Genomic DNA, 115,343 nt, shown 5'->3' with positions numbered 1-115,343 from the left:
GCAGATCTGCAGCGCGTGCGTCTCACGCGTAACGGCAAACTCTACGTGCTTGACGCCGACGGCGTGCTTGATCGTGGCGAGATTTCGCAGAATGTGATGCTGCAGGCGGGCGACATTGTGAACGTGCCGGATCGTACCGACAGCCGCGTGTTCGTGATGGGCGAAGTTAAAACCCCGCTGCCTGTTTCGATGATGAAAGGCCGCCTGACGATCGCCGATGCACTGACGCAAGCAGGCGGCATCCTCGACACGGACGCGAACGCACGGCAAATCTACGTGGTGCGCGGTGCACGCGACAAGCCAACTTCACCTGAAATCTACCGCCTGGATCTGACGCAACCGGATTCGCTGCTGCTGTCCTCGCAATTCCAGCTTCATCCGCTCGACGTGGTGTATGTGGGCACGTCCGGAGCCGTCCAGTTCAACCGTCTGGTCAACCAGGTTCTGCCGAGCTTGCAGACACTCTTCTACCTGAAGGAACTGACGCGATGAACGCTATCCATAACGTCGAATGCATCGAAACAACCGGGGATGAATCGTGAGCACGCCAGCACATTCGTTTCAAGTCAAGACCGAAGAAGAGGACGTTGTCCTGGGGCAATTGCTGCAGGTGGTCCTCGACGACATCTGGTGGCTGATCGGCACCGCGGCCTTCATCATTCTCGCCGCGGCCGGTTACTGCTACGTCGCAAAGCCGGTCTACTCCGCCGATGCACACGTTCGCGTGGAGCAGTCCGACAACACGTCGCAAGCGCTCACGCAAACGCAGACGGGCGCCGCGATCGGTAATTCGTCGGGCGCGCTGCCGACCGACGCCGAGATCGAGATCATCAAGAGCCGGGGCGTGGTCGCGCCTGTCATCGAGCAGTGCAAGCTCAACTTCTCGGTGAGCCCGATGACCGTGCCCGTGCTCGGCAGCATCGCCGCGCGCCTCGCGACCTCGGGCAAACCGGGGAAGCCGTGGCTCGGCATGTCGTCGTATGCGTGGGGCGGTGAACAGGCGATGGTCGATTCAGTGGAAGTGGTCCCTGCGCTGGAAGGCGTGAAGATGACCATGACCGCGCTCGGCAACGACCGCTATTCGCTGGCCACGCCTGAAGGCGTTCCGTTGCTCCAGGGCCGCGTGGGTGAGATGGCCAAGGGTAATGGCGTATCCATCGATGTCACGAAGCTGGTGGCGCGTCCCGGTACGCGGTTCGTGGTGCTGCGGGCCAATGATCTCGATGCCATCGCCTCGTTTCAATCGGGCATTACGGTTGTCGAGCAGGGCAAGTCCACGGGCGTGATCCAGATCTCGCTCGAGAACGGCGACCCGGCGCGTGCCGCTGAAATTGCGAATGCGCTGGCTAATTCTTATCTGCTACAGCACATTGAAAGCAAGCAGGCCGATGCGGAAAAAATGCTCGCGTTCCTGAAGAGCGAACAACCGCGCCTGAAAGGTGATCTCGAACACGCTGAAGCCGCGTTGACGGAGTATCAAAGCAAGTCCGGTTCGATCAATGCAAGCGACGAAGCGAAGGTTTATCTCGAAGGCAGCATTACGTATGAAGCGCAGATTTCCGCGTTGAAGCTGCAGATTGCCACGTTGGACCAGCGCTTCGAGAGCAGCCATCCGGCGCTTATCGTCGCGCAGCAGCAGCTTGGGCAACTGGAAGCTGAACGTGCGCGTTTCACCGAGCGTTTCAAGAATCTTCCGGCTTCCGAAGTAAAAGCGGTGTCGCTGCAACGCGATGCAAAGGTGGCCGAAGATATCTACGTGCTGCTGCTGAATCGTGTACAGGAACTGTCGGTGCAGAAGGCTGGAACGGGCGGTAACGTTCATATTGTCGATGCAGCGCTGCGCCCGGGTGCGCCGATCAAGCCGAAGAAATTCCTGATCATGTCGGCGGCTGTGATTCTCGGCCTGATCCTTGGCACCGGCCTTGTGTTCCTGCGCCGCGCCATGTTCAAGGGCATCGTGGATCCGGACAAGGTCGAGCGTCTTGCAGGCTTGCCGCTGATTGGTCTTATCCCGATGAGTACGGAGCAGGCTAAGCTCGACGCGGAAGCGAAACGCACGGAGCGCGACCGTGACCGTGTCTCGCCTATTCTTGCGACCATGCGACCGAACGATGTCTGCGTCGAAATCATGCGCAGCCTGCGTACGTCGCTGCAGTTCACGCTGATGGAAGCGCGCAATCATACGGTGATGCTGACAGGCCCCGCGTCGGGTGTCGGCAAGAGCTTTCTCGCGGTGAACCTTGCCGTATTGCTGGCGGCATCGGGCAAGAAAGTCCTGCTGATCGACGCCGACATGCGGCGTGGCAAGCTGGAGCGTTCGTTCGGTGTTGAGCGCACAAACGGGCTGGCTGAATTGCTTGCCGGCACGATCGGACTCGAGCAGGCCATCCGCACCACGCGCACCCCGTTCCTGAGTTTCATGCCTGCGGGCAAGCGTCCGGAGAATCCGTCGGAGCTGTTGATGTCGCCGCGCCTTCAGCAATATCTCGATGGCCTGGGGCGCGTGTACGACGTGGTTTTCATCGATACCCCGCCGGTGCTCGCGGTAACGGACGCATCGCTTATCGGCAAGCTGTCGGGGACCAACTTCCTCGTGATGCGCTCCGGTGCGCACAACGAAATGGAAATCTCCGATGCCATCCGCCGCCTGCGCTCCGCGGGTATTCCGCTGCACGGCGCAATCATGAATGGTATGCCGGCACGTTCGCGTGGCTATGCCCGCGGACACTATGCAGCGGTTGAAGACTACTTGAATGTTTGAACGCGAGCGGAGAGCCGCATGACATCGACCTCGACCTCGACCTCGACCCTTAGCATCTCCGTGATGGTGCCGACATATCGTCGCCCCGCCGATCTGAAGCGTTGTCTCGACGCGTTGCGCGCCCAGGCGCGTCCAGCCGATGAAGTGCTGGTTGTCGCGCGTCCTGAAGACGATGCGACGCATCGTGCGCTCGAGACAGAGCTGGCTGCAAATAATCCGTTCGAGTTGCGCGTGATCGAGACGGGTCTGGGCGGGCAGGTCGCGGCGCTGAACCGCGGACTTGATGCGGCGCGTGGCGACATCATTGCGATCACCGACGACGACGCCGCGCCACGCGTCGACTGGCTGTTGCGGATTGACGAGGCCTTCAGCAACGATCAATCGCTGGGTGCGCTCGGCGGCCGTGACTGGGTGTTCGAACGCGGCGCGCTGCTCGACGGCGAGCGTTCGGAAGTCGGCGTGATCCGCCGCACCGGCAAGATTTGCGGCAACCATCACCTGGGCGTGGGCGCGCCGCGAACGGTCTCGTTGCTGAAGGGCGCGAACATGATTTATCGGCGCTCGGCGGTGGGCGGATTGCGCTTCGATACGCGTCTGCGCGGCAAGGGCGCACAGCCCGGCAACGACTTGTCGTTTAGCTTGAGCGTGCGGCGCGCGGGATGGAAGATGGTCTACGATCCGCGCGTGGCGGTCGATCATTTTCCCGCCGAACGTTTCGATGACAACGGCCGCGATGCGCAGACCCTTGGCGCACTCACCGACACCGCATACAACCTGCACCTGGTGCTGCGCGAGCACCTGGGTCCGATCGCGCGGCACGTGGCGTGGTACTGGTACGCCGCCATCGGAACGCGTGCAATGCCCGGCCTCGCACATGCGTTGCTAGCACTTTCACGCACTCGCGATACGGCCTGCTGGGCGCGTTATCGCGCAATGCGCAAAGGCGCTCAAGATGCGCGCCGTGACGCGCAACATGAGCCCGCAGCCTACGCGCTCGCCATGCGCGGCCGCACCGACGGCGCGAGCGCCGCATGAGCCGCGTATCGCGGGTTCGGAACTCACAGGACCACATCGACGTGGAGCTTTCCCGCATGCCAGCGACTAACGTTCACGTGCATTTGTTCTATGGCACCGACCCCCGGTTCTATCGCAAAGGGGAGAACATCGGTTGCCTGTATGGTTATCACCATGCAGAGTCGCCGGAGCTCAAGCTGACGTATTCGCGCGACAAGCCGGAGAACAAAATCGTGCGCGTTGTGCGACGTGGATTGAAAGCAGCGCTCGGCTTCGACTTCATTCATACGTGGCGTAACCGCGAGGAAATTCTCAACGCCGATGTCATCTGGACGCATACGGAGGCTGAACACTTATCGGCGGCGTTGTTGCTGCGTTTGAAAGGCCGGGCTCGCGGCAATCCGATGTTGCTCGCCCAAAGCGTCTGGCTCGTCGACCGGTGGGCGCGCTACGGAGCATTGCGCAAGTGGGCGTACAAGAAGCTGCTCGCTCGCGCCGATGTCCTGACCACGCACGCGAGCGAGAACGCGCAAATGGCGCGCGACTATTTCAAGCGTGATGTGGAGCAAGTGTTCTACGGTATCAACCCGATCGACTTTCCGTTGCAGGAACCGACTGCATGGCAACCCCATACGCCGGTGCGAATCGCCGCAATTGGTAACGATCGCGATCGCGACTGGGAATCGCTTGCTCAGGCGTTCCGGCAGAATCCGGCGCATGAAGTACGGATCGCAACGCGTCGGCGGGTATCGAAAGCGCTGCATGCAAGTAACGTGAAGATCGCGCCCGCGATCGGCATGAAGGCGGCGCGTGAACTGTATGACTGGGCCGACGTGATCGTGGTGCCGCTGCGCCCGAACTCGCATGTCTCGGGGATAACGGTGGTGCTCGAAGCGGTGGCGCTCGGCAAGCCTGTGATCGTCTCCGATGTCGGGTCCTTGCGCGATTACTTCGGACCAGAGCATGTGTTCTATGTACCGCCGCACGACGTGCCCGCGTTGCAGCGCGCGCTCGACATGATAGTCGCTGATCCCGCGCTTGCCCTGCAACGCGCGCAGGCGGCGAGCCGTCATTTCGCCGCGCGCGATTACACCACGCGCCAGTTCGCGCTTCAGCATGTTCGTCTTACGCAGGAGTTCATGAGAACGCGGCACGTCGTCGCTGCGCGTTCCCCTGATACCGTGCTGCATGCCGAGATTGGTCATGTTGCGCCTCAACGCCGGGTGAACTGATCCATGAGCACGCCGGCCTCTGCCCGTACGCCGAAGTATCTGGCCGATCTGATCGAGAACGGTGGTAAGCCCCTGCGCGCTGGTTTCCTTGGCCTGTTCCGCGACGACCCAAAGCATTGGGTGCCGCAAAGCGGGTTCTGGGCGTTCACGCTGCTGCTGATTCTGGCGCATCAGGGAACGGCGCTGACCTATGGCTTTCCGGCCCTGGCGACCGGCGTCGGCTTGTGGCTGTACTTCAAGAGTCCCGCGCGTTACATCGGCTTCGTCTGGTGGCAGTGGTTTCTCAGTCCCGAAGTACGCAGGCTCTCGGATTTTGCCAAGGGCGGTTTCACGGCCACGAGCCTGATCCAGGTCGCGCCCGTGGTCGTGACCATGATCTGCGGCTTGACGGTGGTTCGGCACTACAAGGTGCTGGCTGAGCGCCGTGGCCTGCCGTTCCTGCTGATCTTCATGGGCCTCGCTTACGCGTACCTGATCGGCGTGATGTCCAACGGCCCGATGGCAGCCACCTATGACTTAGCGGCGTGGCTGTATCCGGTGCTGATCGGCTTTCACATCATGGTCCATGCTCGCGAGTATCCGAAGTACCGCCAGGCGATCCTCGATACATTCATCTGGGGCATGCTGTTCATGGGTGGCTACGGTCTCATTCAGTTCTTCCTGATGCCGGGCTGGGACTCCATGTGGATGATCGGCTCGCAAATGGCGTCGCAAGGCGATCCGGTACGGCTCGGCGTGCGCGTGTTCAGCACCATGAATTCATCGGGGCCGTTCGCGCTTGCCATGATGGCCGCGCTCACCTTCACCATGGCCGGCACGCAGAGCGTGCGCTGGGTGGCGGGCGGTCTTGGCTTCATCTCGTTTGGCCTGTGCATGGTCCGCTCGACGTGGGGCGGCTGGGTCATCGCGATGGTGTTGCAACTGCTCAAGGCGAGCAACAAGGTGCGGGTGCGGATACTGGTCGGCGCGGTGGTGCTGGCGGGGCTTTCCGTGCCGCTGCTCACCTTCGGGCCGATTGCCGACAAGATGGCGACGCGCTTGCAGTCCATCACCAATCTCAGCGATGACAACAGTTATGCCGCGCGCAACGAGTTCTACGCATCGTTTGCGAAAACCGCCTTCACCGACGTCTCCGGCGAGGGATTCGGCGCCACCGGTTCATCGACGAAACTCTCGACTTCCAACGGCGATCTTGGTAAATACGGCAGCTTCGACAGCGGCGTGATGAACGTGCCGTTCGTGCTCGGCTGGCCCGGTTCGCTGATGTATCTCGCCGGGTTGGGCTTGCTGCTCGCACGTGCGTTCCGTGCTTCGTTCTCGCTGCGCGACGACAAATACGCGCAAGCCTCCTTGAGCGTCGCGTTCGCGATTGTCGGCATGCTGGTGTTCACGAATACCTTCACGTCGATTGGCGGGATGATCCTTTACATGGGCCTTTGCTCGGTCCTCGCCGCGCGCCATCACCAGCGGCTTGCGCGTCGCCGGGAGCAAGCAATCCTGGCACTTTCCTTCCCTGATAAGGCACCCCGATGAGAATCGCCATCGTCACTCATGTCGTGCGTCATAACGACGGACAAGGCCGCGTGAACTACGAGATCGCGCGCGCTGCTTTGGCGGAAGGACATCAGGTCACGCTGCTGGCATCGCACGTAGCGCCGGAGCTTGCTTCCGAAGCGCGCTTGCGATGGGTATCAATCAAGGTTGGACGCTTCTGGCCGACCAAGCTTTTCAAGCAGCAGATCTTTGCGCTTAAGACGGGGTTGTGGCTGAAGGCGCACAAGAATGAATACGATGTGTTGCATGTGAACGGGTTCATATCGTGGGCGAAAGCCGATGTGAATACGGCGCACTTCGTGCACGGCGGCTGGGTGCGCAGTCCGTATTATCCGTTCAAGCTCACAGGTGGCTTGTGGTCTGCGTATCAGGTGTTGTATAGCCGCGTGAATGCACGGCTTGAACACTGGGCGTATCAGCGCTCGAATATCATCGCCGCGGTGTCGGAGAAAGTGGCTATCGAGATTCGCGCGAACGGTGTAGCGGGTGAGCGTATCGAGGTGGTCTATAACGGCGTGGATACGAGCGCGTTCAAGGCGGCACGCGTGAACGGCGCCGATAGAAAATCGTTCGGATTACAAGACGATGCCTGCCTGTTGCTGTTCGTCGGCGACTTGCGCACGCCGCGTAAGAACCTGGACACGGTGCTAAAAGCGCTGGTTCAGCTTCCAGCCCATGTGCAACTGGTGGTGGCCGGTTATCTTCCGGGCAGTCCTTATCCCGATGAAGCCAAGGCGTTGGGCATTGCGGATCGCGTGCATTTCCTGGGGCTGGTGAAGAACATGCCCACGCTGATGCATTCCGTCGATGCCTTCGTGTTCCCCTCGCGTTACGAAGCGATGAGCCTTTCGCTGCTGGAAGCGCTCGCGGCCGGCCTGCCGATCATCACGGCAAAGACCGCGGGTGGCGCGGAGATTATCGGCACGGACTGTGGCATCGTGCTCGACGATCCCGACGACGCCACCGCACTCGCGGGTGCGATCACCAAGCTCGCTGACGCGCCTGAGTTGCGTCGTGAAATGGGTGAAGCTTCGCGGCTGCTGGCGGACCAGTTTGGCTGGGCGCGCATGGCGCGGCGGTATCTGGATATGTATCGCGGCTTTGCGAATCAGGCCGGTGCGACGGCGTCCGGCGAGGTGCACACGGAGGGCGGGGCGCCTAAAGCGGCGGCGCTGATGAAGAGTTCGGCGATCAGTTCGACGATCGTCGCCGGCCATTCCGTGTTGCGTGGGACTACGAAAAAATCAAACGTGTCGCCTGTATGAGCAGATTGGCGGTTGTCGTTATCCATCTACAATTTCGATCAAGGTCGTGGACATGAGCACGCAAGCCATCAAGTCGCTGCAAATTGGAATGCACTGGTTCCCCGAGCGCGCGGGCGGTTTGGACCGGATGTATCACACATTGGTGGGCGCGCTGCCGGGAGCGGGCGTGTCGGTACGCGGCGTGGTCGCGGGGTCTCCGCGGGTGGCGGCGGATACGGAAGGGGCCATTCACGGTTTCGGTCCGGCGGCGCAGTCGTTGCCGCGGCGTTTGATGGCGGCACGGCGTGCGTTGCGGGCGTCGTTGGGCCGTGAGCGGCCCGATGTCGTCTCGTCGCATTTTGCGCTCTATACCTTCCCGGGCCTCGATGTCACCCGTGGCATTCCACAGGTCTCGCATTTCCAGGGGCCGTGGGCGGATGAGAGTCATGTCGAAGGCGCTGATTCCATCGGGCAGCGAACCAAGCGGATGCTTGAGCAGCGGGTGTATGCGCGTTCGTCGCGGTTGATCGTATTGTCGGAGGCGTTCGGCGAGATCCTGCAGGCGCGCTATGCCATTCCTGCGGAGCGGATTCGCGTGGTGCCGGGTTGTGTCGATGTCTCGCAGTTCAATGTGCCGATGAGCCGTTCCGATGCACGTCGCCGGCTTCAGTTGCCGCAAGACCGGCCGGTGGTGTTGGCGGTGCGTCGTCTGGTCAGGCGGATGGGGTTGGAAGATTTGATCGAAGCGATGAAGCGTGTGAAGGCTCGGCAGTCGGATGTATTGCTGTTGATTGCGGGGAAGGGGCGACTTGCTGATGAGTTGCAGGCGCGCATTACCGATGCGGGACTTGACGACAATGTCAGGCTGCTTGGTTTTGTGCCTGACCGGCATTTGGCGGCGCTGTATCGCGCCGCGGATGTGAGCATTGTGCCGACGGTGGCGCTCGAAGGATTTGGGTTGATTACGGTTGAGTCCTTGGCATCGGGGACGCCGGTGCTGGTGACGCCGGTGGGTGGTTTGCCGGAGGCGGTTGCGGCTTTATCGGCGAATCTTGTTTTACCGTCGAGGGGCGTGGATGCAATTGCCGATGGGTTGATTGGTGCGCTGGATGGCTCGCTGAAATTGCCGACTGAGCAGGAGTGCCGGACCTATGCGCGCGAAAATTTCGATACCCCGGTGATTGCCAAGCGCGTGGCGGCGGTTTATAGCGAAGCCATTGATGCGGGCGCAGTGCATTGATAGTCGTGTGCGCTGCCGCTGGGGGGCCGGGTTGCTAGTTTCTGGCGTTAGCGGTCGAGGTCGGTGGCGGGTTGCTGCTTTCTAGGTCTTCGCGGGTTTAGTGTTGGCTGATTTTTTTTGCTCTATTGGCCACGCGCAGTGGCAAATAGTGATGCTGAGAAAAACCGACTTTTGTAGACTGCTAACACTGAAAGCAGCAACCCGGCATAAATCCAGAACCACTAACGCTAGAACCACCCCTTCCAAGCGAAAGACCACAAAACCGTCGTACTATCCCACTTTGGGCCCGCGCAGCAGCAAAAAGCCAGCCACCTGACATTTTGCGGGCCAGAAAAATGGGACTTCCCGGCATGGACCGTTTTCTAGCAATGAAAGTTTTCGTGCGTGTGGTCGAGAGCGGCAGTTTCTCCAAGGCCGCAGAAGCCTTGCGCTTGCCTGCCGCGAGCGTGTCCCGCACGGTACAAGCACTCGAAGCACACCTTGGCGCACGGCTTCTGAACCGCACGACGCGCAGCATCAGTATCACCGAAGACGGTGAGATTTATTATGAGCGATGCGTGCGCGTACTAGGCGAAGTGGACGACATGGAATCCGTCCTGTCGCGCTCCAAGCTCAGCCCAAAAGGCACTGTACGAGTCAGCCTGCCCGCGCTCATGGCGAAAAGCACCATCATCTCGACGCTCCCTGAATTCTTCGCCGCCTACCCGGATATCCGTGTAGAGATGAGCCTGACCGACAAGCAAGTCGACATCATCGAAGCGGGCGTGGATTGCGTGATCCGCGTCGGTGCCGTCGGCGATATTGGCCTGGTCGCGAAGCAGATAGGCCGCTATTCCCAGGTCACTGCTGCAGCGCCGTCGTATATTGAGAAATATGGCGAGCCCACGACACTCGAGGATCTCGAGCATCACATGTGCGTGGATTACCTCGTGAGCAAAACGGGTCGCGTCAGAAGCTGGGAGTTCGTGGTGGATGGCGAAACCAGGACCATTCCGCTGAAGGCGATTCTAGCGGTCAACGACGCCGATTCGTATGTGGAGTGCGGACTCGTCGGCCTCGGCCTGATCCAGGCGTCGAGCTATACGCTGTCGTCGTATCTGGAAAGCGGCGCGCTGATAGAAGTGCTGCGGGCGTATCCGTCGTACCCGCGCGTGGTCTCGATCCTGTATGCCGCGAACCGGCATCAGCCACGGCGGGTGAAGGTATTTATAGAATGGATCGCGGAGATTTACAGACGGCAGTCGTCACTGCAAATAGCCGAGGATGATCTGATTTCCGGCCATACCGTACACGCCGATCACGCGAATCACGCAAGCGACGTCACGTCTTGATCCCAGCCTCGACCTGCGCGCGTGCATGTTTGAACATCCATTCGAGGGTGTCGTAGATCGGGGTGACGGGCACGCGGCCAATCGCGTGCTGCAGCTTGGCGTTCGATCCCACCAGCTTCGCAATCTCATTGCGCCGCACGAATCGCGGGTCGACGAAAATCTCGATCTCGTATCCGGCAATGCGCTTCATCATGGTCAGGATTTCGCCAAGCGAATAGCCAATGCCCGAACACGTATTGAATACCTCGCCCGCGGGCGCGATCTCCAGCAGCCGTGTATAGACTTCGACGACATCGCGGACATCGGAGAAATCGCGGCTCACGTCCAGGTTGCCAAGCGACATGCGTGCTTCATGACGCGCGTGATGATTCACGATCTTCGGCAACAAGAAGTCGTCGCTCTGACCCACGCCCGTGTAATTGAACGGCCGCGTGAAGAAGACGGGCAGGCGGTCGAGCCACAAACGCGCCATGTTCTCCATGGCGAGCTTGCTGACCGCATAGTCATTGCCGGGATTCAGCGGCACGTTTTCGTCGATGACTTCCACGTTCGCATTGCCATACACATTCGATGTACTGGCCATCAACACGGCACGCGGTTTCTTGTCGAGTTGCGACAACGCCTCGAGCAGATTGCGCGAGCCCATGATGTTGACAAGGTAACTTTGCGTGGGCGGGTTGCCCGTGACGTGCGCGAGACCGGCGAGATGAACGACGACATCGGGCTGAGCGTCGCTCACGCATGCACGCACGGCATCGAGATCCAGCAAGTTGACCGGAACGCCGGTCGTGCCGGGTACGTCGGGCTCGGACGCGGGTGTAGTGGTGCCCCACACGTCATACCCTTCGTCCAGCAGACGCGCGGCCAAATGGCGTCCGGTAAAGCCTGAAAGACCGGTGATGAGAGCGCGACGGCTCTTGCTGCCGTCAGATTGTTTTATGTCGTTCATTGCGCTTGATATAGGCGGCGGCCGCTTCGCGAAGGGTTGCAGGATGATGGGCGGGTTTCTGCCTGCCTTGCCCGATGACGCAGGCGACTTGCCCCTTTCCATCAACGATTTCCGCCGATGTAGCCGCCGAGAACATGGAGTTCCGCCCTGCGCCTCGCGCCACGGGGCTTTTCAGCCATTTCCGCATCAACTTTGATAATGAATTTTATCACGCGGCCCTATCTTTAAAGGGAGCAGCGCACGCGGCGCGATCTACGTAGAGGGTATTTCCCGTCCTTCGCCCGTCTCAGTGTGGCGAAGCGAAATCCATTGCGCGCCGCTTCTGATCCGATAGCCGAGCATTACGCTTTACTTATTGTATGAAAGAACACACCCAAAAATATTCAATAGCCGACGCCGACGCGTTAAATAGTATTTCGGGGTGTGCGCATGAGCAAGCTCGAAAGGCCGTGGATTTATTACTTTTCGAAACATTTTTTTGAATGAAATAAGTCAGCAAAAAAGTCATTCAGAGGCTCTGGTGGCCCGCTGACAAAGGCTCCGGGGCTCTAACGGTTATTTACAGGCGACATGGGTGGCGTTTAAAAGTCGTTTCGAACGGTAATTGATCTCCATGTGTGGCTCATTCACCACTGGTGATCCAACATCAAACCCCATTTATTTCAGATTTTTTTGCAATATTTGAACGGTAGTCTTGGCTAACCGAGTAACGACCGTGACGCCTCTTCTGCACCATCGACCGATGGGGAGCAAAGCCGGCCGCTCTCAGACGGAGAAGACCTCTTGCATCGTTTTCCGCGCTTTTCGCGTTTTTCGTTTTTAGCATCACGTTGTCTGGTTGTAGGAACGCTCGGTCTGGCTGCAATGGGCTCCGCGTATCCAGCGTCACCCACGGTGCTGCAGGCGCGTACATCGTGGATTGGCAACACCTTTGGTTTCGGCGACGGAACGTGGACGCAGATCAACATCACCGCGATCGCAGTCAAGCCCGATGGCCGCGTGTACACCAACGCGCCGTGGGACGAAAGCGGGGCGGAAGTCAGCGTCTACAAGGACGGCAAGGTGCTTGGCACGGCCGGCGGCACGCACGGCTGGGGCAACTACGGCGGCAACGCGATTGCGCTTAACGGACGCTATGCGTTCGTTGGGGTCAGCGTAGGCAACGAGCGCGGCAATTTGGCGAAGGTGGGCGTGTGGCCGCCCAAGGGCAAGCAGTGGTTTGGCGTGTCGCGGAGGGACATCGGCGACATGAAACGCAGCATGGGATTCCAGGCGAACCTCGCCGCCGATAAAGACGGTCACGCGCAGCTTGCCTCCGCTTTCCTCATGATTAACGAGGTGCCGGAAGCCAAGCGCGGCGCATCGAAGACGGACGACGTGAAGCCGGACGTGGGTGGACTGGCTGCATCGGATGCGTTGTTGTACGTGGCGAATACCGCGATGAACCGTATCGAGGTGTACGACGCCGAGTCGATGCAGCAAAAGAGCAAATGGAACGCGACGCAGCCGGGGCGTCTGGCGCTCGCGAAGGACGGCACCCTGTGGGCGCTGGTCAATACGCAGGGCGGTCAGGCGCGGCTCGCGCATTACAGCGCGGCGGGCGCGGCGATTGATGATGCGCCTGGGCTCGCCGCGGGCAGCGATGCCGTCGATTTAACGCTCGATGCGCAGGGGCGATTGCTGGTTGCTGACAACGGACCGCGTCAGCAAGTGTTGATCTTCACGCGCGATGGCGGCGCCGGCAAATATCGCGAGTCGAGTGCGCTGGGTGAGCGCGGCGGCATTTTTTCTGGCGTCGCGGGCCGTCCGGGTCCGCAGCGATTCAATGGGCTGACCGGCGTGGGGGTGGATGCCGCCGGGAACGTTTATGTATCGACGAACGGGATTGGCGTGCGGCAGGGTTCGACCGGCGCGGGACTGGGCGCGACGCTTGAGAGTTACGCGCCTGATGGCCGGCAGTTGTGGCAAGTGCAGGGATTGTTGTTCGTGGATGGCGCGTGGATGGACCCATCGCGTCCGAATAGCGTCTACACCGGCAACAAGCGTTTTGAGCTGGATTTAACGAAGCCGGTAGGACAGGAATGGAAGTACGTGGGGTTCTTGTCGGGGCGATTCAAGTATCCCGAGGATCCTAGCTTCGGCGTTGATGACTGGCCGGGGCAGCCCATTGCTCGCAAGGTCGACGGCCGCACCTTTTTGTATTTGACGGACATGTATTCGGATCATTTGAAGATTTATCGATTCGATGCAAAGCGTGACGGCGAGGTGGCGATTCCTTCGGGCTACTTTGCGGGACGTGAGCGTGGTGCGCAGGGCATTGCGAATCATCCGCCGCATGGTGACTGGATCTGGCGTGACACGAATGGCAATGGCCGTTTCGAGGTGAACGAGTTCGTTGCGAACAATGGAGTACTACCTAATCCTGGCGGATGGGGGTGGTGGGTCGATACGAAGGGTGATATTTGGCATACGAGTGACACGCGGGGCATCAATCGTTTCCGATATGGTGGTGTGGACCGTGTGGGCAATCCGGTTTATGCCTATGACAACGCGCGGAACTACGCGATGCCGGCGCCGTTCAATGTGGTGAAGCGGGCGGTGTATGAGGCGGATACGGACACGATGTATTTGACTGGGTACACGGCTGACGAGCCGTTTGATCGTGGGTATTGGAAGGAAGTGGGGCGACGGCTGGTTCGATACGACCATTGGTCGAAGGATCCGGCGCAGCGGTATTCGGTTGAGTTGCCGTGGGATACGAAGAGCAAGCCGTTGGCTACGACGATTGGTGTGACGGTTGAGGGCAAGTATGTGTTCACGGTGGAGCCGGTTGGGATGGTTCATGTGTACGAAAAGGAGTCGGGTCGTGAGGTTGGGGTGATCAAGCCCGGACCGGAAGTGGGTGGTGCGTCAGGGTGGGTGGATGTGCCGAATGGCATTAGCGCGAGCCGGCAGGCGGATGGTGAGTATTTGGTGTTTGTTGAAGAAGATGCGCGAGGGAAGGTGATGATGTACCGGTGGCGCCCATAGGCTGTTCGTTCGTATTTTTTGGGCTTTCGGTGGGCAGGGTTGTTGAGGGTCGTGGGCGGGGGTGGTGCCAAGGTTCTGGCGTTAGCGGGCGGGTTCTGCGCCGGGTTGCTGCTTTCCAGTCTTCGCGCGTTTAGTGTTGGCTGATCTTTTTCGCTCTATTAGCCAATGCGCATGGCGGCGCGTCATTTCCTAGTCCTTAGCGACAAAGAAACGAAGCAAAGAAAACGCTTTCACCGCTCTACCCTAAGTGTCCACAGCGTGCAGTTTTCATTCGTGGGTGCCCCAAATGCACGGTGCTCGCCAGAGCCACGGATGCGTGAAGCCCTCCTTCTCGCGAATCCTGACAGTAAAACCCTTCGCCCCACACGCTCTCGAGCAAGCACCATTGCCAAGCAACCCGTACTGCCTTACAGCTATTTTTTTGCTTCATTTCTTGGCGGTGATTGCGTGGCCTGCGCTGTTGTTTTCGTTGGTGACGGCCTCGCAAATTTTTTGGACTTTACTATTTATCAGGTTGGCGATGTGGTTTGTCAGGCGTACAAATTCGGTGGCACGCAGTGGACACTTAGGGTAGAGCGGTGAAATATTTTTTTACTTCGTTTCTCTGTCACTTTGGACAACGAAATGACGTGCCACCACGCGCGGTGGCTAATAGCGATAAAGAGAATAGCCAACTTAAGCAGACCACTAACACCGAAAGCATCAACCCGGCGATGACTCAAAACCGCTAACGCAAGACTTTGGCATCAACCCCGACCCCTCCCCAAACCCTGACCAACCCCGAGATCGAGTGCGAACGATGGAAAAATCGATGCTGAAGAACATGGCGATTAACTTCTCGGGACTGGTACTGCCTACATTCGTCTCGTTGATCACCGTACCCGCATACATCCATCTCGTCGGCGTCGAACGTTACGGTGTAATCAGCCTCGTTTGGACCCTCATCGGCTACTTCGGCATTCTCGATCTCGGCATGGGCATGGCCGCTCAACACCAGATCTCAAAGGCTCACGCCGCCAACGACCCCGGAGCCCGCTCGCGCGTGTTCTGGAGCGCCATCTGGCTCAACCTGGGCACGGGCATCATCGGCGGAATCTTGATCTACTTCGGCGCCTTCGCCTACACCGCCTACGTCGCACATTCATCGCCCGCCATGCAACGCGAGGTCTATCACGCGCTCCCATGGCTCGCGCTGGCCATTCCCATCGCGAACGTGTCATGGGTCTGCGCCGGCGCCATCAACGGCGTCGAACGCTTCGGTATCTACAACACAAATCAAACGATCGGCACCTTCCTGTTCCAGTTGCTGCCGCTAGCCGCCGCCTGGAAAATCGCGCCGAACCTGCAAACCGTTCTCGCCGCCGCCGTCCTCGCACGGGTCCTCGCCGTGATCATGCTCGCACGTGCAAGCTTCAAGGTGCTCGACATAAAACGCATCGAATGGCCGCAGCTCGGCGTAGCCGGCGGCCTGTTCAAGTTCGGCGGCTGGATGCTGGTCGCGACCATCTCCAGCATGATCACCGACTCCCTCGACCGCATCCTCCTTGGCGCAAACCTTGGTGCGCGTTTCGTCACGTACTACACCGTGCCGCAGAACCTCGTTACCCGCCTGAACATGCTGCCGAACTCACTCGTTCGCACCCTGTTCCCGCGCTTGTCGGCCGTCAAACGCGAACACGCCGATGCCATGGTCCAGCAGTCGCTCGAATTCCTCAACGGCATCTTCACGCCCATCGCGCTCTTTGTCATGCTCGTGCTCGCGCCGTTCCTGCATCTCTGGGTCGGACAGGAAATTGCTATCGCCAGCGCACCCGTGGGCCGGATCCTGATCATCGGCGTATGGCTCGTCGGACAGGCCAGCGTCACGCGCATCATGATCCAGTCGCAAATCAATCCCGCCACAGCGGCGCGCATCGGCGTCGTTCAGCTCCCCTTCTTCGTGACGGCGCTGTGGTTCAGTATCGCGCACTTCGGTCCTATCGGAGCCGCCAGCGTGGTCGTACTGCGCTCGCTTGCCGACTACGGCCTCCTGTTGTGGATTTCGCGTATCCACGCCCGCCCCATTGCTGCCGACATGCTGTTGCACCTCGCGTTCCTTATCGCGGGCCTGGGCGTGGCGTTTGTCATCGATCCATTCGAGTATCCGTTGCAATCCATCGCGGCGGCGTTTGTACTCGCGGGCCTGAACCTGGGCTGCTCCCTTCTTATGCGGCCCGCGTTGCGCTCAATAGCGCGCGGCTTCGTCCATGAGCTGAATGTGCGCCTGAAACGGCGTGTGAAATCCACGGTTTAAGGTGAGGAGTGACACATGAGACATGATCTCGATGAATTGGTCATCGACCCGGTAAGCGTGACGCTCGACCCGGTTGAGCAACCGCCGCTTGTCGTGCAGGACACGCTGCATCGGCACCGCGCGCGAGTGGCGAAACGGGTGCCACGGGTCGCGATCGTGCACGACTGGCTCGTCGCTTTCGCCGGCGCGGAGAAGGTGCTCGAACAGATCGTCATCTGCTTCCCCGATGCCGATCTTTTCAGTGTCGTCGATTTCATGGAAGAGCGGACGTGGATGCGCGGCAAGAAGGTCACGACCTCGTTTATCCAGAAACTGCCGCAAGCGAAAAAGCGCTACCGCTCGTATCTGCCGTTGATGCCGCTCGCGATCGAACAACTCGATGTGTCCGGCTATGACCTCGTCATTTCGAGCAGTCATGCCGTGGCGAAGGGCATCCTGACCGGCCCCGATCAGATTCACGTGAGCTATGTGCATTCGCCTATCCGTTACGCGTGGGATCTGCAGCATCAGTACTTGCAGCAATCGAATCTCACGGCCGGCGTGAAGTCGCTGCTCGCGCGCATGGTGCTGCATTACGTGCGCAACTGGGACATTCGCACATCAAATTCGGTGGATCATTTCATCGCCAACTCGGCTTTTATCGCGCGACGGATCCACAAGGTCTACCACCGCGATTCGCATGTGATCTTCCCTCCCGTCGATGTCGAGGCATTCGGCCTTTGCGGGGAGAAAGAGGATTTCTATCTGACAGCCTCGCGGATGGTGCCGTACAAGAAAGTCGATCTGATCGTGGAAGCATTCGCGAAGATGCCGGAGCGCAAGTTGGTCGTGATCGGCGATGGTCCCGACATGCGCAAGATCCGCGAGAAGGCCACGCCGAATGTGGAGATAATGGGCTATCAGCCGTTCTCCGTCCTGCAGGAAAAGATGCAGCGCGCAAAGGCGTTCGTGTTCGCGGCCGAAGAGGATTTCGGCATCTCGGTGGTCGAGGCGCAAGCGTGCGGGACGCCGGTGATCGCATATGGGAAGGGCGGCGCGCTGGAGACCGTGCTCGACAGTTCGCACGCGTGCCCGACAGGGCTTTTTTTCGATGAACAAACCACCGATGCAATCATCGACGCCGTGGAAGGATTCGAACTTGGCGCGGTGCAGATCAATCCAGCGGATTGCCGTGCAAACGCGGAGCGTTTTTCGATCAAGCATTTCCGCGAGGGACTGCGCGCATACGTGCAAAGCGTTGCGCCGCATTTCACGCTCGTACCGTCGGCGTTGCCGCCAGTGCCCGTGGCGGAGCCAGCCGTTGAGTCAGTGGCGGAATCCTTGGCCATTGCTGCGGCTTCGCAGATGGTCCAGGATCATGACGAGGCCGACTCCATGCGCGTTCTCGCCGTTGATCAAAGCGGGGTGCTAGGAGGCGCGGAACTATCGTTGCTCGAAGTGATGAAGAACATGCGCGGCACCAACGAGACGGTGTTGTTCGATGACGGTCCGTTTCGCATCGCGCTCGAAGCAGTCGGAATCAAAGTCGATGTGCTGGACGGCGCCGCACTCGGCGGCTTGAACAAGGACGGCGGAGTGACGCGGCCGAATGCCGGCATGATCGGCGGCGTGATGGCCCTCGTGCGCGGCACGTTGGAAAAGTCGCGCAACTCCGATGTCATCTACGTGAACACGCAGCGTGCGATGGTAGTGGGCGCCATCGCCGGATTGATCTCACGCCGGCCGGTGGTGTGGCATCTGCGCGATATCGTCAGTCAGGAGCATTTCGGCAAGACGCAACTCACCATCATCAAGTGGTGCACGAAGCTCATGCTCGAGCGCGTGATCGCGAACTCCACCGCTTCCGCGGTTGCGCTGACCGCGTTGACGCGCATGAAAGAGGAGCGGCTCGATGTGGTGTTCAACGGCATCTCCGCTGAACCGTTCGCCGCGCTGGAGTCGGTCGAGCAGAACGAATTGCGAGCCCGTTTTGGTTTGCCGCAGAAAGCGTTTCTCGTGGGATCGTTCAGCCGCCTGGCACGCTGGAAAGGGCAGCACATCTTGCTTGAGGCGCTCCTGCAGGCGCCCGAGATGCACGCCGTGCTCGTAGGGGCAGCGCTCTTCGGCGAGGACGCCTATGAGGCGGAATTGCGTGCCTACGTGCTCGAACACGGTCTCGCTGACCGCGTGCATTTCCTCGGCTTCCAGCATGACATTGCGGCGTGCATGAAAGCTGTCGATGTCGTCGCGCACACCTCCATCAGCCCGGAGCCGTTCGGCCGCGTGATCATTGAAGGCATGCTGGCGAAACGGCCGATTGTAGCGGCGCGGGCGGGCGGGGTGACGGACATCGTGGCAGACCGCGAAAACGGCATTCTCTGCACGCCGGGCGATGTGTCCGAGCTGGCCGGTGTGCTTGGCGAACTTTCCGCCGATCCAGGTCTGCGCGACCGTCTTGTCGAGCAGGGTTATGCGAACGCGATCAACCGCTTCGGCACGGAGCGGTATGTGGAAAGCGTGCAGAAGATTCTTTCGGATGTGGCGGGTAAAGGGAGAGCGAAGCGGGCGTAAATGTGTAATAAATTGATGCAGCTTGTCATAAGTGGTTGAGGTTTGTAGGATGCGGCTATAAATCGCATCCAGGCCTTCGCTAAAGGGGGTGTGACCTATACTGACCTTCGAATAGGCAGGCCGACGGGGCCCACTATGGCTAGTTTCTGAAGATAAGGTGTTCTGGTCGCGATGCTACTGGCAGCAAGTCCGGCGGCGAAAGCCGAGATCGACTGCAGCACGAGTCGCGGGGAATTCCGCGTGTTGACGTCGGACGGCTGGTTTGGAATCGACAAGGCAGAGCACTTTGGCGCGTCGCTGCCGTTTGGCGCTTTGGGAGGCTACCTGACGCGCGACCGCGATCCCCCTCTCGTTTATGGCGCGCTCATTGGTTCGATACCCGGGCTGCTCAAGGAAAGGTTCGACGGCACATGTCTAAGCGACGGTTTTTCCTACAAGGGTCTCACAGCCGATGCCGTGGAGCGTTCACAGGCACCGCACGTGCAGGCTAGTCAATTACGTATCAGGGAAACGCTCACGCCAGTGAGATTGCTCTCGCCTATACTATGCAGTTCTAAGTTTAAATGGAGCGGCATAGGCCAGCGACAGCTCCGCGTCAATCTCATACCTCAGACGAGAAGCCCCGCCTGAACTGCAGGGCCTCTCGTTTTGTCGTTCTCAGCAAGTGCGCCTCGAAATCGTCAAGCCTTCCGCTTGAAACTAGCGGACCAGTTCATCGCGGGGCGCTCGACCAGGAGATAAAACACATAACCCGCCGCAATCGGCACGAACATGAAGGCGAACGATGCCCAGATGGTCGTTTGCAGTGCCGAGTGGAACAGCGCCGATCCGAGCAGGATAAAGATCGGAATATGCACGACATACAGTGAGAAGCTGAACTCGCCGAGCCACGAGAAACCCCTTACCGGCAGCGAATTGCGCATGGGTTTATCGAGTGCCTGGAACAGATACAGCGCGAACGCCAGCGCCCAGAACTGGAACGCGAGGTATTGCCCGAACTTGAACGCGCCGCAGCCAATCACGGCCACCACCACCGCCGCGATCTTCAGCTTCATTGACCCTGTGGGCCGCTGGAGTGCATCGGGCGAGGCCTTCGCTTCGGCTATCCACGCGCCGAGCGTCCATGAGAACCAGTACGACGCAAATAGCACGATCTCATGCCGCTCGAACACCAGTGCCGAGATCACATTCACGATACCAACGCCAGCCAGCACCGCTTTCATCCCGATGCGCCGGCGCAGGGCAATCAGCAACGGATACACGAGATAGAACTGCACTTCAAGCGACAGCGTCCACAACGCTCCGTTCGATCCGAACGTACCGCCGGCCACGCCCTGCAGCGAAAGCAGATTGACGATGAACAGACGCAGGTCCGCCGTGCCAATCTTGGGGCTCACCGGCGTGAAGCCGAGGCTGAACGTGTCCAGCACGTACGTCAGCACCAGCGCGGCCAGCAGCACCGGATAAATACGCGCGAAACGGCGCATCAGGAAATTGCCGGTATCGAAGGGCGCCGCGGGATTGGCAAGCAACTTGCGCGCCGTTCCGCGATGAATACAGTATCCGCTGATCACGAAAAAAATCGGCACGCCGGCCGAGCCCCACGCAATGGGGAAGGTCAGATAGCTGAAAAGAGTGTTGAGATCGAACCTGGCCCCGGTTTTGTGGAATTGCTGTATGCCGATCCAGGTGATCTGGCGGCAATGGAAATAAGCCACCAGTAATGCCGCGAAACCGCGCCACGCGTTAACGGCGACATCGCGGTCGTCGATGCTGACAGCGGCGGCGCGTTCGAGCGGTACCTGCAGGGAGGACCGCGCGGGATCGAGCAGGGACGAATCGCTCATTTGAAAACCTCGTGTCCAGGTTGGAATCAAGGCCGGGGACGGTTCGAACGTTCTGGACGTTTCGAGCGTTGACCGGCCTTACGGCGCCTTATCTTTGGCCTTATCTGGTTTGCTTGGGCGCTGAGTGAGGCAACTCAAACTGGCCATTCAAGCGGCGCACTTTGCTGACGTCATATTAGTCCGGCAAATAATGGAAAAATATGCAGGGCAAAGACCCCATCGTCCTGATGACGAGCAAGAACTTCGTAACGGTCTGTTCAAAAGGTAACGAATTTATTCGGCAATTATTTGTCGTTTTTTTTCTGCTAACTTCATTTCAAACCATTAAAGAAAGGGGTACATCATGGACATGCACGCATTTGCTGGTATTGCTGTTTTGTTGATCCTCGCCGCGGTCTCCGCCTATCGGGACGCGCTACGTGACGATCCGATGTCGAAACTGAACGCCTCAGGCGTCCGTTTTCCGCATACGGATGATCAGGAATAAGTCAGTAATAAGTATTTTAGAACGGTCGTGCTGCGTCGCGGCGGAAGGTTGATTATTTTTTTCTTGCATCCGGCTGACGCCAGATGGCGAAAGGGCCAGGATATTCCGGTTCCTCGACGCGCGATGCAGCAAATATATTTATGCTTTCAAAAGCCGCTTCTGGCAAACCGGATGTCGTTATTGAAAGTTATGGGTAAATGTAAATTCGATGGGTCGAATATTGCATGACCGCGAGCATGAACGCATTGTGAACGAGCGTTCGTGTATTCATTGAAAGTATTTTAGGGAAGCGCGCGCGATGCTGAAAGTCACCAAAGCCGTATTTCCAGTGGCGGGACTTGGCACCCGTTTCCTCCCGGCGACAAAAGCGAGTCCGAAGGAAATGCTGCCTATCGTCGATAAACCGCTAATCCAGTATGCGGTTGAAGAGGCGATAGCGGCGGGAATCACGGAAATGATATTCGTGACGGGCCGCAGCAAGCGAGCGATTGAAGATCACTTCGACAAATCCTACGAGATCGAGGCAGAACTCGAAGCGCGCGGCAAGGAACAGTTGCTCGAACTCGTGCGTAACATCAAGCCCGCGAACGTGGACTGCTTTTACGTGCGTCAACCGACCGCGCTCGGGCTCGGACATGCAGTGCTATGCGCTGAAAAGTTGATTGGCGAGAATCCATTCGCCGTAATCCTGGCAGACGACCTGCTTCACAGCAAGGAGCCGGTCATGAAGCAATTAGTCGATGTGTTCAATCACTACCATAGCTCGGTCATCGGTGTAGAGCGGATCAGCCGCATCGACAGCGGGTCGTATGGCGTGATCGAAGGGCGCGAGTGGGAAGAGGACATCATCAAGCTGTCGGGCATCGTGGAGAAGCCGCAGCCTGCTTTGGCGCCGTCGAATCTGGGTGTGGTGGGGCGCTATGTGTTCATGCCGGGCATCTTCACGCATCTGCGCAATACGCAGGCGGGCAGCGGCGGCGAGATTCAATTGACCGATGCAATCGCGTCGCTGCTGGCCGTCGAGCAAGTGCTGGCGTACCGGTATTACGGCACCCGTTACGATTGCGGCAGCAAGCTCGGTTATTTGAAGGCGACTGTGCAACTCGGGTTGCAGCATCCAGAGGTGGGTGAGGGGTTCGAGGCGTATCTGCGTGAGTGCATGCTTGCGCTGCTTCCGGAGCCCGTCGCAGAACAGCCTGAACTGATAGAGCCCATCTAGCGCGACCGTGCGCCAGCCAGACTAGAACTCCAGCCAGTTATCGCCCGTCGACCTTACTGTTCTGCGGCTTTCCTGCGCCCGGCCAAGCGATATTCGGACGGCGAAATGGAGAGCCGCTTGCGGAATATTTTGGCCAATCCATCACCGCTACCGGCGCCGCATCGGCGCGCGATCTTGTCGACGGGAAGATCCGTTGCCGCGAGCAGCATGCAGCTCGCATCCAGCCGCGCGCGCAGCAGGTATTCCGACGGTGTCACGCCGATGTGAGCCTTGAAGCAGCGCAAGAAATTTCGTTCGCTCATATTGGCGACATTTGCGGCATCCGCGACTGAAATCCGGCGGACATAGTTCTCGCGCATCCATCGAGCGGCGGCGTTGATCTTTTGACGTACGCCGCCCGCGTCGGTGTCCTCGAGCACCGTCGAGAGCTTCGGCCATGCGCCTGGAACAATACGCTCCGATACCTCTCGCGCCACTGCCGGCCCGTAATCGCTCTGGATGATCGAAAGCGCAGCCGTGATTGGACCCTTGGGATCGTTGAGGGGAAGCGTTTGTCCCGCGGAAAAGACCGGACTCGCCAGCGCCGAAGCGACGGTCGCATCCTCGAAGTCAGTCGCGCGATTGTTGTGAGAAAGATTAGCGGCGGCCAGAATCTGCGATCCTTCGCCGATAGCCTTCACGAACGAAAGGTTCGACGCGACACGGGACAAACGTTTCAGCAACTGCTGATCGACCTTGGCGTGTTGCGCGCCTTCGCCGCCCGCGATGAACAGTGCATCGCAATCACTCATCGATTTCGTATCGAGACTCTCGGTCCAGATGCGCATGGAGCAACTGCTCGCGACGCTGCCGCCATCACTCGATAACAACAGCAGCGTGTAGTTGAGCTTGCCGTGGTCGTTATCTGCCGGTGGCTCGACTTCATTCGCGAGCGCAAACACCTCGGAGATGGAACTCACGTCGATAAGGGAAAAATCTTCGAAGATCAGCACACCGATGCGCTTGGGTGTCGATCTCGACTCCGATGCTCTATCGAATTCGCCCGCCATGCGAACGTCGGCTGGACCCGCGACGTGCAGTCGGCCCGGATTGTTTGGGTGTTCCATCGACTCTTCTCCGTTATCTATTGCGCGCGGCGCGATTCTGTGTTGCAAGCGTCCCACTATACGCGGCGGGGGTAAGGAGAAAATGCAACCGGCTGAAAAGCGCGAGATGTTGGCAGATGTTTTCGGTATCCGGCTATTAAGTTGGCGGAAAAACGCGAGAAAACGGGTGTTGAATGTGGCGGGCTTTTTATATGTCCGGACGAGGGTGGACCGGCATGAAAGATAAGAGCCCAGTCCAATACAGTTAGTTTGATTAAATCGTTGACCCTGCAGAATGGCGTGAAGCCAGCCGTGGTGCGGGAATGGGCGTAAGTAAAGGATTGCACACTCCCAAAAATCAATACGGAATTGGCATATCTTCTGGGGGTTGAGAACTGCCGATGAGCACGCCCGATTTCTTCCGCAGCCGCCTGGACGCGATGATCGATTTGCGTCGTCCGCTCGCCGTACTGGCTGGCCGGATGCCATGGTCGTCGATCGAAGCGACGTTGACGCCGATGTTCGAGCGGCGTGCCCGCGAAGGGCCGATAAGCGCAGAGGTTGATCTGTTCGGCGTGACGCCGAAGCTCGCGGGTGCTGGGTGTCAGCGCTGCAGGGCGTCCGCGCCTGTCCGTCCGATTGATGGTGGGTCTGCTGTATCTGAAACACGCATACAACGAAAGCGACGAGTCGGTGTGCGAGCGGTGGGCCGAGAGCGTGTATTTTCAGTACTTCTGCGGCGAGGACTATTTCCAGTCGCGTCTGCCGTGCGACCCGACCAACCTGGTACGGTTTCGTCAAGCGTTGGGCGAAGCGGGCGTCGAAGAGTTGCTGGCGACGACGATCGCGGCCGCGGTGCAGATGAAGGCGGTTACACCGCTCGAATTCGAGCGCGTGATTGTCGACACCACGGTCCAGGAGAAGGCGATCGCCTATCCGACCGACAGCCGCCTGCTTGAGGTGGTACGGGCCCGACTCGTGCAGTTGGCGCAACGCGCCGGGCTGACACTGAAGCAGACGTACGAACGCGAAGGCAAAAGCCTGCGTCGTCGAGCTGGTGGCTATGCGCACGCCAAACAGTTCAAGCGCCTGCGACGGGTGCTCAAACGCCAGCGCACCGTGCTGGGACGGTTGCTGCGCGACATCGAGCGTAAATTGACGGGCGCCACGCGTGAACGACAGGCCCAGTTGCGCGTCTGGCTTGAGAGAGCTTGGCGCATCTGCCGACAGCGGCCCAAGGATAATGGCAAGCTCTACGCGCTACACGCCCCGGAAGTCGAATGCATCGGCAAGGGCAAAGCCCGGCAGCCCTACGAGTTCGGTGTCAAGGTCAGTCTCGCAATTACGGAGAAGCAAGGGTTGATCATCGGTGCGCGGGCATTCCCCGGCAACCCTTACGATGGCCACACGCTGGCCGAACAACTCAAACAGAGTTCCATTTTGCTGCAGGACGTGCCTGGCGCACCGCAGCCGAAGACCGTCTTGGTCGATCTCGGGTTTCGCGGTGTCGATGCCGAGGTATCATCAGTACACCTTATTCATCGAGGAAAACACAAGACGCTGACTCGCACACAGCGGCGATGGCTCAAGCGACGGCAGGCGATCGAACCGATCATCGGCCATGTGAAACACGACCACGGCATGCGACGTTGCTGGCTCAAGGGGCAAACCGGCGATGCGCTACACGCGGTGCTGTGTGCTGCTGGCTATAACTTGCGCTGGTTACTGCGCGCCATCGTCCGCCTGGGCCTGAGGCCCATATTTTTTATCCTCGCGTCGCTGCATTGGCTCGTCAATGTCACGCCGCATCCATTACTCCCGCATCGCGACCACTTCCGACGGGCCAGCTTCCCCTCGCCGATAGACTGCGCCGTCGGCTCCGCTCGTCATACAACTGAATTTTGCAGGTCAGACTAAATCGTTTAAACGATTATCAAAAACATGTACGTGCGTTGACGTTGTCGCCAAAAGCGATCGCTGCAGGGGGTGGCGTTTACTCGCAACGGTCGTGTGGCTGCCTCTGTTACTTGAGAAGGAGTCGTCCGAGCGATAGCTCACGTCTTTAACTGTTTGCGCTGTGCTTCACTTAGCTCAACTTTTGCCGCGATTCGCATGAGTTCTCCCTCAGTATCAAGGAGACTCGTAAATCGCGATTAAGTTGTATTGTTTGTGACGCACCCCACTTCTATGGGGCATCGAAAGTCAAGCCCTTGGTGATCTGTTTGCCGTGGGTCAGTTACCTCCTTTGAGGGTACCGCAAGTTGTCCACGGCCGACCAGCGGGTCGCCTGTCACGACCACGACGCTGGCCGGCGGTGGACAACTTGCACAGGCTAGGGTGCCTGATTCATATTCGGAGTCCTTCTTATAAAGCCAAACTTCAACACGAGGTAGGTCGGAGTGTTTGATGTCCGGGCAACCGCCCCGGACTAACTTCTATCCGTGCTGGCACCAGGCCGGTCACCTCATACCGCATGCGCACAGCGCTGGAACCACTCCGTTACCGACGCGCCCCATCTAGAACTACGGCTACCCGTCGGGTAACCCGTGTAGTGCCCGGGCGCGCTGACCTTCAAGTCCTCTCGTGGATCGAAATTCGCCGTTCACCTCGCAACCGTGTTGCCACCGTGTGGCTTGAGTGTTGCCCCGCGCGGAATCTCACCGTGTTCCAGATAGCGCCACAAGGCGATCGACAAACGGCGCGCAAGCGCCACGATGCCGTTACGTCGCATGCGCTTGCCGCCTCCCGCGAAGCGCTCATTGAACCACTGGCTCAACTGGCTGCCCGGCTGGAAGCGCAACCAGCTCCATGCGAGGCCGACCATCAGCCATCGCGCCCGTTTGTTGCCGGCCTTGCTGATACCCTGCTCGAGCTCGCTGGTGCCTCTCGAGTAAGGCGTGGGTGCCAGGCCCAGGCAGCCTGCGACTTCCCGGCGGTTGTGAAACTGCCGCCAGCCGAACAGTTCCTTCACCAGCGTCCACGCACTTCCGGTGCCGATACCCGCAAGCCTCGACAGCCCCGCGATCGCGGGTTGCGCACCGCTGCGCACCTGAAGCTCCTGCTGCGCTTCAAGCATCCTGATCTGCCTGGCGACAAGCGAGAGCCGCTCGAACTCGCGCTCAGTCTCGGCCCGCAAACCCGGCAAAAGTTGCCCGGCCTGCTGAGCCCACCACGGCGCCCATGCGCGCCCACCGATGCGTTCGACCCGCAAATTGTGCAACACCAGCAGCGAACGGATCCGGTTGCTGTGGGCGGTACGCTCTTGCCGCAGACGCCCGAGTTCCCGATGCACGCGCCGCTCATCTTCCTGCTCGGGTGTCGGGATGCGTGCGATCGCCCACACCCGCCGCTCACCTCCGTAGTACCGCATCAGCATTGACAGCAGCTTGTCGCTGTCGAGCCGATCCGTCTTCGCGCGGCGCGCCCGCCGGTTCACTTCGATACTGGCCGGATCCACCACGAGATTCGCAATCCCTTGTCCACTCAGCCAGCGGTGCAACCAGAAGCCGTCCCGGCCGGCCTCATAGCAACTGCGAACCAGGGAATCAACGGCCAGGTGGCAGCGCGCCTTGGCCTTGGCGATCGCCATCAGGACCGCTGTCGCGTCGCCGGCCGCCACCGTACACCGTACACCGGCTCGGCGCGCGCACCCCATCACCCAGTGACAGCTTCCAGCTCCTATCACCTAATTCGAAGGCGACATACAGCCGGCCGACCTTCGTTGTATCTTGCCCTCGAAGGGCCGTGTTAAGCGCGTCCATTTGCGTGCTCCTTTCGAAAAACGAGTGTCAGAATCCTCGTTTTACTCCAAGGAGCTTACTTTCGCTGGCCCCTTCCATAGTATCTAGCGCCGACAGATTCCGACTTGGTCAGCTCCGTTTGGCTAACTGACCGCCAGATTCCGATTGATAGACGGACGCTCCAGCAGTGGCGAATGACCCTCGCCGCAGCGATCCACTGCGGCGCGGGTCAGCGGCTCAAAGCGCGCTCATTTCACTGCCGTAGTCACTTAACAGGGGTCGCCGCGATTATCGACTTCATGGTTGCATAGCTCGACTTCTTCGTTGTTCCGTTGCTCATCAAGCCAAAGTTGCCGTCGCCACCGATGTTGGTATCGTCGAAAAGCTCGTACCAGTTGAAGCCGATCACGTTGTACGTGGCCTTTGCAGCGACAAGTTCAGGAATTGTCTTGTTGATATACGCCTGTCCCTGAGCCGCGCTGAAATCCATGTTGACGCCAATTTCAGTGAACATGATCGGCAGGTTGTAGGCTGCCTTCAGCTGTGCCAGTACGTTGTAGACCTGGCCATTGCTGGGGTTGTTTGCAGCTTCAAAGTCGCCGCCATCCGAATACCAGTGAAGCTGGATGATGTCGGTCTTGACCACGGGATGCCCGGTCGAGCCGTCCGGCTGAGTGCCGGTCAACATTCCCTTATACCAGCCGAGGTGGAGGTATCCGGCGGACGCCGTATTGATAATCTTGGTCACACCTGCCGTATCGACCGAGCGCCAGCCGTCGTATGCACCACGCATCGCACCACGCCAGATCGGCCACGTGGAATTATCGTAGTCCGAGACATTCACGCCGTCGTTCGTTAAAGCCTTGTTATGGCCGTCCAAGTCATATTCATTGCCGAACTCGACCACTGGGATACCTGCAAACTTCGTCGCCGCATGCGCCGCCATGCCATAGGCGTAGGCGTACGCTGTTGCCTCCGTCGGGTTTCCGTTAGCTGCTGGGTCATTCCAAGGGTAAGCGATGACGAGCGGCAACACCTGGACCCCCTTCCCTAAGCCAGATATCACGGTCGATGCAATCGTGTCGATTTGCGAGTCTGAATACATGTCCTGTCGGAAACTTTTTAGACCCAGATCGGCGAGCGATGCAGATTGAGTCGCGAGCGGCACGGTGAGTGAGTAGCCGCCTTGCACGTAGTGGCCGTTGGTGCCGTAGAACGGGATGGCCGAAGTCGCCACCGGGGGTGTGACAACCGGAGGCGTGACAACCGGAGGCGTGACGACCGGCGGCGTCACGACGGGCGGCGTCACGACGGGCGGCACGACGGGGCGCGGATCGGAAGACGCGACCCAGCCGTTGTTCTGCCATTTCCACCACTGGTGATTGACGTTCTCTTGATAAATCACGCCTGCGTACCACAACAGCAAGGTCACCTGATCCGTGAAGCCAGCCGCCACGCTTGCGCGATAGACCACGCCGCTCTTGAGCGTCCAGACCGCACCCGACGAATCGCTGATCGAGGTTGCGGGCGGAATAGCGGTGCCGCTGACCGACGCCGGGTGCTTTTGAATGTTGACCACGGAGGTGGGGTCGACGGCCGCCGCCGCAGTGCTGCTGGGATCGCTGCTGCTACCGCCACCACCGCAGGCGGCTAGTGAAAGGCAAAGCGCAATAGCTGGAAAATAAGTACGTTGTACTAACATAATAATTCTCTCCATTCTCGAGATTTCTACGAAAGTGTTTATTAAGAAAAATTCAGATCGACTGCTTATCGGTCGTAACTACCGCGCGCTTGCATCCCTCGGCTCGGTGGTGGCCGCTGCAATCTGGACTCCGAATACGTTTGGTGTACTAAGGTTCGTCCCAGTGGCAGGTCTAATTAAAAATTCAATTCGTGCGGGGTCTCACTTGGATCCGCAGAAAGGCGCGCACAAATCTATAACTTTGCTATAACGGGGACGGCGACTTATCAAGCGTTATCAGACTGGAACAGGCAACGGAATCTGTGGTGCGCTGCTGGGTGTTTCATTGGCAGTCTGAGTCAGCGCGCGGTAAAACGTGCTTGATCGTAGAGCCTGCCACGTAGGCATCTATGTCTTCAGGCAACAATTCATGTTACATCAATGAAACATTTTTGATCAGTCGTCGTTACATTGCGATACGAAATATTTTCGGGGGTTAAGTAATATTGACCTTTTTTAGGGAAATTGTTCTTTTCGTCAGAAGATACCAGGGTTTTTATGCCGAAAATTTTTGGTAAAAAGACCCGAAACCTAAAATATTCATACTATTGCTTTAAATCGTTATCATATTTGAATCAAAAACCTCACATAACTTTCGGAGGTCTGTCGCGTTAGCGGTGTCGGGTAAAATCGGGCAACGAAATTTGTCATGGATGACCGATCAAAGAGACGCCAACGCCACGTGAGAGGCGTCCTGCGGGAGTAGCGACGGGTTTGCCGCAAAGGAACGAGTTGCCGACGTGTTCGACGCGGGTAAGGCGAGCTCGGGTGCGTCGCCATAGACGTGAATGTGCTCCACGCGAAGATAGGGCAGTTGACGCTGGAGAACGAATTTTTTAGAAGGAGCGCTCAGCAACTCCAATAAGTGCTGAGGGAAAACAAATCACAAATACGGCCACCTCCGTTGATACTGTGGTGGCAGGCCGTTTCAATAAAGTAAAGCCCGCGTATCAAAACACTTGACTATATATAATTCAGGTTAACTAACGAAAATGTTTCTAAAGTCAGCGGCTGGGGTGATGCTTGCCGTGATTCCACCTGCCTATGCTCAAGTGCAGATGGCGGCCAACGGCGCTCATGTTGGCGGCACTCCGTAGAGGGGGGTTGTTGCAAAAGCGATCGCTGCAGGGGGTGGCGTTTACTCGCAACGGTCGTGAGGCTGCCTCTGTTACTTGAGAAAGAACCGCGTAGATTCTCGATATTTGGCGGGAAGATGCGCAAGGACAAACGCAAGAGCCGCGTGCCTAAAGGGATCTATCGAATCGCGAACTGGTCGGAGTACAACGCAGGGCTGATCGTACGAGGCAGCTTGACCATGTGGATCGAGGAGAGCGAATTTATGTGTGGTAGCGAAGCGAGAGTGGTCAAGCGCGGCAGACCTCAGGTCTACTCGGACGCCATGATTCAGGCCGTGCTAACGCTTAAGCACGTTTATCATTTGACGCTTCGAGGGCTCAGAATTTTGTGCAAAGTCTTCGTGAACTCGCATTTGCGGACCTGTTGTGCCCAACTATACGACACTAAGCCGCCGGGCACAGGAACTACAGGTGACGTTGCCCAAGATGTCGAGCGGCGACCCAGTTCATCTGGTTGTCGATAGCACGGGCGTGAAGCTTTACGGCGTATGCGAAATGGAAGGCGTGCAAGCACGGCTAGTCCAAGCGGCGCACGTGGCGTAAGGTCCATCTCGGGCTGGACGTAGACGGGCCGGATACGAGCCGCGCTGATGACGCATCAAGACGTCGACGACGCCAGCGCATTGTCCGGTTTGTTAGCCCAGATTCCTGCCGATAAGCCCATCGATACGATAGGCGGTGACGTTGCATACGATACAAAGCAGTGCCATAAGGCGATCGCTGGGCGCGGCGCTACGCCATCGATTGCGCCGCGTGAAGGCGCGAAACCTTGGCGTGAGGGCACCCCAGAGCAAGCTGGCGCAATGAGGCAATCGACGACATCGCGCGAGATGGCCGAGGCGAATGGAAGAAGAACAGTGGCTACCGCCGATGTTCGCTGATCGACAACACGATGTACCGGTATAAAACGCTCACGGGAAATTGTCTTTGGGCGCGCTGCATTGGGTCACAAGCGACGGAGATCGCTATCCGTGTTGGCGTCATCAACCACATGGTCATACTTGCACGCCCGCAGTCCGTGCGCATTTCATGAATTTAGGATCGTGGGTGAACGCCCGCCTGTACCGTCTATTTTTGCGACAGCGCATGTGCGTTCGCCAACATTGCCCGAAGGTTTTATTAATTTGTGCGACGAGGATACGTCGGCTTCTTGCGTTTGCCTTTTTTTAACCGTGCCGCGTTTCAGAGATGCAACATTTCCGCTCTAACACACCGTCTCTGTTATGCCAACGACCCGTGCACGCCGGGAGAAGCGTTGTCACACGGGCTTCGAGCGGTCTTGGCCGGATCACCAACGACCTTCAACATCTCCGTCAACGACGTTCTATAACCACTTTCGATTCGGATTGGCAGCTGTTCTAGTGAACCGTTTCGATCTAAAGGATCGTGAATCCCTAGGCGCCACGCGCATGATTGCCAATAATCTTCGTTTGAATGATAGGAAGGACACGCATCGAGTGGGTTTGAAATAGCGACCTCAAGATTTTTCCGGCAATATCCTCGCTACATTCCGTCACGACAGCCTAAATCCTTATAACGATGTCCACGATGCACCGCAATGTGCGGCCGTGATGGGTTCGCTAAAATTTGCTGGGAAACGCCATGCCATACGCTAATGTAGAACACGCTGTCGTGGGGCGGCCGCAGCCTGTGACTACGAGCTTTAATGCTCAGGTACACCGGATAGCAATTATTTTGTTCGACGGCTTTTCGCTGCTCAGCGCGGGCTTCGTGGCAGAGGTCTTTCATATAGCCAATGAACTGGCGGTATCGAAGGCGAGAAACGACTGGACCTACGACGTGCGGTTTCTTTCCGCGGACGGGGGCAATGTAGCCTGCTCGTCCTCGGTGAGCGTCTGGACCGACGGGCTCGACGCACGCCACTACGGTGGCTTTGACGCGCTGTTCGTGGCCGGAGGCAAGGGCGCCGAGAGCGCCGCGCGCGACGAGCGGATCGTGGAGTGGCTAAAGCGCGTGCGTTCCAATACGACTTCGGTCATGTCAATCGCCGAGGGGCGCAAAGTGCTGGACGCTGCCGGTATCGGCCACGCCCGGGTATCGCAGATGAAAATCGGCCCGCCGATGATGAGCCCGATGCGCCAGGAGCTTTGGAGCGAATCCAGCGATGGCTATGAATCGATGAAGGGCGCGCTTCTGCTGATCAAGCGTGATCTTGGTGTCGAGATCGCTCGCGGTGTCGCGGAGCGCCTGATGCCAGGTTGGACCACGAAGCTGGCGCCGCTGTTAAGCGACAACGGCACGGCGTCTGCCGGTGACAAGATCCGCACGGCGGCTCGCTGGCTGCAGGACAACTGCGAACGGCCGATCTCAGTAGTGAATGCAGCACAAGCGGCTGCCATGAGTGAGCGCAATTTCCTGCGTTGTTTCAAGATTGAGACGGGCACCACGCCGTCAGATTACCTGTTGCAAGCGCGCCTTGCTGTCGCCTGCACCCTGCTTACCGATTCCGAATTGCCAGTGGATAAAATCGCTCGCCGCAGCGGCATGGGTAACGGTGACCGGCTGGCCAAGATTTTCCGCCGGCGGCTCTTGATTTCACCGACCGAATACCGGATGCAAAGCCGTGGCGACACCGCCGGCTGACCCAAGTAATCGAGACAGGACATTGATTGCCTCAGTGATTGCCCTAGTCACGGTATAGCGAACGAACATGCGAATTGAAGAGCCCACGCTCGGCAATCGACACTAACATCAGCGCCCGGCATTTGGGCCAACCAGAACATAGGATAACTAAGATGGATACCAACGTAACGCAACGCCTTGGCGACGTAACCGGCGTGTCGAGTCCCTCCGCAATCGCCACGACTTGCCGGCGCCTGGTCCAGGTTATCCTCGCGGGCGGTTCGGGCACGCGGCTGTGGCCCATGTCGCGCGAACAGTTCCCGAAGCAGCTCATCGGCGTGATGGGTCCCCAGTCGTTGCTGCAATCCACCGTGTTGCGCATGAAGGGTTTTCCGCAAGGGTGGGACGTGGTGGCGGAGTCGGTCATCGTGTGCGGCGAGGAGCATCGCGTTGCAACGGACGAGCAAGTTCGCGAAAGCGGCGTGACAGCGCGCATCGTGGTCGAGCCGGTACGTCGCGACACAGCGCCGGCGCTGACGCTTGCAGCGTTGACCGCATGCGCTGACGGCCAAGACGCCATCCTGGTCGCCATGCCGGCGGATCATGCCATTGCGGATCTCGCGGCGCTGCACCATTCAATTGTCATCGCAGCGCGTCATGCACAAGGCGGACAGATCGCGACGCTCGGTATTCCGCCCACGCGTCCCGATACCGGCTTTGGCTATATCTGTCTCGGCGAGCCGCTTGCTGACGGTGCGCACGGTATCGACCGGTTCGTCGAAAAACCGGTCGCCGAGCTCGCGGCGCAATACGTCGCATCGGGTAACTACTGGTGGAACAGCGGCATCTTCGTCGTGCGCGCGTCGGTGTGGCTTGCCGTGCTCGAACGGCTTCAGCCAAATATGTACGCGGCATGTGTCGCGTCGCACGAACACGGTGATTTGTCTGGGGGATACTTGCGACCAGATGCAGTGCAGTTCAGCCAGTCGCCGTCGAACTCCATCGACTACGCTGTGATGGAACATCTCGGGGCTGCCGATTCGCCCTTTAAAGGTGTGGTCGTTCCGCTGGAAGCCGGCTGGTCGGATCTCGGTTCGTGGGACGCGGTGTGGGACGCACAGCACAAGGACGAATCAGGCAACGTGGCAAGTGGTCGAGTCATGTTCGAAGGCGCAACTGCGACCTACGCGCGCTCGGAAGGTGGACGCCTGGTTGCCTGCGTTGGCACGGAGAACCTGATCGTGGTGGAGACCGACGACGCCGTGCTCGTGTGCGACCGCTCGCGGGTCCAGGACATCAAGGGCCTCGTTGCGCGCATCAAGCAAGAGAAGGCGCCGGAAGCGGATTGCCACAGAAAGGTTCGGCGTCCGTGGGGTTTTTACGACTCGATCGATCACGGCGAGCGTTTCCAGGTGAAGCGCATCGTGGTGAATCCGGGCGGCCGGCTCTCGTTGCAAATGCATCACCACCGGGCTGAGCACTGGATTGTTGTGTCCGGTACGGCGCGAGTCACGCGCGGTGAAGAAGAGTTTCTGCTGAGCGAAAACGAATCGACTTATATCCCGCTCGGCATGCTGCATCGATTGGAAAATCCGGGTCGCGTACCGCTTGAGATCATTGAAGTGCAGTCCGGCAGTTACCTTGGCGAGGACGACATCGTTCGTTTCGACGACAAGTACGGCCGCTGCGGTTGAGCACTGCCGGAAGGTCCTGGCAGGTTGCATCCACCGCTGTCGCATCAAAGCAGGCATGACGGCTAGGCCCTGGCCAACGGCTCTTGGGGCAAGACTGATCCGATCAAAATGGAGGGGACGCGTTGCGCACGATCTGTAGTACTCAGGAACTGGTCTTTCGGACTTGATATGAAAATCATCTTCGCAACGATCCTTAAAGGCTTACGCCACATTAATGCTTACCGAAAGTAAGAGGACGACCATCATGAACAGCGAAAAACAATCCGGCGTTTTCATGCCGAACAAGAACAGCCATGGCGTACCGGCAACGCGGGTGGCCCTATCCCTTTTGCTCGCCGCCATGCTTTCCGCATGTGCGTGGGCACCTGGCCAGCATATGGCGATGCCGCCTACGCTGCCGGTCACCACCGCGGACAACGGCGACGTGACAAGCGACGTGCCGGTGACGGTCAAGCAGATCGACCTGACGCTGATCCGTCAGATCCGTACCGCTCAGACGGGCAGCGCGCAGGCGACGACCAATCTCAACCTGTTCGCCAAGCCGACCGGCTACAAGGTCGGACCGGGCGACGTCCTGCAAATCACGGTCTGGGATCACCCTGAACTTGCCGCGGCACTGGGCCAGACGGGTGTTCAGAACACGCGGCCCGCCGATGCGGCGCCGGGCTTTGTCGTCGGCGGCGAGGGCGACATTCAGTTTCCCTATATCAACAAGCCGATCCACGCGTCCGGCAAAACGCCTGAGCAGATCCAGCGCGAGATCTATACGGAGCTGAGCAAGGTATTCGTGAAGCCGCAGGTGACTGTTCGCGTGGAGTCGTATCGTGCGTCGCAAGTGTATATCGACGGCGATGTGCGCACTCCGGGCGCGCAGGCGATCAATGACATTCCGATGACGCTCACCGAGGCCGTCGGCCGGGCTGGCGGCTTCATGCCGACAGCCGACCAGGGCCGCGTCACGATCACCCGCAACGGCACGAGCTACCCGGTGAATATTGCGCAGATGCTCAAGACCGGCAAGAATCCTTCTGAGATCATCCTGCAACCAGGCGACATGCTGCACGTGAACGCGCGTGACGAAAACACGGTCTACGTGATGGGCGAAGTGGTCAAGCCCACGGCCGTGTCGCCGCAAAAGGATGGCACGCTCTCGCTCGCCGAAGCGATCTCGCAAGCGGGCAGCCTGAGTCAGACCACATCGGACGCCCGGCAACTCTTCGTGATCCGCCAGATTCCCGGCGACGAGCCGGTGGTCTACCACCTCGACGTAAAGTCACCTGTGTCGATGATCCTTGCGAACCAGTTTCCGCTTGAGCCGAAGGACGTGGTTTATGTGGACAACAGCGGACTTGTGCGGGCTAGCCGCGTGCTTGATTTGTTGTTGCCGGCCATCAACGCTGGCTTGACCACGGCAGTTCTCACCAAGTAATCCTGTTAGTCAGGTCCGGCGCGCCTGCGCCGGACGCGATTGTTGGCGATTGTTCGTTTGAGTGAGCGATAAAAAAATGGCCATGAACTTTGAAAGCCGCTATACGGACGTAGTGCCGAGGGGTAGGAAATTCCGGTTATCCGGCTATCTCGCGGCCATCGTGAGAAGCTGGCGGATCATTGTCGTGGCCGCGCTCATTGGTGGGTTGGCCGGCGCTATCTATGCGTTTTTCGCGTCGCCTGTCTACAGGGCAGACGTGATTATTCAGGTTACCGAATCGAATCAGCAAGACAATGGCGGTGGCAATGCTAATGCGATGCCGGCAATGCCAGCAGCTTCGCAGATGTCCAATTCGCGCTCGACGACGGCGGCCGAGATCGAGTTGCTGCGCTCAAGAGCCAGCATTGAAGACACGGTGAAGAAACTGCATCTTGATATCTCGGCGCGCCCGCATTACTTCCCGGTGATTGGCGCCGCAATCGGTGGTTTCATCCACTCGCTCCATACACGCGATGGCCAGCCGCTGGCTCCGTGGTTATCGAGCCTTACCTCGAGCTTCGCCTCGGGTGCCGAAGACATCTCCGTGTCGAAATTCGACACGCCAAAAAATCTCTATAACAAGAATTTGACGCTGACCGCCGCCGGCGCCGGCGAGTATGTACTGTCTGACCCGGACGGCGTCGAGATCCTGCGCGGCACGGTAGGCCATGAAGCAAAAGGGGCGGGCGCGTTCGGTGACGTGACGCTGCTAGTCGACAGGATGACGGGCACACCCGGTTCGACCTTCGAGCTGTCGCGGGCGTCTACGCTGGATACGGTGGCCGCACTGCAACGCCGCTTGTCAGTGGTTGAAACCGCGTTGCATTCCGGCGTTGTCCAGATGAGCCTGGAAGGTCAGGATAGCGAACTGATCGCGAAGACGGTGAACGATATCGTCAGTCGTTTCGTGCAGCAGGATCTCGATACGCGGTCCACGGAAGTCGGCAAGACGCTTGCGTTCCTGGAACAGCAACTGCCGCAGGTGCGCGCACAACTGCATGCGGCCGAGGCAAGCTACAAGACGTTTCGCAGCACCTCAGGCGTTGTCGACGTGACCGAAGGAAACCGGCTCTTGCTGCAGCAGGCGGTCGACAACAAGACGAAACTGCTTGGGCTGCAGCAGCAACGCGCGGAACTCTCGCAGCGCTTCACGTCGAGCTATCCGGCAGTGGCTGCGCTCGACGCGCAGATCGCCGCAGTGACGAAAGCGCAGGAAGCCGTGACAAAGAGTTTTTCGGTATTGCCGGATACGGAGCAAGACGCGGCGCGCCTGTCGCGTGATGTCCGAGCCAACACTGAGCTCTTAGCCAATCTGCAGAACAAGATCCAGGATCTGCGCATGGCGAAGGCCGGCCAGGTGGGCAACGTACGCGTGGTCGATTTTGCCGAAGCGCCCGACAGCCCGGTGCGTCCCAAGCGCTTGACGGTAATACTGTTCAGCACCGCTGGCGGACTGATGCTGGGCGTCCTCCTGGCCTTCGCCCGCAAGTCGGTATATGGCGGTGTCGAACGTCCGGAAGAAATCGAGGACGCAGTGGGTGTGCGGGTGTTCGCCATCGTGCCGCGCAGCACTCAGCAGCTTCACCTGCAACAGAAGGTCAGTACGCGCACTCAAGGGCTTCATGTGCTCGCCTCGACGTCGCCGGAAGACGCTGCGGTCGAAGGGATGCGCGGCTTGCGCACCTCGCTGCAATTGCAGATGGCCGATTCCCGCAACAACGTGCTGATGTTGACGGGTTCGCGTCCGAATGCCGGCAAGTCGTTCGTCTCGGTGAATCTGGCGACACTCGTTGCATCGACGAGAAAACGTGTCCTGCTGATCGACGGGGATATGCGCCGCGGCGATGTGCACTCGCATTTCGGCGTGCGTCACGCCCCGGGTTTATCGGACGTCTTGATGGGCTCGGATATTGAAGCGGCGCTGCTGCACGACGTGTCGCCCGGCGTGGACTTGCTGACGAAAGGTTCGTTGCCGGTACATCCGTCGGAGCTCTTGATGAGCGACCGTATGCAGGAAGTGCTGGATTATCTCAAGCTGCGCTACGACCTCGTCATCATCGATACGCCGCCGGTCCTCGCTGTCACGGATTCCACGCTGATCGGCCGGCACGCCGGCACGAGCTTGCTCGTGGTGCGGCACGGATTCAATCAGGTCGAGGAGATAAACGAAACCGTGAAGCGCTTGAATCTCGGCGGCGTGAGCATGAAGGGCATCTTGCTGACCGATGTACCGCAATCGAAACTGATGTCGGGCAGCGCCTATACCAGCTACTACAACTACGAAAGCATTCCGGGATAACCCAGGCACGCGCAAGAGGGTGTGCGAGCCATCAAAGAATAGAACCGAATAAAAAACGCCGGCTTTGCAGAGCCGGCGTTTTCGTTTAATCGACGCAATGCAATCGCGCCGATACCTTCGGCTTCATTGAAACAACTTGCTCGCCTGGACGAGCGTGTTGATCACGCCCCATGCAAGCGGCACGATTGCGTAGATCCAGAACACGCCGAGCAGCAGCTTGTTGGTCGGATGCGCGTCCAGTTCGCGGTTCAGGTTGGTGTTGGTGTTCATCGCATTCTCCGCACGTTTGAGTAGGTTCAGTGGATTCATTCGGTGGACTCAATCCGGTGGACTCAATCCGCCGCGAGTGCCGTCGCGCTCATATGATGTTTCTCATGCACGCGCTTCACCAACAAATTGCAGACAAAGCCGATCACCAGCAGTCCCGCCATAATGTGCAGCGTCGTGGTGTAGGCCTCCGCTTTCACCACGCCATGCGCCACTTCATACGCGCGAATGTAGTTCACCAGCACGGGACCGGCGATCCCGGCCGCAGCCCACGCGGTTAGCAAGCGTCCGTGAATGCCGCCCACGAATTTCGTGCCGAACATATCGGCGAGATACGCCGGGACGGTCGCAAAACCGCCACCGTACATGGAGAGAATCACGCAATACGACAGCACGAAAAGCGCAACGTTACCGCTCTGCGCAAATTGCGGCACCAGCAGGTACAGCACAGCACCGAGCACAAAGAAAACGAAGTAGGTGTTCTTGCGCCCGATCCAGTCCGACGCTGATGCCCACACGAAACGACCACCCATGTTGAAGAGCGAAAGCAGGCCGACGAAACCGGCTGCCGCAGCCGCCGTAATCGATGCCTTGAAGCTCTCCTGGATCATCACCGACGCTTGGCCCAACACGCCAATGCCGGCCGTCACGTTGAGGAACAGCACCAGCCAGATCAGGTAGAACTGCGGTGTCTTCAACGCCTGGTCGATATGCACGTGATTGCGCGTGATCATCTTGTTGCCGTTGGTCACCGGCGGCGTCCAGCCTGCCGGCGTCCAGTTCGCACGCGGGACGCGGATGGCGAGTGCGCCGATCGACATCGAGATGAAATAGACAATGCCCAACACCACGAAGGTCTCGGTCACGCCGTTGCTGGTTGCGCTCTTGAAGTGGTTCATCAACGCGACCGAGGCGGGCGCCGCGATCATTGCGCCGCCGCCGAAGCCCATGATCGCCATGCCGGTCGCCATGCCGCGCCGGTCAGGAAACCAGCGGATCAGCGTGGACACCGGTGACACGTAACCGAGCCCCAGCCCGATCCCGCCAATCACGCCGTAGCCAAGGTAGACCAGCACGATCTGATGCAAATGGATACCGAGCGCCGCCACCAGGAAACCGCCGCCGAAGCAGCAGGCCGCCGTAAACATGGTGCGCCGCGGCCCGACCTTCTCCAGCCATTTGCCGGCAAATGCCGCCGACAACCCGAGAAACACGATGGCCAGCGAGAAGATCCAGCCAAGCGTGGTCAGCGACCAGTCGTCCGGGGCGGATTGCGTGATGCCGATCACCCGCGTGAGCGGCGCGTTGAAAACAGAAAACGCGTAGGCCTGACCAATACAAAGATGCACTGCCAACGCGGCGGGTGGGACCATCCAGCGCGAAAATCCAGGTTTTGCGATGGTTGCTTCTTTAGAAAAAAAACCGGGTGAATCTGAAATTGAATTGCCGGTGTGAGAGCTCATTGTGGGTCTCCAAGCTGGTTTATTTGCACTGTTTATCGTTTGCTTTTTTATAGACGAACTTCAATAACCTCTTGGCAGCGCTGCCGAGAAGTTGCTCAATCGCCGTAGCATGATTTGTACGAAGGACGGACGAAAAACGGAGGTGAATATATGACGTGTCATTTCATAAACTGAACTTATCGATGCTCCCCTCCCACCATAATTAAGGCACCGTACAGATGCAATAGGATATCTTCAGACATAAGCAATTATACCTATAGGGCATTCCATGCTTCCAGCGTTTTTGGCCATTCCGAATGAGTAAAAACAGGAGTTTTCAATACTCTTCAGGGAAAGACAGGTAATAACGGCTATAGCATTGGCTGTCCGGCGCGATAAGCCAGATTGACCAATGCAATTAGATGATTTGCGTGTTTCTACGGATTTCGCTTACCGCCGGACGCAGAAAGCAGGCTCTGAGCATTGGAAAAGCGGGACGCGTGGCTGCGATGACGCGCATCGTTTATCGGACGATTCCAGCCAAGTCTTTGCGATGCCATTTTCGTCGGCTACCCTGTATAACAGCCGTGTTCTGAGCCGGCTTCTCAGCCATTTGCTTCATCCATTTTCTTGCCGTTTCATACGATCAATCGAAGCTTGGAGCAACACCAGAACTTCGCATGAAGCGCGCAGGATTGCACGGCGGAGGCGCAGGAACCTCCGCCATACCCCACGCGTTGCGCCCACGCTGAAGGTGTCAGTCAGCGGGCGTAGCGCGTTATCTCACCTTAAGGAGCACGTTCGATGAGCACGATCAAGACGAAGGACGGCACGGAAATTTTCTACAAGGACTGGGGTACCGGCAAGACAGTGGTGTTCTCGCACGGATGGCCGCTCGATGCCGACGCGTGGGACGCTCAAATGTTGTTCATGGTCCAGAAGGGTTATCGGGTAATCGCGCATGATCGTCGGGGACATGGGCGTTCAGGCCAGCCGGGCCAGGGCAACGACATGGACACCTACGCCGACGACCTGGCCGCGGTGCTCGACGCGCTCGACGTGAAGGACGCCATGCTGGTGGGCCATTCCACGGGCGGTGGCGAGGTCGCGCGTTATATCGGGCGGCATGGGACCGGGCGGGTATCGAAGGCTGTATTGATTGGGGCCGTGCCGCCGATCATGCTGAAGACGGAAGCCAACCCGGGCGGCTTGCCGAGAGACGTATTCGATGGAATCCGCGCAGGCGTGGCCGCCGACCGGTCGCAGTTCTACAAGGATCTGGCGCTGCCGTTCTTCGGCTACAACCGCGATAACGCCAAGAAATCGCAAGGCGTGATCGACAACTTCTGGGCGCAGGGAATGTTGGGCGGGATCCTCGGGCACTACCTGTGTATCAAGGAATTCTCGGAAGTCGACTACACGGAAGACTTGAAGAAATTCGATGTCCCGACGCTGATCCTGCACGGCGACGACGACCAGATCGTACCTATCGACGCCGCCGGAAAACTGTCGGCGAAGATCGTCAAGAATGCGACGCTCAAGGTGTATCCGGGCGGCGCGCACGGCATGTGCGTGGTCGAGGCTGACAAGGTGAACGCAGACTTGCTCGCGTTTGCATCGAGCTAAAAAAGAGTCGCGCCGGTCAGGCACATCTGGCCGGCGCGGGAAGCGTTATTTCTTCACCGGATGAGCGCGCCGGAACACCATCCATCGTGGCGATTTGAACCGGACGATGCTGACGTACAGCCATACGTAGGTGAACGCAAACACCACGACAAAGCAGAACAGATGCAGCGTATGCCGCCAGAACAGCGTGGCGGGAATCACGGCAACCAGACACAGCAACCACAAATACGGCGACGTCAGCGAGTTGCGCCGCGTGATTTCGCGCGCGTTCTGCGCACCGACAGCCCAGCGCATCAAGCGCTTGTACACCAGCATATGCAGATGCACGCCATCGGGAATCCCGGGCGAGATCCCGCGAATAAACTTCTTCCGATAGATCGAGAAACATGTCTCGAAGATCGGGTACATGAACAGCAGCACCGGGAACCACGCTGAGACATCGCGATTGCGCATCACGAGCATGATGGACAATTCGGCGAGCATGAAGCCGATGAAATACGCGCCGCCATCGCCGAGAAAAATCAGGCCGGCGGGGAAGTTCCAGATGAAGAAGCCCATCACCGCGCCCATCATGATCAGCGAGGCGGACAAGACCACCGCGTCGTGAACCTGGAACGCCACGTACGCCAGCGACGCGAACATCATGAACGCGACCATGGACGCGAGTCCGTTGAAGCCGTCGATGATATTGATCGCGTTGGCCAACGCCGCCACCGCTATCACGGTCACGAGACACGAGATCACGCCGTAGGTCAGCAGGAAGTCGAGCGGCGGAACGCTGATACGCGTGACCGCAATTCCCAGCAGAAAGTACGCAAGCGCGGCCGCGGCCATCGTGCAAACGAGGCGCACGACCGGCGTGACGCGCTTGGTCAGGTCTTCGACGAGGCCGGAGAAGAAAGCCGGCATTCCGCACGCAACAACGGCGAGAATTCCGCTCGATACGACGGGATAAGTCCATCGAAGCTGCACTGCAGAGACGGCGAGCCCGACGAGGATTCCGACCCCGCCGATGCGAGGCACGGAGCGCGCGTGAAACTTCTGCACGCCGGCGAAATCGCTATCGCCGGAAAGCCCTTCGTGCAAATGGGCAAACCGCACGATCAACAGCGTGATGAATAGCGAAACGAGAAAACCGAGCGCAAAACTGAGCATGAAAAATGAGCCACTAAAAGAACGCTTCAGGCCGGGCCGCGTAGGCGCGGACTGAAGTTAAACCAGGCCGCGCCTGAACCAGAACGTCAGGCAAAACCCCGCGGGTTCTGCGACTGCCAGCGCCAATGATCGACGCACATCCGCTCGATGCCGTGTTCCGCTTGCCAGCCAAGCAGCTTCGCGGCAGCAGCCGGATCGGCGAAACATTCGGCGATGTCACCCGGACGCCGCGCGACGAGTTCATACGGCACGGGCTTGCCCGACGCCGCTTCGAACGCCTTCACCACGTCCAGCACGCTATAACCCTGACCGGTGCCCAGGTTCACGACAAAGCTGCTGTCGAGCGACTCCAGCGCGTCGAGCGCCTTGATGTGGCCACGCGCCAGATCGACCACGTGAATGTAGTCGCGCACGCCGGTGCCGTCGTGAGTCGCGTAATCACTGCCGAAAATTCGCAGGCGCTCCAGCTTGCCCACGGCCACTTGCGCGACATACGGCATCAGGTTGTTCGGTACGCCCGCTGGATCTTCACCGATCAAGCCGCTTTCATGCGCGCCGACCGGATTGAAGTAACGCAACGTAGCAATGCGCCACGCTGCATCGGAGATTTCCAAGTCGCGCAAGACCTGCTCGGCGATCAGCTTCGATTGCCCGTAGGGGTTCGTTGCCGACAGCGGGAAGTTTTCATCGATAGGCACGCTCTTCGGCACGCCATACACCGTCGCCGACGAGCTGAAGACGATCTTCTTCACGCCACGCGCGCGCATGGTGTCGAGCAGCACGAGCAGGCTATCCATGTTGTTGCGGTAATACTCGATCGGTTTCGCCACCGATTCGCCCACCGATTTCAACGCGGCGAAATGGATCGCGCCGGTGATCGCGTGTTCATCGAAAATGCGCGCGAGCGTGGTTTCATCGCGGACATCGGCTTCGTAGAATGCCAACGTCTTGCCGGTAATCTGCTCCACGCGTTTCAGCGATTCAGCGTTGCTGTTCACGAGGTTGTCGATCACGACAACGCCGTAACCCGCATTGAGCAATTCGACGCAAGTATGCGAGCCGATAAACCCGGCGCCGCCCGTCACGAGGATCGTGCCCTTCGCGCTTGTGTGACCAGTCATGAATAACGCTCCCGGAGGATGATTTAGAGTGAAACGCCGGTAATCGCGCGTATTGTGCCTTTATAACGCTCGATGACCGCGTTTTCGTCGAATTCGCGCGCCACCTTGGCACGGCCCGCCGCGCCCATTTCAGCGCGCGCCGCGTAGCTCGACAGCAGCAGGCGTTCGAGTTGCTGCGCGAGGCTGTCGGCGCTTTTTACATCGCAGAGCAGGCCCGTCACGCCGTTTTCGACGACTTCGCGGCAGCCGGGGACATCGGTGGCGACAATCGGGCGGCCCATTGCCGACGCCTCCATCAAGGTCCGCGGGATGCCTTCGCGATACGACGGCAGCACCACGCAATCCGCATTGCCAATAAACGCACGGACGTCCTCCGCCTCGCCGAGATAGTCGATGACCCCTTCGCGTTGCCAGGCCTGCACTTCGTCGAGCGTGATGGCGCTGGGGTTGTCGACGCCCACGGGCCCGAGCAACTGGAACCGCGCGTACGGATATTTTTCGCGCAGCCGGCGGGCTGCATCGACGTATTCCGCGACGCCTTTATCCCACAGCAGACGGCCAATTAAAACGAAAAAAAAGCCTTCCGTCTGCGGGTTGGAGCGCGGTAGCGGCTGAAAAGCGTAGTCGCCGAGATCGACGCCTTCCCCGTGCAGCAGACGCGCACGCTCTGGATGCACCAGCAGTTCCTGGTCGATGAACGCCTGCCGGTCGTCCTGATTCAGGAACCACACTTCGCGCGGAAACCGGAACGCAAACCGGTAAAGCCGCTTCGCCACACTCGCCGTCCGGCTCTTCTGGATGAATACGTAGCCGAGGCCCGTGGTGACGGCAATGGACGGAACGCCCGCGAGTTTTGCGGCGATCGAACCGTAGATGTTCGGTTTGATCGTGTAGTGAAACACCATGTGCGGCCGGGTTGCCCGGTACTCCCGATACAGCGCGGCGAGCGTCTTCAGGTCATCGCGGGGATTGGTGCTTTTCGACGATACCGGCAGCTCCACGCATCGGCAGCCCATTTCTTCGAGCGGCGCGAAGGTCCGGTCGCGCGGCGCGATCACCGAGACCTCCGCGCCGCGTTCGATCAGCATCCGCAGCAAGCCGCGCCGGTAGGTGTAGATCGCCCACGCGGTGTTGCAGACGAGGGCAATGCGAAGGCGGGATTTCTCAGCGTTCATTCGATAAGTTTCAGATACGGTATGTCAGGCGCTGGATGAAAGATCGAAGGCAAAAGTACGGCGTTACGCGTTAAACAAGCGTGTTTTCAAAGCGCGCAACGCGCCGTAAGGCAGCATCAAATGCGCAAGATTCTTCGCCACGCCGAGCCAGTCCGGCAGGTTCGTCAAACGCATGTATTTCAGTTGCAGCCGCAGCGTGGACAGCGTTTGGGTACGCCGTTTCGTCGCGCTGATGCCTTGCTCGTTCAGTTCGTAATACACGCCAAACTCGGGCAGATTCGCGCAATCGTGGTCTTGCATCAGGCGCAGGAGCAGGTCGAGATCCTCGGCCGCGCGATACGCCGCGCGATAGTTGCCGGCGTTCATCACGTCGGTGACGCGCAGCATGATCGTGGGATGGGAGAAGCAGGATCGCAGCAGTACGACGCGGCGAATTGCGGCCGGTTCGGCAGGCGGACGAAGGTCGAACAGCGGCGCGCCCTCCGTGTTCACCACGTGCGTCCACATGCCGAGGGCCGCCGTGTCTGGATGCGCTTCCATATAAGCGCGCTGTTTTTCGAGCCGATACGGCGTTGCCAGATCGCCGGCATCAATGCGCGCCGCGTACTTGACCCCGCGTTCCGCCAGCGCGGCGACGCCCGTCTGCAGCGCCAGCTCGATACCGCCGTTGCGCGGCATGCGCAGCACATCGATTACGAGGTTCGCCACCGGCGGCGCGACGATGGGCGGCAGGCTGCCGTCATCGACGATCAGCACGCGCACCGGCGCCCGCTCCCGGAGCGACGCCAGCGTGCGCTCCAGGTCGTGCTGCGCGTTGAACACCGGGATCAGCACGGTGACGTCGTCGAGCGTCGGAGAAGGTGAGTAGGTGCTCATACCCGCAGCCTGAAGCGGATGTAATAGAAATTGACCGATGCCGCCGCGAGATATCCCGCTGCCAGCCCGATCAGCGCGCCGTAGCTGCCCATGCGCGGTATCGCGATCAGGTTCACGGCAAAAGCCACCGTCAGCGCCAGCAGCCACTTCGCAAGCAACACGAATTTCGCCTGGTATTTAAGCACGACGAGGTTCCCGATCGCTTCAATACCGGCCGGCACCGAGAGCCACACCGCCCAGCGGAAAATGCTGATCGATTCGGTGTAAGCCGGCCCGAACACGCGCGAGATGATGAAACCCGCGAGCAGGTCGAGCACGATTGCGCCGCCGATCATGAGCGCCGCCGTCATCGCAATCAGGCGGCCGACGTTGCGTTTCAGTTGAGCCGCATCGTGCACGCGATACACGAACGCCGGCGCAATCGTCTGCGCGAGCATCAGCGCGAGCGTGATCCAGTTTTCGTTGAGTTGCTGCGCGGCGGAATACCGGCCGAGATCGGCGAACGAAATATGGCGTTCGAGCATGAGCCGGTCGAGCTTCAGGAATAGATACATACAAATGAGGCCGAGCCAGAACACCGTGCCGGCGCTCGCGAAATGGCGGAACAGCGAGCGGTCGATGTGCCAGCCGAGCTTGCCGCCGTGTCGATGCATGTAATACAGCATCAACACTCCGCCGATGACCGCCGCTTCCAGCGCCCACAACCAGCCAAAGCTCGCCGGGCTTGCCGCTGCGCGCACGAGCACGTAGACCAGCGCGGCTTTGGCGAGCGCCGTAAGCATGCTGCTCAGCAATTGCGGTTTGCTGAACGTCATGCTTTGCAGCCACGCGTTGATCACGCCGACGAACGGTTCACGGAACAGCATGGTCACGGCAAGGCCGGCGAGCATCGTGCCGACGAGGGGATCGGTGAAACCTGCGGCAATGCCGATCCACGTCAGGATGAGGGCCGCCGCGGATACGCCCATGCGCAGCACAAATGCACTGCCGAGAACCGTGCCGAGCTGGCCTGGCGGGCGATTAACGATGGTCGGCACGAGGATTTCCGCGCCGCAGACCCAGGTGATGGGCGACAGGACGAGCAACAGCGTGTTCGCGTATTGCCATTTGCCGAAGACATCGGGGCCGAAGTAGCGGGCGAGCAGTCCGCTGATGGCGATGGCGACCGCGATCTGCGTCAGCCGTTCGAGACCCAGCCAGACGATATTCGCCAGCGCCTTGGTGACATCGGGGTTCTTGATCCGGCTCAGCATCCGCGGACGGCGCCTGACGTTTTAATAGCCATAGGCATGGCGCTTGCGGTAAAACAGGCGCCCGGGCTGGCGGCAATCCTTACCTTGGCGTCGTGGCAGACCCTGTCGAGACCCGTCAACCCACGCGCGGTTTTCCGCCATTCGGTGCGACGTTTGTACTTTGCGGTGAAAAAGCGTCCGGGCATTGGATTAGAATATTTGCGCAGGTCCGCGCGGAAAGACTGCGATTATAGGTGCGAACAGTGCGCGCAACTGCGTGGTTGATGCTTGATCTACGCGTGGACGAAGCTTGCCGAGGGGGCGCTAAGGAGTCTTCGAAGCGGGCGTGACGAGTATTGGGACCGTGCGCGACGAATTTCTTTCGTTATTTTTCGCGTGTTGGTCCGGTATCGTTTCTGGCCGCTCGTGCGTTAGGCGAGTTCCGCTCGTGCGTTAGGCGAGTTCGTTGGGCGAGGTGGTCGGGCGAGTTAGGCGGCGAGCTCACCGAGTTGTGGGGTCAGTCAATTCGCGAATTATTTCCGCACCGAGGCCGGGAGAGTCGAATCAGGTTTTATTGTTGGGCGCAGGTCTGTATCAAGGGGTCTCCGTGACCCGGGACGCTTCGGGATGCCCCGGAACCATTTAAATTATTAGTCAGGTAGCCATTCCATGAGCCAGTCACCGCAAGTACCAGTTACTCAGTCCATTTTCAAGGCTTACGACATTCGCGGGATCGTGGGCAAAACCGTCGATGCCGGCGTCGCGCGCAAGATCGGCCGCGCATTTGGCAGCGAGATCAGGAAGCAAGGCGGCGACTCGGTCGTCGTGGCCCGTGATGGCCGTCTGTCAGGTCCGGAGTTGGTTGGCGCGCTTGCAGACGGGCTGCGTGAAGCCGGCGTGGACGTAGTCGACTTGGGCATGGTGCCTACGCCCGTGGGTTATTTCGGCGCCAGCGTGCCGCTCGCGTTGCCTTCAGGCGAGCGCAGCGTGGATTCGTGCATCGTGGTGACGGGAAGTCACAATCCGCCCGACTACAACGGTTTCAAGATGGTCCTGCGCGGCGCCGCGATCTATGGCGACCAGATCCAGGCGTTGTATCAGCGCATTGTGAATGACGACTTCACGAGCGGCGAGGGCACATACACCGAATACGATATCCAGCAGGTCTACCTTGACCGGATCGTCAGCGACATCAAGCCTGTGCGTCCGATGAAGATCGTGCTCGATGCCGGTAACGGTGTTGCCGGCGAACTGGCGCCGCGTTTGTTCAAGGCGTTGGGATGCGAGATTGTCGAGTTGTTCACGGACATCGATGGGACGTTCCCGAATCACCATCCGGATCCGGCGCATGCGGAGAATCTGCAGGATGTGATCAAGGCGTTGAAGGAAACGGATGCGGAGATTGGTTTTGCCTTCGATGGCGACGGTGACCGTCTGGGTGTGGTGACGAAGGATGGGCAGATTATTTATCCGGATCGCCAGTTGATGTTGTTTGCGCAGGAAGTGTTGTCGCGCAACAAGGGTGGGCAGATCATTTATGACGTCAAGTGCACGCGGAATCTGGCTAAGTGGGTTCGTGACCAGGGCGGCGAGCCGGTGATGTGGAAGACGGGGCATTCGTTGGTCAAGGCGAAGCTGCGGGAAACGGGTGCGCCGTTGGCGGGTGAGATGAGCGGTCACGTGTTTTTCAAGGATCGCTGGTATGGCTTTGATGACGGCCTGTATACCGGGGCGCGGTTGCTTGAAATCCTGTCGCGGGTGGCTGATCCGAGCAAGTTGCTCAATGATTTGCCGAATTCGTTGTCGACGCCGGAGTTGCAGCTGAAGCTGAATGAGGGTGAGAATTTTGAACTGATCGCGAAGATGCAGAAGAATGCGAAGTTCACGGGTGCGGACGATGTGCTGACTATCGATGGGTTGCGGGTGGAGTATCCGGATGGTTTCGGGCTCGCGCGGTCTTCGAATACCACGCCGGTGGTGGTGATGCGGTTTGAAGCCGATAGCGAGGATGCGCTCAAGCGGATTCAGGAAGATTTTCGCCGGGTGATTTTGGCGGAGAAGGCTGACGCCAATCTGCCATTCTGAGGGTGTCCTGACTTGGGGTGGGCCGGGGTGATAGGGTTCCGTAGGTGGTGGTGGGGTTGATGCGGAGTTGCTAGGTTCTGGAATTAGCGCTCTGCTGAGTTGGCGACGAATTGGCTAATTTCTTTATCATTGTTAGCCACAGTGCGTGGCGGACACGTCGTTTCCTTATCTAAAGCGACAAAGAAACGAAGCAAAGAAAACGCTTTCGCCGCTCTACCCTAAGTGCCCACGGAGTGCAGTTTTCATTCATAGATGCCCCAAAAGCACGGTGCTCGCCAGAGCCACGGCTGTGTGAACCCCTCCTCGCGGGAATACTGACACGACCATGCTTCGCGCCGTACGCTCTCGGGCAAGCACTATTGGCCCGGCAACCCGCGCAGCCTCACACTGAGCGCCAGCGTAAAAACCACCCCATTCCCAAGCGCCAGCGGTAAACTCCGCCCCATCTCAAAATTGTCCACGCGCCGTCCAATCCGACGGCGCCCACCGTGTCCAGCGTGCAAAAGATCTTGATTGTCCGGGTGTCGTCCCTAGGCGACGTCGTCCATAACATGCCGGCTATCGCCGATATCCGTCGCCTGCATCCCGATGCCCAGATCGACTGGCTAGTCGAAGAGAGCTTCGCGGATCTCGTCGAACTCGTCGACGGCGTTCGCCGCGCCATCCCGTTCTCCCTGCGGCGCTGGCGCAAACGCCTCCTTTCGCTCGATAACTGGCGCGAAATCCAACGCTTTCGCCGCGCCCTGGCCGCCGAAAAATACGACCTCGTCATCGACTGCCAAGGACTCATCAAAACCGCATGGGTCGCAAGCTGGGCCCGCGGCAAGCTGGTCGGGCTAGGCAACCGCACCGACGGCGCCGGCTACGAATGGCCTGTCCGCTTCTTCTACGACAAACGCGTCCCCATCGAACCACGCACGCATGTAGTCGAGCGCACCCGGCAACTGGTCGCCGCCGCGCTGAGCGATCCGCGCCCGCAACCGTCCGATGCGATCGAATTCGGCATCGATACCCGCCGCGCCGCGCTGGCGTTATCGGAGGCAGGGCTGAACCTGCCCGTGCCGTACGTGGTTTTCGTCCACGCCACATCCCGCGCCGATAAACAATGGCCCGACACCGCATGGATCGAACTCGGCCAGTCGCTGATCCGGCGCGGGGTATCGATCGTGCTTCCATGGGGCAGCGAGACCGAACGCCAAACGAGCGACAAACTGGCGAAAGAATTTGGAGCCGCCGCCGTCGTGCTGCCCAAACTCTCGCTGCCGGCAGTGGTCGGCCTGATCGACGGCGCGGCAGCAACGGTCGGCGTGGACACGGGGCTCGTGCACATCGCGGCGGCGCTGAAGCGACCGACCATCGAGTTGTACAATTTCTCGACCGCCTGGCGCACCGGCGGTTACTGGTCGCCGCGCGTGGTGAATCTGGGTAGCGCAAACCAGCACCCGACGTTGCAGCAAGTCAAAGCGGTCCTCGCAAGCTTCGGCCTGCTTTGATGCGTGGACGCAGTAGCGGTATCGGCAGCGGTAGTGGATAGAGTGAGGAAGCGGCTTCCGTGCGAAGGATGGGCTTCAATCGCCGGCGTGTTCGACGAAGTGCAAGCCGAAACCCGCGGTTGAGGTCCAGTTTGAGGTTCATCAACGGCCAGCCTTTCACGCGGCGTGTTTTTCAGGCGGTTGAGCGAAAATGCAACGCGCTCGCCGGGCGCGACGTTTCCTCGATACGCCAATCGAAGCCAATCGAGGTTGATTGCAGCCGAAAAATGCAGCCGATCGACGATAAATCGAGCCCGTTCACTCGCTCATCCAAACAAATCGAAGGCACATGACTGAATCTCAAATTATTGAAGTTGCCTCCGCCGACTGGCAGGGCCAACAGCTTTCCGTGCCGCGCGAGGCGTTGCTGGCCGGCGTCGAGCGCGGCAAGGTCCTGTATTTCCCGCGTTTGGCATTCGCCATCGAAGGTGGCGAACGGGCGCTTCTGGACCCGAAAGTGGCTGACCCCGAGCGCAAGAACATCAGCCTCGCGCCCAACGGCGGCCCGCTCGTGGGCGTACTCGGCGACGCCGTCACGCAATCCGCCGTCCGGGCGTTGATCGCGCGATATCAGGCGAACGCTCGATCGCTGATCGACGGCCTCTTTCCCGAATATCGCGGCAAGTTGAGGGTCGCGCCGACCAGCCTGCGGCTGCATCGCGTGGAAACGCGCGAGACGTCGTGGCGCAAGGACGACAGCCGCCTTCACGTCGATGCCTTCCCGTCGCGGCCGAATTATGGCGAGCGCATCCTGCGCGTGTTCACCAACGTCAACCCGGATGGCGCGCCGCGCGTGTGGCGCGTCGGCGAGCCGTTCGAGGACATGGCAAAACGCTTCCTGCCCGCTATCAAGGCCCCGGTTCCCGGCGCGGCGTGGCTCATGAATCTCCTGCATATCACCAAGACGCCGCGCAGCGAATACGACCACCTGATGCTCAATTTGCACGATGCAATGAAGGCCGATCTCGACTATCAAGCGAAATCGCCGCAGCAGGAGATGCCGTTTCCGCCCGGTTGCGTGTGGGTGTGTTTCTCCGATCAGACCTCACACGCGGTCATGTCCGGCCAGTACATGCTCGAGCAAACCTTCTTCCTCCCCGTCAGTGCCATGGCCCAGCCCGACTGCGCGCCGCTCGGCATCCTGCAACGCCTGAAAGGCAGGGCGCTGGTTTGAGCGCCGCGGGCGGTTGGAAGAAGGCGCCAGGCTCAGGGTTGCACGTGCATGTGCACGATGAGCAATCGTCGCCGGCTTGCCGCGAGGGCGGCCAATGCTGAGGCTCGTGTATCGCGCGTTATGGTGGCTCGTCGCGCCGCTCGCCGTGCTGCGTCTCTTGATCCGCTCGCGGCGGGAGCGTGGGTATCGCGAACATATCGGCGAACGGTTTGGATTTGGTCCTGCTCGCCGGGCCGATGACCTCGCACCGTTGATCTGGGTGCATGCGGTGTCCGTTGGCGAGACGCGGGCGGCTCAGCCGCTGATCGAAGCGCTGCAGCAAGCCCACCCTGATGCCCGCATCCTGCTGACGCACATGACGCCAAGCGGCCGCGCGACCGGCGTGGAGCTTTACGGCGACCGTATTTCGCGCAGCTATCTTCCCTACGATTCACCGTCGCTCGTGCGGCGGTTCCTGCGTGCATGGCGGCCGTCGCTGGGCATCGTGATGGAAACGGAAGTGTGGCCAACGCTCATCGATGAATGCAAACGCGCCGATATCCCGCTGGTGCTGACCAATGCTCGGATGTCGGCGCGCTCGTTCAAGCGCGCGGCGAAATTCGGCAATGCAACGCGCGAAGTGTTCGGCGGTTTTACGCGCGTACTGGCGCAAACGCAGTCCGATGCGGATCGCCTGAGCGCGCTGGGCGCACGCAATGTCGCGGTGCTCGGCAACCTGAAGTTCGATATGGCCGCGCCGCCCGAACTCTACGCGCGCGGCCACGCATGGCGCGCAGCAATTGGGGATCGCCCGGTTTGGGTCGCGGCGAGCACGCGCGAGGGCGAGGAAGCGCTGGTGTTGCAGGCGTTCACCACGTTGCGGACCCGCGTGCCCGATGCGTTGCTGATCCTGGTGCCACGCCATCCGCAGCGATTCGATGAAGTGGCCGTGTTGATCGATGCCGCCGCGCAGTCCTACGTCCGGCGCTCCGCGTGGGCGGGAAAGGCGGCGGCAGCGGGTTCAGGCGTCGATGCCGCGCCGGTTTTGCCTGCGGACGTCAACGTGCTGCTCGGCGATTCGATGGGCGAGCTGAGCGCGTATTACGCCGCATCGGACCTGGCGTTTATCGGGGGGAGCTTGTTGCCGCTGGGCGGGCAGAATTTGATCGAGGCGTGTGCGGCGGGCGTTCCGGTGCTGATTGGTCCGCACACCTTCAACTTCACGCAAGCGACCAACGATGCAATCACCGAAGGCGCGGCATTGCGCGTGAGCGATCCGGCGGCATTGGCGCGCGGCCTGCAAGAACTTCTCTCCGATAAACCCCGCCGGCTCGCCATGAGCGCAGCGGCGTCGGCATTCGCGGCGAAGCATCGCGGGGCGACGCAGAGGACGGTGGCGGTGCTGGGGGCTTTGTTGCGAACGCAGGCCGAGGAGCAGTGATCCGGGCGGTGCGTGCCTAACCGCGCTCTTCCAGAATCCGCGTCACGCACGCCACAAACCGTTCATTGCTCGCCTCCACGCCATACGCCCGCGCCCGTTCCAGCGCTTCACGCGTAAAACCATCGCGCAGGGCATGGTCCGATAACAACCGCGACAGCGCCCCGGCCATGGCGTCTACATCGCCGATAGGAACCAGCAACCCGAACCGGCCATCGTCCAGAATCTCGCGCGGCCCCGTCGGACAATCGGTTGAAATCACCGGCTTGCCAAGCGCGAGCGCCTCGAGCAGCACCATCGGCATGCCTTCATAGCGCGAGCTCAGTACCAGCGCGCTTGCGTGCGCCACGACCGCATGCGGATTGTTCCGATACCCCGTGAAATGCACGCGCTTGCCCACGCCCAGTTCCACGGCCAGCGCTTCCAGCTCGCCGCGAAATCCACCGTCCCCGACAATCACCAGGTCTTCCGGCAACTCACCGTCACCTTGCGTGCTGAGAAGCTGTGCGTAAGCGCGCAGCAAGGTCCTGTGATCCTTCTGGATCTCGTCGAGCCGCGCGACCGAAACGATGTACGGCCCCGGACACGGCGGCGGTTCCACATACGCGCCGTTCTCGCGAATCCGGTCGATATCGATCGCATTCGGCAGCACAAACACATTGCGCAGATGGCCGTCGAACAACTCGCGCGCTTCATCGGCCATTTGGTGGTTCAGCGCGGCAATGCCGTCATATCGGCCGTATTGCGCAAGCAGGCGTTTCATTTTCCGGCGCCGGCCGCCCAAACGTGCATCGAAGCTGAAATGGTTCACGCCGAGCCACGCCACGCCGAAGCGGCCGGCCAGACGACGCAGCGACATGTCGAAGTCGATGATAATGTCGTGACGCAACGCCAGCGCAGCCACACGCGCTTTCACGTAGGGGCGCACGGCGAGCGTGTTGAACACATCGCGCCCGACGCGGCCGAGCTTGCTCAGCCGATGCTCGTAGCGACGCGCCTGGAACAGGTTGAGCCAGGGTTTATCGGTGAGAATCTCGACGCTGACATCCGCGGGAACCAGCGCGCGAAAGCGCTGTTCGAACGCGGGGGACGAAAACATCACGGACAGCGTCACCGTGAAGCGCGCGCGGTCATAGATCTGCAGCCACTGGATCAACGACGATTCGATGCCGCCGTCGTTGAAATCCGCGATGTGAAACAGCACGGCAACGCGCTTGGAGGGTTGCGCCATGGGTGTCGAGGACGCTGCGGGCGACGGGTTGAGCCGCACGGCGGTGTCGCGAATGAGGAGCGTGTTGGGGCTGTCGATCAGAGGTCTCCGAAAAGCGGGCCTATGGCCGTAAAAAAGGGCAAGGCGACATGCTAACGCACTCGATCGGCCGGGAACAGTTTCTCCCCCACGCCGAAACCTGCCCTCAGACCGCCAGCAGCCCTTTCTTTTCGATAAAACGAACCACCACGTCGAGGCCTTCCAGCGCCTTCAGGTTACACATGACAAATGGCCGTTCTCCGCGCATCTTCCGGGCATCGGAGGCCATGATGTCGAGATTTGCCCCTACATACGGTGCAAGATCGATCTTGTTGATCACCAGCAGGTCGGACTTCGTGATGCCCGGGCCGCCCTTGCGCGGGATTTTTTCGCCGCCGGCGACATCGATCACATAAATAGTCAGATCCGATAATTCCGGGCTGAAGGTGGCCGCCAGATTATCCCCACCCGATTCGATGAACACGATATCCGCGTCCGGGAAACGCTCGATCATCTGGTCGACGGCTTCCAGGTTGATGGATGCGTCTTCGCGGATCGCCGTGTGCGGGCAGCCGCCCGTTTCCACGCCCATGATGCGTTCGGCCGGCAACGCGCCCGCGACCGTGAGCAGGCGTTGATCTTCTTTAGTGTAGATGTCGTTGGTGATCGCGACGAGGTCGTATTTGTCGCGCATCGCCTTGCAGAGCATTTCGAGCAAGGTGGTCTTGCCTGAACCGACCGGACCTCCCACGCCCACGCGCAAGGGCGGCAGTTTCTTGGAGCGGCGGGCAGCGGCGGAATAGACAGGTGCGTTCATGGTTTTAAGAGCGGAACAAGCGTGAATATTGTGATTCGTGGCGCGCCGACAGAATGCCGAGTTGCGGCGCGAAGGTGTTGATTTCATCCGGCGACGTATCGAGCGCTTTTTCCACAGCGGTATCGATGGCAACGCGCAACGCAACGATGATCCGCTGCCCCGCGATCTGGCCCAGTGGCACCGCTTTTAGCGCGGCGGCGGCCTGGTTTTCGACCCAGGAGAATGCGTAGGCGGCGAGGGCGGCGTCAGTGGCGGCATCGTGAGCGTAAGCGGCGTACGCGAATGCGGTGGGCTGCGATATCGGCTTGATGGCGTTTAACGTGGCTAAACGCGCGGCATCGCCCCATTCAAGTTGCGTGCACAACTGGGCAAGCGACCAGCCCATTTGCTGCGTCTCGCGACGTAGTTCGGCGGACTCGCGGCTGGCGAGGAATTCTTCATCGGCAGTGGCGAGGCCCGCTGCATCGTGATCGCGCCAGCGAGTCATCTGGTGCGCGAGAAAGGGCAGCTCGCCGCGGGCGAGGACGTTGGTCAGCCCGCTTGCGATCCATTCGCGAGCGCTGTCGCCATCGTGGATCAAGCCGTGTTCTATCGCCGACTCAAGACCCTGCGAGTAACTGAACGCCCCGATAGGCAGTGCCGGCGACGCAAGATGCAGCAGCGCAGTAAGCTCAGCGATGCGCATGACCGTGGTTGTGGTTGTGGCCTTCGTGGCTGCACTGTGAGTGATCGCCGTGGTCGTGCGCGTGATCATGAGCGCCATGGTCCGCATGCCCATGCGAGCACTGCGAATGGTCGCCATGATCGTGGCCTGCGCCATGTGCATGACCATGATCGTGTCCATGATGTTCATCGAAGACTTTTTGCGCGAGCGCGTAGTCCTCTACAAACGTCTCGTCATGCCCGTGCTTGTGACCGCCGCCATACGCGCCCGTCTCCGGTTGGAACGGCGCCATCGCGTGATCCACGTGTGCGCCCAGGCGCTTGAGCATGTCTTCGAGCACGGGATCAGCTTCCAGTTTCAACTGTCCCGCGGTCACTTCAACCGGCGTGTGGCGATTGCCCAAGTGATAGGCGGCACGCGTCAGCGTAATGGGATCGTGAGCGTGTACAACCAGCACATCCTGCGGCGCGGCAATCACGCGCACCAGGCCGCCGTCGTCGGCGACCAGCATGTCGCCATCGCGCAGCACCGTGCCGCGCGGCAGCACCAGCGCAATTTCCTCACCGTTATCCAGTGTCGCGGCCAACCGGCTCTTGCAGCGCTCATCGAAGACAAGGGTCAAGCTCGGCGCGCGTTTGATCAGCGGTGCGGCAAGTTTCGCTTCGATACGTTTATCGATCGTGCGCATAGAGTCTCGGCAATCAGAAAAGGAAGTAGCGCTGCGCCATGGGCAAGACGGTTGCCGGCTCGCAGGTGAGCAACTGGCCGTCGGCTACCACCTGATACGTTTCCGGATCGACGGTAATGAACGGCCTGTACGCATTGTGAACCATGTCGGCCTTCGAGATATTCCGGCAGTTCTTCACCGCGACCACTTGCTTCTTCAATCCGTACCGTTCGCCGATGCCGTCATCCAGCGCCATCTGCGATACAAACGTCAGCGAGGTCTTGCCCAACGCACCGCCGCGTGTCGCGAACATCTCGCGATAATGCACCGGCTGCGGCGTGGGAATCGATGCGTTCGGGTCGCCCATCTGCGCGACCGCGATCATGCCGCCCTTCAGGATCATGGCGGGTTTCACGCCAAAGAACGCGGGTTCCCAGAACACCAGATCGGCCCATTTGCCCGGTTCGACAGAACCCACTTCATGCGCGATGCCATGCGTGATGGCCGGGTTGATCGTGTACTTGGCGACGTAGCGTTTCGCGCGGAAATTGTCGTTACGCGATGAGTCTTCGGGCAACGCGCCGCGCTGCGTTTTCATCTTGTGCGCGGTCTGCCACGTGCGCATGACGACTTCGCCAACACGCCCCATCGCCTGCGAATCCGATGACAACATGGACAACGCGCCCAGGTCATGAAGAATGTCTTCGGCGGCAATGGTTTCGCGTCGAATCCGCGATTCGGCGAACGCGATATCTTCAGCAATCGATGGATCCAGGTGATGGCAGACCATCAGCATGTCGAGGTGTTCATCGAGCGTGTTGATGGTGTACGGCCGCGTAGGATTCGTCGAAGAAGGCAGCACGTTCGACTCGCCGCAGACCTTGATGATGTCCGGCGCATGGCCGCCGCCCGCGCCTTCGGTGTGATACGTGTGGATCGTGCGGCCCTTGAACGCGGCCACGGTCGTCTCCACAAAACCCGCTTCGTTCAGCGTGTCCGTGTGAATGGCGACTTGCGTGTCGGTATCGTCGGCAACGGATAAACAGTTGTCGATAGCAGCCGGCGTCGTGCCCCAGTCTTCATGCAGCTTGAGCCCGATCGCGCCGGCCTTGATCTGTTCGATCGCGGGGGCAGGCAGGCTCACATTGCCCTTGCCGAGAAAGCCGAGGTTCACTGGCCAGCCATCGGCGGCTTGAAGCATGCGTTCAAGATGCCACGGTCCCGGCGTGCAGGTCGTGGCGTTCGTGCCCGTTGCGGGACCGGTGCCGCCGCCGAGCATTGTCGTGATGCCGGACGCCAATGCTTCATCAATTTGCTGCGGGCTGATGAAGTGAATATGCGAGTCGATACCCCCCGCCGTCACGATCATCCCTTCACCGGCAATCACCTCGGTCGCCGCGCCAATTGCTATGGTCACGCCCGGCTGGATATCCGGATTGCCCGCCTTGCCGATCGCAAACACCCGCCCGTTCTTGATGCCGATATCCGCCTTCACGATGCCCCAGTGATCGAGGATCAGCGCGTTCGTCACGACCGTATCCACCACGTCGGCGTGCACGCGTTGCGACTGGCCCATGCCGTCGCGGATCACCTTGCCGCCGCCGAACTTGACCTCCTCGCCGTAGGTCGTGAAGTCGCGTTCGACTTCGATCAGCAGGTCGGTATCGGCGAGACGCACGCGGTCGCCGGTGGTCGGGCCGAACATCTCCGCGTAAGCGCGGCGTCCGATGCGTAGCGTCATTTTTGTAATCCTGAAGGTGAAATCAAAGCGGACCCATCACGAGGCCGTTGAATCCGAAGACCTTGCGATCGCCTGAAAGCGCCACGAGTTCAACCGTGCGTTCCTGGCCGGGTTCGAAGCGCACGGCCGTGCCTGACGCAATGTTCAGCCGGAAGCCTCGGGCGTTGTCGCGATCGAAGGTGAGCGCCGTGTTGACTTCGAAGAAATGAAAATGCGAGCCGACCTGCACGGGCCGGTCACCCGTATTCGATACCGTCACGGACACCGTCTCGCGGCCCGTGTTGAGTTCGTGTTCACCATCGTCGATCAGATATTCGCCAGGGATCACGGGCGGCTCCTTCAGGGAATCGGATGATGGACGGTCACGAGCTTGGTGCCGTCGGGGAAGGTCGCTTCTATCTGGATGTCCGGGATCATTTCCGGCACGCCGTCCATCACGTCGTCGCGGGTGAGCAGCGTGGTGCCGTAGTGCATCACGTCGGCGACGGTGCGGCCGTCGCGCGCCGCTTCCATCAGCGCTGCCGAAATGAACGCGATGGCCTCCGGATAGTTCAGCTTCAGCCCGCGTGCGCGACGCCGTTCGGCGAGCAGCGCGGCGGTGAAGATCAGCAGCTTGTCTTTTTCGCGGTGAGTGAGCTTCATGGGTTCGGAGCGTGTCTTGTTTGAAGTGCTGAAGTTATATGAAATCCTAGCATTGCTATCCTACGATTTCATTGGATGAACTTCTGTAACTCGACGGTCGTCGGCCGCTCGAAGATCTCTTCCGGGGTGCCGCTTTCCCACACGCGCCCCTGATGCATGAAGACGACCTTGTTCGACACGCGGCGCGCAAAGCGCATCTCGTGCGTGACCATGATGAGCGTCATGCCGTCGGCGGCGAGGCTTTCCACAACAGCCAATACTTCACCCACGAGTTCGGGGTCGAGCGCGGAGGTGATTTCATCGCAGAGCAGGACCGAGGGCTTCATGGCAAGCGCCCGTGCAATCGCCACGCGCTGCTGCTGTCCACCTGAAAGTTGTTCGGGATAGGCGTTGAATTTATCGCCGAGGCCCACGCGTTCAAGCACTTGCTCAGCGGTCGCGCGCGCCTTCGCCTTGTGAACCTTCTTCACCACCGTCTGCGCGAGCATCACGTTCTGTCCTGCGGTCAGATGCGGAAACAGGTTGTACTGCTGGAACACCATGCCCACCTTGAGGCGCAATGCACGCAGATCCGCATGACGTGCGTCCATGTGCTCGCCGTCGATTTCGATCGACCCTTCGTCGATACTTTCCAGTCCGTTCAAGGTCCGCAGCAGCGTGCTTTTACCTGAGCCGCTGCGTCCGATGATTGCCACCACCTGTCCCGACTCCACCGAAAAATCGATGCCCTTCAGGACCTGGTTTGCGCCGAACTGCTTCTTGAGGTTTTGCGTTTCAACGAGCGGCATTCCATTTCCTTTCGAGCGTGCGCGCGGTGCGGGTAAGCGGATAACAAATCACGAAATAGATCACGGCGACGAGCCCGTAGACCACGAAGGGCCTGAACGTCGCGTTCGAAATCATCGTGCCGGCTTTCGTGAGTTCGGTGAAGCCGATGATCGACACCAGCGCCGTGTCCTTCACGGCTTGCACGCCGAAGCCGACCGTCGGGCCGATAGCGATGCGCGTGGCTTGCGGAAGAATCACATGACGCAGTTGCTCGAAATAATTCATCGCGAGACTGGACGATGCTTCCCATTGACCCTTGGGAATAGCCTCGACGCAGCCGCGCCAGATCTCGGCGAGATAGGCGCTGGTGAACAACGTAAGTCCAACCGTTGCAGCAATCCACGGCTGAACTTCAATGCCGAGCAGCGGCAAACCGAAGAACACGAGAAACAGCTGCATCAGCAGCGGCGTGCCCTGGAATATCTCGATGTAAACCTTCACGATGGTCCGCAAAACCCGTGAACTCGACACGCGCATCACGAGCAGCACGAAGCCCACGATCCCGCCGGCCACGAAGGAAACAATCGACAGCACGATGGTCCAGCGCGCCGCGAGCAGCAGGTTCGTAAGGATCTGTTCAAACGTAAATTCGATCATCGGGCGCCTCGCAGGTTGCGGGCGAACAGTCGTTTGCCTGCTTCGTTGAGAACGAAGCGCAAGAGGATCGCCATCACGAGATAGGCGGCCGTGATCAGGAAATACGTTTCGAACGCGCGAAAATTGCGCGACTGAATGTAGCTTGCGGCATAGGTGAGATCGGAGACGGATATCTGCGATACAACCGCCGAGCCAAGCATCGTGATCACGATCTGGCTTGTCAGCGCCGGGAACACCTTGGCGATGGCTTGCGGCAAGACCACATGCCTGAACGTCTCGCCGCGAGTCATGGCAAGCGACGCCGCCGCTTCAAGATGCCCCTTCGGCACAGCCGCGATACCCGAGCGGATGATCTCCACCGAATACGCGCCGAGATTGAGCGTCATCGCGAGGACGGCGGCTACGTATTCATCGATGCGAATACCCAGCGCCGGCAGCCCGAAAAACACGAAGAACAATTGCACGATGAAAGGCGTATTGCGGATCGCTTCCACGTAACCGCCAACGAACGAACGCACCGCCCGATACTTGCTGCCTTTGCCCGCTGCACCGAGTATGCCGACCGCGAGGCCGAGCACCGTCGACACGGCGGTCAGCCCAAGCGTGACTGCCGCGCCGCTCGCGAACATGCCGGCGTACTGCCCGAGATCGCCGAACTGGAGTTGATAAGCCATTGAATCGGCGCCTTGTTATTTGAGCTTTGTTTTTAAGCTTGATGTTGAGTGACGCGCGAGATTACAGGCCGGCCGGCAACGGCGCCTTGAACCATTTCTCCGACATCGCTTCGAGCGAGCCGTCCTTTTTCGACTGGGCGATAGCTGCATCGACCTTAGCGAGCAAGCGCGGTTCGTTCTTGTTCATGCCGACGAAGCACGGCGAGTTCTTGATGATGAATTTCGGTTCCGGACGGCGCGGCGGATTCTTCGAAAGGATGGCTGCGGCCACGATATTGCCCGCCGCGATCAGGTCAACCTGGCCGGAAAGGAATGCCTGGATGGTCGCGTTGTTGTCCTCGAAACGCTTGATGGTCGCGTTCGGCGCCATTTGCGTCAGCGCGATTTCTTCGAGCGCGCCGCGGGTTGCGCCGACCGTCTTGCCGGTGAGATCGGCGGGGCCGGTGACCTTGACATTGGCGGGCCCGAACACGCCCTGGAAGTACGGCGCGTAGGGCGCTGAGAAGTCCATGACCTTCTCGCGATCCGGCGTCTTGCCCAGCGACGAAATCACGAGATCCACTTTGTTTGTCGTCAGATACGGCACGCGATTCGCGCTGTTGACCGGTACGAGTTCCAGCTTCACGCCGAGCGACTTGGCGAGCAGCGCGGCCATGTCGATGTCATAACCTTGCGGCTGCATGTCTGCGCCGACGGCGCCGAACGGCGGGTAATCCTCCGGCACGGCCACTTTCAGGACGCCGGCTTTCGTGACGTTATCGAGCGCATCGGCTTGGGCGGTCAGCGGGATTAGAGCAAACGCCGGGAGGGCGATGAGAGCGGCAACTGCAGAGCGAAGCGCGTGGCGGCGAAGCGTGTTGGTCATTTGATTCTCTTTCCTTGGATCGCGGTGTGGCGCGGTGCGTCTCGTTGATGGTCACTGATGGACGCACTCGTCGGAAAGGGATTTAAGCGAGAGTCGTGCCATTGCTTTTGCGCCTTGCTGGACGGGCTTGAGCGGGATACATGCCGTTGCGATGCACAAAACGCGGGCTTAATTGTGCGCCTTTGTGGTGCGCATTTTATGAGGAATAACCCGGCTACGTTGTCCAAAGCCGCAACGGCCTGGCATCGACGCGATGAATCAGCGGGCGCAACGTGGTCCAGCATTCGGTCATCAACTGTTGGAGCGGTTCCATCGAGTGGCTGGCGGCACGGATGATCAGTACACCCGGCGCGACGCAGGAAGCGGCGGCGCGCAGCGTGTCATTAAACGGAAGTCGCGATGTCAGGGACTCCGCCAGCGCGTCGTCGCACCCCGCACCGAGCGCCCACAGCGTGCCGTAGGCGGGGAAGCCTGCAAGGCCTTGTGGCGCGATCCGCAGAGGGTCATGGGCGCTGAGCAGCGCGCGTTCTAACCAGCGCAACCGGCCCTTGCTGTCCTTGATCCGCGCGGTGGAAACCAGGCGGCCGTCCGACCATCGTTCGCCCGCTGCTTGCCGGCCCAACTGCATTGCGTCCCAGCCGATAGCCGTTGCCGATTCATCCATTGTCAGCGTGAAATCCAGCGCCACATTTGATGACTCGAACACGATGTTGTTCTGCGGCAGCCAGTCGAGCTTTGCGTTCGCGTCGACGCGGATATGAATGCGCTGCGTGGCAAGTTTGCCGTTCGCCTTGTACCACTTGGTCGCGCCGGGCGTCGTGATGACCGCGTGCGTTTGCTCGCCCAAGTTGATATTGATTGCCAGCCGGTCGCCGCCCGCCACGCCGCCTGGCGGATGCACGATGACCGCGTGGCAGATGGCATCGCCTTCGGGGTACAAGGGCCGTTGCATGCGCAGCGGGCCCATATGCTTGCGATGCGTGAGCGCGGTGCGTTCGGGAGGCTGATGTGTAAAGCCGAGTTCGAGCTTGCCGTGCCACTCGCCGGAATCAGAGTCAGGGTCCGGGACAGTCGAGGGCAACAGCGCAGCGATAGGTTCGTGATGCATGGGGCTTTCTGGAGTAGAGCGAGTCGCCAATAGTACGGCGAGCGTCAGACTGCGATCAACTCCCGCACGCCTTCTGCTTCCATGTCCGTGCCCGCGCCGCCGGCTACGATTTCGCCGCGGCTCATGACCCAATATCTGTCCGCCAGTTCCCGGGCGAAGTCGTAGTACTGTTCGACGAGCAATACCGTCATGCCCATTTCATCGACGAGTTGACGCAACGTGCGCCCGATATCCTGGATGATGGACGGCTGGATGCCCTCGGTGGGTTCATCGAGAATGAGCAGTTGCGGTTCGCTCATCAGCGCGCGGCCGATTGCAAGTTGCTGTTGCTGACCGCCCGATAGATCGCCGCCGCGGCGGCTTTTCATGTCTTTGAGCACGGGGAAGAGTTCGTAGATCCGGTCCGGTACCTTCGATGGCGTTTTGCGGCTTGCCGCGCCGACGAGCAGGTTTTCTTCAACGGTCAGGCGGCCGAAGATGTCGCGGCCTTGGGGTACGTAGGCGAGGCCGCTTGCGACGCGCTTGTAAGTCGGCATGGAGGAGATTTTTGCTCCGCGCCAGGAGATCGTGCCGCTTTTGGTCGGCACTACGCCCATCAGGCAACGCAGCAGGGTGGTCTTGCCTACGCCGTTGCGGCCGAGTAGAACGGTCAGCTTTCCATCGGGAACGGTCATCTTCACATCGCGCAGGATGTGGCTGCCGCCGTAGAACTGGTTAAGTGAATCGACTTCGAGCATTTTTATAATCCCGGGGTGGCCAGATCAACGACCAAGATACGACTCGATCACTTTCTCGTTGCGCTTCACTTCGTCAAGCGTGCCGTGCGCGAGTTCGCTGCCTTCGGCCATCACCGTCACGCGTCCGGTATCGCCTGAGAGCGCAGCGACAAATTCCATATCATGCTCGACAACCATCATCGAACACGTACCGCGCAGCTTATTGAGCAATTCCGCAAGCTGCATCGTCTCGTGGTCCGTCATACCGGCGGCCGGCTCATCAAGGAGAAGCAATGCCGGCTGCTGCATCAGCAACATGCCAATCTCCAGCCGCTGCTTCTGACCGTGCGACAACTCGCCTGCATAACGCGTGGCATCGGCTTCGAGATGGATCAGCTCCAGCGTTTCTTCAATGCGCGCTTGCGCTTGCCGATCCAGCTTCGACCTGAGCGATGCAAGCCACCCTTTGTCGGTTTTCATCGCGAGCTCGAGGTTCTCCCACACCGGATGATTCTCGAACACAGTCGGCTTCTGGAACTTGCGCCCGATTCCCGTACGCGCAATGACCGGCTCCGACATGCGCGCGAGATCGAACGTCTGCCCAAGAAAAACCTTGCCGGAATCCGGCCGCGTCTTACCCGTAATGACGTCCATCATCGTGGTCTTGCCAGCGCCATTGGGCCCGATCACGCAACGCAGTTCGCCTACATCAATAGACAGCGTCAGCTTGTTCAGCGCGCGAAAACCATCGAAGCTCACGGTCACATCTTCAAGGTACAGAATCGTGCCGTGCGAGACATCGATCTCACCCGGTTCCAGCACGTGACCCAGACCCGTGATGCCGTTCTGGTTACGCTCGTTGATCTCCGGCAGCGGTGGCAGATCGACGATCAAGGCGTTGTACGCATTCGCTAATGTGTTCAATGGGGATGTCCTCCGGCTTTCTTCTTGCGCAGCGCGATATCGATAAGACCCATGATGCCGTTTGGCAAAAGCAAGGGCACGAGCGTGAAGATCAAGCCCAGGAAGAACAGCCAGTATTCAGGGAAATTCGCCGTAAAAAAGCTCTTCGCGCCGTTCACCGCGAACGCACCGATAATCGGCCCAATCAAGGTTCCACGCCCACCCACGGCGACCCAGATCGCCATTTCGATAGAGTTACCCGGCGACATCTCGTTCGGGTTGATGATGCCGACTTGCGGCACGTACAACGCTCCCGCAATGCCGCACAGAATTGCTGATACGGTCCAGATAAAAAGCTTGTACGACAGCGGGCTATAGCCAAGAAACATCAGCCGCGCTTCGCCATCGCGAACACCCGTAACCACACGCCCAAGCTTCGACGTCACAATCGCCCGTGCCGCGATAAACGCAAGAATCAGCACGCCCAGCGTCATCATGAACAGCACCGTGCGCGTACTCGCCGACGTGATCGGAAAGCCCGCGATACGCTTGAAATCGGTGAAACCGTTGTTGCCGCCGAAGCCGGTTTCGTTGCGATAGAACAGCAGCATCGCAGCGAAGGTCATGGCTTGCGTGATGATCGACAAATACACGCCTTTAACGCGCGAGCGGAACGTGAAGAAGCCAAAGATCCATGCAAGCACACCCGGCACCACGATCACTAGCAACAGCGCGTACCAGAGGTGCTCGGTGCCTTCCCAATACCAGGGCAGCTTGTGCCAGTCGAGGAACACCATGAAGTCCGGCAGATCGCTTTGATAGTTCCCTTCGCGGCCAATCGAGCGCATCAGATACATGCCCATCGCATAACCGCCGAGCGCGAAGAACAGCGCGTGCCCGAGACTTAGAATTCCACAATATCCCCAGACGAGATCAAGCGCCAATGCACCTATCGCGTAGCACATGAGCTTGCCGACAAGCGTCATCGAATAAGCACTTAAGTGGAACGTGCTCGACTCCGGCAGCACCAGCGCCGCGACCGGCACGTAGATACCCATCGCAATGATGAACGCGATCAGCGCAATCCAGCCGTTGCGAGGAAGGAGAGCTGCGCGCGGCGGCAGGCCCAACGCGAAACCTTCGCGCTTTGCCTGCTCGTCGGGCTGCGGCGCGACGTCGAGATTCGCGGAGACGTTGGGTGTATTCATCTCAAACCTCGGCGCTTCGGCCCTTCAAGGCGAACATGCCTTGAGGACGTTTCTGGATAAACAACACGATCAGCACGAGCACCGCGATCTTCGCAAGCACCGCGCCCCAGAACGGCTCGATCGTCTTGCTGACAAGCCCGAGACCAAACCCGCCGATCACTGTTCCCGCCAGTTGTCCGACACCGCCAAGCACGACCGTCATGAATGAATCGATGATGTAGCTTTGCCCCAGATCCGGTCCGATATTGCCGATCTGCGAGAGCGCACAGCCGCCGAGCCCGGCGATGCCGGCGCCAAACGCAAATGCATAGGAATCCACGCGAGCGGTCTTCACGCCGACGCACGCCGCCATGCGGCGGTTTTGCGTGACGGCGCGCACGAACAAGCCGAGGCGTGTCTTGGTCAGCACGACCCAGGCGAGCAGCACGACGACCAACGAGAAGCCGAGAATGGTGAGACGGTTGTACGGCAGGATCAGGTTCTGCATGACGGAGACGCCGCCGCTCATCCACGATGGGTTCGTCACCTGCACATTTTGCGCGCCGAAAATCGTACGCGTGGCCTGGATCAGGATCAGGCTGATGCCGAAAGTGGTCAGCAGCGTTTCGAGCGGACGCCCGTAGAGATGTTTGATTACCAACCGTTCAAGCACGATGCCGACGACCGCCGCCGCCGCGAACGACACCGGCACGGCGAACAGCGGATACCAGTTGAATGCGGCCGGTGCGTAGTGCTGCACGAGGTTCTGGACCACATACGTGGCATACGCGCCGATCATCAGGAACTCGCCATGCGCCATGTTGATCACGCCGATCAATCCGTATGTGATCGCAAGGCCCAGCGCCGCGAGCAACAGGACGCTGCCGAGCGACAACCCCGCGAAGATCGTGCCGACAATCTCGCCGCGTCGTTGTATCGAGTTCAGTTCTTCGATGCCTGCCTGCGCCGCGGCCCGCACGCGTGCATCGGGTTCGGAGAAGGTGCCGTCCGCGTTCTTCGCAACGATCGGGCGCAGCAGTTCGTTCATATCCAGGTCGTGACGCGCGGCGACCAGTTCGACGGCTTCGAGGCGCTTGTTGGCGTCGGTATCGTGTAATGCGGTGGTGGCCCAGAGCGTATCGAGACGCTTCTTGAGCGCTGGGTCGGTTTCTTTCGCGCGGGCTTTATCGACGAGCGGTTTGATAGACGGATCGGCGTTCTTCAGCAATTCGTCGATAGCCGCGCGGCGCACAGCAATATCCGGCGATGCCAGCTGCAACCCCGACAACGCACCCGATACCTTCGAGCGCAGCAGATTGTTTAATGTGACCGGTTGCGCATCGGGCGCTTCCACCACTTTGTTGGTGAGCGGATCCTTGTTGCCGTCATCGGTCTGGATCAGCACTTTGCCGGCATCGGTGGCGACCAGCGAGCCATCGGAGAGCGCGTTCAATACCGCGACAGAAGGGGCATCGGCGTTAGCGATCAGCTTGTCGACGGCGGCTGACTTCGCGTCGAAGTCGTCAGCGGCAAGTGGCGCGAGATCATCGGCTGTCAGGGCCGCGAATGCGGCGATCGGCATGCAGGCAATCAGGATTGCGCAGAGGCCACGGCGAGCGAAGCGAAGCATCGAATCAGTCATGAATGGCCTGTCAGGTGGAGCGGAGCGGGGCGTGGCCTGTTGCGTGCTGCCCGGACTCGTACGAACCGCCGCTCTTGTTCTTGTGCTTCGAGCGCGGCGGTTCGATGTTTCAACGTTGGTACTTACCAAGGCTTGATGCCGAGGCCCAAGCCACTCAAGCTCCTTAAGCCACGCGTCGGCGGCGCAGGAAATCCGGAATCGAACTGACGACATCCGGCTTGCCTTCGTTGCCCTGAATGTACGGGCTCCACGGTTGCGCGCGAATAGCGGTCTTGGTGCGCCACACGACGTTGAACTGGCCGTCCGCACGCACTTCACCGATCATCACCGGCTTGTGCAGATGGTGGTTCCCGTCCATCTCGAGCGTGAAGCCAGACGGTGCCGCGAACTTCTGCCCGACCATGGCCACGCGGATTTTGTCGACATCGACGCTCTTCGCTTTTTCCGCCGCCTGTTTCCACATATGGATGCCGACGAAGGTCGCTTCCATCGGGTCGTTCGTCACACGCTTGTCGCCGCCCGGCAGGTTGTTCTTCTTCACCCAGTCGGCGAACATCGCCTTGAACTTCGTATTCTCCGGGTTCTTCAGCGACATGAAGTAGTTCCATGCGGCCAGATTGCCGACCAGCGGTTTTGTATCGATACCGCGCAGTTCCTCTTCGCCCACCGAGAACGCGACGACCGGCACATCGGTGGCTTTCAGGCCCTGGTTGCCGAGCTCTTTATAGAACGGCACGTTGGAATCGCCGTTCACCGTCGAGATTACGCAGGTCTTGCCGCCTTGCGAGAACGTCTTGATGTTTGCAACGATGGTCTGATAGTCCGCGTGGCCGAACGGCGTGTAGACCTCTTGAATGTCGTCGTCCTTCACGCCTTTGGAGTGCAGGAACGCGCGCAGGATCTTGTTCGTCGTACGCGGATACACGTAGTCGGTGCCCAGCAGGAAGAAGCGCTTGGCGGCGCCGCCTTCCTTGCTCATCAGGTATTCGGTGGCGGGGATGGCTTGCTGGTTAGGCGCTGCGCCCGTGTAGAACACGTTGCGCGACATTTCTTCGCCTTCGTATTGCACCGGGTAGAAGAGCAGGCCGTTGAGTTCTTCGAACACCGGCAGCACCGATTTGCGCGATACCGATGTCCAGCAGCCAAACGTCACCGCAACCTTGTCTTGCGAGATCAGTTGACGGGCTTTTTCGGCGAAGAGCGGCCAGTTCGATGCGGGATCGACCACGACCGGTTCGAGCTGACGGCCGAGCACGCCGCCGCTTGCATTGATCTGGGCGATGGTCATCAGCGCAGTGTCTTTCAGCGACGTTTCCGAGATCGCCATTGTTCCGGAGAGTGAATGGAGAACGCCGACTTTAATCGGTCCAGTATCGGCGGCTTGCGCTTTTGTAATTGGCAATTGACCCGCAATCGCGAGCGCGCCCGACATGGAGCCGAACTTCAGGAGACTGCGTCGTTTCATTGTATTTCCCCTTGCCGATATGTTTGTTTGAGGCGGGTGTCTGGTGGATTTTTTTATATCGCTGACGGAGGGTCAGTGGGTTGGACACTGCAAGGGTTATGCCAATCGATGGTTTGTGCTGATGGAAGGTGGGATTGAAGGTGGGACGGGGCGAGAGGGGGAATGGCGGGGTTAATACTGGTGCGCACTTTTGGTGCAGAGGCGGAAGAGACGCCTTGTGGCGGTGCGTCAGGCGTGGGGGTGGAGCGCGGGACCCTGGGGGTGGAGCGCGGGACCCTTCTAAATAAGCAGTGGGTCGTGCCGGGCAGAGTTTCGCCCCGACTTCCAGATGCGAGTTCCGGGTTCGTATCGCAACGACAGCTTCGCTATTCAATATTTTCGCGAGAGGTATTTAAAGTGGGGGCGAGGATTGACTAACCCCAAGATGGCCTCCGATTAAGCAGTCATTCGGCCGGAGCGCCGTTCTTGCCGGCGGCACCCCGGATGCAAGTGCATCCGGGGCCAAACCATGCTCGACGCAGGTTTTATCGATTCACCACCCGCTTCGGCACGCTCAACGCTAGCAACCCGCCCAGCACCATAAATGCCGCGAGCATATACATGCCGCTGGCGTTCGATGCTGTCACTTGCTTTAACCATCCCACGAGATAAGGACTCAAAAACCCAGCCAGATTCCCGAGCGAATTGATCATCGCGATCCCGGCTGCAGCTCCGGTTCCTGCCAAGAACGCGGTAGGCAAACTCCAGAACAGCGGCAAGGTAGTGAGAATTCCCATCGTAGCCAACGTGAGCCCAAGCATGGCCATCGGCGTATTCGTCGACCACACCACCGACACCACCAACCCCAACGCCCCCACAACCGCCGGAATCGCGATATGCCATCGCCGCTCGCCACGTTTATCGGCACTACGCGCAACAAGCAGCATGCCGATCACCGCCGCACCAAACGGAATCGCCGACAACAATCCGATAGTCAGCGCATCGGTCACGCCGGTCGCCTTGATAATCGTCGGCAGCCAGAAGCTCACGCCATAAAGCCCCATCACGAACGAGAAATACGTCAGGCTCATCAACCAGACCCGGCCGCTTTTGAGCACCTCAAGCACGGGCATGTCTTCCTTCTCGACGTTGTCCTTAGCAATATTTCGCTCCAGCAACTCACGTTCTTCAACCGTCAGCCACTTCGCTTTTGCAATGCCATCGTCCATGAAGATGAACACGACAATCCCGACCACGATGGATGGAATGCCCTCCAGCAAGAACAGCCATTGCCACGCATGCCAGCCGTTGACGCCATCGAAATTTTTCATGATCCAGCCCGACACTGGGCCACCGATCAACCCCGATAACGCGATCGCCGTCATGAACAACGTGGTCATGCGCCCGCGCCGTTCAGCCGGAAACCAGTACGTGAGATAAAGAATGATGCCCGGGAAAAATCCCGCTTCGGCCACGCCCAGAATGAAGCGCATGACATAGAACATCGTAGGCGTGGTGATGAACATCGTCAGCGCCGAAATGATGCCCCACGTGATCATGATCCGCGCGATCCACACGCGCGCGCCGACCTTGTGCAAGATGACGTTGCTCGGAATCTCGAAGATGAAATAGCCGAAGAAAAAGATGCCCGCGCCGAAGCCGTAAACAGCATCGCTCAAACCAAGATCCGTCGACATCTGCAGCTTCGCGAAGCCCACGTTCACACGATCCAGATATGCCACCACATAACAGATCAGCAGCAACGGCGAGAGCCGCCACGCGACCTTCTTATACGTCGCCGCTTCGAACGCGGAGGGCGGCGCGCCCGCGCCGGGTCGATGCAAATCACCCGCAGTACTGGCCATTTTGTCTCCTCACTATTTTTATCGATGGGAAAATATGCTGTCGATTTTAGCCGCTCGCTCCAAGCCGCAACCATCTGTTTTCTATGGGGAATACACCGATGATCGGCATCCGGCGGCAAGCACCGGATACCGTTTCACTCATGCTTGAAAGTTGCTCAAAAGCGCGAAATTCGAACGATCAAACGCAGCGCCCGCCGTCCACTTCCAACGCCACGCCGGTGATGAACTCGGCGTCATCGGAGGCAAGATACAGCGCGGCATTCGCAATGTCCTGCGGAGTCGAAAGGCGGCCGAGCGGAATGGTCGCGAGAAACTTCTGACGGTTCGCGGGCGTGTCTTCCATGCCCATGAACTCCGAGAGCAAACCCGTTTCGCCCATCACCGGGTTGATGCAGTTGACGCGAATCCGGTCCGGCCCAAGCTCGACCGCCAGCGCCTTGCTCGCGATAATCACCGCCGCCTTGCTGCCGTTGTACCAGATCAGACCAGGCCGCGGCCGCACGCCCGCCGTCGATGCAATGTTGATAAACGATCCCCCGCCAACCTTGCGGAAGTAGGGCACGAATTGCGCGACGCTGAAGTAGATGCTCTTCACATTCACCGCATAGACGCGGTCGAATTCGGCTTCGGTAATTTCCATCACCGGCTTGTTTCGATGCGTCGTGCCCGCGTTGTTCACCACGACCTGGACGCTGCCGAAGTCTTCGATGGCGGCGTCGAACAGCGTTTGCCAGTCGGCTTGTTTTGTCACGTCGCCGGGGACCGCGATCGCCTTGCCGCCGCTCACCGCAATCTCGCTCGCGACGCGCTCGGCCGCCTCGCCGTTGAGGTCATTCACCACGACGTTCGCGCCTTCGCGCGCAAACGTCTTCGCAATACCTTCGCCGAATCCCGATCCGCCGCCGGTCACAATCGCAGTCTTGCCTTGCAGTCTCATGTCCTCTCCTGTGTTTACTGCTTAACCATGTTTAATGGCGATGGTTTTCAGCACCGTGAATCCATACAACGCTTCGAAGCCTTTTTCGCGGCCATGGCCCGAATGCTTGACGCCGCCGAACGGCAGTTCCACGCCGCCGCCCGCACCGTAGTTATTGATGAACACTTGCCCTGAGCGCACCTTGCGGGCAATGCGCATCTGCCTGCCGCCATCGCGTGTCCAGACGCCCGCGACCAGGCCGAAGTCCGTGCCGTTGGCGAGCCTCACCGCGTCGGCTTCGTCATCGAAGGGCATCGCGCACAGCACCGGGCCGAACACTTCCTCGCGAGCGAGCCGATGCGACGGCGGGACATCGCGCAAGAGCGTCGGCGCCTGATAAAAGCCCGCTTCGGGCGCTTCAGAAACCACTTCGCCGTGCGCGGCCATCGCGATGCCATCGTGTTGGGCATCGGAGAGAAAATCCCATACGCGTTGCTGCTGCTTCGCGCTGATCAGCGGACCGCAATCGAGATCGAGCTTACTGGGGCCCACCTTCAACGCGCTGAACGCCGCCGACAACCGCTCGAGCAGCGGCTCGTACGCCGATCGCTCGATCAATACGCGGCTGCCCGCCGAGCACGTCTGCCCCGCGTTTTGCACGATCGCCGAGACAAGCACGGGCAGGGCGGCGTCCAAGTCGGCATCGGCGAAAACGATCTGCGGCGACTTGCCGCCGAGTTCGAGCGTGACGGGGACGTGGTTATCGGCGGCCATCTTGACCACCGCCGCGCCCGTTGCCGGCGATCCCGTGAACGAGATGTGATCGATGCCCGGATGTCTTGCCAGGGCCGCGCCGGCTTCGTATCCATACCCCGTGACGATGTTCAGCGCGCCTTCCGGCAAGCCCGCTTCGGCGGCGAGTTCGGCAATGCGCAGTATCGATAAACACGCGTCCTCCGCCGGCTTTACGACGCACGCGTTGCCGGCCGCGAGCGCCGCGCCGACGCTGCGCCCGAAGATTTGCAACGGGTAGTTCCAGGGCACGATATGTCCGGTCACGCCGTGCGGTTCGCGGATCGTGAGGACGGTGTAGCCGGTTTGATAGGGCAAGGTCTCGCCGTGAAGCTTGTCGGCGGCGCCTGCGTAGAACTCGAAATACCGCGCGATGCCCGCTGCGTCGGCGTGGGCTTGCTTCAGGGGTTTGCCGGTGTCTCGTGCTTCGAGATGCGCCAGTTCGTCCTGATGGGCGGCGATGATCATCGAAAGCCGGTACAGCACGCGCCCTCGATCGGCAGCGCTTGCGTGGCCCCACGAGCCTTCGTACGCGTGGCGTGCTGCCTGGACCGCGCGGTCGATATCGGCTGCGTTGCCACGCGCGAGTTGCGCGAAGACCTGGCCGTCGGACGGATCGATGACGGGAATGCTCTCGTGGCTTGCCGGCGCCACCCGCTGGTTGCCGATGAAATGCTTTGCCTCTTCCATGCCTGACTCCTGTCTCCGTGGCTGTTGGTTAGGGGGCGCGCCGTCGCGTCAGTTCATTGCGCGGCGCTTCATTCACTTTGTTTGAGGTCATTTACGTTAGCGATCACATTGTCGACAACCTATTTTGCGCCGTTTTCCCGGCTCGCCGCGAACGGCGGAGCGCACTCCTCGATTGGCTATAATGACGCAATTGGGCCGTTTCATGGCCAAACGTAAAACTTCCACGCAGCGTTGCAGTCAGGGCGTTCGCGCTTCGCGCGTGTTGTCGCGTTGCAGCAAAATGCGGCGTTGGTGCGTACCGATACGTTTATCTCCGACACCGAATTTCCACTTTGAAGAGAGTGCATATGAGCTTTAACAACGTACCCGCAGGTAAGGATCTTCCGCAGGACTTCAACGTGATCATCGAAATCCCGGCGCAAAGCGATCCGGTGAAGTACGAAGCGGACAAAGACATGGGCCTGCTCGTGGTCGACCGTTTTATCGGCACCGGCATGCGTTACCCGGCGAATTACGGTTTCATTCCGCAGACGCTTTCAGGTGACGGCGATCCCGTCGACGTGCTGGTGATTACGCCGTTCCCGTTGCTGGCTGGATCCGTGGTTCGGGCACGCGCATTGGGCATGCTGCAGATGACGGACGAATCGGGTGTCGATGCAAAGCTGGTTGCTGTTGCCCATGACAAGATTTGCCCGATGACGGCGCACATGAAGACGGTCGATGACGTGCCGGAATATCTGAAAGACCAGATCAAGCATTTCTTTGAGCACTACAAGGCGCTTGAGAAAGGCAAATGGGTGAAGGTCGAAGGCTGGCAAGGCGTGGACGCAGCGCATAAGGAAATCACGGACGGCGTGGCTAACTTTAAGAAGTAAGTTAGCGACTGATTATGGAGATGTTGAAGACCGCCTGGTCTTGCCATGAGGCAGGACCAGGCGGTTTTTTTATGCTGAAAATCGATGTTGCTGCGATCCACGGCGCTGCCGAGCCATCGCGTAAAAACACCGCGCCTACTAACTTGCGAGTAATCAGAAAGTACGATTTCCATATATTGGTTGCGTATTTACGACAACCCCATCAACGGTCGAAATCTCTCTTTCAGGTTTCGTGTTCTCGCCTCCAGATCAACAAAGAGAGGCGACCTTCCTGCGTTTAAAAATTCTCGACACTCCTGCTGCATCTCCATGCTGACTCCGATACGGCACACCCTGTCTTTTTTCGTAGTTGTTATTTCGTCTGATAAAACCGAAAAAGGATACGCGGCTGAAGTCCGACGACTGCGCAGCGATTAGCCATCGCGATTGATTTGCGACGGAGACTCGCGGTTGTGCGGCCGGAACGATACAAGCATGCGCATTTGAGGCAGGGAACATCATGAAAGAACTCAACGCAGGGACAAGCACTGGCATGGAAAGCGCCTCACTCATGCTATCGGCGAACGCTGCTCCTGATCAACGTTTGCAGCAGGCTGAAGCCGAAGTCCGTCGGCTCATCAGATGCATGGAGATGAAGGACCGGCAGCTCTGCGAGCTGCGCAAGGCGCTTGCGCATTCGGCGACCGTTCACTACTCATTTGAAAATCGCCTGCAGCGTGAACTCGATGCCCTGCGGATCATGATGCCCGTGAACGAGTTCCAGGAGTATCGGGGCAAGTTCGCTCGTGACCGCCCAGAGGAGGGCATCACCGTGAAACTGCCCTACATGACGTTGATACTGTCCGTCCTGATCGATGCGATGTGTACGTTCTGGGCGGACTGCGATTGCGATCATCCTCCGAAGTCTGCGACCGTCGCGCACGCGATCGACGAGCGCCTGGGCTTGAGTTCGCAGCGGAATGGTGATGCTTCGCGCAGCGGGCAGGCCTATGCGTCAGCAATCAGGCCGGACTGGATGAAGGAGGCCGACAATCGGCACCATTGCCGCCCTGCAGGCATGCGCTGATCTCAGGGGCTGGTTGTCGAGACTGTCGCGTGCGTGTGGTCTGTTCTGGTGTCCCAAATTGCGAGGGGCACGTCGCCGCGCTTGCTTCAGTCGAATGCGAATGACCCGGCATGCCGGTATCTGCGAGTGGGAGCTGTCCGAAGCGGGTGATCGAGTTCAGAAGCGTGACTGGATCGCACTGGAGTTTGTGGAACGCGGCAGGGTCCAGATCGATTGAGCACGCAACGATATTGCCGTAGCCCGGTGCGGTGCCAACGCCGATATCGCGCAGATCGAGCCCGAAGCGCCGGTACAGACGTGCAACGGAAGGCGAGACCACGCCGATCACGCGTGTCGCGCCGAACGAGAGGGCGAGCGCCATGGCGTAAGGAAACAACGACATGCCCGACGTTGAGCCGGCTCGATGGTCCGGCAGTCCAGATCCGGCGAATCGCGACATCTCCCATATCGAAGGTAATGACGGCAGTGAATCTGGGCCTGCAAGTTTCGGAAAGACCTCACGCAGCAGATAGGGTCCTGTGGTGGGTATGAGCCGCGCGCACCCGCACACCGCGTAGTCTGCGGACAGTGCGACTAGATGGACCGTAGCGTCTCCGTCGAATTTGTCCCATTCGCTCGTCGTATCGTGGGACGCGCTGGGTATTTCCCAGTGCAGGCGCTGGACAAAGACCTTATGGCGAAAGATTCCGAGATGCTCACGGATATCCGATGGCAGGTCATCAAGCCTGCCGGCGACGATGTATGACATGGGCTCCTCCCTCGTGTTAGGCGTTGACAGCCGTTGACACGACGCTATCAGCGTGTCTGTGCGCCAGAAACTCTGAGCTTTGGGAGGGTGCCGACGAGTAGCCGCGGGCGTGCAGTGATGCGCGCCTCTTATAAGGCGACGGGTTGGAGGTGCGGTGAAAATCGCAGGAAAAACAGATTTAGGGTTTTATGATGCCCTGTATGGTCGCGTGGACTGCAGCGGCCGTCCTGCTGCGGATGTTGAGTGCCTCCATTGCTTCTTCGATGTGGTAGTCAACGGTATGGCGGGAGCACCCAAGGATCTCGCCAATCTCGGCCGAGGTTTTCCCCCGGGCGACCCAGGTCAGACATTCGAGCTGACGCGGTGTAAGCAGGTGTGTCGCTCTTCTTGAAGGTATTTGTGCGAGGCGATGCAGTTCGAAGTGAAACTGTGCGCTGATCAGGTATGCCAGCCGAGAGTTGCTTGCATTGTTGACGGAACGCAGAGAGCCGGACAGGTTGAACAGCAGGATACTGCCATCGCACTGGTGGGCCGGGATACTGATTCCCGCGGGTAGTCCGGCCTCTCTGGCTTCGTCAAGTAGCCGACGCTCGGCTTTGCTCAGCCCGATGATGTCGTGCCACCGGTAGGGAGCCGACTGGAGGAACGCAGCCCGATGAACGGGGTCGGTGGCTGCATAATCCCGGCTTTCGTAGTGCCGCACCCACTCTTGAGGATAGTGTGAGCCAATCATCTCAAGCGCTGTTTGCCGGGTACAGCTCGAACGGCTTCGCGTAACGCGGCTAATCACGTAATGCGGGAAGCCGAGTTTCCCAGCTGCATGGCCGAAAGACTCGACGAGGGAAGGAATGTCAGTGGCATTTGCAAGACGCATGACCGGTGCGCCAGGTTGCAGACGATCAGATGTGAGTGACGGCCTGCGCTGGCCCTCCGTCGAACGGCGTCGAGAGACGTGTTTCATGTTCGCTACCCCGGCGCTGCGCTACAGAGTATGGAAGTCCAAGTGCCACATGAGAACGAGGCCCGTACTCAACGGCGGAGCGGTTCATGCGACACACGTTTCCGGGAGTGAGTCACCAGTCACAGGCCCGCCTACGATTGCCGCAGGTCGCGGCACCGGTATTGGCCAACTCGACACGTACTATGCGCCCGCCCCAGTGCATTCACATTTATTATAGTCTGCAGATTGCCGCGCAGTGAATTATGTAAGGGACTACAACCATACCAATGGTGCAGGTGGGGCAAGCGGACCGAAGCGGGGGCCGAGCCGGCCTAACGATGGCCTAATGGACCAGCAACGCTGCTGCTGAAAACCCTCCGACGCCCCGGGCAAAGAGCAGCAGCGGCCTGCCCGGCACCAGGTCATGACACTGGGCGAGATTGATGAACGCATCGCTGACGGTGACGTGGCCGATGCGGGCAAAATTCTCCGCGAACAGTCGGTCCTGCGGGATGTGAAGCGAATCGAGCAGGCGGCGCCACGCAGGCAGGTCCAGATGGTGAGGCAGGATGCGCTGGATGTCGTCCAGTGTGAAATGTGTCTGTTGGACTGTCTGCCTGATCAGGCTGCGCGCGCTGAAGAAATTCTGCGCTGCCAGGCGCGGTTCGTCATTCGCCAGCACCCCTCGCCAGCCCAGGCCGCTGGCGTGCGTCGCGACCGCAAGCAGGCGGTTCACGGCAGCGCCGCGCTCAACGATGACCGCGAATGCGCCGTCACTCAGAATTCCCCCATCTTTCATTATTCTTTCCGATTCGATCGGCATGACGTCGGCGCCGACGAGCAGGACCCGTTTCAGATGGGGCCGGGCGATGAACATCGCGCGAATCACACGCAGTGCACCAAGGGCGGATGCGCAATGTTGCTGCGCGAACGAGAAGGCCTCGGCGTTGGTGAAACCGAACCGGTCACAGAGCAGGCCGGGTAGCGACTGCGGCGGTGGTGCAATGCTGCCCTGGAGCGTATGCACGTAGACGATGCAGTCGACTTCACCAGGTGAGACACCGGAGGCAAGCAAGAGGCGCTGGATTGCGCTGGCGGCAAGTCCGATTGCGCTCTGCCCATCGGCGCTGCGGTAGTAACGCACCCCGGCTCGCATCAGGTTCTGCACGGTGGCGGTCTTCTGCCGGGTTCGCTCTCCCCAGTTCCGCACGTCGTGGATGCGTCGGGGAAGATGAAATGCGACGTGCGGTATGCCGAGATCGGGAATCATGAGATGGACCGGAAATCGTCGTGCTCATAGAGGTAGGGTGAGCCGTGCGCTTCAAGCAGCGCTGTGCCCACAAAGCCGCCCATCCCGTGGCCCCACAGCAGCACGCGGCGTGTCCCGCAACAGGCGGCGCGGCTGAGCGTGTATGCAAGGCGTACGATGGATTCGGCGGCGCCGAGATGAACCCAATGTTTGTGCTGTACTCCCGTGTCCGGTCGGCCGAGCAGCTCGCATACGGCGTCCGTGAGCGAAGGAATACCCGGGTGCCCGACAACCTCGTCAATTTCACCGTGACGAAGACCGTGTCTCGCGAGCACAGACTCGATCATCGATAGCAGGGTGAATGTCCGGGCATCGGGGGATCCGCCTGCACGGTGGTGGATGTCAACGGGAACGTGCCGAGCTGCAGCATCGAGCAACTGCAAGCCACTTGCGTTGGGGGCGCTTCTTTCAACGAGCAGGGCGCCTGCGGCGTCACCGTGCACGATACCAGGTGCGCATATTCTGGAAAACGGTGGGCGCCACTTCTCCGCCGCGACAACCAGTATCGTGTGGGCATCCGGTTCAGCGACGAAAAGGTCGGACGCAAGCCGCAATGCCGTGAACGGCGACACGCCACATTGCTGCGAGAGCGAAAAAGGAAAGCACGGGGTACCGACTTCGGCACACAGCCGTCCGGCAATCGTGGCCGAAACGTGTTCGTCCGGACTGCTATGGCAGAACATAACGACATCGACCGGGCGTGCGCTGCGCGGGCGGGCGGCGCAGATCACGTTCGCCACTCTTGCGGCGAGTCCCGAAAGATCCGTTTCAGTTTCGACCGGCACCGCGCAGGTCATGTCGGGTGGTGGCAGATCGCAATGCACAGGGAGTGACTCTGCGCTTTCCTCACCCGGCCATGCCTCCAGCCAGTGCCCGTAGTCGGGATGCCAGGACCTCATCCATGCGTCCCAACCGGGATGCCCGCTCGCGCGCAGTGCTGACTCAAGCGCCCTCCATCGGGACAGCGGTATGGGGTCTGGCACCCAAGTCGCTAATGCGGTGATGATGGGCGTGTTCATGCGCCACCCACGGGCGAGCCGGAGTCATTGGCGAGATCAACTGGCAGCAAATCATAGAGTACGCGCCCAAACCGCGATCCGTGCATGACGTGGCAATCGCGCTGCAGCCCGATTAGGCGAAAGCCGATCCGTTCGAGCAGGCGGCGCGAGCGCACGTTGCAGTCCACGGCCCACGCGGTAATGCAGTGCAGCCGGTCGGTTGCGAACGCCTCGCGCAGAAGCGTGGTGGAGGCGACAAACGTCATGTTCCTGGAGGCGGGCCGCCGGCTGTCGCGAAGTACCCAGAACGAGCCGGTGCCGAATGCATGTGCTAGATCGCTGGCGACAACAAGACCGCTTGCGGCCTCCTCGCCCGCGCATCCGAAGACCCGCAGGCGATGTCGACCGCTCTGGATCATGAGCTGCACGGCGAGCACGGGAAGCGTCTGGCGGCCCTGAGCGAAATCGAACCACTGGTTGATATCCGGATCGGCCAGCCAAGCCGCGATGTCATTCACATCGTTGCTCGTAGGTTCACGAAGCCAGCACGAACAGGATCCTCCGCCCGTCTGGCGGGATCCTTCAGTCTGGTGCGCTTCTGGTTGTGCCTGATCTTCGCTGCTCACGTCGAATCTCCTGCTGGTGAATGCCTCACGCAGACGCGGTGAATGTGTGCAGTGCGGCCTCGACCTTCATCAACAGCATCGCAAACCAGGGCACCGTCAGTAGCCGTGCAGCCGGGGGGAGGCCTTCTACGTAGCCATGACCACCGCAAAGCTGCACAAGGTCCCGCGCAATGTCCATCGCTTCGGTGGCAACGTGGCGGGCCATGTGCGAAACGGGGGCGATCTGCGCCTGCGTATCCTGCGCTGCAACCGAGCGGAGAACGAGGTGTATGGTGTGCGCGGACATGAGCATGTCGGCGAGCCGGGCAGCGACAAGTTGATGGGCGACGATCGGCTTGCGGAAGGCCTGTCGGGTCACGCTATAGGCAAGAGCGAAGTCAATGCACTGCTGCATGGCGCCAGAAAGCAGCGCGGCGAAGTAGACGGCTGTATCGACGAGCCATTGCCGTACCGGATCTCGGCTGACGTGGCTTGCGTTCTTGAACTCGCCGAGGAAGGGAGCGTCGCCAGCGGGCACGGTTGTGCATCGCTCGATGTATAACGCGCCGAGCATGGCAACAGGTGCGGCCCCTTGGGTGTTCGGCTCTCCAGGCATCGTCGCGAGCACGAGCTGCGGACGTTCATCGTCCATGCGGATCATTATTGCGGGCGATGCTGGATGTTGGCGCAATACCCAGAGGCCCGAAGCATCGACGTCCGGGATACCCAGCGCAATGGATGTGGTGCCGTCAAAGTAGTGCTGGATATCCCGATCGGGTAGCAGGTCGAGTGCATCGTATTCGCGCAGCGTCAGCAGTGCGGGGCTGCTGAGGGTCAGCTCCGCCGCGCGTTCCAGCGGACCCGCTGCGAACTGTTCAACGACAAGTGCCAGGTCGTGGCGGCTGATTCCCATGCCCCCCGCCTGCTGCGGCAGGATCATCGTCGCGAGGTCGAGCGTCGCCGCGAGCCTGACGCTCTCGCTCCACAGGGCAGGGTCCAGCGGACGGCCCAGCAAAGGCTCGAGGCGCTCGCGTGCAAACTGCCTTGCGGCCATAGCCAGCCCTCGCTGGTCGTCGCTGAGTGCCCAGGATGGTGGTGTCAGGTCTGCCACAACGGACTCACGGGATGCCATGATGTTTCTCCGGATGTCGCGGGCTCACACGAGCATTTCGACGGGTTCGGGATGACTGAGAAAACGTAGCGGGCTTGCCGAGCGCCCATACGCGCCCGACTGTTGCACCACGACGAAATCACCGATATGGACTTCGGGAAGTTCAATGTCGTCCGCAAGACGGTCGAGCGGCGTGCACAGGCAGCCCACCACGTGACAGCGTTCGCGTGCCACACCCTCGGGACGGTTTCCGATGATGACTGGAAAGTTACGGCGAAGGACCTGACCGAAGTTGCCGGAGGCAGCCAGGTGATGATGCATGCCGCCATCCGTGATGACGAAGGTTTTGCCGCGCGAGAGCTTTCGGTCGATCACGCGGCATACGTAGATCCCCGCCTCACCCACCAGGTAACGGCCAAGCTCCAGGATCGGCGTCGTTTCGGGCAGACGTTCGTACAGCCGTGGCAGCCAGTCGTGCATTGCCTCGCAGACTGCCCTCACGTCGAGTGGTGTTTCTCCCGGGAAGTAGGGGATGCCAAAGCCGCCACCAAGATTCACAAACCGCAGCGGTTGGGGCAGAGCGCTGGCCAGCCGGAAGATGAGTTCAACACTCTGGCGTTGCGCCTCGATGACGGTCGCAGCGTGCAAGCACTGCGAGCCCCAGAAGATGTGAAAGCCGGCGAGTCCGACTTCCCGCGCTTCGAGTTCGCGCAGCAGCGCCGGCACCTGGTCGACATCGACGCCGAAGGGCGCCGCACCGCCACCCATGCGCATGCCACTGTGCGCGACCTGAAAGTCGGGATTGACGCGGATCGCCACGCTGGGCGTCACGCCGAGCTCCCATCCGAGCGCGGTGACGAGCTGCAGCTGGGTTTGTGATTCAACGTGCACGTTGACCCCGCTGGCGATGGCACGTCGCAGGTCGTCGTGAGACTTGCCCGGCCCGGCAAAGCCGATTGCGCCTGGCGTGGTGCCGGCATCGAGCGCGAGCGCCATCTCCTGTGCCGAAGCGACATCGAAACCGTCGACCCGCGCGGCGAGGTAGTGGACCACGGCGGGCATTGGATTCGCCTTGATCGAGTAGTGGAGGTGTATGCCGCAGGGCAGCAGGCTGCGCAGTTCTCGGATGCGGGCATCGATCGCTGAGCGGTCGTACGCGAAAAACGGTGTGCGCCCGGCACGGTCGGCCAGCTGGCCCACGTCCACGCCACCGAATTGCAGGCCCAGAGGCCGCCGGATGAAAGTCAGGCTCACGATGATTTCTCCCCTGAAGTGCGCTCAAACGAGGTAAGCCCTGTGCGCAACGCCACCCGGTCGAATTTCCCGTTGGGATTGCGTGGGATCTCCGCACAGCTCACGATGTCTCGGGGGACCATGTAACGTGGCAGGCTCTGCATGCACCAGTCGCGCAGATTATCGACACCTGAGCCACCTGCGAGGACGACGAGCAGCGCGACAGCTTCGCCAAGCTCGTCATCAGGGATACCCACGGCGACCGCTTCCACGACTAGCCCGCTTGCGTGGATCGTTTCCTCGATTTCTTCCGGGCTGATCCGGTAGCCCGAACTCTTGATCTGGGCGTCATTGCGCGCGATGAAATAGAGAAAACCATCGTTGTCGCGCCGCACGAGGTCTCCGGACCAGACCGCCACGTCACGCGGCGTGCCACCCGCTTTTGCTTCGGGCGAAGGGCGATAGCGTTGTGCGCTGCGTGCGGCGTCGTTCCAGTAACCGAGTGTGACGCACGCGCCCACGTGTACCAGCTCGCCGGGTTCATCGGGCGCGCACGGCGAACCGTCCTCCCGGACGACGAGCACCCGCGCATTGGGCACGGCCTTGCCGATCGAGTCGGGCCGCCGGTCGACTTGAGCTGGATCGAGAAACGTGGAACGGAACGCTTCGGTCAGCCCGTACATCAGAAAGGGTGCGGCCTGCGGAAACAGCGCCCTGAGTCTCTGCAGTACCGGCAGCGGCAGGCGACCTCCGGTGTTCGCGAAGTAGCGCAGTGTATTGCGCGGGCCGTCCGGCCACGTCGCGGCTGCGAGTTGCATCCACAGTGGCGGCACACCCGTAATCGCGGTGATGTGTTCCCGCTCGCACGTAAGGACGACATCATGTGCGGTGAGGTAATTCAGAAGCACCGCTGTCGCGCCCGCGGACCAAGCCGAAGTCAGCTGGCTTAGCCCCGCATCGAAGCTCAGGGGCAGGACGGCGAGGATGCGGTCAGACGGCTCGTGACGCAGATAGTCGGCCACGCTCCAGGCACCTTCGAGCAGGTTCCTGTGGCTGAGCATCACGCCCTTAGGCAGGCCTGTCGAGCCGGAGGTGTACAGAAGGGCGGCCAGGTCGCTGTCAATCGTCGCTTCGGACAATTCCGGGATCGGGGCATTGTCGGGGCCGGCGGTCTCGGCGCGCGGCCAGCGATGCACGCGGACCGTGGTCTCGGGGCCCGAAACTGCCGGGTCGACCCCATCGACGAGAATCAGATCGGTTACCGGCGCAACACCTTGTGCAGCGAGGGGACCGGCGCGCAATCCGGTGCTCACGAGGCACCGGGCGCCACTGTCGCGAAGCACGTGAGCCACCTGGTTCGGTTTCAGGAGCGGATTGACCGGGACGAACACGCAACCCGCCGCGCAAGCGCCGAGCATCGAGACAACGGTCTCAATACGTTTGTCGAGAAAGATTGCGACGCGCGCGCCTGGAGCCATGTCGAGGGAAGACAATGCTTGCCCGAACGCGTGGCTGCGCCGCAGCAGTTCGTCGTAGGTCACACGGACATCGCCGCAAACGAGCGCCTGCGCATCAGGTGTGCGGCGTGCTGCTGACTGCACAAGGTCAAGGAGGTTTCTCATGTCCGGGTCGCAATGAAGGTCAGAATCAGTGGCGGATTACCATCGCGCCAAAGCAGCCGGCAAGTCCGCTGGAGAACAGCAGGGAGCAGGAACCCGGTTGCCCGTTTGGCGCGGTGTGTAAGTTGATGAAGGGGTCTGCGCCGAACACGTGGCCGAGGCGCCCGAAATTAGCGGTGAAAAGGTGCTCCTGGGGTACGGAGAGCATGGTCAGTAGGCGGGACCATCCGGGGAGGTTGACGTGGTGAGGCAGGACATGGACGAGTTCATTAGCCGTGATGCCTGCCTCTGCCAGGGCCGCACGCATCGTCGTGAATGCCGACCAGTAGTAGCGGTCATCCGACACGGGCTGCAGGTCGTCGTCGGTGCCGCGGAAGTAGCGACCGTCCGTATAAAGATGCAGCCCCACAATGCAGTTGCGGGCGGTACCACGCTCCAGGAGGATTGCGCACGCCCCGTCGCTGTGCAGCGCAAGGTCCTGGATGGCGCGCAGATGATCGCAGCCCGAGCCGATCACATCCGCGCAGACAACGATCGCCCGCTGGATGGGCAGACCTGCGACGGTAAGCACGCGCAGCATGCGGATGGTGGCGATCGGCGAGACGCAATTTTGCTGCATCACCGAAAATGCGAGTGCGCGATTCAGTCCCATGCGGGACTGAATGAACGCCGCGGTACCGGCCGGCGGTGCGAGGACGCTGCTCTGGATTGTGTGCGTGTACACGAGTGCATCGATGCTTGCCGGTGTCGCGCCGGTGTCTTCGAGCAGGGCGGCAACCGCTTCGCATGCAAAGGTGACCGGTGACTGCGCTGCAGCATCGTGGAATTGCTGCACACCGTTGCGCAGCAATGCACTCGCGCGCGCCTCGGGCAATCCGCAGCGACTCGCCCAGGTGGCCGCATCGACCGTGCGGGACGGAAGGCTGAACGCGATTCCGGACACGGACAGCATGGAGTCGGGCAGGGGCGCAGACATCGCTAGCTCCCGCGAAACTCGAGGATCGCGCAGGCGGCCTGTCCCTGGAAGCCGACAGACCAAAGCAGGATGCGTTGACCGTGCGCCGGAGCAACCGACTGCAACAGCATGTCGAGCTGCACGGGCGCGTCTGCGGCACACAGGTACCCGATGTCCCCCGGGTCCGGATACCACATTCGCTCGGCAGGCAGTCGGGCCCGTGCGTTGACCTCACGTGCCAGGGTTGCGTTGATACGCGGAGGCACGATCCAGTCAAGGGCGGCGGGTTTCAGGCCCGCCTGCGTACACGTCGCGCCGATAACTTCGGCTACAGCCGCTTCGTCAATAAAGGCATCGTGCGGCGGAGTGGAAACGGAGGTGAAGGGTGTACATACCATAACGCTGCGCACGCGCCATCCGGGTCCGGCCCGGCGCCTGACCAACACGGCGGCCGCCCCATCACCCAATGCGGCCAGCGAACCTGTCTGGCGGGAGAATGGCGGCAGCCAGCGTTCAGCCGCGACGATCAGTGTGGTGGACATGCGCTTCTCGCTGGCCATCATGTCGGCCGCCATCTGCAGCGCAAGAAAGAAGGACACGCCCTGGAGCTGTCCGATCGCGAACGGCACGCCCGTCGATCCCAGTTCGCTGTGTAGGCGACCAGCGCACGAGAGCGCGAGATCGTGCTCGAAGCTTGTCGCACAGACGATAATCTGATCCGGCGCGAGTTTGTCTTTCCCGGGGGGCCGCCGGATAGCTTCCCTCGCTACCATTGAGGCCATTTCCGAGAGGAGGTGATGTGGCTCGCTGGCGAAGCGCACCGACTTCGACGAATGATCGACGGGACCGGAGCCTGCCACCTCGCGGCTCCAGCGCAGCGTATCGGCATAAACTGATCGCATGACGGTCTCCCGCGCCAATGAAGGCGTGTCCGCTGGCTGCTCAAACGTCACGTCGGGCTGCACGCGCGCTTGCGGGACGTACCGCGCGGTGGCCGCGATGCATGCTCGCTCGCGAACGTGGTTAGTTGCGACAGACATGGGATTCAACGAAGGAGACGAGGTTGTCGAAACGCATGAACAGATCGGCAGAAAGATCCTCCGGCGCGAGCGTGAAGCCAAAACGCTGCTCGAGTTGAAGAAGCAGGTCTGTCATGTTCATGGAGTCAACGCCGACATCGAACAGGTTCGTGTCGTCCGCGATCAGGTCGGCAGCCATCGTGCTGCCGATCGCCGACAGCAGGCATGACCTGATGGTGGCTGCGATTTCCTCGAATCTGGGGCCGTGCGGGTTATGCGTCATGAGATGTCTCCTGCCCGGATCTGTGGGCGTTGGAATTGTCCGGCGCGCTGGAGCAGTCTCCAGGCACGTCCGTGATGTCCCACGAACGTGCCGTCGATCGCTGCGCTGCCCGCGCAATCATGAGTCGCTGCAGGTCGCCGGTACCTTCCATGATGTCGAACGCCTTGGCATCCCGGTAACCCTGCTCAAGCGACGGACAGGCGGCGATGCCATCGATACCAGCGAGCTCCATTGCAGCGCCCGTCACCCGTGCGGTCACACGCGAGGCGAACGCTTTGGTCATGGAGGAGTCCATTGACGTTGCGATGCCTTGATCCGCCTTCCAGGCCGTGCAGTGACAAAGCAACCATGCAGCCGTGATCTGGCGATCGATATCGAGCAGCGACGCCTGCACACTGGCCACGCCTCGATGCCTGTTCGCGGGCGTGCCGCCCGCATCGAGCCAGACCTTAAGGTCCGTGCGTACTCGCCGACAGGTACCGACCATGACTGCGGAAAGCAGTGGCCTGAAGTAGTCCCAGGACCGCTGTGCACCCGAGAATGCGTCATCGAGCGGCTTTTCGTCGCCGCGGGCGAGCATCGCGTCATCGGTGAGCTCGCAGTCGGTGTACGAGAGCACGGCAAGTTGGGTCGCGCGCAGGCCAGCCATGCGCTCGATGCGCGACACCGTGAATCCAGGTGTATTGCAGTCCACTAGGAATGCACGGATACCGTAGCGGCCCATCTGTCGGTTGATCGTTGCAAACGTGATCACGCAGTCGGCGCGCGCACCGTTCGTGATAAAGCACTTTGTTCCGTTCAGAACCCAGCCACGACCGGTCTTTATTGCGCTGGTACGCATGGCAGTCGCGTCGGAACCACAGTCGGGCTCGGTGATGGCAAAGGCTCCCCAGCGCGGCGCGTCGGATTCGAATCGCCGCAAGAACTGTTCGCGCTGCTCCGTCGAGGCGAGCGCGACGACAGGTGGCATGGCGAGCCCCGGGCCCGGCAAAGCAAGCGCCAGGCTTGCGTCGGCTTCGCCGAGGTAAGCCATCAATGTCGCCTGCGCCACGAGGGACTGGAGGGCCGGGCAGCCCCCGTGGTCTGCAGGCACGAGGTTCATATTCAGAGCTCGCACGTCATCTGAGCGCCACGGAGGACCTCCGATTTTGCCCGTTGCGTCCGATTCGCGACTTACGGCGCGCATGCTGTTGGCGAGCCGTTCGAGATCAAGTCCCCGATCCGCGAGAGCTCTGCCGATGTACTCGATCGCATGGACTTGTTGTGACGTCGGTTCGTCTTGAGTCATGACGTGTTTCCCAAAATGGCGCGCGTGCGCCGAGGCGTAACGTGCACCGGAATCACGGGGCAGTTGCCCGCGTGCCGTTCGTCTAGAGCCTAGGAGCAGGAGCGTCGCATCGCCACCCCCGAACTTTAGGAGGGCGCGGGCCGGCGTGACGTGGCGTAAGGTCGGCCATGTCGCCAGTAGATGACCGATAATGATGTCCCTATTGAACGATGATTGGCCAACCACGGGTGTGACGAATGGCAGCGCGAAAACAGACGACAGCAAAAAAGCCGTTGCTGCAACCCGACAGCAGGGGACCCCGCACGACCAAGCGGGGAGATCGGGTGGCCGAGCTCATCAAGAGCTCGATTACCGATGGAAAGCTGCGCTCGGGCATGCGATTGAACAAGGAAGCCGAGCTCCAGGAAATATTCAACGTTAGTCGGGGTTCCATACGTGAGGCGCTGAAGGCCTTGGAGGTACAGGGGCTCGTGCGTCTGAGTACGGGTCCAGATGGCGGGGCCACGATCACCCGCGTGCCGCTTACCCGCGCTTTCCAGGCGCTGCAGAACTATCTGTTTTTCGAGAGCATGACTCTGGAGGACATTTACGCTGTCCGGCGAGTGCTGGAGCCGCGACTTGCGGCTGGCGCGGTAGAGTATCTGACGGATGCGGAGCTGGACGCGCTGGAAGGCAGTGTTGAAGTGTGCGAGCCGTTTGTCGCAAGTCACGAACATGCGCTTGGCCAGCGACACGAGGACATCCACTTTCATGATGTGTTGGCGGCCGCTAATCCCAATGCATTCCTTCGCTGCGTGTGCCAGATCATCAACCAGATGCTACACAGTCTGGTGATCGTGGCGGGCAACGTCACCCAGCAGGAATACCAGGCGTTCGGGCGGCAGACCGTCGCTGCTCACCGGGCGATTCTGGATGCGGCAAAGCGGCGCGACGCCAGCGAGGTCGAACAACTCATGGCGGCGCACATGGAAGAAGCGGAAGCGCAGCTTCGCAAGGTTCATGCGGCTTTACAGCAAAAGCTGGTACTGGATTCGGATCTTGGTTTGCATGCGGGCAAGAAGGGAGGATCGTGATATGACATTGGGCCCCGCGTCCGATAGGTCCGTATGTTCGCCGGACGCAGGGTCTCAGCGCGCTTTACCGCCAGCAACGGACAATGAAAGTGTACGTGCCAGCTCGGCAAACGGGGCCCTTCCAAAGGCGAGTTCGAGAATGTGGCTTGCCCAGAGCACGAGTGCATCCGCGTGGCGGCCTCCCACGATCTGTATGCCGATGGGCAGGCCTTCCGACGTTGTACCCGCATAGAGGCTGGCAGCGGGAAGCCCGAGCTGATTGCACCAGGCGGTGAAGTGGGGGAACAGTTTGTCACCGCGCTGAAGTTCGGTGAGTCGCATCGCTATGCGCGGATATACCGGACAGATCACGAGGTCGTAACGGTCGAAGAATGCGTTGACGCCGGCGCCAAGCTCGCCCCTCTCGATCAGCGCGCCAAGTAGCGCTTGGCGCGATATTCCGGCACCCGCGTCGGAGTAGGCCCGCAATGACGGATCGAGTCCAGCACCGCCGTCGGCCATGCCTTCGGTGAGCTGGCGGCAGCATGCCGGCCAGAGGGTCGCGTGGATTGCATTGCAGCGATCGATACCAGGAGGGTCGTCTGGCTGGACTCGCGCACCGAGCTGACGCAAGGTATCGGCTGCTCGCATTACCGCGTCGTGGATGGCAGCTTCCGGCGTGATGCCAAGCCCGAGAGACGGACTGTACGCTATGCGGATACCACCGGGCGCCGGCTTGCACTTAAGACCCAGTTCGTAGTCGCTCGCGTCGAACGGCAAGGCGTACCAGTCGCGGCTGTCAGGCCGGCTGATCACAGTCAGGATGCGCGCGGCATCTTCCACGCACCGGGTCACGGGGCCGATATGGCTTAAGAGGCCAAACGGGCCGCGCGGGGCATGCGGGACGCGTCCAAAGCTTGGTTTGAAGCCGAACGTGCCGGTGAAAGCGGCGGGAATCCGGATGGACCCGCCACCGTCGGTGCCGATTGCCGCTGGCGCCATGCCGAGCGAGACGGCGACGGCGGCACCGCCACTGCTCCCGCCTGGCGTGCGCTTTATATCCCAGGGATTGCGTGTCACGCCCGTGAGCGGACTGTCGGTGACGATCTTGTGGGCAAAATCGGGCAGGGTGGTCTTGGCAAAGCAGATCGCGCCTGACTCGCGAAGTCTCGCCACGCACGGACTGTCCTGGGGCGCCGGTACTTCGGCCGTGACGCGTGAGCCGTATCGCGTGGCAAGCCCCGAGACGGCGACGTTGTCCTTGATGCTAACTGGCACGCCGTCGAGGGCGCCGAGGGGGCGTTTGCGATGCCATCGTGCCTCGGACGCCCGTGCCATGTCGAGTGCATTTTCGGCTATCCGGCAGAACGCATTCACGGCGGGGTCGAGTTGCTCAACGCGACGAAGTACGGCTTTCATGACGTCGACCGGCGAAGCACTCCCCGCTTCAAAGAGCGCGTGCAGTTCCCATACAGTCAGATCGCAGAGTTGACTATCCATCTCATTTCCTTATTTATCATCATTAAATGACAATATGCGCAGCGAACAGCTGTGTCAAGGCGAGTGTGTAAGGAAAAATCTGGGGTAAACGAGGTAAAAAATAGTATTGACGCTTATTTTATACTGGCGTAATTTTATGATCATAAAACTGGGGCGCGACAGATATCACTGAAACGGTGGTCTCGGATTCTGTTGTGACGCGATCTTGTCGGCGTTAAGCAATGGCTGCAGCAGGCGGTCACGGGTCGCCGGTATAGCGACTGTGCTAATTCGGAAGGATGGATGTGCAAAACCGCAAGGAGCCCGGTCGTGCATTGTCGGGCAGCGGCCTAGGGACAAACTAACTAACGAAGGCTGGCGCGATCCTCGGCGGCCCTGATCAGTTGTGACAGCGCAGTGCCGAGCGCGTCGGCGATGTCGATCAATGCGTCGACACCGGCGACCGTCTCGGCCCGCTCGATGAATGAGACGGTGTTTGGATGAATGTTGGCACGCAAAGCGAGACCCGCCTGAGTTAGTTTCTTCAGTTTGCGGCGTGCGCGGATCTCCTTCCCGAGTGCCTCGAGCAGTGCTTCCTTGGTCATACGAACTCGATTTAGCTGGGCGAAACGAGTATCGGGGAGCGCATATCTGAAAATTCACAATAAATTGTGTATTTCGTTAAATTTGAGCTAAAATTCACAATATTTTGTGTGTAAAAGAAATCCGACATGTTACGCACGTCGTGCGCCGCGACCGGCAATGAGCGGCTCCAGTTGGGCGCGGGCGGTGTTCGGGCTTTGCTTGAATTGAGAGGTCAATATGGTAGTAATCCTGAATATTTTGAGTTACGTCTCTATCCTTGCGATGATCGCGATTGGGCTTGCCATCGTATTCGGCATGATGGACATCGTGAACCTTGCACATGCAGAGTGGGTCACGATCGGCGCTTACACACTGGCTGTCGTGCAGGCGGTTGCTGGGAAGGAGGCGTTCTGGGTTGCATTGCTGGCGGCACCGCTAACCGGTGCACTCCTCGGATGGTGCCTCGAGCGTTTCATCATCCGGTGTCTCTACGACAGGCCACTGGATACCCTTCTCGCGACCTACGCGATCAGCCTGATCCTGCAGAAGGCACTGGAACTCATCTTCGGCACGCAGCCGATGCTGGTGTACGCGCCGTTCGACGGAGCGGTTCCGGTCCCTGGGGGTAGCTATCCAGCCTACCGGATCTTCGTGATCGTTGTCGCACTCATCGTAACAGCGGGGTGCTGGCTGCTTTTTGCCCGCACGCGCTTTGGTATGCAGTTGCGCGCCGTGATCCAGCACCCGGCGATGGCCGAGGCCACTGGCATCGACACCCGACGCCTGAATCGCATTGCGTTCTGTGGCGGCGCGGCGCTTGCCTCGCTCGCTGGTGTGCTCGTTGCACCTATGGTTTCGGTGGAATCGCATCTTGGCGTCTCTTATCTCGCCAAGGCTTTCTTCGTGATTGTGCTGGGCGGTATCGGCTCGATTGCGGGCAGCATCCTGGGCAGCGCAGTCATCGGCACGGCCGAGACGCTGCTGGGTTATCGCGTCGATCCCTCGCTCGCATCGGCGCTGGTGCTGGTCCTCTCCATCGTGGTGATCCGGTTCAGGCCGCAGGGCCTGATTCCGGGATTCAGCGCGGCCCATCAGCTTCTCGGTAAAGGATAAAACGTATGTCTGAAAAACACGCAACCGGCTTGCGTCTGTGGCTCGCACAGCCGGCTCTCGGTCCCAAGGATGCTCCGCCCCTGCTGATGTGGGGTGCAGCGGTGATAGCCGCAGCAATCCTGCCATTGTTCGTTGGCCCCTGGCTGCTTTCAACCGCGCGTGATGCGCTGGTCATGGGGATTCTCGCGTTGAGTTATGACCTGCTCTGGGGCCGCGCCGGGGTGCTGACGCTCGGGCACACCACGTTTCTCGGCCTCGGCGCGTATGGATTTGCCGTGGCGACCGTACTGTTTGGACAGGCACCCATGGCGGGACTCGCTGCGGGGGTACTGTGCGCTGCGGTTGTCGCCGCAGTGGTGGGTTATTTCCTGCTCTTTGCGGGGGTAAGGCTGCACTTCTTTGCGATCATCAGCTTGGCTGTGCTGATCGTCGCGCAGCAGCTCGCCGTCAGCTGGCAGTCGGTCACCGGGGGAGACACGGGAATCCTCGGCATCTCCGGACTGTCGGTGGGTGAGGGCGGTCACGCATTTGATCTGAGTGGGCCTCGCGCGTCCTGGTACGCCGTGGCCGTGGTGCTCCTCGGAGCGATAGCCCTAACGTGGTTCGTGTGCCGCAGCCACTACGGCAAACTGCTCGATGCGATCGCAACCAATGAATGGCGGGCGAAGGCATGCGGGTATCACACCTCGTTTCATCTGCTGTCTGTTTTCGTCGTGTCAGCAGTGCTGGCGGCTATCGCCGGCGGCCTGATGGCGTCCTGCTCGGGCGTGGTGGCGCCCGACGTTTTCTCGCCGCTGCTGGCGACCGAGGTCATTCTATGGGTGGCCATTGGCGGGCGAGGTGGAACGGGTGGCCCTGTCGTCGCCGCGGTCGCTCTGACGCTCCTTAAGCAGACCATCGCGAGCTACAGCACGGACGGTTGGCCACTGATCCTCGGTGGCCTGTTCCTCGCCTGTGTGCTCTTCATGCCTAACGGCTTGCGAGTCCGTGGTCTCGCAGCGGCTATACGCCGCATTCTGAGAGCGAAATCGAACAGGCCGCTGCTTCACCGCGCGAGCCACGCACAGGAGGAACGGTAATGGACGCCCACTTTCTTCAGGGCACCGGCCTGTCGCGCGCGTTTGGCGGAATCAACGCCGTGGCGGGCGTAGATATCGCAATCGGGCCGCGCGACCTGCTGTGTGTGATCGGTCCGAACGGGGCCGGCAAGAGCACGCTCGTTGGTCTGCTCTCAGGCGCAATCGCTTCAGGTGCGGGCGAACTGTATCTCGGCGGCGAGCGGATGACAGGCCGCCCGATGTACGCGTTCTGCAGGCGTGGCGTGGTACGCAAGTTCCAGGGCACCAACACCTTCCTCACGATGACGGTGCGCGACAACCTGGTGGTGGCTGGCCTCGGGGTTGCGGCTTACCGGGCTTCGCCGATGCCCGATCCCGAAGCGGTGCTGGAGGAGGTGGGTCTGTCCGCACAGTCGAACGAGCTCGCCTCGCATCTGCCGCACGGCGAGCGCCAGTGGCTCGAAATAGGCATGGCCATCATGTGCCAGCCCGCCTTGCTGCTGCTCGACGAACCTGCAGCCGGGCTGTCCGCGAAGGACGCACAGCGGCTGGTGGGCCTTATTCACCGGTTGCGCGAGCGATGTGCGGTACTCGCCATCGAACACGATCTTGGCTTCGTGCAGTCTCTCGCATGTGAGACGTGGGTCATGCACCGCGGAGAGGTGGTCCGACGGGGGTCGTATGCCGAGATTGCGGACGACGACGAGATCCGCCGCATCTATCTGGGACGGGGGGGCAACCATGCTGCGCATTGAAAACCTGTGCGCCGGATACGGCGACGTGGATGTGATTCGCAACATCACGCTCGACGTGCTACAGAACGAGGTGGTCGGTGTGCTCGGCTGCAACGGTGCGGGCAAGACCACACTGGTGAAGGCGATCATGGGGTTGCTGCCGCGCGTGAGCGGGGAGGTCTCTTTCGTCGGGCACCCAGTCTTGGGCTTGGGCACGCATGAGATTGCACGCCGGGGCATCGGACTCGTGCCGCAGGGACGCTGGATCTTTCCGAAACTGACCGTGCGCGAGAACCTCCTCATGGGCACGCAGGCCGCCGGTGGTGCCTGCATCCTCGATGAGGTGTTCGATTACTTCCCGGTGCTCAAGGCGCGCCTGTCACAGCAGGGCGGCACGCTCTCGGGTGGCGAGCAGCAGGTTCTCGCCATCGCCCGCGCGCTGTGTGGCCGTCCGAAACTGCTCCTGCTAGACGAGCCTTCCGACGGTGTGCAGCCCAATCTGGTGGAGCGTATCGGCGAGGTGATTCCCGAACTCTGCCGCCGCTCAAAGCTCGCCGTGCTCCTCGTCGAGCAGAACCTCGAGCTTGTCCTGCAGAGTGCCCAGCGTTGCATCGTGCTAAGCAACGGCCGGCTCGTGCATGCCGGCATCGTTGAACCGCGATCGGGCGATACGGGCGAACACCCGCTCGCACGCTATCTTTCCCCGGCCGCGGACAATGCGCCGGAATTTCATCATGAAAACGTTCAGTGAAATCGAGTGAGAAAAAACCATGAACCGTCGTGACTTTTCCCGAACTGTGCTGCTTGGTGCGGCTGCGTCCCTTGCTGCATCGGCCGTCTCCCCGTTCGCGCGCTCGGCCGAGCCGCTGAAGATCGGCGTGCTTGCACCGCTGAGCGGTCCCCTGACGCGCGTGGGGCAGACCAACCGTAACTGCGCAGCACTTGCCGTGGACGAGATCAACGCCGCGGGTGGACTGCTTGGGCGCCCCTTGCAACTGAGCGTCGAGGACACCCAGATGTCTACCGCGGTCACACTCGAGAAGGCGCGGCAGCTCTTCATGCATGACGACGTCGCGATGATCACGGGCATGGTGCTTCCGTCGGAGCGCGAAGCTGCTCTCCAGGCGGCAAGAGCCGCACGAAAGTTGGTGGTCTATCCGAATTTCGACGAGGGACGATGTGACCCGCGACTGCTCACGACAGGCCTTACCGCAAGCCAGCGGATCGAACCGCTGATTGCATGGCTCATGCGTGACGGAGGACGGTCCGTCTGCGCGGTCGTGTCCGATATCGGCAGCAACAGGAAGGTGCTGATCCCGCAGTTACAGGCAGCAGTGGCGCATCACGGAGGGAAATTCCTTGATGTCTACTGGCTACCCTTCGGCACGCGCGACTATGGTGCGGTCCTGCAGCGTGTCGCGAGCTTAAACGCGCAGGTCGTGTGGCACAGCATCGGGGATGACCCAGTGACGTTCGTGAAGCAGTACCGGTCATTCGCAATGAAACCGCTGCTCGTGACAGACATTGCGCACGAATCCCTCTCGATTGCGACCACGGACGCCTCGACCGGCACGATCGGCGTGTCGTCTTACTTCATGAGCATCGACAATCCGGAAAACCAGGCGTTCCTCACACGCTATACCGCGCGTTATGCCGATGCCCGTGATCCTCGGCTGGGACGTTATGCCGTCGTGCTGCCGCACGGGGAGAACACTTATGCGGGGATTCGTCTATTCGCCGAGGCCGTCAGGTCGGCAGGGAGTGTAGACGCGGAGCGCGTCAAGGCCGCGCTGCCTGCTCTCTCTGTCGCGCTGCCGCGTGGCAGGACCGGGGTGAGCCACGATGGTGGCCACGTGCTCTGCCAGACACGAATCGGTCAGGCACTCGCCGACAACAGTTTTTCGATCCTCGACTCCACTGGACCGGTCACGCCGGTCTGTGAAGGCTAGGAGGGGTCCTCCTACGCGAGAAGGTTTATGCATCAAAAATTTAGGAATACATAATGAACGACATTGTCAGGCTCGACGCAAGTCAGTTGGTTGCCGGCTTCAGGCAGCGGACACTCTCGCCGGTGGAGGTCATGTGCGCAGTGCTGGATCAGGTCACAAAGCACGATTTCCTCGTCAATGCGTTTTGCGCGATCGACGAGGAAGGGGCGATGTCAGCGGCTAGGGACGCTGAGCGACGGTGGATGCAGGGTGAGCCGCGCGGTCCGCTCGATGGCGTGCCAGTCTCGGTCAAGGATCTCGTCGCGGTAGCCGGTTTTCCCACGCGTCACGGCTCATTGACCTCATCGCCGCAACGTGAAGGTGAGGACGCGCCGGCCTTGGCGAGGCTGCGCCGCGCGGGCGCCATACCGTTTGGCAAGACTACGACCTCGGAGTTTGGCAACAAGATCGTCACCGATTGTCCGCTGACGGGGGCTACCCGCAATCCGTGGGATACGCGGCTCTCGCCTGGGGGCAGCAGTGGTGGATCCGCGGTGGCGGTTGCGCTAGGGATGGGACCGCTGTCGCTCGCGACCGACGGAGGCGGGTCAATTCGGATTCCTGCGTGTTGGAGCGGTGTGGTCGGGTTCAAGCCCACGTTCTCACTCGTACCGGCCGGCAAAGCGGCGTCATGGACTGCGCTGTCCACGCTGGGACCGATCGCGTGCAACGTGCGCGATGCCGCGCTCATGCTCAGCGTAATGACGCACGATGGCGTCGACCGGCATTCAGGCATCGCCAGCAGTTCGGATTATTGGGCGGATTACTGCGTGGGGCTCGACGACGGTGTCGCGAGCCTTCGCATCGCGTACTGCGCGGCTCCCGCTGGCGTGCGCATCGAGCCGGCCATCGAAGCGTGTGTCAGGCAGGCAGCCAGTGCCTTTGAGGCGCTTGGCGCGCACGTTGTCGAAAGCGATGTGACGCCGCTTGCGGACTATTACGGCGATGGGCGCATGCATTCGGTCCAGTGGTCGGTGTACTTCGCGCAGCGTGCCCGACATATGGAGGCGGCGCACCGGACATTGCTCGATCCCGAACTGAAGGCGCTTGCCGATGCAGGTGAACGGGTGGACACCGCAACGTTTGCTGACGCATTGCTTGCGCGGCATGCACTCACTGCGGCGATGAAGGCTTTCTTTCAGCGCTACGACCTGCTGCTCACGCCAACATTCCACTGTGGTCCGCCGCCCGTACCGGGCCTGCCCGCCGGGCTGCGTACGGCACCTGCGCTGACCGCGTGGTGTAACCAGACCGGGCTTCCCGCAGCGAGTGTGCCGTGTGGCTTTGCCGGAGGATTGCCAACCGGTGTGCAGATCATCGGCCGATGGGGCGGCGATGCCTTGGTCCTGCGCGCAGCGCGGGCGTACGAGTCAGCAAGGGGTGCTTTCCCGGCACCAGGCGCAACGCTTGAGCGTCCGGCAGACGGGATGGAGGCGCAACCATGAGCGTACAGGTTACGAGGGTGATCGTTCACCTGGTCGAGCGATGTGCAGAACTCGGAGTGCCGGTCGTGCCGCCGCACCGCCAGGCTGTCGCGGCGGCCGTGCTGACGATGGCAGGTGAGGGCACTGATGACGCATTGGACATGCTTTACGCGACGGGTGCCGAACTCGGAGCGCTTCTCACCGGGCGCGCACTGCAGGCTTTGGGTTGCACGCCAGGCGACATCCAGGGCTACGGGAAGGGGGCGCTGGTGGGCACGGGCGTGCCGCTGGAGTATGGCGCGGCGCTGCTTCATCCGCGGCTGGGCAAGGCGGTGCGTGAATGCCTGCCCGGTGCGACCACGATCATGCCGTCGGTGACCAAACGCGGCGCAGCGGGCGCCTGTCTCGATATACCCACGCACGGCATTGCCGATATGTGGAGCTTCGACCATTTCGACACGGTGTCTCTGTCGGTGCCCGACTCACCGGAGCCGGACGAGCTACTGGTTGCGATCGCGTTGGCCGAGCGTGGCAGACCGCTTGCGCGCGTGAGGCCGGGCTGAGACTCGGTCAGGAAGCTTGCCCGGCAAAAGGCGAAATCGCAGGACAGATCACCCAAAAAGACGAAGGAGAACACATGCACACGGATTGTCGGGGAAGATGGAGTAAAGGCGTCGCAGCACTCGCGCTATGCGCATTGGCCGGGGCAGTGCACGCACAGTCGTCCGTTTCGCTTTACGGGCTTGCCGATTCGTTCGCGGGCGTAGTACGCACGCCAGGGGCATCGGGCAATACCTGGCAGGTGGGCTCTGGCGGGATGACAACGTCGTACTGGGGCATGTCAGGCTCCGAGGATCTGGGCGACGGGCTGAAGACGGTCTTCACGCTCGAAAGCTTTTACCGCATCAATGGTGGTCAGACGGGTTCCTTCGACGGGCAGTCGTTCTTCGGACGCAGGGCATTCGTCGGACTCAGCGGGCGATTTGGGGAACTGACGCTCGGTCGTAACGATTCCCTGCTGTTCGTATCCACATTGCTGTTCAACCCGTTTGGCAATTCGTTCGTCTTCTCGCCCATGGTTGTTCACAGCTTTCTCGGGTCCGCCATGGGGGCGGCGTCAGTACAGAGCGATACAGCAATCGACGACTCGATCGTGTACCACACGCCGGAAGCGGGCGGCCTATCGGGGAGTCTGCTCTACAGTAATGCTGGCATCGCGGGCCATGCGGGACAAGCCAATTACAGCGCGAACGTGCTCTACTTCGCTGGGCCTTTCTCCGCGACGGCGGCAATCCAGAGCCTGCACACGGCATCGCTTTTTCTCAATGGTGCGACCGAGCAGACGGCATGGCTTGTCGGTGGTGCGTATCGGTTTGACGCGCTCAAGCTCTATTTTCAGTACGAACGGGTGAATAACAACAACGAGGTAACCGACGATACCGTGCAGGCCGGCGCGAGTGCCCAGCTCGGCACAGGCAGCGTACTGGTGTCATGGGCGGGCACGCGCCGGCGGCCGGTGCAAGGCAGTGACAGCCGCTGGTCGACGGGGGCGCTCGGCTACGACTATCCGCTGTCGAAACGCACGGACGTGTACGCGGCATGGCGTTACGACACGATGACCAGCGTGTCGTCAGGCAGCAGCGTGGGCGCTGGTATCAGGATGAAGTTCTAAACATGGAGACGTACATATTGCAAAATTATATGATTGCGTGGTTACTCTTTTGGAGAGGCAACCATGCGCAAGCTCGAAATTGCAGACCCGCAGATCATGCAGGTTGCGATTCAACAGGAGATCGAACGGAGCGAGGAATCGCGGTATGACCATCGTCTCCATGCGGTGCTGCTGGTAAGCAGCGGTTACTCGTGCACTGAAGTGGGCCAGTTGTTCGGTCAGGCGGCCACGACAATTCAGCGATGGGTGCAACGTTTCGAGCGCGGTGGCTTCGACGAATTATGGGAAGGTGAGCGGCCCGGACGTCCGCGTACGTTGGATGAATCGCGATGGGCTCGCATTGAGGCTGACCTGCGCAAGACACCACGCGACTTCGGATTTGAAGCGGGCCTGTGGGATGGGCCCGTTCTGTCGGAGCACTTGCGTCAGTGCTACGGCATCGAGCTGGGCGTGCGACAGTGCCAGCGGCTGTTTCGCCAGACGGATTTCGGCTGCGCATACCGCGCCCGCAAGTCGCCCAGTCTGATCCCGTATGGGTTGCGACACTGAAAAAAACTGCGGTGCCTGGCAAAAGCGCGACAACGTTGAGTTATGGAGCCTGGACGAATGCCGTTCCCAGCAGCATAAATCGCGCTGTCGCATGTGGGTGGCCCCGGAGGTTCGCGATCCGGTGTTGATGCACGCGCCCACGCGCAAGTCGGTGGCGCGCTTTGACGCCGTCAGCCTGAGCACCGGGTGCTTCGCCTGGCAGGCGTGCCCTGTCTTCAACGCAGAAACGTTTGTGTCCTTTCTGCGCCGGCTACTGCGTCATCGACGTCGTAGCAAGCGCATCGTCGTCGTGCTGGACAACGCCAAGTACCACCATACCAACATGCTCAATCCACTCCCGCGCAAATACAGGCGGGACCTGACGTTGCTTTGCTCCCGCCATACAGCTCGCAACTGGCACCTATTGAACGGGTCAGAAAGCTGACAAGGCGTCTGGCGCTGCATAACCGTTACTTCGCCATGCTCGTCGAAGTCCTCTCGGCCGTCGAGGCCTGTTTCCAGCACTGGATCGGACCAAACGAAGTTCTACGAAGATTATGCTGCATAATTTAAGGCGCTATGTTTAGTAACCCAGTTTGATGAAATACGATTGATCGAAGAAAGTCCATCAAGCACTCGTAGCTTGGTCAGATCGCATGCTCTTAACTTGCTATCGATGGCCAGGTTGGAAAATAGCGAGATCACGTGTCCGCGCGGAACGTTTCAGGCGGATCAGGATGGCCCAAATTTCCTACAGTTTCAACGGTGGCTTCTGTCCGGTGAACTTGCCCTTGTTCCACGGGACACGCACCTGTGTGTCGATCGCGGTTGTTTCCATGACGTTCTCCTTTCGAATGAAGGGAACGTTAGTCTGCACCGGCTGCCGGTGGTCTCTGTCCGACCCCGAAGGGACAGTGGTACTTCTATGAAGCGGCCATTTGCAGCGAGCGTGACGTTCCGTATTCGGCCAGCCCATTCGGCACTAGGCTATTGCACTTTCCTGTCTTCGCGTTTCGCGTCCGCCATGGCTTCGGGCTCCAACTCTTCCGCGGAGCGATTCAGGTAGATGAACAGCCCCCAGGAGGCAAGAAGCAAGGCTGTCGAAGCAATCAGCCAGGCCGCATACCGAAGCTGCGATGGATCTTGGTGCAGCGCTTTAAAAGTTGCAACGAGGCCTTCGATGGCAAGCGCGACGACAACAACCACTAAGAATCGCGACATGAAACGTCGTACCCGCGTCGGCGCGCTCACGTCAGCCTCCCGTATAACCTCTTCTTCTACGATGGTCTCGGCGATCTGCAAGGCGACAACGGCCCCAGCCAGCACCCCCAAAGCTTCAATGATGGATAGGGCGCTTGTTTGGTCCCATTGACCCTCAAATGCAATCAATCCGATACGAGCAGCAATCGCAATCAACATCAGCGCCGCGCAGGTGAAGAGAACAGCCATCAGCCCATGAAGGATCGTAAAGAAGTGCACGAGGAACTTCATTTTTGGGACTCCGTTGAATTGCAAGTGGGTGTTCCATGTTCTGTTCTATCAATTCCTGAAAGATGCGGCGATGAGGGCTGATTTTAACGACGGACTGGATGGGCTTGACAATGGGGCCAAACCCGCGCGTGGAAGCAGTTCCTCGCGACTATCTACACGTCGATGCCGAACGGGCGACATTAGCCGGACCCGGTGCGACGTTGAGTCGGCGAAAGAGATCGGGTCAACGGAGCCGCGGTGGGCAGAAGTCGACCCTCAACAGTTGGTCGTCACCGAGCGCTTGCAATGGCCGCTTGCGAAGTACAACGGCCGTTCCTTTTCTGATTCGGCGGACGGGTTGTCGGCCTTTGCCGTCATTCAGGTGATGACGTCGGTGAGGCGGCTACGGGTCGCTTTCCTGCCGTTCGCAGACCGATGGCCGCGAATGTCAGGTCTCACTGTCAGCGAATGCTTGCTCCCGACCCGTTTCGGTCATCCAACTCTTTCTCGCGAATGGCGAAGGATGACCGCAAAGCAGCCATTCCGCGTGACTCACATTTCACTCAATTTTGATGTCAGGTTCGCGGCATTGAAAGCGGACCGCAACCAGTTCTCGAACGCCGTCGCAGCTTGCGAGCTGGTGTTATAGCCTCTCGATCGAACCAGGTAATAAGACGTCACGTCGATGCTGAACCGGGAGTCATCGAAAGGCGCGATAAGCCGTCCGTCGTTCAGCTCTTCCGCCGCCAGAACCTCGCTTTCAAGTACGACGCCAAGACCGTCGACTGCAGCCTCGATCGCCATGACCGACCGATCGAGCCAGAGCTCATTGTCGGGCCGGACTTCCGCGTGGCAAACCCGCCGCAAATACTCCGACCACGTCAGCCCGTTGGAAGAATGAATCAAGGTCGCACGCAAAAGATCCTGCGGAATCCTCAGCGCGAGTGTGGTGGCCAGCGCAGGGCTGCACAACGGGCGCAGCCGCTCAACCAATAAGGGCTCGACATCGAGCTTGGAAGTATGCGGATGGCCATAGGCGATCGCGATATCGAATCGAGTCGTCTCGAGGTCATCATGATCGGACAGCGTGGACAGCCGGATCCTGATTTCCGGATTGGCATGCAGGAATTCCGGAAGTCTGGGTTGCAGCCACTTGGCGGCGAAACTTGGACCCGATGCAACCACCAGATAGCCTCGCTGCGACTGTGGCGCGACCAGATTAGTGGCGTCGGCGATCACACCAAATGCGCGTTCAATCTCGCGGGCGTAGGTGCGCCCCGCAGCCGTGAGAACGGCTCGCCCCGGATGCCGTTGAAACAACGGCACACCCAAAAATTCCTCGAGTTGCTGGATGTGGTGACTGACCGCTGAAGGCGTGACCGCGAGTTCCTCCGCGCCAAGCGCAAAGCTTCCCCTTCGTGACGCCGCTTCGAACGCAAGGAGTGCCTTGAGCGGCGGCAAGCGGGATTTCGTCGTGCTTCTAGTTGAGCTCATTTCACGGGGTGCTGAGTTATATGCGTTGGCGCAGACATTTTCGCCTACCTAAGATGTTTTTTGACGGCGGTCAGCAAAAGCAAGTCGTATGCCAAACGTTGTGCTTCGACGAGTCTGGCGCCGGCGGCGGTCGTCCGATGTGTGGACCAATGATGTTACGCAACCCAGGTTATCCCGCCAGCGATCAGATATTGCCGGATAACGAGCCAACGGAGTGAACGATGAAAGAAGGACTGCTGCAAGCATCCCGCGACTTTTTGGTCAGATACGGCGGTGACGCCTTCCCGAACCTGTTCACGTCCGCCAAGGGCACTATCGTAAAGGATAGCAATGGACGCGAATACCTGGACTTCACATCAGGGCAGATGTGCGCCACGATCGGGCACAACCATCCGGCGATTGTCGAAGCGGTTCATCGGGCAGGCGAGAAGGCCTTCCACATGTTCAGCGGCATGATTCCCGAGGTCGTGGCCGAACTCGGGCAGACGCTTGCACGCGACTGGCTGCCTGGCGATATCAAGAAGACGATCTTCATCAATACCGGCTCCGAAGCGACCGAGGTCGCGCTGCGCATGGCCAAGATGTACACCGACGGCTATGAAGTTCTGGCTCTGGGTGGTTCGTGGCATGGCATCACGGGCGGTGCGAGTACCGTGTCCTTCGCGAGCGACCGAAAGGGTTATGGCGTTCCCGCGCCCGGAGTGTTCCTGATTCCCGAGCCGAATTCGTATCGCCCATACATTCAGGCGGCCACACCGGAAGAAGCCGCGCTGGCCAACCTGAACCTGGCGTTGAAGATGTTCGACATGCAGTCGAGCGGCCGCGGCGCGGCGATCATTGTCGAGCCCGTCATCAGCGCAGGGGGCGTGCTGGTGCCACCGAAGTCGTTCATGCAGGCGCTAAGAAACGCGGCGGACGACCGCGGCATGCTGCTCATTTTCGATGAAGCGCAAACCGCGTTTGGTCGTATTGGAACCCGTACCGGATCCGAATTCTTCGGTGTCGTTCCGGACATCATGACCATGTCAAAAACGCTCGGTGGCGGCTTGCCGCTTGCCGCGGTATCGACGACGGCGAAGATCGAAGAAGTCCTCCACCAGAAACACTTCACGTTCTACACGAGTCACGTTTCGGACCCGCTCACAGCAGAAGTTGGACTGGCGGTGTTGAAGGTGATCAAGGAAGAGAACCTCATTGCGCGCGCCAATGAAATGGGGGGCTACCTACGCCGTCGCTTTGAAGAGTTACAGCAGCGCTACGAGGTGATCGGCGATATCCGGGGCGCGGGCCTCCTGCTTGGCGTCGAACTGGTGACCGACCGGGCATCGCGCAATCCGGCTCACGAGCTCGGCGCAATGACGACCCGGAAATGCTTTGAAAACGGTCTGAGCATGAACATTCGCCGTCGTCCGGAACGCGGCTCCGTGTGGCGCATTGCACCTCCGCTGACGGTTTCAACGGACGAGATCGATCGCGCGGTGGACATCCTCGACAAAGCATTGCGCGACAGTCTCAACGAAACAGCAGTCGCTAAAGCCGCCTGACGTTGGGCATTGGTATCGAACGGATTTTTTCAATATTGGGGAAACCATGAAGTACACTGCGGCGAGACATTGGCTGTTCATTGCGGCCATTACCGGCCTTGGACTTACTGCTCCCGCAGCGCACGCGGAAAGCTCAACACTCGAAAAAATCCGTTCATCCAATACGCTCACGCTTGGCTATCGTGAGTCATCGATTCCATTCTCTTTTCTTGGCGCGGGTCAAAAGCCGGTCGGCTTTTCACTAGACCTGTGCAATGCGATCGCGGAAAAATTGAAGGCGGATCTTCAACTGCCGAGGCTGAACGTGGCCTATATGGCGGTCAGCGCAGCCAACCGTATACCGCTTCTGCAAAACGGCACGATCGACATTGAATGCGGAAGCACGACCAACACAGCCGAACGCCAGCAGCAGGTCGGGTTTTCGGTAGCCACGTTTGCCGGCGGCCCGACCTGGTTGACGACGGCATCGTCGGGAATTACTGATGTAAAAGGACTTCAAGGCAAGACCGTCGTACTGACGCAGGGATCGCTCAACCTGGGTCTTGCCATGAAGATCAATAGCGATCTCAAGCTCAACATGACGATCGTTCAATCCAAGGAACAAGCTGAATCGCTTTTATTGCTGCGCACAGGACGCGCTTCGGCATGGTTTGAAGACAACATTCTGGAAGCGGGTCTTGTCGCCGGATCGCCCGACCCCAAGGCATTCCGATATCTGCCGGAAGCAAGTGGGCAGGTCTACTACTACGGGCTGATGATTCCGAAGAACGATCCGGGATTCAAGTCGCTGGTGGACGGTGCGCTAAGTGCCCAAATGGCGTCCGGGAAATTTTCAAAGACCTACGCCAAGTGGTTCACTCAACCCATTCCGCCGCACGGACAGAACCTCGCTTTGCCGATGAACGAAGCGCTCAAGGCGCGAGTGGCAGCGCCTAGCGACTCTCTTACCCCGTAGCGCGCTGCGCAGTCTATCTAAACATCCTGTGCAGGTAGCGGCCGATTGCAAATCGGTACGCGCTGGGTGGATCGCTGCCATCAAACATGGACATCGTCCGGTCGTCGACATGTTATCCGATGTGGTGCCCTTTCACGGGCGCCTTTTTAGCGAGCGAAACAACAATGCAAATTCTCTTTGACCAAACAGCGGAAGGGGGCACCTATTTCGGCTGGTTGATATCCGGCTTTTGCTGGACTTTGCTCCTGTGGTTTGTATCCGGCGTGCTTGCGTTCGCAATCGGCATAACCGTCGGTGCAGGTCGAACAGTTCGCCATCTGCCACTGCGGATAACGGCGCGTGTTTATGTTCAGGTGTTCCGCAATGTCCCCCTCCTCGTGCAAGTGTTCCTTTGGTACTTCGTCCTTCCTGAGGTGATCCCTACCGCATGGGGAAACTCCATCAAGCAGATGGCGCCACCGTGGGCCAGCTTTTATCCCGCCGTAGCCGGGCTTAGCTTGTACACGGCGTCGCGTATTGCAGAGCAGGTTCGTGCCGGCATCAATTCCCTCTCCGATGGCCAGAAAAAAGCGGCGGACGCGCTTGGCTTGACAGCCTTTCAGACCTACATGTTGATCTTGTTGCCGCAGGCCCTTCGCATAACCATCCCGACGCTGACCAGCGAAGCGCTTGGCCTCCTTAAAAATACGTCGGTCGCGTTGACCATCGGCTTACTTGAGATCACTGCCCGAGCGGAACAGATCAATGAATTCACGTTCAGGACGTTCGATGCCTTCGCGAGTGCAACAGTTCTGTACCTGCTGATCGCACTTGTGTTGCATCAAATCGCATTTCAGGTAGAGCGGATCCTCCGTATTCCTGGAATGAACCAAAACAACACGTTCGGAAAGTAGGGGGCGTCATGTCTTTTGATTTCGCTGCTGTGGTCAGCGCCACCCCGTACCTGATGCAGGGTCTTTTGTTTTCGGTCGAGCTCACTCTGGTGGCCATGATCGGCGGAATGCTGTTAGGGACGTTCATGGCAATCATCAGGCACATGGGTGTACCCGTTGCTGCCGAGGCCATTCGTGTATACGTTACCCTGATGCGCTCCATTCCCCTGATTCTCGTTCTCTTTTGGTTCTTCTTCCTGGTTCCGTTGCTGCTGGGTCACTTGACACCGGCCGGCCGCTCGATCCCGCTCGGCCCCAAATTCACTGCTTTCATCACCTTTACCCTTTTTGAATCCGCCTACTACGCGGAGATAGTGCGCGCCGGGCTTAAGGCGATCGACAAAGGGCAATACGAAGGTGCGAAGGCGCTTGGTCTTTCCAACTCGACCATGTATTGGAGTGTTGTCGTGCCTCAGGTCTTGCAGGTCACGGCGCCAATCATCGTGTCGCAGACAATCATCCTTTTTCAGGACACGGCACTGGTGTATGTCCTATCACTGACCGACTTCTTTGGTGCGGCAGCAAAGATCGCTCAGCGCGATTCGAAACTTGTGGAATTCTATTCGACGGTCGCGGTTTTCTATCTGCTCATTTGCTCGATGGGGTCTGAGTTGTCCGAGCGCTTCCGCAAAAAGCAAGGGTACCGCTCGCCCCGCGGCAGGCTCGAACGCGCCAAGCGTATGTTCGGCCTTGCTCGTCCCTAAACAATCGTTACCTTCGAGGTCTGATCATGGCTGACGCGTTTTCGACTCGGAATGAAATCCTTCGGATAGAAGGACTCGAGCAAAGTTATGGAGCGCTTCCTGTCCTGAAGGGCATCGATCTTCGGGTTAACAAAGGAGAGCGAATCGTTATATGCGGTCCATCGGGTTCGGGCAAGTCGACGTTGATCAGGTGCATCAACGGCCTGGAGATCTTCAAGTCCGGAACGATCCGTGTCAAAGATACGCATAGCGGGGAGCACCTGACGCTACTCAAGGATATCCGTCGCGAAGTAGGTATGGTCTTCCAGAGTTTCAACCTGTTTCCGCATTTGTCGGTTCTTGAAAACTGCATGCTGGCTCCCATAAAAGTGCGCGGTGAGAAGAAGGCTGAGGCGCGAGAAAGATCACTTTATTTTCTGCAAAAAGTCCGGGTGCTGGATCAGGCACAGAAGTATCCTGGGCAGTTATCGGGGGGACAACAGCAACGGGTCGCCATAGCCCGTGCGCTGTGCATGCAGCCGTCCATCATGCTCTTCGATGAGCCGACCTCCGCGCTGGATCCCGAAGTCGTGCAAGAGGTGCTAGCCACCATGGTCGGCCTCGCAAAAGAAGGAATGACGATGATTTGCGTCACGCACGAGATGGGGTTCGCGCGAGAAGTCGCAGATCGCGTCATTTTGATCGACGGAGGAAAAATCGTCGAAGAGGCTGCACCCGCACAATTTTTCGACATGCCCCGGCACGAACGCACGAGGGCATTTCTCGGTCGTGTGCTTCGCGGACATCCCGAAGCGGCACGAGGACAAGCGCACAGCTTAGCGGCGACTGTACGATTTCACGCTTAGTGACACCGCATCGACGTTTGTTAGGACTCGAAACAAGCGCACCTACACGGGCCGACATCTAGTCAGTGGGAGAAGACTTGTAAGACCGAAATTGACTTCTTAGCGGCCATTCGAGTGATGGATACGAAGGACAGTTCATGGCCGGCAGTACGCATTCACCCACCTCGTCGGAAAGCTGCCGTTGACTACTCCAACGTCGGCTGCGTGGAACGTCCACGGAACTGGTGCTCTCGGCCAGAAACGGCCTTCGCGCTAGTCGCGATAAAGGGCCCCTCCTCAATCTGATTCGGTCGTTCATCCCGATCGACGCACGGCCATCGATCAGCCCCTCCTGCTCTTTTGAGAACGTCTTGCCGGAAAGCCTCTTTCGATACAAACGTCTCTGCGAGCTTATCCCGCCCCCAACACCAGATCGAGGCGCCCCGCTGGCTTGAACCCGGTCCCGCTTACCTCGGCGAGCCAGGCCAGATCTCTTGAAAGCGTTTCAGGCGCCATGGCTTTCGCCCAATAAATCGGCCCACCTTGGTTACGCGGAAACCCGTACCCATTCGCCAGCACCACATCTACGTCTGGCCCACGCGCGGCGACACCTTCTTCGAGCAGAAGCGCCGCTTCGTTGACCATTGTGAGCAATGCACGTTTCCGAATGTCTTCAAAGCTAAGCCTATGCGGCACAATCCCCTTACGAGCACGCGCGTCATCGATTATCGCTTTCACCATGTCGTCGGGCTGGCCGTGCTTTGAACCGGCGCCGTATTGATAGTAACCCGCGCCCGTCTTGCGCCCGAGGCGGCCCGCTTCGCACAACCTGTCGGGAATGTCGACATAGCGTACATCGGTAGGGCAACTTGCCGCTCGGTTCCGGCGCATCCGCCACGCGATGTCAAGTCCCGACATGTCAGCAACGGCAAAGGGGCCCATCGCAAACCCAAAGGCTTGGAGCGTCGCATCGACTTCATTAGGATAGGCACCTTCTTCAAGCATGAATTCGCACTGAGCGCGATACGCCGAATACACGCGATTACCGATGAAGCCAAACGCATTGCGCGTCAACACCGGTAGCTTGCCAAATCGCTGGGCGAGCACGAAAGCCGTCGCAAGCGATTGCTGCGAGGATTCAGTGCCGCGCACGACTTCCATCAGCCGCATCACGTGCGCGGGGCTGAAGAAATGCAACCCGACGACATCGCGTGGCCGTTTTGTAGCTCCAGCGATGCCATCGAGATCCAGATAGGAGGTATTTGAGGCAAGCAGTGCTCCGGGACGCGCGAGTTTGTCGATGCGCTGAAACACTTCTTGCTTAACTGCAAGATCTTCGAACACCGCTTCTATCACGGCATCGACATGCGTCAACGACTGCCAGTCGGTCGTGCAAACGAGCCTCCTCGCGCGTTCTGCGACGTCATCTGCGTTCAGCTTGCGTTCGTAATGCTTGAGGATTCTTTCTCGTCCCGCATCAAGGGCGCCTGCATCCTGCTCGACGAGTGTCACCTGAAGTCCTGCATCGAGTGCGCAGATTGCGATGCCACTGCCCATCGTACCGGCCCCGATCACCGCGATCGACTCTACGACACTTGCAATCGAGAAGTCGATGTGGGTGGGATTTGCCGCCTCACTCTCGGCACGCGCAAGATAGGCGAGGGGGGATGTTTCGTCGAGTGTGATCAGAGCATCGTCATTCATGGTGAGCCTCCGATGCGAGTACAGCAACGCCATCAGCCGCCCGTACGCCTTGGCCTGCAGGCAGCACGAAGATCGGATTGATTTCTGCTTCAACAAGACGCCCGCCAAGCTGCACGGCCATTCGCGCAAAGGCGACGATTGCGGTCACGAGGGCGTCAATATCAGCGCGCGGCCGTCCACGATACCCGTCGAGCAGGGGCCACGTTTTCAGTTCGTGGATCATCGCGAGCGCGTCTGCGCGCGACAGCGGCGCTTCGGTGGAGAGCAGGCGCATCGTCGTGTCCTTGAACAGTTCCGCCGTGACGCCGCCCATGCCGAGCAGCAATGCTGTGCCCAACGGGTCTCGATGAAGGCCGAGAATCAGTTCCGTTCCACCGGCCACCATTTCCTGAACGAGAAACGCATTCGCGGATACGCCAGTCGTGGTTTCAACGTCGTCCCGCATTCGGTTCAGGCGCGCCCCGATGTTGTCGGCAGTGATCCCAAGCGCTACGCCGCCGACATCGCTCTTGTGGGTGATCGTGTTCGACAGCAGTTTGAGCACGACTTTGTCGCCCAGCTCGCGAGCGGCGCTCTCGGCTTCATTTGCGTTCGTGACGACACGTTCGCGTACCGCCGTCACACCGAAGCGGGCAAAGAGCTCTTTCGCCTGCGCTTCGTTTAGTGATCCGGCGGGTAGACCGCTCACGTTGACTTCTGCTTCAGCGTGTTGTTCGTCCAAACTCACGGGGCGTTGCATGGACTCGCCGTGCTGCCACATCGCCGCAAGCACGCTCGTCACGCTTTCGGGCGATGGGAACGCCGGCACTCCCTGCTCGTTGAGCAACCGTGTGATCTCCGGCGCGTGAGGGCTCACAAATGCCATCACGGGTTTGTCACTCCCGGGCAGCGAATCGCGGATCGCGCCGGCCATCAGGTCAGGCATCGCGAGGCCCGACGATCCAACGATAACCACGACCGCGTCGTAAGTCGGACTATCGAGTAGAGTGCCGATCGCACCGCGCAGGAGAGCCGGCTGCAGACCCGCAAGCGTCACGTCGATCGGATTGCGGTCGAGCACAGCATGATCGCCGGTCTGGAGCGCGCGCAGCTTTGCAGCAGTCGCTTCATCGGGAGGCGGAGTCTCAAAGTTCGCCATGCCGAGGCTATCGGTGACGAGCGTGCCCGCGCCGCCGGTCGAGGTCAGGATCGCTACCCGTCGCCCGGAGAGCTTGCGACGCGTAGCGAGCGCATGAGGAATGTCGAGCAAATCGGAAAACGTCTGGACGCGAATGACGCCGACCTGGCTGAAAAGCGCGTCATACATCCGGTCCGAGCCGGCCAGCGCTCCCGTATGCGAGACCGCCGATCGCGCGCCTGATTCCGAGCGTCCGATCTTGAACACGACGACCGGCTTGCCCGCGGCGGCCGCCTTTAGTGCCGCGCGGCGAAACCGGTCCGGATGACGTAGCCCCTCCATGTAGAGCGCGATAACGGAAGTCGAATCATCGTCAACCAGATAATCGACAAAGTCCGCCATGTCGAGATCTGCTTCATTGCTCGTCGACACCAGCTTTGACAAGCCAATACCGCGCGCTGCCGCCCGCGACAACAGCGAGCCAAGAATCCCCCCGCTTTGTGACACCACGCCGATCACGCCGATTGTAAAAGAGTCGGTCTCCAGCGCCCCACTTGCTGACAGCGTGATGCGATCGGTGAGGTTGACGAGCCCGATTGTATTCGGGCCGAGCAGGCGCATGGACCCTGCTGCCTCGATCAATTGCGCCTGGCGCTCCGCGCCTTCCTCGCCAATTTCTGCATAGCCGCTCGCCAGCACGATTGCAGCGCTCGTCCCGCGACTCGCCAGATCCCGCACCGCAACGTGGGCGCGCTCGGCGCCGAGCAGCACGATGCCGACATCCGGTGTGTGCGGCAACGACGCAACATCGGGGTAGCAGGGCAGGCCATCGATCGAGTCGTAACGCGGGTTGACAGGGTAGATGTCACCGGCGAAGCCGTGCTTCCTGAGGTAAGCCACCGGGCGGCCTGACGTCTTGGCTGCGTCCGCCGACGCGCCGATTACGGCGACGCTCGCCGGGCGCATCATTTTTGAAATTGCATTCATGTCGATCTCCTTCGTGCTCATTTGGTTTTGTTCAGGAATGCGAGCACCGAGTCACGATGTTCACTGCTTGTGTAGCAGACGGCCTGTGCCTGGCTGCCTTGTGCAAATACCTGATGCGCGGACAGTTCGTAGCTCTGGTTGAGGATGCTCTTGCCGAGCGCGAGCGCAGTGGCCGAACCATGGCTCAATTCGGCGGCCCAGGCGTGGGCGTCGGCGATGAGCGAATCCGGCTCGCTCAGGCGATCCGCTATGCCGATTTCCAGCGCTTCCTTCGCATCTACTTTGCGCCCGCTGAAGATCAGTTCCTTCGCCCGCGCGAGGCCGACCCGTCGCGGCAAAAAGTACATGCCGCCACCGTCGGGAATCAGCCCGCGTTTGATGTAGCTCCATGTGAAGCTCGCTTCGTGCGACGCGAGGATAAAGTCGCACGAGAGCGCCATATCGGCACCCAGGCCCGCCGCTGCGCCGTTGACTGCCGCGATGGTCGGTTTGGGCATCGAGTAAAGCAGATTGACCGTGTGATGAACGAACTGCTGACGAGACCATCCATTGAACGCTACCTCGCCCGCGGGTGCTTCCATGCGTTGCGCCATGCCGCTGACGTCGCCGCCTGCGCAGAATCCCTTGCCGTTGCCAGTCAACACCACGGCGCGTACGTCACGGTCGCTCGACACGGTCTCCAGCGCCACGATCAGTTCGGCACGCATTTCGTTGGTGACGGCGTTACGCTTTTCAGGACGATTCAGCGCGATCGTGGCGATCTGAGATTCGATAGTGACTTGAATTGTGGATGTGCTCATGCGTGTCTCGCTGGTTGAATTGGAGTCGACTGACAAGGTCAATCTGGCAATGCAGCTTAGCCCCGCAGGCCGCTCAAGACACTCCGTCAATTCCACTCTGTGGAACGGAGCATGCTTCATCCGAGGGCTTGATCGATTCCACTGGATGGAATTGGCGGATTGTCATCGAACGGTCGGCGCCGATAATGGATTCCAACGCAGGACACTTGCCACGACGATCCTGCGATCCATACAAGCCCGGAGACATGATGCACGCAGCCCGTTCCAATTCAATCGACGTCAGCGCAGTCGCGCAGCCGCAGACTGAGGACATCTACCGGAAAGTCACCTGGCGGCTGCTGCCTTTCCTTTTCATTTGTTACGTCTTCGCGTATCTGGATCGCGCCAATATCGGCTTTGCGCACCTGCAATTCTCGCGTGACATCGGTCTTTCCGACGCCGCATTCGGTCTGGGTGTAGGACTCTTCTACGTGGGTTATATGCTCTTCGAGGTGCCGAGCAACCTTTGGCTCGCGCGAGTCGGCGTGAGAAAAACACTCATGCGGATCATGGCGCTATGGGGCATCGTTTCAGCGGTCACCGCGTTCGTGCAGACGCCGATGCAGTTCTACATCGCGCGCGTGTTACTGGGCGCTGCGGAAGCTGGATTCTTCCCCGGCGTGATTCTCTATTTCACCTACTGGTTTCCGGCCGCGCGCCGGGCACGCGTCACGTCAATCTTCATGACAGCGATCTGCGTATCCGGCATTATCAGTGGGCCTGTGTCGGGATGGATTCTCAATAGCATGTCGGGCTTACTTGGCTATAACGGCTGGCAATGGCTGTTCCTTCTCGAAGGATTTCCGTCAGTGATCGCCGGTGTCTTTGCCTATGTCTATCTGACGGACCGCCCCGAGCAGGCGACCTGGCTCTCGGACGACGAAAAGGCCCTCCTGCTGGCAGAGCTCAGCCGCGACGCGCAAACGAAGGCCGCACGCGCTCATGGTTCGATCTGGGTCGCGTTGAAGGAGCCAAAGTTCTATTTCCTGACGTTCGCCTATTTCAGCGTGCCGTGGGCGAGCATCGTCGTGCATATCTGGGCACCGAGCGTGATCCAAAAAAGCGGTGTATCAAACTACTGGCACATTGGGCTTCTTTCTGCGATTCCTTATGTGGTCGGCGCAGTTGTGATGTATCTGCTTGGCCGGAACTCAGATCGTATGCTGGAAAGGCGGTGGCACTTCATGGCAAGCTCATTGATGGCCGCGCTGGGCGTCGTGCTTCTGCCGGCGGCGGCGAATCACGCAGCCATCCTGGTGGCACTGCTTTGCGTCGCGACGGCCGGTTATCTCGGCATGCTGTCGCTGTTCTGGACGATGCCACCCGCGTATCTGTCGAGCACGGTCGCAGCAAGCGGCATTGGCCTGATTAGCAGCATTGGCCAGCTTGGTGGGATTTCGGCGCCCTCGGTGATCGGCTACGCATCGACGCACTTCGGCAGCAGCGCGATGGGTCTCTATGCGGTTGCGGTCGTCTCCATTCTCGGCGGCCTTGCAGTGGTGCTCGGCATTCCGGCCCGCGCGATTAGTGAGCGCCGGGAGTGAAAGATCCGCTCACGGGCCTCAATCTTCGAGGCGTACGCATTCGGCTTTGATCTCGTCGCGCAGACGCAGCAGGGGCGGTGCCAGTTCGCTCACAACGCTCTCTTTTGACGCCGCCGTGCGGACGCTAAAGTTGAGGATCAGCAATCGGTGTCCGGGAATGGCGAGAGGTGTTGCGAGTGCAATGACTTCAGGTTGCCAGCTTGCGACGCAATAGCCGTTTCGGTGCACATCATCCACGGCCTCAGCGATTTCACGCGCTAGACGTTCCCAACCGCTCCGTCCGCGACGCTTGAACGCATCCATCAGGCGGGTAAATTCGGCCTCTGGCTGCGTCGCGAGATACGCCCGGCCGAGCGAAGTCAGTTCCATCGGTACGCGTTGTCCCGAGACGATCGTACGTAATGAGGCTCGCTGGTTATAACGAATGGACTCAAGGTAGACCATCTCTTCCCGGTCGGCGCCCGCGATTCCGACATTGATGCGCTTTGCTTGGGCAGTGTCGCGGATTAGCGGTCCTGCAGCATTCAGTACTGTGGATCCGCTACGCAACGCCTGCGCCAGACTGAGCACAGGTATGCCCAGTCTATACGCCCTGCGTGCCGCATCGTGCTCGAGATAACCCGCCTCGACGAGCGTTCGCGTAAGGCGACTCACCGTTGCCTTTGCCAGGCCGGTGCGTTCCGCGAGTTCTCCGTTGCCGAGAAGCGTCGCACCGGGACCGAACGCGCGCAGCAATTCGAGCCCGCGTTCGAGCGATCGATTCGATGGGGTAGCGTTCGATTCCGGTTGTTGATTCTTGTGGTTCGCCATAGACAGCGGGTCTGTCGTGCTTAACGTGAAAAGGTCAATTATCGATGTATGTCAGTACATGCGGCGATTCGCCCCCCCCCGAGCAAACCGTAGATTTACTAAAAAAAGGCAATCCGATGGTTATCAACAATGCAAAGCTCCGACGTGCCACCTTCCTATCTGCCGCACTCTGCAGCGCGTCACTATTGTCAAATGCAGTTCTTGCCGCGGACGTTCATGTCTTGGCAACCGGAGCGCTATCCGCAGCGTTTGCGGAGCTCGGACCAGGGTATGAACGGCAGTCCGGAAACCACCTCGTTATATCATGGGGACCCTCATACGGTACGTCCGCTGACGCGTTACCCATACGCATTAAGAATGGCGAACCAATGGACGTCTGCTTCATGATCCGCCCTGCGTTAGAGGAACAAATCAGGCAGGGTAAGTTTCTCCCGGACACTCGCGTGGATCTCGTTGGTTCCCGAATCGGCATCGCGGTTGAGGTCGGCACGCCGAAGCCGGATGTCAGTACTGTAGAAAAATTACGTAGTGCACTGCTCGCAGCGAAATCAGTGGCTTTCTCCGAAGGAGCTAGTGGCACCTATATTACTGAGACGTTGTTCCCCAAGCTTGGCATCGCGGATCAAATGAAAGCCAAGAGTGTTCAGATCAAAGGGAAGGAATTGGTCGGAACGGCCATTAAGCGGGGCGACGCCGAACTTGGATTGCAACAGATCAGTGAACTTCGTGCCATTCAGGGGATCCAGTACGTCGGGCCGCTTCCGCAAGAAGTGCAGAAGGCGAGCGTCATTTCCGCCGCCGTGTCAACAAACGCTCAGGAGCGGGAAGGCGCCGCGGCGCTCATTTCTTATCTGAGAACGCCAACAGCGTCGGCAGTATTCGAAAGGACTGGGCTTGACCCAATCGAGCCCAAGAAATAAATCGCATTGGTTTTAAGTTCTGGTACCCCGGAAGATAAGCTGCCGCGACACCCGCTTCTCTCATTGATTAACCTTCTCCGAGCGCAAACGGGGGCATGACCTTCGAGCAAGATAGCTAGCCGTTTAGTGCGATCCAGTCACTTCCAGCGACGGCTCGCTCGCGCAAAGCGGTCGTTCATGGATTTCGGCGGGCTGTCTCGTTTGGGTCGAG

The 115,343-nt window shown here is 59.9% G+C and carries 94 protein-coding genes and 4 pseudogenes (1 of these 98 running past the window's edge); 45 read left to right on the top strand and 53 right to left on the bottom strand.

What is annotated here, in order from left to right; translation table 11 throughout:
- The 8 genes from ACSQ83_RS23855 to ACSQ83_RS23820 form a co-directional block, all read left to right on the top strand.
- Nucleotides 1-492, top strand: the final stretch of a protein-coding gene (locus ACSQ83_RS23855; protein ID WP_414968532.1) for a polysaccharide biosynthesis/export family protein. Its footprint begins 684 nt before the window's first position; only the last 492 of its 1,176 coding nucleotides appear in the window; its start codon lies off the left edge, out of view; its stop codon occupies nucleotides 490-492.
- 43 nt (nucleotides 493-535) lie between these two features.
- Nucleotides 536-2,761 (top strand): polysaccharide biosynthesis tyrosine autokinase, encoded by a 2,226-nt coding sequence (locus ACSQ83_RS23850; RefSeq protein WP_436229839.1) that lies wholly within the window; start codon nucleotides 536-538, stop codon nucleotides 2,759-2,761.
- Between the two features lie 18 nt (nucleotides 2,762-2,779).
- Nucleotides 2,780-3,796 (top strand): glycosyltransferase family 2 protein, encoded by a 1,017-nt coding sequence (locus tag ACSQ83_RS23845; protein WP_436229828.1) that lies wholly within the window; start codon nucleotides 2,780-2,782, stop codon nucleotides 3,794-3,796.
- 56 nt (nucleotides 3,797-3,852) lie between these two features.
- Nucleotides 3,853-5,007: a glycosyltransferase gene (locus ACSQ83_RS23840; RefSeq protein ID WP_436229827.1), complete on the top strand. Its 1,155-nt coding sequence runs from the start codon at nucleotides 3,853-3,855 to the stop codon at nucleotides 5,005-5,007.
- Nucleotides 5,008-5,010: 3 nt separating this feature from the next.
- Nucleotides 5,011-6,540, top strand: coding sequence for a glucose-6-phosphate isomerase (locus ACSQ83_RS23835; RefSeq protein WP_414948711.1), 1,530 nt, complete (start codon nucleotides 5,011-5,013; stop codon nucleotides 6,538-6,540).
- Nucleotides 6,537-7,826 carry a glycosyltransferase family 4 protein gene (locus ACSQ83_RS23830; protein WP_436229826.1) on the top strand — a complete coding sequence of 430 codons (1,290 nt, stop codon included), beginning with the start codon at nucleotides 6,537-6,539 and terminating at the stop codon, nucleotides 7,824-7,826. Before ACSQ83_RS23835 ends, ACSQ83_RS23830 begins: the two co-directional genes overlap by 4 nt.
- Before the next feature lie 52 nt (nucleotides 7,827-7,878).
- Nucleotides 7,879-9,045, top strand: coding sequence for a glycosyltransferase family 4 protein (locus ACSQ83_RS23825; RefSeq protein WP_436229825.1), 1,167 nt, complete (start codon nucleotides 7,879-7,881; stop codon nucleotides 9,043-9,045).
- A gap of 350 nt (nucleotides 9,046-9,395) precedes the next feature.
- Nucleotides 9,396-10,376 (top strand): LysR substrate-binding domain-containing protein, encoded by a 981-nt coding sequence (locus ACSQ83_RS23820; protein WP_436229824.1) that lies wholly within the window; start codon nucleotides 9,396-9,398, stop codon nucleotides 10,374-10,376.
- Here ACSQ83_RS23820 and ACSQ83_RS23815 read toward each other — a convergent pair.
- Nucleotides 10,366-11,316 carry an NAD-dependent epimerase/dehydratase family protein gene (locus ACSQ83_RS23815; protein WP_436229838.1) on the bottom strand — a complete coding sequence of 317 codons (951 nt, stop codon included), beginning with the start codon at nucleotides 11,314-11,316 and terminating at the stop codon, nucleotides 10,366-10,368. The genes ACSQ83_RS23820 and ACSQ83_RS23815 overlap by 11 nt on opposite strands.
- An 873-nt stretch (nucleotides 11,317-12,189) precedes the next feature.
- On the opposite strand from ACSQ83_RS23815, the gene ACSQ83_RS23810 reads away from it, so the two are divergent.
- The 4 genes from ACSQ83_RS23810 to ACSQ83_RS23795 all read left to right on the top strand — a co-directional run bounded on the left by ACSQ83_RS23810 (nucleotide 12,190) and on the right by ACSQ83_RS23795 (nucleotide 19,198).
- Entirely contained in the window at nucleotides 12,190-14,355 is a 2,166-nt protein-coding gene (locus ACSQ83_RS23810) for a hypothetical protein (protein ID WP_436229837.1), read from the top strand.
- A 312-nt stretch (nucleotides 14,356-14,667) separates the two neighbouring features.
- Nucleotides 14,668-14,937 (top strand): hypothetical protein, encoded by a 270-nt coding sequence (locus tag ACSQ83_RS23805; protein WP_436229823.1) that lies wholly within the window; start codon nucleotides 14,668-14,670, stop codon nucleotides 14,935-14,937.
- A gap of 217 nt (nucleotides 14,938-15,154) precedes the next feature.
- Nucleotides 15,155-16,648, top strand: a complete 1,494-nt coding sequence (locus tag ACSQ83_RS23800) for an oligosaccharide flippase family protein (RefSeq protein WP_436229822.1) — start codon at nucleotides 15,155-15,157, stop codon at nucleotides 16,646-16,648.
- A gap of 15 nt (nucleotides 16,649-16,663) precedes the next feature.
- Nucleotides 16,664-19,198: a glycosyltransferase family 4 protein gene (locus ACSQ83_RS23795; protein ID WP_436229821.1), complete on the top strand. Its 2,535-nt coding sequence runs from the start codon at nucleotides 16,664-16,666 to the stop codon at nucleotides 19,196-19,198.
- Nucleotides 19,199-19,878: 680 nt separating this feature from the next.
- On the opposite strand, the gene ACSQ83_RS23790 is transcribed toward ACSQ83_RS23795, so the two are convergent.
- Complete coding sequence (locus ACSQ83_RS23790) at nucleotides 19,879-21,045, bottom strand: acyltransferase family protein (RefSeq protein WP_436229820.1); 1,167 nt, start codon at nucleotides 21,043-21,045, stop codon at nucleotides 19,879-19,881.
- A 343-nt stretch (nucleotides 21,046-21,388) separates the two neighbouring features.
- Between ACSQ83_RS23790 and ACSQ83_RS23785 the strand changes: the two genes are divergently transcribed.
- Entirely contained in the window at nucleotides 21,389-21,532 is a 144-nt protein-coding gene (locus tag ACSQ83_RS23785) for a hypothetical protein (protein ID WP_436229819.1), read from the top strand.
- A 298-nt stretch (nucleotides 21,533-21,830) separates the two neighbouring features.
- Nucleotides 21,831-22,751, top strand: a complete 921-nt coding sequence (gene galU / locus ACSQ83_RS23780; protein ID WP_436229818.1) for a UTP--glucose-1-phosphate uridylyltransferase GalU — start codon at nucleotides 21,831-21,833, stop codon at nucleotides 22,749-22,751.
- A 53-nt stretch (nucleotides 22,752-22,804) separates the two neighbouring features.
- Here the strand turns inward: galU and ACSQ83_RS23775 are convergent, their stop codons facing one another.
- Nucleotides 22,805-23,857 (bottom strand): GlxA family transcriptional regulator, encoded by a 1,053-nt coding sequence (locus ACSQ83_RS23775; RefSeq protein WP_436229817.1) that lies wholly within the window; start codon nucleotides 23,855-23,857, stop codon nucleotides 22,805-22,807.
- Between the two features lie 380 nt (nucleotides 23,858-24,237).
- Here ACSQ83_RS23775 and ACSQ83_RS23770 point away from each other — a divergent pair.
- Nucleotides 24,238-25,753: pseudogene (locus ACSQ83_RS23770) on the top strand (IS5 family transposase).
- Nucleotides 25,754-26,438: 685 nt separating this feature from the next.
- Here the strand turns inward: ACSQ83_RS23770 and ACSQ83_RS23765 are convergent.
- Nucleotides 26,439-27,597 (bottom strand): annotated as a pseudogene (locus ACSQ83_RS23765) (IS110 family transposase).
- Between the two features lie 244 nt (nucleotides 27,598-27,841).
- Nucleotides 27,842-29,278 carry a beta-glucosidase gene (locus ACSQ83_RS23760; protein ID WP_436229816.1) on the bottom strand — a complete coding sequence of 479 codons (1,437 nt, stop codon included), beginning with the start codon at nucleotides 29,276-29,278 and terminating at the stop codon, nucleotides 27,842-27,844.
- A 1,252-nt stretch (nucleotides 29,279-30,530) separates the two neighbouring features.
- On the opposite strand from ACSQ83_RS23760, the pseudogene ACSQ83_RS23755 reads away from it, so the two are divergent.
- The 5 genes and pseudogenes from ACSQ83_RS23755 to ACSQ83_RS23735 all read left to right on the top strand — a co-directional run bounded on the left by ACSQ83_RS23755 (nucleotide 30,531) and on the right by ACSQ83_RS23735 (nucleotide 38,497).
- Nucleotides 30,531-31,486, top strand: a pseudogene (locus ACSQ83_RS23755) (IS5 family transposase).
- Nucleotides 31,487-32,055: 569 nt separating this feature from the next.
- Complete coding sequence (locus ACSQ83_RS23750) at nucleotides 32,056-33,057, top strand: GlxA family transcriptional regulator (RefSeq protein ID WP_436229836.1); 1,002 nt, start codon at nucleotides 32,056-32,058, stop codon at nucleotides 33,055-33,057.
- A 152-nt stretch (nucleotides 33,058-33,209) separates the two neighbouring features.
- Entirely contained in the window at nucleotides 33,210-34,730 is a 1,521-nt protein-coding gene (locus tag ACSQ83_RS23745; protein WP_436229815.1) for a mannose-1-phosphate guanylyltransferase/mannose-6-phosphate isomerase, read from the top strand.
- 244 nt (nucleotides 34,731-34,974) lie between these two features.
- A complete protein-coding gene (locus ACSQ83_RS23740) occupies nucleotides 34,975-36,159 on the top strand; it encodes a polysaccharide biosynthesis/export family protein (RefSeq protein ID WP_436229814.1) in 1,185 nt (394 codons plus the stop codon).
- A 76-nt stretch (nucleotides 36,160-36,235) separates the two neighbouring features.
- The gene (locus tag ACSQ83_RS23735; RefSeq protein ID WP_436229813.1) at nucleotides 36,236-38,497 is read left to right on the top strand and encodes a polysaccharide biosynthesis tyrosine autokinase; all 2,262 of its coding nucleotides are present in this window, start codon (nucleotides 36,236-36,238) and stop codon (nucleotides 38,495-38,497) included.
- 123 nt (nucleotides 38,498-38,620) lie between these two features.
- Here the strand turns inward: ACSQ83_RS23735 and ACSQ83_RS23730 are convergent, their stop codons facing one another.
- Nucleotides 38,621-38,806 carry an MFS transporter small subunit gene (locus tag ACSQ83_RS23730; protein ID WP_436229812.1) on the bottom strand — a complete coding sequence of 62 codons (186 nt, stop codon included), beginning with the start codon at nucleotides 38,804-38,806 and terminating at the stop codon, nucleotides 38,621-38,623.
- 23 nt (nucleotides 38,807-38,829) lie between these two features.
- Entirely contained in the window at nucleotides 38,830-40,227 is a 1,398-nt protein-coding gene (locus tag ACSQ83_RS23725) for an L-lactate MFS transporter (protein WP_436229811.1), read from the bottom strand.
- A gap of 783 nt (nucleotides 40,228-41,010) precedes the next feature.
- Here ACSQ83_RS23725 and ACSQ83_RS23720 point away from each other — a divergent pair.
- Entirely contained in the window at nucleotides 41,011-41,832 is an 822-nt protein-coding gene (locus tag ACSQ83_RS23720; protein WP_414948735.1) for an alpha/beta fold hydrolase, read from the top strand.
- Nucleotides 41,833-41,877: 45 nt separating this feature from the next.
- Here the strand turns inward: ACSQ83_RS23720 and ACSQ83_RS23715 are convergent, their stop codons facing one another.
- The 5 genes from ACSQ83_RS23715 to ACSQ83_RS23695 all read right to left on the bottom strand — a co-directional run bounded on the left by ACSQ83_RS23715 (nucleotide 41,878) and on the right by ACSQ83_RS23695 (nucleotide 47,412).
- A complete protein-coding gene (locus ACSQ83_RS23715; protein ID WP_436229810.1) occupies nucleotides 41,878-42,987 on the bottom strand; it encodes an MraY family glycosyltransferase in 1,110 nt (369 codons plus the stop codon).
- Nucleotides 42,988-43,073: 86 nt separating this feature from the next.
- Nucleotides 43,074-44,108 carry a UDP-glucose 4-epimerase GalE gene (galE, locus tag ACSQ83_RS23710; RefSeq protein ID WP_414948737.1) on the bottom strand — a complete coding sequence of 345 codons (1,035 nt, stop codon included), beginning with the start codon at nucleotides 44,106-44,108 and terminating at the stop codon, nucleotides 43,074-43,076.
- Between the two features lie 23 nt (nucleotides 44,109-44,131).
- Nucleotides 44,132-45,283, bottom strand: a complete 1,152-nt coding sequence (locus ACSQ83_RS23705; protein WP_436229809.1) for a glycosyltransferase family 4 protein — start codon at nucleotides 45,281-45,283, stop codon at nucleotides 44,132-44,134.
- Between the two features lie 63 nt (nucleotides 45,284-45,346).
- Nucleotides 45,347-46,159, bottom strand: a complete 813-nt coding sequence (locus tag ACSQ83_RS23700) for a glycosyltransferase (RefSeq protein ID WP_436229808.1) — start codon at nucleotides 46,157-46,159, stop codon at nucleotides 45,347-45,349.
- Nucleotides 46,156-47,412: an oligosaccharide flippase family protein gene (locus ACSQ83_RS23695; protein WP_436229807.1), complete on the bottom strand. Its 1,257-nt coding sequence runs from the start codon at nucleotides 47,410-47,412 to the stop codon at nucleotides 46,156-46,158. The genes ACSQ83_RS23700 and ACSQ83_RS23695 overlap by 4 nt, the downstream gene beginning before the upstream one ends.
- A 648-nt stretch (nucleotides 47,413-48,060) precedes the next feature.
- Here ACSQ83_RS23695 and ACSQ83_RS23690 point away from each other — a divergent pair.
- The 4 genes from ACSQ83_RS23690 to waaA all read left to right on the top strand — a co-directional run bounded on the left by ACSQ83_RS23690 (nucleotide 48,061) and on the right by waaA (nucleotide 53,602).
- Nucleotides 48,061-49,476, top strand: coding sequence for a phosphomannomutase/phosphoglucomutase (locus tag ACSQ83_RS23690; protein ID WP_414948743.1), 1,416 nt, complete (start codon nucleotides 48,061-48,063; stop codon nucleotides 49,474-49,476).
- A gap of 488 nt (nucleotides 49,477-49,964) precedes the next feature.
- Nucleotides 49,965-50,969, top strand: coding sequence for a lipopolysaccharide heptosyltransferase I (waaC, locus tag ACSQ83_RS23685; protein WP_436229806.1), 1,005 nt, complete (start codon nucleotides 49,965-49,967; stop codon nucleotides 50,967-50,969).
- A 328-nt stretch (nucleotides 50,970-51,297) separates the two neighbouring features.
- Nucleotides 51,298-52,182 (top strand): Kdo hydroxylase family protein, encoded by an 885-nt coding sequence (locus ACSQ83_RS23680; protein ID WP_436229805.1) that lies wholly within the window; start codon nucleotides 51,298-51,300, stop codon nucleotides 52,180-52,182.
- A 94-nt stretch (nucleotides 52,183-52,276) separates the two neighbouring features.
- Complete coding sequence (gene waaA, locus ACSQ83_RS23675; protein WP_436229804.1) at nucleotides 52,277-53,602, top strand: lipid IV(A) 3-deoxy-D-manno-octulosonic acid transferase; 1,326 nt, start codon at nucleotides 52,277-52,279, stop codon at nucleotides 53,600-53,602.
- Between the two features lie 16 nt (nucleotides 53,603-53,618).
- Here the strand turns inward: waaA and ACSQ83_RS23670 are convergent, their stop codons facing one another.
- The 20 genes from ACSQ83_RS23670 to ACSQ83_RS23575 all read right to left on the bottom strand — a co-directional run bounded on the left by ACSQ83_RS23670 (nucleotide 53,619) and on the right by ACSQ83_RS23575 (nucleotide 73,606).
- The gene (locus ACSQ83_RS23670) at nucleotides 53,619-54,830 is read right to left on the bottom strand and encodes a glycosyltransferase (RefSeq protein ID WP_436229803.1); all 1,212 of its coding nucleotides are present in this window, start codon (nucleotides 54,828-54,830) and stop codon (nucleotides 53,619-53,621) included.
- 184 nt (nucleotides 54,831-55,014) lie between these two features.
- A complete protein-coding gene (gene ureG / locus ACSQ83_RS23665) occupies nucleotides 55,015-55,665 on the bottom strand; it encodes an urease accessory protein UreG (protein ID WP_414948751.1) in 651 nt (216 codons plus the stop codon).
- Between the two features lie 4 nt (nucleotides 55,666-55,669).
- On the bottom strand, nucleotides 55,670-56,350 hold the full coding sequence (locus ACSQ83_RS23660) for an urease accessory protein UreF (protein WP_436229835.1): 681 nt from the start codon (nucleotides 56,348-56,350) through the stop codon (nucleotides 55,670-55,672).
- The gene (gene ureE / locus ACSQ83_RS23655; protein ID WP_436229802.1) at nucleotides 56,337-57,017 is read right to left on the bottom strand and encodes an urease accessory protein UreE; all 681 of its coding nucleotides are present in this window, start codon (nucleotides 57,015-57,017) and stop codon (nucleotides 56,337-56,339) included. Before ureE ends, ACSQ83_RS23660 begins: the two co-directional genes overlap by 14 nt.
- Before the next feature lie 13 nt (nucleotides 57,018-57,030).
- Nucleotides 57,031-58,737: an urease subunit alpha gene (gene ureC / locus ACSQ83_RS23650; protein WP_436229801.1), complete on the bottom strand. Its 1,707-nt coding sequence runs from the start codon at nucleotides 58,735-58,737 to the stop codon at nucleotides 57,031-57,033.
- Between the two features lie 22 nt (nucleotides 58,738-58,759).
- Nucleotides 58,760-59,065, bottom strand: coding sequence for an urease subunit beta (locus ACSQ83_RS23645; protein ID WP_436229800.1), 306 nt, complete (start codon nucleotides 59,063-59,065; stop codon nucleotides 58,760-58,762).
- Nucleotides 59,066-59,076: 11 nt separating this feature from the next.
- Nucleotides 59,077-59,379 carry an urease subunit gamma gene (locus ACSQ83_RS23640; RefSeq protein WP_031362362.1) on the bottom strand — a complete coding sequence of 101 codons (303 nt, stop codon included), beginning with the start codon at nucleotides 59,377-59,379 and terminating at the stop codon, nucleotides 59,077-59,079.
- A 68-nt stretch (nucleotides 59,380-59,447) separates the two neighbouring features.
- Entirely contained in the window at nucleotides 59,448-60,167 is a 720-nt protein-coding gene (locus ACSQ83_RS23635; protein WP_414948758.1) for an amino acid ABC transporter ATP-binding protein, read from the bottom strand.
- Nucleotides 60,154-60,804, bottom strand: a complete 651-nt coding sequence (locus tag ACSQ83_RS23630) for an amino acid ABC transporter permease (RefSeq protein ID WP_414948759.1) — start codon at nucleotides 60,802-60,804, stop codon at nucleotides 60,154-60,156. Before ACSQ83_RS23630 ends, ACSQ83_RS23635 begins: the two co-directional genes overlap by 14 nt.
- Nucleotides 60,801-61,478 (bottom strand): amino acid ABC transporter permease, encoded by a 678-nt coding sequence (locus ACSQ83_RS23625; RefSeq protein WP_436229799.1) that lies wholly within the window; start codon nucleotides 61,476-61,478, stop codon nucleotides 60,801-60,803. Before ACSQ83_RS23625 ends, ACSQ83_RS23630 begins: the two co-directional genes overlap by 4 nt.
- 61 nt (nucleotides 61,479-61,539) lie before the next feature.
- Entirely contained in the window at nucleotides 61,540-62,343 is an 804-nt protein-coding gene (locus tag ACSQ83_RS23620; RefSeq protein WP_414948761.1) for a transporter substrate-binding domain-containing protein, read from the bottom strand.
- A 214-nt stretch (nucleotides 62,344-62,557) separates the two neighbouring features.
- Nucleotides 62,558-63,451 carry an urease accessory protein UreD gene (locus ACSQ83_RS23615; protein ID WP_436229798.1) on the bottom strand — a complete coding sequence of 298 codons (894 nt, stop codon included), beginning with the start codon at nucleotides 63,449-63,451 and terminating at the stop codon, nucleotides 62,558-62,560.
- A 44-nt stretch (nucleotides 63,452-63,495) separates the two neighbouring features.
- On the bottom strand, nucleotides 63,496-64,188 hold the full coding sequence (urtE, locus tag ACSQ83_RS23610; protein ID WP_414948764.1) for an urea ABC transporter ATP-binding subunit UrtE: 693 nt from the start codon (nucleotides 64,186-64,188) through the stop codon (nucleotides 63,496-63,498).
- Between the two features lie 24 nt (nucleotides 64,189-64,212).
- Nucleotides 64,213-65,040, bottom strand: a complete 828-nt coding sequence (gene urtD, locus ACSQ83_RS23605) for an urea ABC transporter ATP-binding protein UrtD (protein WP_436229834.1) — start codon at nucleotides 65,038-65,040, stop codon at nucleotides 64,213-64,215.
- 47 nt (nucleotides 65,041-65,087) lie between these two features.
- Nucleotides 65,088-66,278, bottom strand: coding sequence for an urea ABC transporter permease subunit UrtC (urtC, locus tag ACSQ83_RS23600; RefSeq protein ID WP_436229797.1), 1,191 nt, complete (start codon nucleotides 66,276-66,278; stop codon nucleotides 65,088-65,090).
- A 1-nt stretch (nucleotide 66,279) separates the two neighbouring features.
- Nucleotides 66,280-67,899: an urea ABC transporter permease subunit UrtB gene (urtB, locus tag ACSQ83_RS23595; protein ID WP_436229796.1), complete on the bottom strand. Its 1,620-nt coding sequence runs from the start codon at nucleotides 67,897-67,899 to the stop codon at nucleotides 66,280-66,282.
- A gap of 163 nt (nucleotides 67,900-68,062) precedes the next feature.
- On the bottom strand, nucleotides 68,063-69,364 hold the full coding sequence (gene urtA, locus ACSQ83_RS23590) for an urea ABC transporter substrate-binding protein (RefSeq protein WP_436229795.1): 1,302 nt from the start codon (nucleotides 69,362-69,364) through the stop codon (nucleotides 68,063-68,065).
- 524 nt (nucleotides 69,365-69,888) lie between these two features.
- A complete protein-coding gene (locus ACSQ83_RS23585; protein WP_436229794.1) occupies nucleotides 69,889-71,208 on the bottom strand; it encodes an MFS transporter in 1,320 nt (439 codons plus the stop codon).
- Between the two features lie 178 nt (nucleotides 71,209-71,386).
- Entirely contained in the window at nucleotides 71,387-72,145 is a 759-nt protein-coding gene (locus tag ACSQ83_RS23580; protein WP_414948769.1) for an SDR family oxidoreductase, read from the bottom strand.
- A 21-nt stretch (nucleotides 72,146-72,166) separates the two neighbouring features.
- A complete protein-coding gene (locus tag ACSQ83_RS23575) occupies nucleotides 72,167-73,606 on the bottom strand; it encodes an aldehyde dehydrogenase family protein (protein WP_436229793.1) in 1,440 nt (479 codons plus the stop codon).
- A 347-nt stretch (nucleotides 73,607-73,953) separates the two neighbouring features.
- On the opposite strand from ACSQ83_RS23575, the gene ppa reads away from it, so the two are divergent.
- Nucleotides 73,954-74,481, top strand: a complete 528-nt coding sequence (ppa, locus tag ACSQ83_RS23570) for an inorganic diphosphatase (protein WP_213768343.1) — start codon at nucleotides 73,954-73,956, stop codon at nucleotides 74,479-74,481.
- Between the two features lie 499 nt (nucleotides 74,482-74,980).
- Nucleotides 74,981-75,547, top strand: a complete 567-nt coding sequence (locus ACSQ83_RS23565) for a hypothetical protein (RefSeq protein WP_436229792.1) — start codon at nucleotides 74,981-74,983, stop codon at nucleotides 75,545-75,547.
- Here the strand turns inward: ACSQ83_RS23565 and ACSQ83_RS23560 are convergent.
- From ACSQ83_RS23560 to ACSQ83_RS23505, 12 genes are all read right to left on the bottom strand, one after another.
- Entirely contained in the window at nucleotides 75,483-76,295 is an 813-nt protein-coding gene (locus ACSQ83_RS23560) for an acyl-homoserine-lactone synthase (protein ID WP_436229791.1), read from the bottom strand. The two genes, ACSQ83_RS23565 and ACSQ83_RS23560, sit on opposite strands and share 65 nt — an antisense overlap.
- 178 nt (nucleotides 76,296-76,473) lie before the next feature.
- Nucleotides 76,474-77,169, bottom strand: a complete 696-nt coding sequence (locus tag ACSQ83_RS23555; protein ID WP_436229790.1) for a LuxR family transcriptional regulator — start codon at nucleotides 77,167-77,169, stop codon at nucleotides 76,474-76,476.
- A 409-nt stretch (nucleotides 77,170-77,578) separates the two neighbouring features.
- The gene (locus ACSQ83_RS23550) at nucleotides 77,579-78,505 is read right to left on the bottom strand and encodes a 3-oxoacyl-[acyl-carrier-protein] synthase III C-terminal domain-containing protein (RefSeq protein ID WP_436229789.1); all 927 of its coding nucleotides are present in this window, start codon (nucleotides 78,503-78,505) and stop codon (nucleotides 77,579-77,581) included.
- The gene (locus ACSQ83_RS23545) at nucleotides 78,502-79,563 is read right to left on the bottom strand and encodes a 3-oxoacyl-ACP synthase (RefSeq protein WP_436229788.1); all 1,062 of its coding nucleotides are present in this window, start codon (nucleotides 79,561-79,563) and stop codon (nucleotides 78,502-78,504) included. Before ACSQ83_RS23545 ends, ACSQ83_RS23550 begins: the two co-directional genes overlap by 4 nt.
- Nucleotides 79,560-80,168: a GNAT family N-acetyltransferase gene (locus ACSQ83_RS23540; RefSeq protein WP_436229787.1), complete on the bottom strand. Its 609-nt coding sequence runs from the start codon at nucleotides 80,166-80,168 to the stop codon at nucleotides 79,560-79,562. The genes ACSQ83_RS23545 and ACSQ83_RS23540 overlap by 4 nt, the downstream gene beginning before the upstream one ends.
- 25 nt (nucleotides 80,169-80,193) lie before the next feature.
- A complete protein-coding gene (locus ACSQ83_RS23535) occupies nucleotides 80,194-81,279 on the bottom strand; it encodes an acyl-CoA dehydrogenase family protein (RefSeq protein WP_436229786.1) in 1,086 nt (361 codons plus the stop codon).
- A gap of 24 nt (nucleotides 81,280-81,303) precedes the next feature.
- Nucleotides 81,304-82,512 carry a pyridoxal-dependent decarboxylase, exosortase A system-associated gene (locus tag ACSQ83_RS23530; protein WP_436229785.1) on the bottom strand — a complete coding sequence of 403 codons (1,209 nt, stop codon included), beginning with the start codon at nucleotides 82,510-82,512 and terminating at the stop codon, nucleotides 81,304-81,306.
- Entirely contained in the window at nucleotides 82,509-84,113 is a 1,605-nt protein-coding gene (locus tag ACSQ83_RS23525) for an acyl-CoA ligase (AMP-forming), exosortase A system-associated (protein ID WP_436229784.1), read from the bottom strand. Before ACSQ83_RS23525 ends, ACSQ83_RS23530 begins: the two co-directional genes overlap by 4 nt.
- Before the next feature lie 25 nt (nucleotides 84,114-84,138).
- Nucleotides 84,139-85,086, bottom strand: a complete 948-nt coding sequence (locus tag ACSQ83_RS23520; protein WP_436229783.1) for a 3-oxoacyl-[acyl-carrier-protein] synthase III C-terminal domain-containing protein — start codon at nucleotides 85,084-85,086, stop codon at nucleotides 84,139-84,141.
- Between the two features lie 2 nt (nucleotides 85,087-85,088).
- Entirely contained in the window at nucleotides 85,089-85,967 is an 879-nt protein-coding gene (locus tag ACSQ83_RS23515) for a 3-oxoacyl-[acyl-carrier-protein] synthase III C-terminal domain-containing protein (protein ID WP_436229782.1), read from the bottom strand.
- Nucleotides 85,968-86,088: 121 nt separating this feature from the next.
- Nucleotides 86,089-86,367: an acyl carrier protein gene (locus ACSQ83_RS23510; RefSeq protein WP_414948785.1), complete on the bottom strand. Its 279-nt coding sequence runs from the start codon at nucleotides 86,365-86,367 to the stop codon at nucleotides 86,089-86,091.
- Nucleotides 86,357-87,655, bottom strand: a complete 1,299-nt coding sequence (locus tag ACSQ83_RS23505) for an acyl-CoA dehydrogenase family protein (protein WP_436229781.1) — start codon at nucleotides 87,653-87,655, stop codon at nucleotides 86,357-86,359. The genes ACSQ83_RS23510 and ACSQ83_RS23505 overlap by 11 nt, the downstream gene beginning before the upstream one ends.
- Before the next feature lie 236 nt (nucleotides 87,656-87,891).
- Here ACSQ83_RS23505 and ACSQ83_RS23500 point away from each other — a divergent pair, with 236 nt between their 5' ends.
- Nucleotides 87,892-88,728 (top strand): FadR/GntR family transcriptional regulator, encoded by an 837-nt coding sequence (locus ACSQ83_RS23500; RefSeq protein ID WP_414948788.1) that lies wholly within the window; start codon nucleotides 87,892-87,894, stop codon nucleotides 88,726-88,728.
- A gap of 54 nt (nucleotides 88,729-88,782) precedes the next feature.
- On the opposite strand, the gene ACSQ83_RS23495 is transcribed toward ACSQ83_RS23500, so the two are convergent.
- On the bottom strand, nucleotides 88,783-90,207 hold the full coding sequence (locus ACSQ83_RS23495; protein WP_436229780.1) for an amidase family protein: 1,425 nt from the start codon (nucleotides 90,205-90,207) through the stop codon (nucleotides 88,783-88,785).
- A gap of 344 nt (nucleotides 90,208-90,551) precedes the next feature.
- Nucleotides 90,552-90,791, bottom strand: coding sequence for a helix-turn-helix domain-containing protein (locus tag ACSQ83_RS23490; RefSeq protein ID WP_436229779.1), 240 nt, complete (start codon nucleotides 90,789-90,791; stop codon nucleotides 90,552-90,554).
- A gap of 217 nt (nucleotides 90,792-91,008) precedes the next feature.
- Between ACSQ83_RS23490 and urtB (ACSQ83_RS23485) the strand changes: the two genes are divergently transcribed.
- The 10 genes from urtB (ACSQ83_RS23485) to ACSQ83_RS23440 all read left to right on the top strand — a co-directional run bounded on the left by urtB (ACSQ83_RS23485) (nucleotide 91,009) and on the right by ACSQ83_RS23440 (nucleotide 99,733).
- A complete protein-coding gene (gene urtB / locus ACSQ83_RS23485; protein ID WP_436229778.1) occupies nucleotides 91,009-91,884 on the top strand; it encodes an urea ABC transporter permease subunit UrtB in 876 nt (291 codons plus the stop codon).
- 5 nt (nucleotides 91,885-91,889) lie between these two features.
- Nucleotides 91,890-92,963, top strand: coding sequence for a branched-chain amino acid ABC transporter permease (locus ACSQ83_RS23480; RefSeq protein WP_436229777.1), 1,074 nt, complete (start codon nucleotides 91,890-91,892; stop codon nucleotides 92,961-92,963).
- Entirely contained in the window at nucleotides 92,963-93,697 is a 735-nt protein-coding gene (locus ACSQ83_RS23475) for an ABC transporter ATP-binding protein (protein ID WP_436229776.1), read from the top strand. Before ACSQ83_RS23480 ends, ACSQ83_RS23475 begins: the two co-directional genes overlap by 1 nt.
- Nucleotides 93,684-94,427: an ABC transporter ATP-binding protein gene (locus ACSQ83_RS23470; protein ID WP_436229775.1), complete on the top strand. Its 744-nt coding sequence runs from the start codon at nucleotides 93,684-93,686 to the stop codon at nucleotides 94,425-94,427. Before ACSQ83_RS23475 ends, ACSQ83_RS23470 begins: the two co-directional genes overlap by 14 nt.
- 19 nt (nucleotides 94,428-94,446) lie before the next feature.
- Nucleotides 94,447-95,625 (top strand): ABC transporter substrate-binding protein, encoded by a 1,179-nt coding sequence (locus tag ACSQ83_RS23465; RefSeq protein WP_436229774.1) that lies wholly within the window; start codon nucleotides 94,447-94,449, stop codon nucleotides 95,623-95,625.
- 53 nt (nucleotides 95,626-95,678) lie between these two features.
- Nucleotides 95,679-97,109: an amidase family protein gene (locus ACSQ83_RS23460; RefSeq protein ID WP_436229773.1), complete on the top strand. Its 1,431-nt coding sequence runs from the start codon at nucleotides 95,679-95,681 to the stop codon at nucleotides 97,107-97,109.
- A complete protein-coding gene (locus tag ACSQ83_RS23455; RefSeq protein ID WP_436229772.1) occupies nucleotides 97,106-97,651 on the top strand; it encodes an amino acid synthesis family protein in 546 nt (181 codons plus the stop codon). The genes ACSQ83_RS23460 and ACSQ83_RS23455 overlap by 4 nt, the downstream gene beginning before the upstream one ends.
- A 74-nt stretch (nucleotides 97,652-97,725) precedes the next feature.
- Complete coding sequence (locus ACSQ83_RS23450; RefSeq protein WP_436229771.1) at nucleotides 97,726-98,760, top strand: porin; 1,035 nt, start codon at nucleotides 97,726-97,728, stop codon at nucleotides 98,758-98,760.
- Between the two features lie 63 nt (nucleotides 98,761-98,823).
- Entirely contained in the window at nucleotides 98,824-99,309 is a 486-nt protein-coding gene (locus ACSQ83_RS23445) for a helix-turn-helix domain-containing protein (RefSeq protein ID WP_436229770.1), read from the top strand.
- Nucleotides 99,293-99,733, top strand: a complete 441-nt coding sequence (locus tag ACSQ83_RS23440; RefSeq protein ID WP_436229769.1) for a transposase — start codon at nucleotides 99,293-99,295, stop codon at nucleotides 99,731-99,733. The genes ACSQ83_RS23445 and ACSQ83_RS23440 overlap by 17 nt, the downstream gene beginning before the upstream one ends.
- Before the next feature lie 182 nt (nucleotides 99,734-99,915).
- Here the strand turns inward: ACSQ83_RS23440 and ACSQ83_RS23435 are convergent.
- The 3 genes and pseudogenes from ACSQ83_RS23435 to ACSQ83_RS23425 form a co-directional block, all read right to left on the bottom strand.
- Nucleotides 99,916-100,126 (bottom strand): annotated as a pseudogene (locus tag ACSQ83_RS23435) (integrase); the annotation flags it as partial.
- A gap of 149 nt (nucleotides 100,127-100,275) precedes the next feature.
- Entirely contained in the window at nucleotides 100,276-100,779 is a 504-nt protein-coding gene (locus ACSQ83_RS23430; RefSeq protein WP_436229768.1) for a hypothetical protein, read from the bottom strand.
- 531 nt (nucleotides 100,780-101,310) lie between these two features.
- Nucleotides 101,311-102,252, bottom strand: coding sequence for a LysR substrate-binding domain-containing protein (locus ACSQ83_RS23425; protein WP_436229767.1), 942 nt, complete (start codon nucleotides 102,250-102,252; stop codon nucleotides 101,311-101,313).
- 221 nt (nucleotides 102,253-102,473) lie between these two features.
- Between ACSQ83_RS23425 and ACSQ83_RS23420 the strand changes: the two genes are divergently transcribed.
- From ACSQ83_RS23420 to ACSQ83_RS23400, 5 genes are all read left to right on the top strand, one after another.
- The gene (locus tag ACSQ83_RS23420) at nucleotides 102,474-103,796 is read left to right on the top strand and encodes an aspartate aminotransferase family protein (protein ID WP_436229766.1); all 1,323 of its coding nucleotides are present in this window, start codon (nucleotides 102,474-102,476) and stop codon (nucleotides 103,794-103,796) included.
- Between the two features lie 46 nt (nucleotides 103,797-103,842).
- Complete coding sequence (locus ACSQ83_RS23415; RefSeq protein WP_436229765.1) at nucleotides 103,843-104,751, top strand: amino acid ABC transporter substrate-binding protein; 909 nt, start codon at nucleotides 103,843-103,845, stop codon at nucleotides 104,749-104,751.
- 164 nt (nucleotides 104,752-104,915) lie between these two features.
- Nucleotides 104,916-105,644, top strand: coding sequence for an amino acid ABC transporter permease (locus ACSQ83_RS23410; protein ID WP_436229764.1), 729 nt, complete (start codon nucleotides 104,916-104,918; stop codon nucleotides 105,642-105,644).
- An 8-nt stretch (nucleotides 105,645-105,652) separates the two neighbouring features.
- Nucleotides 105,653-106,387 carry an amino acid ABC transporter permease gene (locus tag ACSQ83_RS23405; RefSeq protein ID WP_436229763.1) on the top strand — a complete coding sequence of 245 codons (735 nt, stop codon included), beginning with the start codon at nucleotides 105,653-105,655 and terminating at the stop codon, nucleotides 106,385-106,387.
- 26 nt (nucleotides 106,388-106,413) lie between these two features.
- Nucleotides 106,414-107,232, top strand: a complete 819-nt coding sequence (locus ACSQ83_RS23400; protein ID WP_436229762.1) for an amino acid ABC transporter ATP-binding protein — start codon at nucleotides 106,414-106,416, stop codon at nucleotides 107,230-107,232.
- A 390-nt stretch (nucleotides 107,233-107,622) separates the two neighbouring features.
- Here ACSQ83_RS23400 and ACSQ83_RS23395 read toward each other — a convergent pair whose 3' ends face one another.
- From ACSQ83_RS23395 to ACSQ83_RS23385, 3 genes are read right to left on the bottom strand one after another with little or no spacing between them, the layout of a single operon-like run.
- Nucleotides 107,623-108,915, bottom strand: coding sequence for a 3-hydroxyacyl-CoA dehydrogenase NAD-binding domain-containing protein (locus ACSQ83_RS23395; protein WP_436229761.1), 1,293 nt, complete (start codon nucleotides 108,913-108,915; stop codon nucleotides 107,623-107,625).
- Nucleotides 108,908-111,019 (bottom strand): acetate--CoA ligase family protein, encoded by a 2,112-nt coding sequence (locus ACSQ83_RS23390; RefSeq protein ID WP_436229760.1) that lies wholly within the window; start codon nucleotides 111,017-111,019, stop codon nucleotides 108,908-108,910. Before ACSQ83_RS23390 ends, ACSQ83_RS23395 begins: the two co-directional genes overlap by 8 nt.
- A gap of 17 nt (nucleotides 111,020-111,036) precedes the next feature.
- Nucleotides 111,037-111,819, bottom strand: coding sequence for an enoyl-CoA hydratase/isomerase family protein (locus ACSQ83_RS23385; RefSeq protein ID WP_436229759.1), 783 nt, complete (start codon nucleotides 111,817-111,819; stop codon nucleotides 111,037-111,039).
- A 245-nt stretch (nucleotides 111,820-112,064) separates the two neighbouring features.
- Between ACSQ83_RS23385 and ACSQ83_RS23380 the strand changes: the two genes are divergently transcribed.
- Nucleotides 112,065-113,402, top strand: coding sequence for an MFS transporter (locus ACSQ83_RS23380; protein WP_436229758.1), 1,338 nt, complete (start codon nucleotides 112,065-112,067; stop codon nucleotides 113,400-113,402).
- Between the two features lie 18 nt (nucleotides 113,403-113,420).
- On the opposite strand, the gene ACSQ83_RS23375 is transcribed toward ACSQ83_RS23380, so the two are convergent.
- The gene (locus tag ACSQ83_RS23375) at nucleotides 113,421-114,212 is read right to left on the bottom strand and encodes an IclR family transcriptional regulator (protein ID WP_436229757.1); all 792 of its coding nucleotides are present in this window, start codon (nucleotides 114,210-114,212) and stop codon (nucleotides 113,421-113,423) included.
- Nucleotides 114,213-114,256: 44 nt separating this feature from the next.
- On the opposite strand from ACSQ83_RS23375, the gene ACSQ83_RS23370 reads away from it, so the two are divergent.
- Nucleotides 114,257-115,132, top strand: coding sequence for a molybdate ABC transporter substrate-binding protein (locus ACSQ83_RS23370; RefSeq protein ID WP_436229756.1), 876 nt, complete (start codon nucleotides 114,257-114,259; stop codon nucleotides 115,130-115,132).
- The last annotated feature ends 211 nt before the right edge of the window (nucleotides 115,133-115,343 follow it).

Origin of the sequence: Caballeronia sp. LjRoot29 (assembly GCF_964252755.1) — a bacterium.
Classification (GTDB): domain Bacteria; phylum Pseudomonadota; class Gammaproteobacteria; order Burkholderiales; family Burkholderiaceae; genus Caballeronia.
Note: the sequence above shows the minus strand (reverse complement) of the source record. Positions and strands in the feature narration are given on the sequence as shown.

Excerpts from the sequence above, each read along its gene's own strand:
- ACSQ83_RS23390 (WP_436229760.1), bottom strand. The coding sequence starts at position 111,019 with ATGAATGCAATTTCAAAAATGATGCGCCCGGCGAGCGTCGCCGTAATC.
- ACSQ83_RS23495 (WP_436229780.1), bottom strand. The coding sequence starts at position 90,207 with ATGGATAGTCAACTCTGCGATCTGACTGTATGGGAACTGCACGCGCTC.
- ureE (WP_436229802.1), bottom strand. The coding sequence starts at position 57,017 with ATGCGCACGATCGATAAACGTATCGAAGCGAAACTTGCCGCACCGCTG.
- ACSQ83_RS23705 (WP_436229809.1), bottom strand. The coding sequence starts at position 45,283 with ATGAACGCTGAGAAATCCCGCCTTCGCATTGCCCTCGTCTGCAACACC.
- ACSQ83_RS23750 (WP_436229836.1), top strand. The coding sequence starts at position 32,056 with ATGCCATACGCTAATGTAGAACACGCTGTCGTGGGGCGGCCGCAGCCT.
- ACSQ83_RS23375 (WP_436229757.1), bottom strand. The coding sequence starts at position 114,212 with ATGGCGAACCACAAGAATCAACAACCGGAATCGAACGCTACCCCATCG.
- ACSQ83_RS23520 (WP_436229783.1), bottom strand. The coding sequence starts at position 85,086 with ATGTCTGCGCCCCTGCCCGACTCCATGCTGTCCGTGTCCGGAATCGCG.
- ACSQ83_RS23820 (WP_436229824.1), top strand. The coding sequence starts at position 9,396 with ATGGACCGTTTTCTAGCAATGAAAGTTTTCGTGCGTGTGGTCGAGAGC.
- ACSQ83_RS23585 (WP_436229794.1), bottom strand. The coding sequence starts at position 71,208 with ATGGCCAGTACTGCGGGTGATTTGCATCGACCCGGCGCGGGCGCGCCG.
- ACSQ83_RS23845 (WP_436229828.1), top strand. The coding sequence starts at position 2,780 with ATGACATCGACCTCGACCTCGACCTCGACCCTTAGCATCTCCGTGATG.
- ACSQ83_RS23550 (WP_436229789.1), bottom strand. The coding sequence starts at position 78,505 with ATGATTCCCGATCTCGGCATACCGCACGTCGCATTTCATCTTCCCCGA.
- ACSQ83_RS23830 (WP_436229826.1), top strand. The coding sequence starts at position 6,537 with ATGAGAATCGCCATCGTCACTCATGTCGTGCGTCATAACGACGGACAA.
- ACSQ83_RS23810 (WP_436229837.1), top strand. The coding sequence starts at position 12,190 with ATGGGCTCCGCGTATCCAGCGTCACCCACGGTGCTGCAGGCGCGTACA.
- ACSQ83_RS23575 (WP_436229793.1), bottom strand. The coding sequence starts at position 73,606 with ATGGAAGAGGCAAAGCATTTCATCGGCAACCAGCGGGTGGCGCCGGCA.
- ACSQ83_RS23700 (WP_436229808.1), bottom strand. The coding sequence starts at position 46,159 with ATGAGCACCTACTCACCTTCTCCGACGCTCGACGACGTCACCGTGCTG.
- urtB (WP_436229796.1), bottom strand. The coding sequence starts at position 67,899 with ATGACTGATTCGATGCTTCGCTTCGCTCGCCGTGGCCTCTGCGCAATC.
- ACSQ83_RS23490 (WP_436229779.1), bottom strand. The coding sequence starts at position 90,791 with ATGACCAAGGAAGCACTGCTCGAGGCACTCGGGAAGGAGATCCGCGCA.
- ACSQ83_RS23425 (WP_436229767.1), bottom strand. The coding sequence starts at position 102,252 with ATGAGCTCAACTAGAAGCACGACGAAATCCCGCTTGCCGCCGCTCAAG.
- ACSQ83_RS23775 (WP_436229817.1), bottom strand. The coding sequence starts at position 23,857 with ATGGAACACCCAAACAATCCGGGCCGACTGCACGTCGCGGGTCCAGCC.
- ACSQ83_RS23545 (WP_436229788.1), bottom strand. The coding sequence starts at position 79,563 with ATGAACACGCCCATCATCACCGCATTAGCGACTTGGGTGCCAGACCCC.
- ACSQ83_RS23445 (WP_436229770.1), top strand. The coding sequence starts at position 98,824 with ATGCGCAAGCTCGAAATTGCAGACCCGCAGATCATGCAGGTTGCGATT.
- urtA (WP_436229795.1), bottom strand. The coding sequence starts at position 69,364 with ATGAAACGACGCAGTCTCCTGAAGTTCGGCTCCATGTCGGGCGCGCTC.
- ACSQ83_RS23730 (WP_436229812.1), bottom strand. The coding sequence starts at position 38,806 with ATGAATCCACTGAACCTACTCAAACGTGCGGAGAATGCGATGAACACC.
- ACSQ83_RS23410 (WP_436229764.1), top strand. The coding sequence starts at position 104,916 with ATGCAAATTCTCTTTGACCAAACAGCGGAAGGGGGCACCTATTTCGGC.
- ACSQ83_RS23620 (WP_414948761.1), bottom strand. The coding sequence starts at position 62,343 with ATGACCAACACGCTTCGCCGCCACGCGCTTCGCTCTGCAGTTGCCGCT.
- ACSQ83_RS23470 (WP_436229775.1), top strand. The coding sequence starts at position 93,684 with ATGCTGCGCATTGAAAACCTGTGCGCCGGATACGGCGACGTGGATGTG.
- ACSQ83_RS23535 (WP_436229786.1), bottom strand. The coding sequence starts at position 81,279 with ATGGCATCCCGTGAGTCCGTTGTGGCAGACCTGACACCACCATCCTGG.
- ACSQ83_RS23625 (WP_436229799.1), bottom strand. The coding sequence starts at position 61,478 with ATGGCTTATCAACTCCAGTTCGGCGATCTCGGGCAGTACGCCGGCATG.
- ACSQ83_RS23440 (WP_436229769.1), top strand. The coding sequence starts at position 99,293 with ATGGGTTGCGACACTGAAAAAAACTGCGGTGCCTGGCAAAAGCGCGAC.
- ACSQ83_RS23560 (WP_436229791.1), bottom strand. The coding sequence starts at position 76,295 with ATGTCATACATCGTCGCCGGCAGGCTTGATGACCTGCCATCGGATATC.
- ACSQ83_RS23400 (WP_436229762.1), top strand. The coding sequence starts at position 106,414 with ATGGCTGACGCGTTTTCGACTCGGAATGAAATCCTTCGGATAGAAGGA.
- ACSQ83_RS23840 (WP_436229827.1), top strand. The coding sequence starts at position 3,853 with ATGCCAGCGACTAACGTTCACGTGCATTTGTTCTATGGCACCGACCCC.
- ACSQ83_RS23405 (WP_436229763.1), top strand. The coding sequence starts at position 105,653 with ATGTCTTTTGATTTCGCTGCTGTGGTCAGCGCCACCCCGTACCTGATG.
- ACSQ83_RS23460 (WP_436229773.1), top strand. The coding sequence starts at position 95,679 with ATGAACGACATTGTCAGGCTCGACGCAAGTCAGTTGGTTGCCGGCTTC.
- ACSQ83_RS23415 (WP_436229765.1), top strand. The coding sequence starts at position 103,843 with ATGAAGTACACTGCGGCGAGACATTGGCTGTTCATTGCGGCCATTACC.
- ACSQ83_RS23745 (WP_436229815.1), top strand. The coding sequence starts at position 33,210 with ATGGATACCAACGTAACGCAACGCCTTGGCGACGTAACCGGCGTGTCG.
- ACSQ83_RS23720 (WP_414948735.1), top strand. The coding sequence starts at position 41,011 with ATGAGCACGATCAAGACGAAGGACGGCACGGAAATTTTCTACAAGGAC.
- ACSQ83_RS23505 (WP_436229781.1), bottom strand. The coding sequence starts at position 87,655 with ATGACTCAAGACGAACCGACGTCACAACAAGTCCATGCGATCGAGTAC.
- ACSQ83_RS23760 (WP_436229816.1), bottom strand. The coding sequence starts at position 29,278 with ATGTTAGTACAACGTACTTATTTTCCAGCTATTGCGCTTTGCCTTTCA.
- galE (WP_414948737.1), bottom strand. The coding sequence starts at position 44,108 with ATGACTGGTCACACAAGCGCGAAGGGCACGATCCTCGTGACGGGCGGC.
- ureG (WP_414948751.1), bottom strand. The coding sequence starts at position 55,665 with ATGAACGCACCTGTCTATTCCGCCGCTGCCCGCCGCTCCAAGAAACTG.
- ACSQ83_RS23515 (WP_436229782.1), bottom strand. The coding sequence starts at position 85,967 with ATGCGATCAGTTTATGCCGATACGCTGCGCTGGAGCCGCGAGGTGGCA.
- ACSQ83_RS23420 (WP_436229766.1), top strand. The coding sequence starts at position 102,474 with ATGAAAGAAGGACTGCTGCAAGCATCCCGCGACTTTTTGGTCAGATAC.
- ACSQ83_RS23660 (WP_436229835.1), bottom strand. The coding sequence starts at position 56,350 with ATGCGCATCGCTGAGCTTACTGCGCTGCTGCATCTTGCGTCGCCGGCA.
- ACSQ83_RS23805 (WP_436229823.1), top strand. The coding sequence starts at position 14,668 with ATGCGTGAAGCCCTCCTTCTCGCGAATCCTGACAGTAAAACCCTTCGC.
- ACSQ83_RS23395 (WP_436229761.1), bottom strand. The coding sequence starts at position 108,915 with ATGAATGACGATGCTCTGATCACACTCGACGAAACATCCCCCCTCGCC.
- ACSQ83_RS23465 (WP_436229774.1), top strand. The coding sequence starts at position 94,447 with ATGAACCGTCGTGACTTTTCCCGAACTGTGCTGCTTGGTGCGGCTGCG.
- ACSQ83_RS23555 (WP_436229790.1), bottom strand. The coding sequence starts at position 77,169 with ATGCGTCTTGCAAATGCCACTGACATTCCTTCCCTCGTCGAGTCTTTC.
- ACSQ83_RS23525 (WP_436229784.1), bottom strand. The coding sequence starts at position 84,113 with ATGAGAAACCTCCTTGACCTTGTGCAGTCAGCAGCACGCCGCACACCT.
- ACSQ83_RS23475 (WP_436229776.1), top strand. The coding sequence starts at position 92,963 with ATGGACGCCCACTTTCTTCAGGGCACCGGCCTGTCGCGCGCGTTTGGC.
- ureC (WP_436229801.1), bottom strand. The coding sequence starts at position 58,737 with ATGACGCTACGCATCGGACGCCGCGCTTACGCGGAGATGTTCGGCCCG.
- ACSQ83_RS23835 (WP_414948711.1), top strand. The coding sequence starts at position 5,011 with ATGAGCACGCCGGCCTCTGCCCGTACGCCGAAGTATCTGGCCGATCTG.
- ACSQ83_RS23385 (WP_436229759.1), bottom strand. The coding sequence starts at position 111,819 with ATGAGCACATCCACAATTCAAGTCACTATCGAATCTCAGATCGCCACG.
- ACSQ83_RS23380 (WP_436229758.1), top strand. The coding sequence starts at position 112,065 with ATGATGCACGCAGCCCGTTCCAATTCAATCGACGTCAGCGCAGTCGCG.
- ACSQ83_RS23670 (WP_436229803.1), bottom strand. The coding sequence starts at position 54,830 with ATGGCGCAACCCTCCAAGCGCGTTGCCGTGCTGTTTCACATCGCGGAT.
- ACSQ83_RS23785 (WP_436229819.1), top strand. The coding sequence starts at position 21,389 with ATGGACATGCACGCATTTGCTGGTATTGCTGTTTTGTTGATCCTCGCC.
- ACSQ83_RS23740 (WP_436229814.1), top strand. The coding sequence starts at position 34,975 with ATGAACAGCGAAAAACAATCCGGCGTTTTCATGCCGAACAAGAACAGC.
- ACSQ83_RS23725 (WP_436229811.1), bottom strand. The coding sequence starts at position 40,227 with ATGAGCTCTCACACCGGCAATTCAATTTCAGATTCACCCGGTTTTTTT.
- ACSQ83_RS23450 (WP_436229771.1), top strand. The coding sequence starts at position 97,726 with ATGCACACGGATTGTCGGGGAAGATGGAGTAAAGGCGTCGCAGCACTC.
- ACSQ83_RS23790 (WP_436229820.1), bottom strand. The coding sequence starts at position 21,045 with ATGAGCGATTCGTCCCTGCTCGATCCCGCGCGGTCCTCCCTGCAGGTA.
- ACSQ83_RS23800 (WP_436229822.1), top strand. The coding sequence starts at position 15,155 with ATGGAAAAATCGATGCTGAAGAACATGGCGATTAACTTCTCGGGACTG.
- ACSQ83_RS23680 (WP_436229805.1), top strand. The coding sequence starts at position 51,298 with ATGACTGAATCTCAAATTATTGAAGTTGCCTCCGCCGACTGGCAGGGC.
- ACSQ83_RS23510 (WP_414948785.1), bottom strand. The coding sequence starts at position 86,367 with ATGACGCATAACCCGCACGGCCCCAGATTCGAGGAAATCGCAGCCACC.
- galU (WP_436229818.1), top strand. The coding sequence starts at position 21,831 with ATGCTGAAAGTCACCAAAGCCGTATTTCCAGTGGCGGGACTTGGCACC.
- ACSQ83_RS23640 (WP_031362362.1), bottom strand. The coding sequence starts at position 59,379 with ATGAAGCTCACTCACCGCGAAAAAGACAAGCTGCTGATCTTCACCGCC.
- waaA (WP_436229804.1), top strand. The coding sequence starts at position 52,277 with ATGCTGAGGCTCGTGTATCGCGCGTTATGGTGGCTCGTCGCGCCGCTC.
- ACSQ83_RS23480 (WP_436229777.1), top strand. The coding sequence starts at position 91,890 with ATGTCTGAAAAACACGCAACCGGCTTGCGTCTGTGGCTCGCACAGCCG.
- ACSQ83_RS23615 (WP_436229798.1), bottom strand. The coding sequence starts at position 63,451 with ATGCATCACGAACCTATCGCTGCGCTGTTGCCCTCGACTGTCCCGGAC.
- ACSQ83_RS23715 (WP_436229810.1), bottom strand. The coding sequence starts at position 42,987 with ATGCTCAGTTTTGCGCTCGGTTTTCTCGTTTCGCTATTCATCACGCTG.
- ACSQ83_RS23370 (WP_436229756.1), top strand. The coding sequence starts at position 114,257 with ATGTATGTCAGTACATGCGGCGATTCGCCCCCCCCCGAGCAAACCGTA.
- ACSQ83_RS23825 (WP_436229825.1), top strand. The coding sequence starts at position 7,879 with ATGAGCACGCAAGCCATCAAGTCGCTGCAAATTGGAATGCACTGGTTC.
- urtB (WP_436229778.1), top strand. The coding sequence starts at position 91,009 with ATGGTAGTAATCCTGAATATTTTGAGTTACGTCTCTATCCTTGCGATG.
- ACSQ83_RS23430 (WP_436229768.1), bottom strand. The coding sequence starts at position 100,779 with ATGAAGTTCCTCGTGCACTTCTTTACGATCCTTCATGGGCTGATGGCT.
- ACSQ83_RS23635 (WP_414948758.1), bottom strand. The coding sequence starts at position 60,167 with ATGCCGCTCGTTGAAACGCAAAACCTCAAGAAGCAGTTCGGCGCAAAC.
- ACSQ83_RS23565 (WP_436229792.1), top strand. The coding sequence starts at position 74,981 with ATGAAAGAACTCAACGCAGGGACAAGCACTGGCATGGAAAGCGCCTCA.
- ACSQ83_RS23695 (WP_436229807.1), bottom strand. The coding sequence starts at position 47,412 with ATGCTGAGCCGGATCAAGAACCCCGATGTCACCAAGGCGCTGGCGAAT.
- ACSQ83_RS23580 (WP_414948769.1), bottom strand. The coding sequence starts at position 72,145 with ATGAGACTGCAAGGCAAGACTGCGATTGTGACCGGCGGCGGATCGGGA.
- urtE (WP_414948764.1), bottom strand. The coding sequence starts at position 64,188 with ATGCTCGAAGTCGATTCACTTAACCAGTTCTACGGCGGCAGCCACATC.
- urtC (WP_436229797.1), bottom strand. The coding sequence starts at position 66,278 with ATGAATACACCCAACGTCTCCGCGAATCTCGACGTCGCGCCGCAGCCC.
- ppa (WP_213768343.1), top strand. The coding sequence starts at position 73,954 with ATGAGCTTTAACAACGTACCCGCAGGTAAGGATCTTCCGCAGGACTTC.
- ACSQ83_RS23795 (WP_436229821.1), top strand. The coding sequence starts at position 16,664 with ATGAGACATGATCTCGATGAATTGGTCATCGACCCGGTAAGCGTGACG.
- ACSQ83_RS23455 (WP_436229772.1), top strand. The coding sequence starts at position 97,106 with ATGAGCGTACAGGTTACGAGGGTGATCGTTCACCTGGTCGAGCGATGT.
- ACSQ83_RS23630 (WP_414948759.1), bottom strand. The coding sequence starts at position 60,804 with ATGATCGAATTTACGTTTGAACAGATCCTTACGAACCTGCTGCTCGCG.
- ACSQ83_RS23500 (WP_414948788.1), top strand. The coding sequence starts at position 87,892 with ATGGCAGCGCGAAAACAGACGACAGCAAAAAAGCCGTTGCTGCAACCC.
- ACSQ83_RS23735 (WP_436229813.1), top strand. The coding sequence starts at position 36,236 with ATGGCCATGAACTTTGAAAGCCGCTATACGGACGTAGTGCCGAGGGGT.
- ACSQ83_RS23690 (WP_414948743.1), top strand. The coding sequence starts at position 48,061 with ATGAGCCAGTCACCGCAAGTACCAGTTACTCAGTCCATTTTCAAGGCT.